Origin of the sequence: Streptomyces sp. NPDC051576 (genome assembly GCF_040681835.1) — a bacterium.
In the GTDB taxonomy this organism is placed as follows: domain Bacteria; phylum Actinomycetota; class Actinomycetes; order Streptomycetales; family Streptomycetaceae; genus Streptomyces.
The window spans coordinates 340,594-436,442 of record NZ_JBFAZO010000009.1; the positions used below are offsets into that span (position 1 = coordinate 340,594).

79 protein-coding genes and 3 pseudogenes are annotated in these 95,849 nt (G+C 70.6%); 39 read left to right on the forward strand and 43 right to left on the reverse strand.

Going from position 1 to position 95,849, the window contains the following annotated elements; translation table 11 throughout:
• The first annotated feature begins 520 nt into the window (after positions 1 to 520).
• The gene (locus AB0M63_RS29185; RefSeq protein WP_366021529.1) at positions 521 to 2,824 is read left to right on the forward strand and encodes an FUSC family protein; all 2,304 of its coding nucleotides are present in this window, start codon (positions 521 to 523) and stop codon (positions 2,822 to 2,824) included.
• Between the two features lie 15 nt (positions 2,825 to 2,839).
• Here AB0M63_RS29185 and AB0M63_RS29190 read toward each other — a convergent pair.
• Positions 2,840 to 3,004, reverse strand: a pseudogene (locus tag AB0M63_RS29190) (LysR family transcriptional regulator); the annotation flags it as partial.
• A 98-nt stretch (positions 3,005 to 3,102) separates the two neighbouring features.
• The gene (locus tag AB0M63_RS29195) at positions 3,103 to 3,696 is read right to left on the reverse strand and encodes an NAD(P)H-dependent oxidoreductase (RefSeq protein WP_366021530.1); all 594 of its coding nucleotides are present in this window, start codon (positions 3,694 to 3,696) and stop codon (positions 3,103 to 3,105) included.
• 113 nt (positions 3,697 to 3,809) lie between these two features.
• On the opposite strand from AB0M63_RS29195, the gene AB0M63_RS29200 reads away from it, so the two are divergent.
• The 3 genes from AB0M63_RS29200 to AB0M63_RS29210 all read left to right on the forward strand — a co-directional run bounded on the left by AB0M63_RS29200 (position 3,810) and on the right by AB0M63_RS29210 (position 5,353).
• On the forward strand, positions 3,810 to 4,646 hold the full coding sequence (locus AB0M63_RS29200) for a helix-turn-helix transcriptional regulator (protein WP_355920481.1): 837 nt from the start codon (positions 3,810 to 3,812) through the stop codon (positions 4,644 to 4,646).
• A gap of 99 nt (positions 4,647 to 4,745) precedes the next feature.
• Positions 4,746 to 4,892, forward strand: coding sequence for a hypothetical protein (locus AB0M63_RS29205; RefSeq protein WP_355920484.1), 147 nt, complete (start codon positions 4,746 to 4,748; stop codon positions 4,890 to 4,892).
• Positions 4,893 to 4,930: 38 nt separating this feature from the next.
• Positions 4,931 to 5,353, forward strand: a complete 423-nt coding sequence (locus tag AB0M63_RS29210; RefSeq protein ID WP_366021531.1) for an ATP-binding protein — start codon at positions 4,931 to 4,933, stop codon at positions 5,351 to 5,353.
• Between the two features lie 230 nt (positions 5,354 to 5,583).
• Here AB0M63_RS29210 and AB0M63_RS29215 read toward each other — a convergent pair whose 3' ends face one another.
• From AB0M63_RS29215 to AB0M63_RS29250, 8 genes are all read right to left on the reverse strand, one after another.
• Positions 5,584 to 5,724 (reverse strand): hypothetical protein, encoded by a 141-nt coding sequence (locus AB0M63_RS29215; protein ID WP_355920490.1) that lies wholly within the window; start codon positions 5,722 to 5,724, stop codon positions 5,584 to 5,586.
• Positions 5,725 to 5,821: 97 nt separating this feature from the next.
• Positions 5,822 to 6,601: an alpha/beta hydrolase gene (locus tag AB0M63_RS29220; RefSeq protein WP_366021532.1), complete on the reverse strand. Its 780-nt coding sequence runs from the start codon at positions 6,599 to 6,601 to the stop codon at positions 5,822 to 5,824.
• Positions 6,601 to 8,190, reverse strand: coding sequence for a glycoside hydrolase family 43 protein (locus AB0M63_RS29225; RefSeq protein ID WP_366021533.1), 1,590 nt, complete (start codon positions 8,188 to 8,190; stop codon positions 6,601 to 6,603). Before AB0M63_RS29225 ends, AB0M63_RS29220 begins: the two co-directional genes overlap by 1 nt.
• Positions 8,191 to 8,218: 28 nt before the next feature.
• Positions 8,219 to 9,400, reverse strand: coding sequence for an alginate lyase family protein (locus tag AB0M63_RS29230; RefSeq protein WP_355920499.1), 1,182 nt, complete (start codon positions 9,398 to 9,400; stop codon positions 8,219 to 8,221).
• A gap of 107 nt (positions 9,401 to 9,507) precedes the next feature.
• Positions 9,508 to 12,459 (reverse strand): Tat pathway signal sequence domain protein, encoded by a 2,952-nt coding sequence (locus AB0M63_RS29235; protein WP_366021534.1) that lies wholly within the window; start codon positions 12,457 to 12,459, stop codon positions 9,508 to 9,510.
• A 10-nt stretch (positions 12,460 to 12,469) separates the two neighbouring features.
• Positions 12,470 to 13,351, reverse strand: a complete 882-nt coding sequence (locus tag AB0M63_RS29240; RefSeq protein ID WP_355920505.1) for a carbohydrate ABC transporter permease — start codon at positions 13,349 to 13,351, stop codon at positions 12,470 to 12,472.
• Positions 13,348 to 14,301 (reverse strand): sugar ABC transporter permease, encoded by a 954-nt coding sequence (locus AB0M63_RS29245; protein WP_355920508.1) that lies wholly within the window; start codon positions 14,299 to 14,301, stop codon positions 13,348 to 13,350. The genes AB0M63_RS29240 and AB0M63_RS29245 overlap by 4 nt, the downstream gene beginning before the upstream one ends.
• Before the next feature lie 39 nt (positions 14,302 to 14,340).
• Positions 14,341 to 15,663 carry an extracellular solute-binding protein gene (locus tag AB0M63_RS29250; RefSeq protein ID WP_355920511.1) on the reverse strand — a complete coding sequence of 441 codons (1,323 nt, stop codon included), beginning with the start codon at positions 15,661 to 15,663 and terminating at the stop codon, positions 14,341 to 14,343.
• A 354-nt stretch (positions 15,664 to 16,017) separates the two neighbouring features.
• On the opposite strand from AB0M63_RS29250, the gene AB0M63_RS29255 reads away from it, so the two are divergent.
• Positions 16,018 to 17,031, forward strand: coding sequence for a hydroxyacid dehydrogenase (locus AB0M63_RS29255; RefSeq protein WP_355920514.1), 1,014 nt, complete (start codon positions 16,018 to 16,020; stop codon positions 17,029 to 17,031).
• A gap of 316 nt (positions 17,032 to 17,347) precedes the next feature.
• On the opposite strand, the gene AB0M63_RS29260 is transcribed toward AB0M63_RS29255, so the two are convergent.
• Both AB0M63_RS29260 and AB0M63_RS29265 read right to left on the reverse strand, forming a co-directional pair.
• Entirely contained in the window at positions 17,348 to 17,506 is a 159-nt protein-coding gene (locus tag AB0M63_RS29260; protein ID WP_355920516.1) for a hypothetical protein, read from the reverse strand.
• A gap of 303 nt (positions 17,507 to 17,809) precedes the next feature.
• Positions 17,810 to 20,005 (reverse strand): glycoside hydrolase family 36 protein, encoded by a 2,196-nt coding sequence (locus AB0M63_RS29265; protein ID WP_366021535.1) that lies wholly within the window; start codon positions 20,003 to 20,005, stop codon positions 17,810 to 17,812.
• A 110-nt stretch (positions 20,006 to 20,115) separates the two neighbouring features.
• Between AB0M63_RS29265 and AB0M63_RS29270 the strand changes: the two genes are divergently transcribed.
• The gene (locus AB0M63_RS29270) at positions 20,116 to 21,222 is read left to right on the forward strand and encodes a LacI family DNA-binding transcriptional regulator (protein ID WP_366021536.1); all 1,107 of its coding nucleotides are present in this window, start codon (positions 20,116 to 20,118) and stop codon (positions 21,220 to 21,222) included.
• 84 nt (positions 21,223 to 21,306) lie between these two features.
• Positions 21,307 to 22,851, forward strand: a complete 1,545-nt coding sequence (locus AB0M63_RS29275) for a DUF4038 domain-containing protein (protein ID WP_366021537.1) — start codon at positions 21,307 to 21,309, stop codon at positions 22,849 to 22,851.
• Between the two features lie 39 nt (positions 22,852 to 22,890).
• Here the strand turns inward: AB0M63_RS29275 and sigJ are convergent, their stop codons facing one another.
• Positions 22,891 to 23,847 carry an RNA polymerase sigma factor SigJ gene (gene sigJ / locus AB0M63_RS29280; RefSeq protein WP_366021538.1) on the reverse strand — a complete coding sequence of 319 codons (957 nt, stop codon included), beginning with the start codon at positions 23,845 to 23,847 and terminating at the stop codon, positions 22,891 to 22,893.
• Between the two features lie 150 nt (positions 23,848 to 23,997).
• Here sigJ and AB0M63_RS29285 point away from each other — a divergent pair, with 150 nt between their 5' ends.
• The 4 genes from AB0M63_RS29285 (at position 23,998) to AB0M63_RS29300 (ending at position 28,849) form a co-directional block, all read left to right on the forward strand.
• Positions 23,998 to 25,095 carry a nuclear transport factor 2 family protein gene (locus tag AB0M63_RS29285; protein ID WP_355920531.1) on the forward strand — a complete coding sequence of 366 codons (1,098 nt, stop codon included), beginning with the start codon at positions 23,998 to 24,000 and terminating at the stop codon, positions 25,093 to 25,095.
• Positions 25,096 to 25,336: 241 nt separating this feature from the next.
• On the forward strand, positions 25,337 to 27,076 hold the full coding sequence (locus AB0M63_RS29290; protein ID WP_366021539.1) for a diacylglycerol kinase family protein: 1,740 nt from the start codon (positions 25,337 to 25,339) through the stop codon (positions 27,074 to 27,076).
• Positions 27,077 to 28,030, forward strand: a complete 954-nt coding sequence (locus tag AB0M63_RS29295) for a YihY/virulence factor BrkB family protein (RefSeq protein WP_366021540.1) — start codon at positions 27,077 to 27,079, stop codon at positions 28,028 to 28,030.
• A gap of 3 nt (positions 28,031 to 28,033) precedes the next feature.
• On the forward strand, positions 28,034 to 28,849 hold the full coding sequence (locus AB0M63_RS29300) for a phosphatase PAP2 family protein (RefSeq protein WP_366021541.1): 816 nt from the start codon (positions 28,034 to 28,036) through the stop codon (positions 28,847 to 28,849).
• A gap of 290 nt (positions 28,850 to 29,139) precedes the next feature.
• On the opposite strand, the gene AB0M63_RS29305 is transcribed toward AB0M63_RS29300, so the two are convergent.
• Positions 29,140 to 29,796, reverse strand: a complete 657-nt coding sequence (locus AB0M63_RS29305; RefSeq protein ID WP_366021542.1) for a ScbR family autoregulator-binding transcription factor — start codon at positions 29,794 to 29,796, stop codon at positions 29,140 to 29,142.
• 291 nt (positions 29,797 to 30,087) lie between these two features.
• Here AB0M63_RS29305 and AB0M63_RS29310 point away from each other — a divergent pair, with 291 nt between their 5' ends.
• Together AB0M63_RS29310 and AB0M63_RS29315 are read left to right on the forward strand one after the other, a co-directional pair.
• Positions 30,088 to 31,026, forward strand: coding sequence for an NAD(P)H-binding protein (locus tag AB0M63_RS29310; RefSeq protein ID WP_366021543.1), 939 nt, complete (start codon positions 30,088 to 30,090; stop codon positions 31,024 to 31,026).
• Positions 31,027 to 31,065: 39 nt separating this feature from the next.
• Positions 31,066 to 31,188 (forward strand): hypothetical protein, encoded by a 123-nt coding sequence (locus AB0M63_RS29315; protein WP_355920549.1) that lies wholly within the window; start codon positions 31,066 to 31,068, stop codon positions 31,186 to 31,188.
• A 69-nt stretch (positions 31,189 to 31,257) separates the two neighbouring features.
• On the opposite strand, the gene AB0M63_RS29320 is transcribed toward AB0M63_RS29315, so the two are convergent.
• The 6 genes from AB0M63_RS29320 to AB0M63_RS29345 form a co-directional block, all read right to left on the reverse strand.
• A complete protein-coding gene (locus tag AB0M63_RS29320) occupies positions 31,258 to 31,752 on the reverse strand; it encodes a peptidylprolyl isomerase (RefSeq protein WP_355920552.1) in 495 nt (164 codons plus the stop codon).
• 158 nt (positions 31,753 to 31,910) lie between these two features.
• On the reverse strand, positions 31,911 to 33,926 hold the full coding sequence (locus AB0M63_RS29325; RefSeq protein ID WP_366021544.1) for an NB-ARC domain-containing protein: 2,016 nt from the start codon (positions 33,924 to 33,926) through the stop codon (positions 31,911 to 31,913).
• Between the two features lie 113 nt (positions 33,927 to 34,039).
• On the reverse strand, positions 34,040 to 34,699 hold the full coding sequence (locus AB0M63_RS29330) for an MSMEG_1061 family FMN-dependent PPOX-type flavoprotein (RefSeq protein ID WP_355920558.1): 660 nt from the start codon (positions 34,697 to 34,699) through the stop codon (positions 34,040 to 34,042).
• A gap of 77 nt (positions 34,700 to 34,776) precedes the next feature.
• Positions 34,777 to 36,111 carry a D-alanyl-D-alanine carboxypeptidase/D-alanyl-D-alanine-endopeptidase gene (dacB, locus tag AB0M63_RS29335; RefSeq protein WP_366021545.1) on the reverse strand — a complete coding sequence of 445 codons (1,335 nt, stop codon included), beginning with the start codon at positions 36,109 to 36,111 and terminating at the stop codon, positions 34,777 to 34,779.
• Positions 36,112 to 36,258: 147 nt separating this feature from the next.
• Positions 36,259 to 36,927 (reverse strand): endonuclease, encoded by a 669-nt coding sequence (locus AB0M63_RS29340; RefSeq protein ID WP_366021546.1) that lies wholly within the window; start codon positions 36,925 to 36,927, stop codon positions 36,259 to 36,261.
• Positions 36,928 to 36,953: 26 nt separating this feature from the next.
• Positions 36,954 to 38,489: a CYTH and CHAD domain-containing protein gene (locus tag AB0M63_RS29345; protein WP_366021547.1), complete on the reverse strand. Its 1,536-nt coding sequence runs from the start codon at positions 38,487 to 38,489 to the stop codon at positions 36,954 to 36,956.
• Positions 38,490 to 38,675: 186 nt separating this feature from the next.
• Between AB0M63_RS29345 and AB0M63_RS29350 the strand changes: the two genes are divergently transcribed.
• The 7 genes from AB0M63_RS29350 to AB0M63_RS29380 all read left to right on the forward strand — a co-directional run bounded on the left by AB0M63_RS29350 (position 38,676) and on the right by AB0M63_RS29380 (position 45,290).
• Positions 38,676 to 39,548, forward strand: coding sequence for a Rieske 2Fe-2S domain-containing protein (locus AB0M63_RS29350; RefSeq protein ID WP_366021548.1), 873 nt, complete (start codon positions 38,676 to 38,678; stop codon positions 39,546 to 39,548).
• A 40-nt stretch (positions 39,549 to 39,588) separates the two neighbouring features.
• Entirely contained in the window at positions 39,589 to 40,065 is a 477-nt protein-coding gene (locus tag AB0M63_RS29355) for an SRPBCC family protein (RefSeq protein WP_366021549.1), read from the forward strand.
• Positions 40,066 to 40,105: 40 nt separating this feature from the next.
• Positions 40,106 to 40,765, forward strand: a complete 660-nt coding sequence (locus tag AB0M63_RS29360) for a nucleotidyltransferase family protein (RefSeq protein ID WP_366021550.1) — start codon at positions 40,106 to 40,108, stop codon at positions 40,763 to 40,765.
• On the forward strand, positions 40,762 to 41,052 hold the full coding sequence (locus AB0M63_RS29365; RefSeq protein WP_366021551.1) for a hypothetical protein: 291 nt from the start codon (positions 40,762 to 40,764) through the stop codon (positions 41,050 to 41,052). The genes AB0M63_RS29360 and AB0M63_RS29365 overlap by 4 nt, the downstream gene beginning before the upstream one ends.
• Positions 41,049 to 41,774: a metallophosphoesterase gene (locus AB0M63_RS29370; protein ID WP_366021552.1), complete on the forward strand. Its 726-nt coding sequence runs from the start codon at positions 41,049 to 41,051 to the stop codon at positions 41,772 to 41,774. The genes AB0M63_RS29365 and AB0M63_RS29370 overlap by 4 nt, the downstream gene beginning before the upstream one ends.
• An 88-nt stretch (positions 41,775 to 41,862) precedes the next feature.
• Positions 41,863 to 43,212 (forward strand): ATP-grasp domain-containing protein, encoded by a 1,350-nt coding sequence (locus tag AB0M63_RS29375; RefSeq protein WP_366021553.1) that lies wholly within the window; start codon positions 41,863 to 41,865, stop codon positions 43,210 to 43,212.
• A 32-nt stretch (positions 43,213 to 43,244) separates the two neighbouring features.
• Positions 43,245 to 45,290 carry a CocE/NonD family hydrolase gene (locus AB0M63_RS29380; protein WP_366021554.1) on the forward strand — a complete coding sequence of 682 codons (2,046 nt, stop codon included), beginning with the start codon at positions 43,245 to 43,247 and terminating at the stop codon, positions 45,288 to 45,290.
• Positions 45,291 to 45,297: 7 nt separating this feature from the next.
• Here AB0M63_RS29380 and nrfD read toward each other — a convergent pair whose 3' ends face one another.
• The 5 genes from nrfD to AB0M63_RS29405 all read right to left on the reverse strand — a co-directional run bounded on the left by nrfD (position 45,298) and on the right by AB0M63_RS29405 (position 50,970).
• Positions 45,298 to 46,215: an NrfD/PsrC family molybdoenzyme membrane anchor subunit gene (gene nrfD / locus AB0M63_RS29385; RefSeq protein WP_366021592.1), complete on the reverse strand. Its 918-nt coding sequence runs from the start codon at positions 46,213 to 46,215 to the stop codon at positions 45,298 to 45,300.
• Between the two features lie 56 nt (positions 46,216 to 46,271).
• A complete protein-coding gene (locus tag AB0M63_RS29390) occupies positions 46,272 to 47,180 on the reverse strand; it encodes a 4Fe-4S dicluster domain-containing protein (RefSeq protein ID WP_366021555.1) in 909 nt (302 codons plus the stop codon).
• On the reverse strand, positions 47,177 to 50,422 hold the full coding sequence (gene fdh, locus AB0M63_RS29395; protein ID WP_366021556.1) for a formate dehydrogenase: 3,246 nt from the start codon (positions 50,420 to 50,422) through the stop codon (positions 47,177 to 47,179). Before fdh ends, AB0M63_RS29390 begins: the two co-directional genes overlap by 4 nt.
• Before the next feature lie 41 nt (positions 50,423 to 50,463).
• Complete coding sequence (locus AB0M63_RS29400; RefSeq protein WP_355920599.1) at positions 50,464 to 50,625, reverse strand: hydrophobic protein; 162 nt, start codon at positions 50,623 to 50,625, stop codon at positions 50,464 to 50,466.
• Between the two features lie 120 nt (positions 50,626 to 50,745).
• Positions 50,746 to 50,970: a DUF5133 domain-containing protein gene (locus tag AB0M63_RS29405; RefSeq protein ID WP_355920602.1), complete on the reverse strand. Its 225-nt coding sequence runs from the start codon at positions 50,968 to 50,970 to the stop codon at positions 50,746 to 50,748.
• Between the two features lie 226 nt (positions 50,971 to 51,196).
• Here AB0M63_RS29405 and AB0M63_RS29410 point away from each other — a divergent pair, with 226 nt between their 5' ends.
• Complete coding sequence (locus AB0M63_RS29410) at positions 51,197 to 52,045, forward strand: ANTAR domain-containing protein (protein WP_366021557.1); 849 nt, start codon at positions 51,197 to 51,199, stop codon at positions 52,043 to 52,045.
• Here the strand turns inward: AB0M63_RS29410 and AB0M63_RS29415 are convergent.
• From AB0M63_RS29415 to AB0M63_RS29450, 8 genes and pseudogenes are all read right to left on the reverse strand, one after another.
• Positions 52,032 to 52,922, reverse strand: a pseudogene (locus AB0M63_RS29415) (DUF72 domain-containing protein). The gene AB0M63_RS29410 and the pseudogene AB0M63_RS29415 overlap by 14 nt on opposite strands.
• A gap of 318 nt (positions 52,923 to 53,240) precedes the next feature.
• Complete coding sequence (locus AB0M63_RS29420) at positions 53,241 to 53,855, reverse strand: hypothetical protein (RefSeq protein WP_366021558.1); 615 nt, start codon at positions 53,853 to 53,855, stop codon at positions 53,241 to 53,243.
• Between the two features lie 5 nt (positions 53,856 to 53,860).
• Entirely contained in the window at positions 53,861 to 54,739 is an 879-nt protein-coding gene (locus tag AB0M63_RS29425) for a carbohydrate ABC transporter permease (RefSeq protein ID WP_366021559.1), read from the reverse strand.
• Complete coding sequence (locus AB0M63_RS29430; RefSeq protein WP_366021560.1) at positions 54,736 to 55,680, reverse strand: sugar ABC transporter permease; 945 nt, start codon at positions 55,678 to 55,680, stop codon at positions 54,736 to 54,738. The genes AB0M63_RS29425 and AB0M63_RS29430 overlap by 4 nt, the downstream gene beginning before the upstream one ends.
• Positions 55,677 to 56,960: an ABC transporter substrate-binding protein gene (locus AB0M63_RS29435; protein WP_366021561.1), complete on the reverse strand. Its 1,284-nt coding sequence runs from the start codon at positions 56,958 to 56,960 to the stop codon at positions 55,677 to 55,679. The genes AB0M63_RS29430 and AB0M63_RS29435 overlap by 4 nt, the downstream gene beginning before the upstream one ends.
• 56 nt (positions 56,961 to 57,016) lie before the next feature.
• Positions 57,017 to 57,778: a cupin gene (locus AB0M63_RS29440; protein WP_366021593.1), complete on the reverse strand. Its 762-nt coding sequence runs from the start codon at positions 57,776 to 57,778 to the stop codon at positions 57,017 to 57,019.
• Positions 57,775 to 58,701: a PmoA family protein gene (locus AB0M63_RS29445; protein WP_366021562.1), complete on the reverse strand. Its 927-nt coding sequence runs from the start codon at positions 58,699 to 58,701 to the stop codon at positions 57,775 to 57,777. The genes AB0M63_RS29440 and AB0M63_RS29445 overlap by 4 nt, the downstream gene beginning before the upstream one ends.
• Entirely contained in the window at positions 58,698 to 59,873 is a 1,176-nt protein-coding gene (locus tag AB0M63_RS29450; protein ID WP_366021563.1) for a Gfo/Idh/MocA family oxidoreductase, read from the reverse strand. The genes AB0M63_RS29445 and AB0M63_RS29450 overlap by 4 nt, the downstream gene beginning before the upstream one ends.
• 311 nt (positions 59,874 to 60,184) lie before the next feature.
• On the opposite strand from AB0M63_RS29450, the gene AB0M63_RS29455 reads away from it, so the two are divergent.
• Positions 60,185 to 61,303: an NAD(P)/FAD-dependent oxidoreductase gene (locus AB0M63_RS29455; protein ID WP_366021564.1), complete on the forward strand. Its 1,119-nt coding sequence runs from the start codon at positions 60,185 to 60,187 to the stop codon at positions 61,301 to 61,303.
• A 125-nt stretch (positions 61,304 to 61,428) separates the two neighbouring features.
• Positions 61,429 to 61,584: pseudogene (locus tag AB0M63_RS29460) on the forward strand (NUDIX domain-containing protein); the annotation flags it as partial.
• Positions 61,585 to 61,631: 47 nt separating this feature from the next.
• Here the strand turns inward: AB0M63_RS29460 and AB0M63_RS29465 are convergent.
• Positions 61,632 to 62,129 (reverse strand): pyridoxamine 5'-phosphate oxidase family protein, encoded by a 498-nt coding sequence (locus tag AB0M63_RS29465; protein ID WP_366021594.1) that lies wholly within the window; start codon positions 62,127 to 62,129, stop codon positions 61,632 to 61,634.
• Positions 62,130 to 62,660: 531 nt separating this feature from the next.
• Here AB0M63_RS29465 and AB0M63_RS29470 point away from each other — a divergent pair.
• Positions 62,661 to 63,869, forward strand: coding sequence for a serine hydrolase domain-containing protein (locus AB0M63_RS29470; protein WP_366021565.1), 1,209 nt, complete (start codon positions 62,661 to 62,663; stop codon positions 63,867 to 63,869).
• Positions 63,870 to 64,099: 230 nt separating this feature from the next.
• On the opposite strand, the gene AB0M63_RS29475 is transcribed toward AB0M63_RS29470, so the two are convergent.
• Positions 64,100 to 65,236 carry an endonuclease/exonuclease/phosphatase family protein gene (locus AB0M63_RS29475; RefSeq protein WP_366021566.1) on the reverse strand — a complete coding sequence of 379 codons (1,137 nt, stop codon included), beginning with the start codon at positions 65,234 to 65,236 and terminating at the stop codon, positions 64,100 to 64,102.
• Positions 65,237 to 65,323: 87 nt separating this feature from the next.
• Between AB0M63_RS29475 and AB0M63_RS29480 the strand changes: the two genes are divergently transcribed.
• Together AB0M63_RS29480 and AB0M63_RS29485 are read left to right on the forward strand one after the other, a co-directional pair.
• On the forward strand, positions 65,324 to 66,019 hold the full coding sequence (locus AB0M63_RS29480) for a response regulator transcription factor (protein ID WP_355920639.1): 696 nt from the start codon (positions 65,324 to 65,326) through the stop codon (positions 66,017 to 66,019).
• Entirely contained in the window at positions 66,012 to 67,091 is a 1,080-nt protein-coding gene (locus AB0M63_RS29485; protein WP_366021567.1) for a HAMP domain-containing sensor histidine kinase, read from the forward strand. The genes AB0M63_RS29480 and AB0M63_RS29485 overlap by 8 nt, the downstream gene beginning before the upstream one ends.
• Positions 67,092 to 67,104: 13 nt before the next feature.
• Here AB0M63_RS29485 and AB0M63_RS29490 read toward each other — a convergent pair whose 3' ends face one another.
• Positions 67,105 to 67,389 (reverse strand): zinc-ribbon domain-containing protein, encoded by a 285-nt coding sequence (locus AB0M63_RS29490; protein ID WP_366021595.1) that lies wholly within the window; start codon positions 67,387 to 67,389, stop codon positions 67,105 to 67,107.
• A gap of 288 nt (positions 67,390 to 67,677) precedes the next feature.
• Here AB0M63_RS29490 and AB0M63_RS29495 point away from each other — a divergent pair, with 288 nt between their 5' ends.
• From AB0M63_RS29495 to AB0M63_RS29510, 4 genes are all read left to right on the forward strand, one after another.
• Entirely contained in the window at positions 67,678 to 68,826 is a 1,149-nt protein-coding gene (locus tag AB0M63_RS29495) for a beta-propeller fold lactonase family protein (RefSeq protein WP_366021568.1), read from the forward strand.
• A 252-nt stretch (positions 68,827 to 69,078) separates the two neighbouring features.
• Complete coding sequence (locus AB0M63_RS29500) at positions 69,079 to 69,984, forward strand: hypothetical protein (protein ID WP_366021569.1); 906 nt, start codon at positions 69,079 to 69,081, stop codon at positions 69,982 to 69,984.
• A 117-nt stretch (positions 69,985 to 70,101) separates the two neighbouring features.
• Positions 70,102 to 72,873: an AAA family ATPase gene (locus AB0M63_RS29505; RefSeq protein WP_366021570.1), complete on the forward strand. Its 2,772-nt coding sequence runs from the start codon at positions 70,102 to 70,104 to the stop codon at positions 72,871 to 72,873.
• A 175-nt stretch (positions 72,874 to 73,048) separates the two neighbouring features.
• Positions 73,049 to 74,098, forward strand: coding sequence for a hypothetical protein (locus tag AB0M63_RS29510; RefSeq protein ID WP_366021571.1), 1,050 nt, complete (start codon positions 73,049 to 73,051; stop codon positions 74,096 to 74,098).
• Positions 74,099 to 74,137: 39 nt separating this feature from the next.
• Here AB0M63_RS29510 and AB0M63_RS29515 read toward each other — a convergent pair whose 3' ends face one another.
• On the reverse strand, positions 74,138 to 74,704 hold the full coding sequence (locus tag AB0M63_RS29515) for a hypothetical protein (protein WP_366021572.1): 567 nt from the start codon (positions 74,702 to 74,704) through the stop codon (positions 74,138 to 74,140).
• Between the two features lie 244 nt (positions 74,705 to 74,948).
• On the opposite strand from AB0M63_RS29515, the gene AB0M63_RS29520 reads away from it, so the two are divergent.
• From AB0M63_RS29520 to AB0M63_RS29550, 7 genes are all read left to right on the forward strand, one after another.
• Complete coding sequence (locus AB0M63_RS29520) at positions 74,949 to 75,356, forward strand: hypothetical protein (protein ID WP_355920659.1); 408 nt, start codon at positions 74,949 to 74,951, stop codon at positions 75,354 to 75,356.
• A 63-nt stretch (positions 75,357 to 75,419) separates the two neighbouring features.
• The gene (locus tag AB0M63_RS29525; RefSeq protein ID WP_366021573.1) at positions 75,420 to 77,117 is read left to right on the forward strand and encodes a hypothetical protein; all 1,698 of its coding nucleotides are present in this window, start codon (positions 75,420 to 75,422) and stop codon (positions 77,115 to 77,117) included.
• Between the two features lie 7 nt (positions 77,118 to 77,124).
• Entirely contained in the window at positions 77,125 to 79,686 is a 2,562-nt protein-coding gene (locus AB0M63_RS29530) for a TIR domain-containing protein (RefSeq protein WP_366021574.1), read from the forward strand.
• Complete coding sequence (locus AB0M63_RS29535) at positions 79,679 to 81,298, forward strand: hypothetical protein (protein ID WP_366021575.1); 1,620 nt, start codon at positions 79,679 to 79,681, stop codon at positions 81,296 to 81,298. The genes AB0M63_RS29530 and AB0M63_RS29535 overlap by 8 nt, the downstream gene beginning before the upstream one ends.
• Complete coding sequence (locus tag AB0M63_RS29540; RefSeq protein ID WP_366021576.1) at positions 81,291 to 81,839, forward strand: hypothetical protein; 549 nt, start codon at positions 81,291 to 81,293, stop codon at positions 81,837 to 81,839. Before AB0M63_RS29535 ends, AB0M63_RS29540 begins: the two co-directional genes overlap by 8 nt.
• Complete coding sequence (locus AB0M63_RS29545; RefSeq protein WP_366021577.1) at positions 81,836 to 84,346, forward strand: tetratricopeptide repeat protein; 2,511 nt, start codon at positions 81,836 to 81,838, stop codon at positions 84,344 to 84,346. Before AB0M63_RS29540 ends, AB0M63_RS29545 begins: the two co-directional genes overlap by 4 nt.
• Positions 84,343 to 84,888 (forward strand): hypothetical protein, encoded by a 546-nt coding sequence (locus AB0M63_RS29550; protein ID WP_366021578.1) that lies wholly within the window; start codon positions 84,343 to 84,345, stop codon positions 84,886 to 84,888. The genes AB0M63_RS29545 and AB0M63_RS29550 overlap by 4 nt, the downstream gene beginning before the upstream one ends.
• A gap of 10 nt (positions 84,889 to 84,898) precedes the next feature.
• Here the strand turns inward: AB0M63_RS29550 and AB0M63_RS29555 are convergent, their stop codons facing one another.
• A complete protein-coding gene (locus AB0M63_RS29555) occupies positions 84,899 to 87,184 on the reverse strand; it encodes a tetratricopeptide repeat protein (protein ID WP_366021579.1) in 2,286 nt (761 codons plus the stop codon).
• A 71-nt stretch (positions 87,185 to 87,255) separates the two neighbouring features.
• Positions 87,256 to 87,918, reverse strand: a complete 663-nt coding sequence (locus AB0M63_RS29560) for a hypothetical protein (protein ID WP_366021580.1) — start codon at positions 87,916 to 87,918, stop codon at positions 87,256 to 87,258.
• 474 nt (positions 87,919 to 88,392) lie between these two features.
• On the opposite strand from AB0M63_RS29560, the gene AB0M63_RS29565 reads away from it, so the two are divergent.
• Complete coding sequence (locus AB0M63_RS29565) at positions 88,393 to 91,047, forward strand: glycosyl hydrolase (RefSeq protein WP_366021596.1); 2,655 nt, start codon at positions 88,393 to 88,395, stop codon at positions 91,045 to 91,047.
• A 34-nt stretch (positions 91,048 to 91,081) separates the two neighbouring features.
• On the opposite strand, the gene AB0M63_RS29570 is transcribed toward AB0M63_RS29565, so the two are convergent.
• Entirely contained in the window at positions 91,082 to 91,642 is a 561-nt protein-coding gene (locus AB0M63_RS29570) for a hypothetical protein (protein WP_366021581.1), read from the reverse strand.
• 207 nt (positions 91,643 to 91,849) lie between these two features.
• On the opposite strand from AB0M63_RS29570, the gene AB0M63_RS29575 reads away from it, so the two are divergent.
• Positions 91,850 to 92,719, forward strand: a complete 870-nt coding sequence (locus AB0M63_RS29575; protein WP_366021597.1) for an alpha/beta hydrolase — start codon at positions 91,850 to 91,852, stop codon at positions 92,717 to 92,719.
• 64 nt (positions 92,720 to 92,783) lie between these two features.
• Here AB0M63_RS29575 and AB0M63_RS29580 read toward each other — a convergent pair whose 3' ends face one another.
• From AB0M63_RS29580 to AB0M63_RS29590, 3 genes are all read right to left on the reverse strand, one after another.
• Positions 92,784 to 93,197: a VOC family protein gene (locus AB0M63_RS29580; protein ID WP_366021582.1), complete on the reverse strand. Its 414-nt coding sequence runs from the start codon at positions 93,195 to 93,197 to the stop codon at positions 92,784 to 92,786.
• Complete coding sequence (locus AB0M63_RS29585; protein ID WP_366021583.1) at positions 93,194 to 93,778, reverse strand: dihydrofolate reductase family protein; 585 nt, start codon at positions 93,776 to 93,778, stop codon at positions 93,194 to 93,196. The genes AB0M63_RS29580 and AB0M63_RS29585 overlap by 4 nt, the downstream gene beginning before the upstream one ends.
• Before the next feature lie 1,243 nt (positions 93,779 to 95,021).
• Positions 95,022 to 95,690: an NAD(P)H-binding protein gene (locus AB0M63_RS29590; protein WP_355925518.1), complete on the reverse strand. Its 669-nt coding sequence runs from the start codon at positions 95,688 to 95,690 to the stop codon at positions 95,022 to 95,024.
• Positions 95,691 to 95,849: the final 159 nt, after the last annotated feature.

Sequence of the window (95,849 nt, forward strand, 5' to 3'; positions counted from 1 at the left end):
CGCCCTCGTCACCGAGGGCCAGACGGGCCGGTGCCACACCCAACGTCGAGCACGACATCGGCCGGTGCGGGCGGTGTATTTCGACGGCCAACTGGAGCCTCGGGCGATGTCGATGACGCTGTTCCGCTCGGTGTCCCGGCCGTGTCCCTGGACGACGGCCGCAGCGGTCGAGGGGCGTGATCAGGGCTTCGGTCGTGGCCTGGAAGCGGGTGCCGATGAGCGGTCCGGCGGCACCGAGGGCTTTGTCCTGCGCTTTCAACTGCCCGACCAGCGTGGTGGCTTCGGCGACCTGGGCCTTGGTCCTGTCGTCGGCGGCCGCCCTTGGTTGTGCGGCCTCCTTCGCCACGGTCTGCGACTGCTTGACGGTCTGTTGTCCGGTGCCGTGCGGGCGCACACTCCACGTGCCTTCGTCATCGAACCGCGACCGATGCGGCAGAGCAGTGTGCGGGCGGCGCGAATGCCGGATACTCGTGATCGGCGGGGCACGTGGGTGCTGTGCCGACAGGAGGTGCGCGGGCGCATGGCGATATCTTGGCGCGTCCTGGCCGGACGGATTCCCACCTGGTTGCGCGACCATGATCCGGGGCTCGCGGCGACCCGCCGGGCCGCGCGCACCGCGCTGGTGATGCCCGCGCTGTTCGCCCTGTGCAGTCAGGTGCTGGACTCATCGACGATGGCGACCTTCGCGGCGTTCGGCTCGTTCTCGATGCTCCTGCTGGTGGAGTTCACCGGCCCCATGGTGCAGCGGCTGCGGGCGCACGTGGGTCTGGCCGTGGCCTGGGCGGTCCTCATCTGCCTCGGCACGCTGGTGGCCCGGACGACCTGGCTGGCGGTCACAGTGATGGTCCTGGTGGGTTTTCTGGTGCTGTTCTCCGGTGTCGTCAGCTCCGTTCTCGCGGGCGCAACGACCGCGTTGCTGCTGGCCTTCATCCTCCCGGTGACCTCGCCCGCCCCGCTGGCACAGTTGCCCGACCGTCTCGCCGGAGCGGGTCTCGCGGCGGCTGCGGCCATGCTCGCGATCTCCCTGCTGTGGCCCCGGCCCGCCGCGGACCCGCTCAGTGCACCCGCCGCCCGGGTCTGTCGCGCGGCCGCGGCGCAACTGCGTACCGACGCCTCATGGCTGGCCGGCGGCCCGGACGCGCCCACCAGCCGGCAGTGCGAGGTCACCGCCGGCCAGGCCGCCACGGCGGCGGCGGACCTGCGGACCGCCTTCGACGCCATGCTCTACCGGCCCACCGGTCTGTCCTCCGGATCCCGCGCACTGGTCCGGCTGGTCGACGAACTGACCTGGCTGAGCGCGATCGTGGCCGACAGCGGCCCGCCGCTGGAGGACCGCCGTGACTGCGACGCCGACGCGCATGCCGTACGGCGGGCGGCGGCCACGGCCCTGGACGAGGCCGCCGACATCCTCGACGCCCCGCGCAACCCGCCCGACGCCCTCCGCGCCGCCCTGGTGAACCTGCGCAAGGCCATGGACGGCATGGAACTCCGGGCAACGCACCGACTGCCCGTGCACGAGCCGAAGCCAGGCACGGAGTCGGAGGTCCGCGCCTTCCTCGAGACCCTCGATCTGTCGTTCCGCGCCCAGGAGTTGGGGTTCGCCACCCTCCAGATCGCCGGCAACGTGGACCTGGCCGCGGCCGCCGAACGCCGTAGCTGGCCCGAGCAGTTGCTGGGCACGGAACCGGGCGCGCTGACGCAGCCGCTGGCATCCGCCGTCGAGCGCGCCGCCGCACACCTGGAGCCGCGCTCGGTCTGGCTGCACAACAGCCTCCGGGGTGCGCTCGGCCTCGGCGTCGCGGTGGCCCTGGCGGACGCGACGAGTGTCCAGCACTCGTTCTGGGTCCTGCTGGGGACCCTGTCGGTGCTGCGATCCAACGCCCTCAACACCGGGCAGAACGCGCTGCGGGCGCTGGGCGGCACGCTGGTCGGCTCGCTCATCGGGACCGGGCTGCTCCAGCTCATCGGGCACCACAGCACCGTGCTCTGGTTCCTGCTCCCTGTCGCCGTGCTCGTCGCGGGCATCGCCCCCGCCGCCATCTCCTTCGCGGCGGGCCAGGCGGCCTTCACCGTCACCCTCGTCATCCTGTTCAACATCGGGCAGGACCCCGACTGGCACATCGTGCTGCTGCGGATCGAGGACATCGCCCTCGGCTGCGCGGTGAGCGTCCTGGTGGGCCTGTTCTTCTGGCCGCGTGGCGCCGCGGCCGCCGTCGACCGGGCGCTGTCGGCGGCGTACACCGAAAGTGCCCGCTACCTGGCCGGCGCGGTGGAGTACGCGGCCAGCCGCTGCAGCATCGGCTGCGTCCCGACGGACGCCCCGGTGGAGGCGGGCCGGCAGGCGGCCGCCGCGGCCCGCCGACTCGACGACGCCTTCCGCAGCTACCTCGCCGAACGCGGCGCCAAGCCGGTGCGGCTGTCCGACATGACCACCCTGGTCACCGGGATCGTAGGACTGCGCCTCGCCTCGGACGCGGTACTGGAACTGTGGCAGCGCAACGGCGGGGAGGAAGGGGAGCGACGGATCGAACCCGATCGCTCCGAGGCCCGGCTGACGCTGCTCGACACCGTCGGCCGGCTGGCCGACTGGTACCACGGCCTGGCCGCCGGCCTCGGCCGGCACACTCCCGTGCCCGATCCGCTGTCGCGCAACCCCGACGAGGAGGCACGCCTGGTCGACTCCCTGCGCCGCGACCTGCGCGACGACGACGGACACGCCACCGCGACAGCCGTCCGCATCATCTGGACCGCCGACCACCTCAACGCGGCCCGCCGCCTCCAGCCGAGCCTGGCGGCCGCGGCGAAGCCGAGCGATCCGGCCTGACGCGGCGGGCGAGGTTCAGAGCTGTGCGGCCGTACGGACCAGTCCGGCGAGCGCGACGGAGCGGCTGTGCGCGGGCCGGGCGATGTGCGTGACGACGGGCGGTGCGTCGATCACGGGGACAGCGGTGTGCTCGGCCCACGACCAGGCGCGGGCGGAGTCGGGGAAGACGGCCATGGTCCGGCTCGCCACGCTGCCGGACGACGGCCCGAACGGTTCGTTCTTCGAGGACGCGGGCCTCGTCCCCTGGTGAGAGTGGGCCCGGTGTTCCGGTGTCGCGCTCACCCCGGATAGGGAACGGCGTCGCGCGCCGACCGGAGTGCGATCGCCCACCAGGCCAACTGGTCCAGCACGGTCCGTGCGTACACAGGGGATCGGGGATCGAGCGGGCGGCCGTCCTGCCATGCCGTGAAGTAGTTGGGGAAGGTGAGGCCGTCGCGGATCGTCACCGCGTGCAGTTCCGTCAGCACGTTCTCCAGGTGCAGCACCGCGTGCCGTCCGCCGGCCGCGCCCCCGTAGCTGACGAAGGCGACCGGCTTGGCCGCCCACTGTGTGAAGTGCCAGTCGACGGCCGCCTTCAACGACGCGGGATAGCTGTGGTTGTACTCCGGCGTGACCACGATGAAAGCGTCGGCGCTCGCAAGGGCCGACGTCAGGGCCGCCATTCCGGCCGGGCGCGGGTAGTCGTCGCGGGCGTGCTTCGGCGATGCCGCAGGCAGCGCCAACGGGATGTCGAACTCGGCCAGATCGACGACCTCCGCATCGAAAACCCCGTGCAGGCCGACCTGTTCGGCCACCCACGAGGCCACCACCGGTCCGAACCGTCCTTCACGCACGCTGCCGACGATGATCACCAGATGAGGTCTGTTCTCCATGCCCACCACGTTCGGACAGCGCCGCGCGCCCAGCCAGACCGTGCTCGGACTGGCCCCCGCAGGGCCACTCTGAGCACTCCGCGACGAGCGGGGCAGCGCCGTATGCTCACGCCATGGGTTCGCCGTTGGGAGATTTCATCCGGACCAAGCGAGACAGCATCCAGCCCCAGTCGCTGGGGTTGCCCGATCGCGGCCGGCGCAGGTCACCCGGTCTGCGGCGCTCGGATCTCGCCACGCGGGCCGGCATCAGCGTCGAGTACCTCACCCGCATAGAACAGGGCCGTGACCGCAACCCCTCGGTGACGGTGGTGCGCGCCCTGGCCGACGCGCTCGGCCTCGACTCGGCGGAGCGCGACCATCTGCGCTACCTCACGAAGATCACCGGCGGCACATGCTCAGCCCACCGTCGACCCGGGCCGCCGCCCCGCGAGGTCCGTCCGTCGATCCTGGAGACGCTCCGCCTCCTCGAACCCGGAATCGCCCTGGTCACCAACCGACTTGGGGATGTCCTCGCCCAGACCAGCGGCTACGAGTCGCTGACCCACGGAACCGGACTGCTCGACGCCGACACCCCCAACCTCACGCGCTACGTCTTCACCGACCCCCGCGCCCGGACGTTCTTCGCCGACTGGGACGACGTCGCCGACGAGCAGGCTTTCGACCTGTGGCTCGGGCCGTCCGCGGGGAACTCCGAGTGGTTCACCACGGAACTCGCCCGCACCGCCGGCCCCGATTTCACGCGCCGCCTGAACCGGCACGTGGTTCCCCGACGCGGGGCTCTCCGCCTCAACCACCCGTCCGGACGCGAACTCCGCCTGATCCGCGAGACGCTCGAACTCCCCTCGGACGCACAGCAGTTGATCGTCCTCCTCCCTGCGGACGACGACACGTCCCAGGCGCTCGACGAACTCCGCCGCCGGTCGCACGGTCCTCTCCGCGCCATCTCCTGACACACCCGGAGGGCGCCCCGCACCAGGCGCCACGGCTGAGCCGACGGGGCCGGGGTACCCGAGACTTTGATGAACGCGGTGCTTTGAGAGAGGAGCGTCATGTCGGACGTGATGGAGCGCATCAAGCGGTTCGCAAGGAGCCCGCAGGGGCGGCGCACAGCCGAACAAGTACGCCGAGCCGCTGCCGACCCGCGCCGTCGGGCCCAGGCGCAGCGCCTGCTGGCCAAACTCCGTGGCCGCCGCTGAGCACAACCGCCCACGCTACCGAGGGAGGACTGATCGCGGTGGAAGGTTCATCACTCCGGGCAGTGGGCTGGGCCCGCACGCTTCCATTGAACAGCGAGGTGAAATCGGCCCGGGACTGGGCGCGCAAGCACCTGGATGCGCTGGGCTGGACCAGCACCGCGCCGGAAACGGCGGACGCCGTACTGCTCACCGTCTCCGAGTTGGTGACCAACGCGCACAGGCACGCGCACAGCAGCGCCCAGTTGGTGATGACGTGCGACGACCACTGTCTGCACGTCTCTGTGCACGACAAGTCCAGGGACCTGCCCACTCCCCGCGAGGCCGACACGGAGCGTCTCGGCGGACGCGGGATGCTCCTCGTGGACGCTGTGGCCGACACCTGGGAGACGCGGCCCTGTCCGCACGGCAAGTCGGTCAGCGCCTGTTTCCACGTACCGGACGCGGCGGCGCCGCGAGACTGAAGGCGGGCCGGTTCTCCCCGCTGCCGTAATGTGCTCGACGCCCGCCCCCCCCAGCAACGGCCCGAAAGGTTCCCGAAGTTGGCCATGAAGCGCTACGTCCTCACCGGTGCGCCCGGCGCGGGGAAGACATCGATCCTCCATCATCTGCAAGAACGTGGATTCGAGGAGGTCGCCGCCCTTCAGCGTCGACGGCAGATGCTGTCCACGTCGAGTGACGCGCCCGTGCAGGTCTACGACAGGTCGCCGATCTGCATGCACGCGAGCTGGTCTACGAGCGGCAGGTCTTCTTCGTCCGCACCATCGGATTCTGCGAACCCACCGCCGCAATCCGGATCAGTTACCCGGAGTCGCTTGAGTTCGAGCGGATCCACGAGCAGATCTATCGGCGGTTCGGCTACGAACTCGTGGCCACCATGGCGCAGCTCCCGGCGCGAGACACGTCGGGACCCAACTGAGTCGATCCCCTGATCACCGATCCACAGCAGCCCACTCCCGGATGAGCCGGACGGTGTCCTCGGTTCGCTCCTCGTGCAGGTAGTGGCCGACGCCCGGCCAGTGCTCGACGCGTGAGCCGGTGACGTGCAGGGTGCTTCGCTCCCAAGTGGCCATCTCCGCCGCCGTCCACACCGTCAGTGCCGGCTGGGTGCGGCGGCGTAGGTACGCCTCGCTGTGCGGGCGGACGCCGACCGCCTCCGGGTCGGTGTACATGCCCGCGTACGCCTGGGCGATGACGTGGTCCGGGGTGCCCAGCATGGTGCGGACATGGGCGGTGCGCAGTCCGGGCGGGGCCTGGGCGGAGAACGCTCCGGCGACGAACTCGGCTGCCGCGCGGGCCCCGTGCTTCCGGTACTCGGCCAACCGCGCCGGGATTCCGTCCACTTCGGCACCGTGCGCGCCGTGGGCCGGGTCGAGGGCGACGACCGAGCGGACGAGCTGCGGGTGCCGTACGGCCAGCAGATTGACCACCTGCACGCCCATGGAGTGTCCGACCGCCACCACCGGACCGGTGGCGAGGGTCTCCACCAGCGCGGCCAGGTCGTCCGCCATCTCTACGGGGGTGTTGCCCTCGTCCGGTACCTCGGAACGGCCGTGACCCCGCAGGTCGGGGACGACCACCCGGAACTCCTCGGCCAGCGCCTCGGCGTGCGGCGACCATTCGCGGCCGTCGCCGCCCCAGCCGTGCACCAGGAGGAGGGTCGGCCGGTCGGGGGAGCCCAGGCTGGTGGTGAACAGCCGGATGCGGCCCATCAGTTGTGGTCCTCCTGGTACTGGTAGGTGGCGTAGGCGAAGTCGGCGTACGCACCGGCGCCGTCGAGATCCTGGACCCACAGGCCCAGCATGGCTCCGGTGAACCCGAGGACCCGGAGCTGTCCCTCGTGGAACTCGTCGGCGTGTTCGTCCGACAGGACGGTGGCGTCGAGGTCGAGGGGCAGAGGGTGGGGCGCGCCGTCGTCGCCGGTGCCGTAGGCGAATCGTAGGCGCGGTCCGTCGAGTTCGGCGCGCAGCGTGACCGCGTGTGCCGGTTCGAGCGGGATCTCCACCGGGTGTGCCGTGACCTGACCCGCCGCGCAACTGAGGGCTGTCAGTATCGGACGGCCGTCGTCGTCCGCCGTCACGTACAGGTAGTGCCAGTTACGGGTGTTGTAGTAGGCGGTGAGTCCGGCCAGGTGGTCGGGGGTGCGGGGGGCGAACGTCACGCGGGTCTCGAAGGAGCACCGCTGTGCGGTGACGCGGCGGGCGACCAGGCTGGGGGTGCGGCGGCCGGCGGGGGACTGGCCGCCGTGGATCCGCAGCCGTCCCGGCGCGGGCTCGACCCAGTCCGGGGTGGCCGGGCGGCGCAGCGTGGACCAGTCCGGGCCGAGCCCGTCGAAGCGGTCGGTGGCGGGTTCGGCCGGCACGGGCGCCGGGGGCAGGTCGGGGGCGGGTACGGTCACCGCCGGCACCCCGCCCGCGATGCGCGGCCAGCCGTCCTCCGTCCAGCTCACCGGTTGCAGGGCGGTTTCCCGGCCGAGTACGCACCGGCCGCGTTCCGTGTAGGGGCGGGCGGTGATGTGGGCGGCGTACCACTGCCCCTTCGGCGTCTCGACGAGCGAGCAGTGGCCGGCCTTCTGCAGTTCCAGAGAGGGGTCATGACGGGCCGTCAGCAAGGGGCCCGACGGGTCGGGGAGGTAGGGGCCGAAGAGGTCGCGTGAGCGCGCGACGGCGGCGCCGTGCTCGTAGCCGGTGCCGCCCTCCGCGTGCACGAGGTAATACCAGCCGTCCTTCTTGTACAGGTGCGGTCCCTCGGCGACCCCGGCCGCCGTGCCGACGGAGATCGTGCGGGGCTCGCCGAGCAGGGCCTGTGTCGCGCGGTCGTACTCCTGGATCTCGATGCCCGCGAACGACTCCCGCTCGGGCCGCCAGTCGAACCGCATGTTCAGCAGCCAGCTGCGCCCGTCGTCGTCATGGAAGAGGGAGACGTCGAAGCCGCGGCCGTGCAGTGGCACCGGGTCGGACCAGGGGCCGTCGATGGAGGGCGCGGACGTGACGTAGTTGGGGAGGTCCTTCCACCCCTCCGCGTAGGTGTCGACGACCGTGAAGACCAGGTGGAACCGGCCGTCCGCGTACGACAGTCCGGGGGCCCAGATGCCTCCGGAGTCGGGTACGCCGGTCAGGTCGAGCAGGCGGTCGGTGTCCAACACCCCGCCCAGCGCACGCCAGTTGACCAGGTCCCTGGAGTGGTGGACGCGGACGCCCGGGTACCACTCGAAGGTCGAGGTGGCGATGTAGAAGTCGTCGCCGACGCGCAGGATCACGGGGTCGGGTTCGAAGCCGCGCAGGACGGGGTTGTGGATCACGTGGTGGGGTCCATTCGGAACTGAGGGCTCAGAGCGAGAACAGGAGGGTGCCGAAGCCGGGTTGGTCGCACTGGGTGGGCGCGCCCTCGGGGCGCAGGTTGCTCGCGACCTGCGCGGTGTACGGGGCGGACTTGCCGGCTCGTTTCACGTAGTGGTTGTACGCCATCTCGTAGATGGGCTTGAACGAGCCGCGCCCGTCGGTGCCGAGGGCCGACCAGTGCCAGTTGCAGCGGCCGAAGGTGGCGTCGTACGGGACGGTGTTGCCGAGGTTGTACTTCGCCGTGTACTCGAAGCCGGACAGCAGCAGCGAGCTGGAGGCGCCGTACAGGTCGAGGCCCTGGATCCAGCCGGTCTGGCAGATCTCCGCGAGCGAGCCCAGGATCAGTTGGGTGTGGCCCTGGTCGCGGCCGGACTCGCAGCACTGGCCGGTGCCGGACTGGATCAGCTTGGTCAGCGCGCAGCAGCTGTTCGTGTAGAACGCGTTGTAGGCGTCGTTGAACAGGGTGAGGTTGTTGCAGGCGACCGCGATCTGCATCATGCCCTTGAGGCCCATCAGGCCGTAGCCGCCGTCGCCGTAGATGTTGATGAGCGGCACGAAGATGTTCTGGAACATCGCGACGGTGGCGTCGAGTTCGGACTGCGACCAACTGCCCGCCGGACCCGTGTAGTGCATGATCTCCACGGCTGCGGCCAGCTTGGCGCCGTAGATGCCGGCGGCCAGCTCGGCGTCGGCGCCGTTGATGGTCTGCAGCGCGTTGGTCCAGGACTTGATGATCTCCAGGGCCTTGTAGGCGTGCGCGGTGTCCTGGGTGATGTACCACATGAGGGCGTTCTGGTAGGCCGCGTTGCAGTCGTACCAGAGTTCCGCGTTGCCGCTCTCGGGGCTGGTGCCGCGGGTGACGGTGGCCCGGCCGCCCGCGACGACGTACGAGGACGAGGAGAAGAAGTCGGCGGCGAAGGCGGTGTAGGCCCCGGCCCAGGGGGCGGTGCCCGCCGCGACCTTGCTGCGCATGCGGTTCAGGTCGGTGAGGCTGTGCAGGACGCCCGGGTGGGTCAGGGCGCTCAGGCCGGAGGTGACGGCGGCGGCGGGGTTCGCGCCGGCGAGGGCTCCTGCGCCCGCGAGGCCCGCGGCGCCCGCGCCGACGGCGGTGAGTTTGAGGAAGCGGCGGCGGGTGGGCGGGGTGGCGGGGACGGACTGCGGCTCGTTCAAGGGATGGTCCTCTCGCACTCGGCGTTGAGTGGTGAAGAAGGGGAGGGGGAAGGGAGCGGGCCGGTGCGGTCCCCTGTACTGCACCGGCCCGAGTTGTGGGGGGAGGGTCAGCCCCGGTACAGCACGAGCGTGCTGTGCGGGCCGATCTTGGGGCAGTTGCCGGCGCCGATCCTCTTGCCGGTGGCGAGGTCACGGGCCGGGCCGAAGTCGGTGCGCGCCGGCAGGGTGAACACCTTGTCGCTGCTGGTGTTCATGGCGATCAGGTAGTCGCCGTACTCGCAGAGATAGAAGGGCGCACGGCCCACGAGCATGGTCTCCACGCCCTCGAAGTGGACGCCGAGGGTCGGGTCGGGGACGTCCGCCGGGATCGGGGCCAGGTGGTAGACGTCGCCCGCGAGGGCCTGGTGGAGCGTGTCGCCGGGGGGCGGGAAGCCGCCGGGCGGGATACCTGCCGCGCCGGGGTCGTTGATGGCGTAGTCCCACAGGATCCAGTCGTGGGCGGTGAACGTGTCGGAGGTGGTGCCCGCGGTGCGCTGCCGGATGGTGGCGGAGCGCTGGTCGGTGGGGGTGACCTGGTGGACACGGGCGTAGTTGTTGACGCCCTGGCGCGCCCGCCAGTACAGCGAGGCGAAGAGGAGTTCCTTGCCGTTCTTGATGGCCACGCAGCCGTTGTCCTCGTCGGTGACGACGAAGTCGGGCTGGTCCCAGCCGGTCGGGATACGGGCGGGCCGGGCGGCCAGGGACTGGAAGGCGTCCCAGTCGTGGGAGACGAACCGCAGGGCGTTGAGGCCGACGCGGGTCCAGGTGTGCTCTGCCTGGAGGCTGAGCTGGGTGTAGAGCTGGCCGTCGGCGATCATCTCCTGGGTCCAGCCGACGATGTCGGGGTCCTTGAAGGCGACCGCCGTCATGAGGGGGTTGGAGTCCCAGGCGGTGCGGGAGGCGTAGCCGATCTCGCCGGGGTAGACCTCGTTGCGCCAGCCGATGACGGTCTCGATGCGGGAGATCCGGCAGCCGTCGCCGTCGACGTCGATCACCCGGAACGCGCCGCGCGCCTTGGTCATCTTGACCATCTGCTCGCGGAGTTCGGGTGCCTCCTGGCCGCCGTAGCCGCGCGTGACGGACTCGTACATCATCACGAGCCAGTCCATGACCTCGCCGTAGTTGCCGACGAAGCCCAGTTCGCGGGTCAGGCCCGCCTTGGTCACCTGGTAATAGCTCTCGCCCAGCGGCTTGGTCGGGTTGCCGTCGGCGTCCTCCGGGCCGAGGTAGGGCGTCATGCCGAGCGACTGGTAGAGGTAACTGCGCGCCTTGGACTCGGACAGGGCCTGGCTCGGGGCGAGGAGTCCGAGGCCGCGGTTGGTCTGGTAGAGGCCGATGGCGCAGATCTGGGACTGGTTGCTGTAGTGCGGGAAGTGCTGGCGCCAGTAGTCCCGGCTGGACTTGAGCATGTCGATGTACGCGTCCTTGCGCACCGGCGGCACGGGGGTGTCCGTGGCGGTGGGCGCGACGAGGGTGACGTCGTCGAACCAGGCGCTGCCGGGGCCGGTCAGGCGCAGGTGCAGCTCGATCTGGGTGGCGCCGGCCGGGGTGGCCAGGTCGACGGACACGTACTCCCAGTCGTGGGTGCCCGTGCTCGCGTACACCTTGTGGTCGCTGCCGACCAGAGTGCCGCTCGCGTCGAAGAACAGCGGGTCGATGTGCGCGCCGAGACCGGTGACACCGTCCGTCTTGATCCACGCGCCGTAGGTGTAAGTGCCCGTGCCCACACGGGTCCTGGGCGCCGAGTAGACGTAGCTGTAGTCGTCCGCGCCGGTGGCCGTCAGCTTGAGGGAGGCCGAGCCGGAGCGGGCCACCGTGGTGTCGCGGGCCCACGTGCCGCCGGGCGCCCAGCTGGGCTTCTCCCAGCCGGTGGGGGTGTCGGCGCCGTCCTCGAAGCCGGGGTTGGCTATCGCATACGGCGAACCGGTCACCTGGGCGTCGAGGCGGTCGCCCAAGTGCTCCCAGAGCAGGGCCAGTACGAGCCCGACCCGGCCGAAGCCCTGCCACTGCTGGTCGGAACCGGTGAGGACGGTCTCGTCGGCCTTCCACGCCAGATAGCGGCCGTCGATCGCCTGGAGGACCCGGTCCACGGCCGCGTCCTGCTGGTAGGCGGGGCTTCCCGACCAGAGGTAGCCCTCGGCGAGGGACTGCATCGCCCAGCCGTCCATCGTGGCGGGGGTCGCGCCGGTGAGGAAGTACTTCTGGTCCTTCTGCACCCGGGCCTTGATGTCGTCGAGGATCTCCTCGCCGCCGGTGCGGGGCTTCGGGGTGGGCGCGGGGCCCTGGACCTCACCCTTCGGCGGGACGAAGCGGGGCTCGGTGTGGGTGTAGAGGCGGTAGATGCCACGCGAGGGCGTGGTCATGTTGTAGTAGAGCTGGTCCTGGTTCTGGCCGTAGGACCAGATGCGGCCCAGCGCGCGGATCTCCAGCGACACCTTCTTCTTGCCGGCCGTCATCTTCTCCGGCAGCGGCAGGGTGTGGAAGAAGAAGCGGCCCGGGGTGCGCGGCGCGGTGTCGAGGATGTCGAGGTTGTCGACGGCGCCCTGGTCCTGGTGGCCGACCTGCTTGCCCTCGCAGAAGAGCTGGAGGCGCCACATGTTCGTGCCGGAGGCGGCCTCGGGCGAGGTGTCGTCGTAGTCGTCGCCCCACAGGCGGACGGTGACATACGTGGTGCCGGTCGGGTTGACCGCGACCTCGAACTTCAGGGTGCCGCCCGCGTACGAGACCGGCTCGGTCGGGTTGAGGACGCGGGCACTCTGGCCGAGGCCGCCGGTGACCGTGTCGGAGAGGGTGGCGGTGAGCTTGTGCGCCGTCTCGGAGCGCGCGTCGCCGAAGACGAGGACGTCGAGCGGGGCGCTGCCTCGCGCGGCTGAGGCGTTCTGCTCGGCCGCGAGGGCGGGGGTGCCGGCGGTGACCGGCAGTCCGATGACGGCGGCGGCGACACCGGTGGCTCCGGCGTACTTGAGCACGTCACGTCTGCCGGGTGCGCTGGGCACGGCTGTTCTGGGTGCGTCGGGCACGGTGGTTCCTTTACTTGAGGCTGCCCATGAGGATTCCGCTGCGCCAGTACTTCTGGAGGGCGAACATGAAGACCGCCAGCGGAATGATCGACAGCAGTGACCCGGTGAGGACGAGGGTGTTCATGTCGCGGGACTGCTGCGCCTGCTGCACCCAGGAGAAGAGACCCAGGGTCACGGGGAAGGAGCGCTCGCCGTTGAGCATGAACAGGGGGAGGAAGAAGTTGTTCCAGATGTTGACGAAGTCGAGCATGAAGATGGTGATGCCGCCGGTGGTCATCAGCCGGAGCGCGACCGAGAAGAAGATCCGTGTCTCGCTCGCGCCGTCGATGCGGGCGGCCTCCATCAGCTCGGTCGGCATCGAGGTGTCGGCGTAGACCTTGCCGAGATACACGCCGAAGGGGTTGATGAAGTACGGGATCAGCACCGCCCACACGGTGTTGGTGAGGTGGATGTCCGCGAAGACGAGGTAGAGCGGGAACGCGAGCAGGGTGCTCGGCAGCAGCGAGGCGCCGACGATGACCCCGAACAGGACGCCCCGGCCCCGGAATTCGAACTTCGCCAGGCCGTAGCCGGCGGCCAGCGAGATGAACGTGGAGCCCGCGGCGCCGACCGTGGAGTACAGGACGGAGTTGGCGATCCAGCGGCCGAAGACTCCGTCGTGGTAGGCCCAGATGGCCTGGAAGTTGTCGACGATGTGGTTCGAGGAGAACCACAGGCCGAAGGTGGAGTACAGGTCGGTCTGGTTCTTCGTCGCTGCCACCAGCAGGAACCAGGTGGGCGCCAGCGAGTAGAGCAGGAAGACGATGAGCAGGCCGGTGGTGAGGGCTACCGCGCGGCGGGTCGGGCGTGCTCCGCCGCCGGTGGCGGTGGCCGCGGTCGGGGCGCTGCTCATGACACTTTCCTGTTCGTGACGCGGTAGAAGACGAAGGCGAGCACGCCGGTGACGGCGGCCAGCACCAGGGATTCGGCGGCGGCGTACTGGTAGTCGCCGGTCTTGAACGCCCGGTCGAAGATCTCCAGCATCGGGGTGAAGTTGGTGCTGATGGACTGCGGCGCCACATAGCGCAGGAACAGCGGCTCGGTGAACAGCTGGAGCCGGCCGATCAGGGAGAACATGCCGGTCAGGACGAGGATGCCGGTGATGTTGGGCACCTTGATCGACCAGGCGATCCGCCACTCCTTCGCACCGTCGAGACGGGCCGCCTCGTACAGCTCGCGGGGCAGGGCCTGGAGCGAGGCGGAGATCAGGATCATGTTGAAACCGATGCCCTGCCAGGTCAGCAGGTTGCCCAGCGAGAGATAGGTGTTGATGCCGCCGAAGAAGGTGACACCCACGCCCGCCTTGTCACCGATGTCGATGATCGGACTGGCCGTCGGGCTGTAGAGGAACAGCCAGATCAGTGTCGACACCACGCCGGGGATGACGTACGGGATGAGCAGTCCGGCGCGGAAGAAGCGGACCGCGCGGGCCGCGACGCCGTCGAGCAGCAGGGCGAGGAGCAGTGAGATGCCCAGCATGACGGTGATCTGGACGGCGCCGAAGAGCAGGGTGCGCAGCATGCCGGCCCAGAAGGAGCCGTCCGCCAGGATCGAGGCGAAGTTGGCGAAGCCGGCGAAGACGACCTTCGTCGGACCGAAGCCGATCCCGCTGCTCTTCTTCTCTTGCAGGCTCTGACTGAACGCGTAGCCGATCGGCACGACGTAGGTGAGGACGAAGCCGACGAGGAAGGGCACCATGAACAGCAGGCCCTTGTAGGCTCCCCGCCTCCCGGCCCGGCGGGGGGAGGTCCGCCGGGCCGGGGAGTCGCCCGCGACCTTGGGGGGTCGTGTGAGGGTGGACACGGATGTCTCCAGGTGAGATGTGCTGTGGGTCGTTGGCTGTCAGTTGGCGGCGACGGCCTTGACGCCCTTCTTCTTCAGGTCGGCGAGCACCCAGCTCTGCAGGTGGGTCAGCATGGCCTTCACGGTCATCTGCTTGTTCATGACCTTGCCCCACTGCTTCTGCATCTCGGAGTACATGGCCGCGTAGTCGGGGCCGTACTGCCACTGCTCACCGACCCGGGACGCGGCGGTCTCGATCACCTGGGCGCTGTCGGACTTCCCGTTGAACATCTCCGTCGGGATGATCTTGTCGACGTACGGGGAGACGTTCTTGACCGCGGGGAAGAGCCCGGACTTGGACGCGGGGTCGGTGAGCGCGGTCAGCGACTCCTTGCTGCTGGACAGCCAGGACGCGAACTCGGCGGCGCGGTCGGGGTACTTGCAGCCCTTCAGTACGGCCGTCACGTCGAAGTTGCTGGACGTCTGCGGGTGGGCCGTGTCGAAGACCGGTGCGTCGGCGAGCTGCCACTTGCCCTTGGACTTGGGGAAGTTGGTGTCGTAGATCGGCAACTGCCAGGTGGAGGTGGTCATCAGGATCGTCTTGCCGAGGTCCCAGGTCTTGAAGACACCCGGGTCGGAGTAGGAGGCGTTGGAGGCGAGGTTGTTGTCGACCAGCTGCTGGACGACGTCGCCGGCCTTCAGCGCGTCCGGTGAGTCGAGACCGATCTCCCAGTGGTCGCCGACGACCTTGTACCAGGCCGCGCCGGCCTCCCAGGACAGGTCGACGAGGGTGCTCGGGTCCTCGCCCGCCATGTTGAAGATCTTGACGTTCTTGTCCTTCTTCTGCACCGCCTTGCCCGCGGCGATCACGTCGGCCCAGGTGGTGGGCGCCTTGATCCCGTACTTCTGGAAGAGGTCCGCGCGGTAGGCGGTGAACAGCGGGGAGGAACCGGTCGGGATGCCGTAGGTGGCACCGCCGGGGCTGACCGCGTTCCAGGCGGGCGTGGTGTAGCGGGCCTTGTACGGTGCGGCGATCTTGGTGATGTCGGTGAGCAGCCCGTCCGCGGCGAAGTTCGCCAGGTTCATCCCGTCCATCTTGGACAGGCAGGGCGCGTTGCCGGAGGTCACGGCGGCGCGCAGCTTCTGGTAGACGGTGTCGCCGGCCGCGTTGACGTACTTGACCTGGGTGTCGGGGTGTTCCTTGTTCCACACCGCGACCTGCTGCTGGATGCCCTCGGTCCAGCTCCAGAACTCCAGTTGCACCTTGCCCTTGGTGGTCTTGGTCGCCGAGTCGTCGCTCCCGCCGCCGCAGGCGCTCAGGACAAGGGACAGGGAGAGGGCAGTGGCCGCGCCGGCAAGGGCTCTCGTACGGATGGTGCTCATCGGTCCTCCGGAGAAGGGCGGACAGCGCCTGCGGCGGGGGGAGGACGCGGGCTGCTGAAGGCAAGGACAAGAGGGGGTGGCTACGAAGTTTCAGTAACCGTTTCCCGTGGACGGTAGGACCTAGGAGGGCGACACCACAAGAGGGATGGGGGCATTTGTTTCACCGATCTTGCGAGAAAGTTACCCAGAAGAGGACTTTGGCCTGTGGTTTTCGCGTTCGCCTCAGGTCAGAGGTGTGGCGTTCCCGAGTGAGTCACCTGCGCAACGGCGTTGACCGACCCGCCTGGCGAGCTCTAGCTTGGAATACGTTTACTACCGCTGCCTCCATCCCACCTCGCTGCAAAGTGGAGTTCCATGCCCACGTCAGAGCTGCCACGTGCCGTGTTCGCCATGAACCCGGAGCACCTTCCCGAGCTCTTCCCGCCCCGGCTCATGACACGGTTGAAGGCCCTGGCCCGGATCGACCCCGCCCTGGTCGTACAGGACTTCGGCGATCCCGCGACGGCCGGGGCACTGGCCGAGGCCGAGGTGCTGATCACCGGCTGGGGCTGCCCCCGCGTCGACGAGGCCGTCCTGGCCGCCGCGCCCCGGCTGCGGGCGGTGCTGCACGCGGCGGGCAGCGTACGCAACCTGCTCGCCCCCGAGGTCTGGGACCGGGGTGTCTCGGTGTCCAGCGCCGTGCAGGCCAACGCGCTTCCGGTGGCCGAGTTCACGCTCGCCGCGATCCTGCTGGCCGGCAAGGACGCCTTCGGGCTGCGGGAGCGGTTCCGTGCCGAGCACGTGTACCCGCCGCCCGCCGACCACGCCGCGATCGGCAACCTGGGCAGACGGGTCGGCATCATCGGTGCCTCCCGGGTCGGACGCCGCCTGCTCGAACTGCTGCGGCCCTTCGACTTCACGGTGACGCTGCACGACCCCTACGTCGACGCCGCCGAGGCCGCCGCCCTGGGCGCCGCGCTCGTGCCGCTCGACGAACTGATGCGCACCAGCGACATCGTCAGCCTGCACGCGCCGGACATCCCGGAGACCTACCGGATGCTCGACCGCCGACGGCTGTCGCTGATGCCGGACGGCTCCGTGTTCATCAACACCTCCCGGGGCGCCCTCGTCGATCCCGACGCGCTCGCCGACGAACTGGTCTCCGGACGGATCGGCGCGGTCCTCGACGTGACCGAGCCGGAACCGCTGCCCGCGGACTCCCCGCTGTACGGGCTGCCCAACGTCTTCCTGACCCCGCACATCGCCGGCTCCCTCGGCAACGAGCTGGAGCGCCTGGGCCGCACCGTCGTCGACGAACTGGCGCTGCTCGGCGCGGGCGCGCCGCTCGCCTGCGCCGTGCGCCAGGCCGACCTGGTCAACAGCGCCTGATCCTCGGCCCCTGACGGCTGCCCCGCCACGGCTCGGAAGCCCGGCCCCGCCTTCCACTGGGCCGGGGAGGACTCCCGCGGGTGCTCACCGCCGGTCGAAGGCGATCAGCATGGCCGAAGTGGTCGCGACATCAACGCGCAGGGCAGTGGCGCGGGCGTCCCGGCGGAGGTCGGCGCCGGAGCCGGAGTCGAACTGCACGCGGGGGTGCGCTCCTTCGGGGATCCGGGGCGGCAGCGCGCTCTTGCCGGCTCTTTCGCGGCGCCACGTTGTGGTGTTGTCCGCCCTCGATCGAGCCGGGGGCGGACTTCCTTTGCGCTTACCGCCGGTCGAAGGCGCCCAGTACGGCCGAAGCGGTCGCGATGCCGACGCGCAGGGCACCCGTGCGGGCGTCCCGGTCGAGGTCGATACCGGTTCCGACCTCGAACAGCGTGCGGGGGTGCGTTCGTTCGGGGATCCGGGGCAGCGGTATCGACACGTTTCTGGTGGCTGCGTTGTGGCGCCACGGCGTCGGCAGGGTTGTGGTGTTGTCCGCTCGTGACTGGGCTGGGGGCGGGCTTCTGTGGGTGCTTATTGCCGGTCGAGGGCGATGAGTGCGGCCGAAGTGGTTGGGGTCCCGGCCCGTTGGGCGTCTGCGTGGGCGTCTCGGTCGAGGTCGCTGCCGGGGATCCGGGGTAGCGGTATCGACACGTTTCTGGTGGCTGCGTTGTGGCGCCACGGTGGCCGCAGGGTTGTGGTGTTGTCCGCCCGCGACCGGGCCGCGGGCGGACCCCCTTTGCGCTTACCGCCGGTCGAAGGCGACCAGTACGGCCGAAGCGGTCGCGATGCCGACGCGCAGAGCGCCCGCGCGGGCGTCCCAGTGGAGGTCCACGCCGGAGTCGGACTCGAACAGCACGCGGGGACGCGTCCCTTCGGGGATCCAGGGCAGCGGTATCGACACGTTCTCGGTCGCCCCCTCGCGGCGCCACACCGCCAGCAAGGTCGTGGCATCGTCCGGGGCGGTCAGCGCGAGGGCGATCCAGTCGTCCCGCCAGCCCGGCAGACCGAGCGGCCAACTCGGATGGGCCGTCGGCAGGAAGTGGCGGTACGTCTTGTACGTGTCCAACGCCCGGCGTACGACGGCGAGTTGGGCCTCGGTCAGCAGGTCGGGGCGGCCGCTGAGGTGGACCCGGCCGAGCATGGCCGAGACCATCACCGTGCCGAGGTCGGCGTCGGTGTGGTCGGGCAGGGGGTAGGCCCACATCGCGCCCTGCTCCGGGGTGACGGCGGTGGGCGCGGCGGCGGCGATGGCGGGCAGCAGCCGGAAGTCCTGCTGGTCGGTGACGGAATGGATCGGCAGCCGCGAGAGGATCGCGTGGTCCGTACGGCTGCCCCCGGCCGCGCAGCTTTCGAGCACCAGGCCCGGGTGCCGGTCGACGACACCGTCGAGCCAGTCGACGTAGGCACGGTTGTGGCCGAGCAGACCGTCGCCGGGGCTGTCACCGCCGTCCGGGCCGTCGGTGCCCGCACCGATGTCGATGTTGTAGTCGAGCTTGAGATAGCCCACTCCGTAGTCGCGCACGAGCCGGTCCACGACCGTGTCCAGGTGAGCGCGGGCCGCCGGGTGCCGCAGGTCGAGCTGGTGGCGGCCCCACTCCACCACCCGGACACCGTCACGGCGGAAGAACGCCTCCTCGGGCAGCTCGGCGGCGATCGGGCTGCGGACACCGACGACTTCGGGCTCCAGCCACAGTCCCGGCACCATGCCCGCGCCGCGGATCCGCCCGATCACCTCGTCCAGGCCGCCCGGGAACCGGGACGCCGCCTCCCGCCATTCGCCCACCGAGTCCCACCAGCCCGGCACCCCGCCCGGGCCGACGGTCCCGGGCGGCTCGGGGTCGAACCAGCCGGCGTCGATGCAGAAGACCTCGGCCCCGGCTGCCGCCGCCGCGTCCACCAGCGGCAGCAGCGCCTTGGTGGAGGGCTCGCCCATCAGGCTGTTCATGAAGTCGTTGAAGACCACGGGGAGTTGATCGTGGTCCGGATGCGGGCGCCGGGTCGCGCGCCGGTGCGCGGTCATCGCGGTGACGGCGGCTTCGAAGCCGCCCTCGGGGACCATGGCGAGAGCGACCGGGACCGTGCGGAAGGACTCCCCGGGAGCGAGCCGGCGGCGCCACTGGTGTTCGCGGTCGGTGGGGCCGGACAGGGCCAGGTACACGTCGTCGAAGCGGTCGCCGAGTTCCGCGTGCCAGGAGCCGTTGTGCTCGATCTGCCACAGCAGCGCGCGGCCGGTGGACGGCTGCTCCAGACAACCCATCGGCAGGTGTTCGGAGGAGGACCAGGAGCCGGTGCTGGTCACGGCGATCCGGTTCTTCGAGCCGGTCTGGCCGAAGGCGACCATGCCGACGTCGTACAAGCCGCGTTCGGCCAGAGTGGCCTCGGACCAGCGGAACTCACCGCTCCACGGGTTGGCCGCCAGCCACAGGGACAGGCCGTCCTCCCAGCGCTCGGTGTCCGGGAGATGGCACGCCAGATTGGACAGGGCGAGGGAGGAGACGTACTCCAGCCCGACCGCCTGCGGGCCGGTGTTCTCCACCTGGGCCTCGGCGTGCAGGACCGGTATGCCCGCGCGCAGGGTGAAGACGGCGGTGGCCAGCAGACCGGTGGCATCGTCGGACATGCGCACCCGCAGTCGGCGGACATCGCCGCTCCGGCTCTCCTCGTGCCCCGCGTACCGCATGCCGCGGGACATCGCCCCGTCCACATGGCGCTTGCCCGAGGTGCCCAGCCGGCCGCCGTCCGTGGTCTGGATCTCCACCACGGGCAGGGCCCGCCGGGCGAGCGCCGCGCACCGTTCCGGCTCCGCTTCGGGATCGGGCAGCGCGGACGGCTCGCCCGCGGCCAGGAGCCTCACCGGCCCGGTCGGTTCCCAGGCAAGGAGGAGCGACAGGTCGTCCAGACCCCAGCACAGGTGGGTGGCGGGCATGGCTGTGGGCATGGTGGCGGCTCCAGGGACAGGATCGATCGTAGAAATCGTTTACTGCCTGAGCACGCTAGTTTCTGTCGCGACCGGGCCGCAAGGGTTGTCGATGCAGTAACGTCGGCCTTGTGACGGATAACGGGAACGGCGCCCGCAAGAGCTCCACGGCCAGCAGGCCCAAACGGAAAGGCACCCGGTCGGACAGGCCGAGCACCATCCGCGATGTCGCGGCGATAGCGGAGGTCTCGGTAGCAACCGTTTCCCGCACCCTGGCCGGCAACTATCCGGTGTCGGCGGAAACCAGGGCCCGCGTCATGGCGGCCGTGGAGTCACTGCACTACGTGGTGAACGTCCATGCCAAGGCCCTCTCCGGAGCCGTGGCCGGTCCCGTCGCCCTGGTCATCCAGGACATCACCGGCCCCTCGCTGGCCCATGTCGCCGCCGGCGTCGAGCAGGAGGCCACCGGCCGGGGCAGGCTCAGCCTGGTGTGCTCTACGCGCGGCGACGCCGCTCGCGAGACCGACCTGGTCCAGCTCATGCGGGAGCAGCACGCCGCCGCGGTCGTCCTCGTCGGCGGCGTGGTCCCTGACGACGCCTACCACCGCCGTATGTCCGAGTACGCCGAGGCCCTCGACGCCGCCGGCTCCCGTCTGGTGCTGGTCGGACGCCCCGCGCTGCCCGCCGAAATCCCGGCGACCGTCGTCGACTACGACAACCGGGGCGGCGCGTTCCAGGCCACCTCGCACCTCATCGCCGCCGGGCACCGCCGCATCCTCTTCCTCGGCGGCGCGCCCGGCTTCAGCAGCTCCGAACAGCGCCGCGAAGGTCATCTCAACGCGCTGCGCGCCCACTCGGTCCCCTACGAGGAGGAACTGGACCTTCCAGGGCTCTACACCCGCGCCTCGGGCTACCGCCGGGTGCGGGACGCGCTGGACGCCGGCCTGGAGTTCACCGCCGTCTTCGCCGGCACCGACGCGATCGCCATCGGCGTGCTGGCCGCCCTGCGCGAGGCGGGCCTCCGGGTCCCCCGTGACGTGTCGCTCATCGGCTTCGACGACGTCCCCTTCGCCGCGGACCTGACGCCGTCCCTCACCACGGTCCGTGTCCCGTACGAGGAACTGGGCCGGACCGCCGTACGCCTGGCACTGGACCGCGAGGAGACCATCACGGGTGACAACCATGTGGTCCTGAGCACGCAGTTGGTGATGAGGGAGTCGGTGCGGCCACCGAAGTGACGTGGCAGTGAACGGGGTCGCGCACGCCCCACCGCCCGCAGAGCTGTGCCCCTGAGCCTCCCGCACACCCGAGGACCCCGGACCATGAACATCCACGCCTGGCGCCAGACCGAGCTGTCGTTCACCGCCGAACACGGCCACCCCGATCCGTACACGGGCGTCGAGCTGTGGGCCGACTTCACCCACGTGCCCACCGGAACCGTCCTGCGACGCCCCGCCTTCTGGGACGGAGGCTCCACCTGGCGCGTGCGGTTCGCCTCGCCGGTGGCCGCAGGAGTCTGGAGCTGGCGCACGGACGGCGACGTCGACGACCCCGGACTTGTCGGCCGCACCGGTGAACTCACCGTGGTGCAGGCCGATCCCGTCCACCGTTTCGAGGAGCACGGTTTCTGGCGCATGTCCCCGGGCGGTCGCAGCCTGGTGCACGCCGACGGCACCCCCGCCCTCCTGGTCGCCGACACGGCCTGGGCGCTGCCCTGGCGAGCCACGCCCGACGACGCGCGCGTCTACGCCGCCGACCGCGCCGCGAAAGGGTTCAACGCCGTCCTGCTGATGAGCGTGCAACCCGACATGCGCGTGAGGGGCCCCCGCGACCGCACCGTGGACGAAGGCTTCGCCGTCGGCTTCGAGGACCTGAAGGACGGTCACCTGACAGACCTCGACCCGGCCTACTTCCAATACCTGGATCGGCTACTGGACATCCTGGGCGACCACGGCCTGGTCCCCGTTCTGCAGCCCGTCTTCCAGGGCTTCGGCTGGAAGGGCGGATCGGTGGCGGGCAAGGTGGTGCCGCCGGTGGAATACGCGCGCTACTGCCGTTACCTGGTGGCCCGTTACGGCGCTCGTCCCGTCATCTACCTGGCGGGCGCGGACGGTTCGGGCGAGGAACCGCAGATCGCCGCCGGGGGCGCGGAGATCGAGGCATGGGACGCGTACGGCCAGCCCTGCGGCATCCACTACTACCCGCACGGCCGCAGCCGCGCCCACCAGGCCGCCGCCTGGCTCGACTTCCAGTGGTGCCAGACCGGCCACTCCGGCGAGCACCTTCCCGAGCGGGTCGCCGACATGCGACACAACGAACCGCCCAAGGGCGTCGCCAACGGGGAGCCCACATACGAGAACTCGGGGGAGACGGGGAAGGGCGCGGGCTGGTGGCAGGGCCACGAGGCCTGGTCCAATCTGTGCGCCGGCGGCACCATGGGCGTCGTCTACGGTGCCGGGAGCCTCTGGCAGTGGCGGCTGCACGCGGAGGAACCGGGCCACGAGCCGTACTTCCTGGCCCCGGGCTGCGGCTGGAGAGAGGCGCTGGACTTCGAGGGCTCCCACTACACAGGCCTGCTCGGCCGCATCCTGGACGGCCTGCCGACCACCGACATGCACCCCGACTGGGACCGCGCGATGGCCTCCAGAGCCCTGAGCACCCCCGACGGCACCCTCTACATCGCCTACGTCGAACACGGAGGCCCCCTGCGACTGAACCCCGGAACCGCCGGGACGTTCCCCCGGTGCTACCGGGTCATCGATCCCCGAACCGGAGAAACGGTGTCCCAGGGCATGCGCCGAGCCGACGAACTGACCGTCCCGGAGGAGGGCGGCCCGCCACGGGTCTTTGTCTGTTACGACGGCTGAGGGGCGGGAGCCCGTACAGCTCACATTCCGATCGCGTGCCTATGCGGAAGGCACCCCTCGGTCAACGCCCCACGGACGGAGCTTCTCAGGGTTCCGCACCGCCCAGATACGCCTGATCCGCTCGCCCGCGATCTCGAAGGCGAACACGGTCGCGATCGTGCCGTTCTGCTGTGCCACCAGGCCCGGCAGGCCGTTGACCGTGCATTCCAGGAACGTCGTGCGGTCGCCCGCCACGCGGGCGATCTCGGCGTAGGCATGGGCGATCTGCTCGCCGCCCACGATCGGGTGCAGGTGGGTGACGGCCAGGCCGCCGCCGTCGGCGGTCGCCGTGGCGGCGGGGTCGAGCAGGCCGATCAGGGCGTCGATGTCCTTGGCCTCCCACGCCGTCCTGAACTGACGGACGATGGCGGCCTGTTCGGTACTGGGGCCCGCCGGAGTCCGCGCGGTGCGGATGCGTCGGCGGGCGGACGAGGCCAGTTGGCGGCAGGCCGCCGGAGTACGGCCGACGATCTCGGAGACCTCGCCGAAGGGATAGCGGAAGACGTCGTGCAGGACGAACGCGACGCGCTCGGCCGGGGTCATCGCATCGAGGACGACGAGGAAGGCCATCGTCACGGACTCGTCGAGGGTGATCCGGTCGGCCGGGTCGTTCCCGCCGGCGCCGGAGTGCCCGGTGATCCACTCCGTGGGCTCAGGCAACGGTTCCGGGATCCAGTCGCCCACATAGGTCTCCCGCCTGGCCCGTGCCGAGCCGAGCAGGTTCAGACAGATGCGGCCGGCGACCGTCACCAGCCAGGCACCGGGCGACTCGATGGCCCGCTGTTCCCGTGCCGACATGGCGTACCAGCGGGCATAGGTCTCCTGCACGACGTCCTCGGCGTCGGCGAGGGACCCCGTGAGCCGATAGCCGAGGTTGATCAGATGGCGCCGCTCGCTCATGATCGCGCTGAGGCCCGGATCGCTCCGATCGTCGCCGGTATCGGCACTGCTGCTCATGGTCGGCCCTCTCTCCTGCTCGCTTCCGTGCCTCTACCCGTTACGACAGGACAGACCTCCGGAATGTGAGGCCGACGCCCCGCCTCACATTCCGAACGGCCGCGTTGTCGTAACGGATGAGGACGACAACACGACGGAGGAGCGACTCCCATGAACGACTTCCAAAACGACTTCCAACTCATCGCGGACCGGGTCGAGATCGAGGCGCTGCGCGGCGAGTTCACCGACGCGGCCATGATGCGCGACCGGCCCCGCATGGCATCGCTGTTCACCTCGGACGGCGTCCTGCGCATGCCCAACATCCCCGTCGAGCTGGTCGGCCGTGAGGAGATCCGTGCCGGGGGAGAACGGCTGCAGAGCCAGTGGGACTTCTTCGTGCAGAACACGCACCCCGGCTCGATCCTGCTCGACGGCCACACCGCGACCGGCCGCGCCTACATCCAGGAACTCGCCCGCACCCTCGACGGACGCCAGGGGCTTAACTACGCCGTCTACCACGACCGTTACCAACGCACCACGGAGGGCTGGAAGTTCGCCGAGCGGGTGTACGAGGTCAGGTACCTCGACACCTCCCCGCTGGCGGGCACTGCGCCCCGCTCGGCGGGGAGTTCCGGGGCCGACCAAGCAGACACCACGGCCGCTTCCTTCGCAGAGCCGGCTTCGGCCGAACGGCTGGAGCGGGCAGCCGGCGCGCTGCGCGCGGGCGGCTTCGCCGCCGAGATCCTCGACGACGCGTCGGCCGCGCGCATCCGCGTCAAGGAGCTGATCCCCGAGGGCGTCAGCGTGTTCACCGGAGCCAGCGAGACCCTCCGGCTGTCCGGCATCGACGAGGACATCAACACCGGCGGTCGGTACGACGCCATCAGGCCCCGCGTGCTGGGCATCGACCGTGCCACCGGCGCGGACGAGATCCGCAAGCTGGTCGCCGGCCCCGACTTCGTCGTCAACAGCGTCGCCGCGGTCACCGAGACCGGCTCACTCGTCCTCGCCTCGGGCAGCGGCAGCCAACTCCCCGCCAACGCGGGCGGAGCGGGCCACGCCGTCTGGATCGTCGGCGCACAGAAGGTGGTGCCCGACCTGAGCACAGCGCTCCGCCGGGTCGAGGAGCACGCGCTCCCGCTGGAGAACACCCGCGCCCAGGCGGTGTACGGGTCGCCCAGCGCGATCAACCGGTTGCTCATCCTCAACGCGGAACCCCACCCGGGTCGCGGCACCGTCCTGCTGCTCCGGGAGAGCATCGGATTCTGACCCGGCACCGGGCCCGGGCCCGGCGGCACTCCCACGGCGGCGAGCGACGAGGACTGGCGTCCGACACGTCGACGTCGACGGACGCCCCACCGGTATCTTCCGGCACCCGCCGGGCGCGGATTCGTGGATTGCCACGTCACAGAGGGTCTGCGCCTCCGTTTCGGGGGCAGACGGCGGTGCATCGGGTGCGAACGTCACCCGGCCGAAGTCCGCCGCGAGGCGCCGACCCGTGGGAGCCCCGATGCCGACCGCCGTGCCGGGAAGAGCCGTAGGAGCGACCGGGGACGAAGCCGAGGAGGTCCGACCGGTCCGCCGCTCGTTCGCGCTGCCTCGCGGTACCGGCACCACCGCGGCGCGCATCGGCGCACTGGCCGTCGGCCAGGCCGCCCTGATCGTGGGCTTCGGGCTCCTGATCACGGGACCTGCCCGGAAGGTGTGGCCGCTGACGGTCGAGGACCACGTCAACGAGGGGCTGGAGCGGATCCGTACGGGCCCGCTCACCACCCTGTCGTACCTCGGTTCGGAGGCGGGAAACACGCTCACGGTGATCGCGGTCACCCTGCTGAGCTGCGTGGCGCTGGTTCTCGTCCCCAGGCTGCCGATGTGGCGTCAGGCGGTCTTCCTCGCCGTCGCCGTCTCGCTCCAGGCCTTGGTGTTCCTGGTCGTCACCGAGTCGGTGGACCGCACCCGGCCGGACGTGCACCGCCTCGACTCCTCGCCGCCCACGTCCAGTTACACCTCCGGCCACACCGGCGCGGCCACCGCGCTCTACGCGGGACTCGCGGTCCTCGTGCTGTCCCGGGTGCGCAGGCCGTGGCGGTGGCCGCTGGCCGGGCTGCTGTTCCTGATGCCGCTGGTCGTCGGCGTCTCCCGGCTCTACCGGGGCATGCATCACCCCACCGACGTGATCGGCGGAATCGCCAACGGCGCCCTGTCCCTGCTGATCGTCGGCCGTGCCCTGTTCACCGACGGGTCCGTGACCGCCCCAACGGGGCGCAGGGGTACGGCCGTCGACGTCGAGGAACGTGAACCGGGCAGCACCGCCCTGATCTTCAACCCCACGGTCACCGGCGAGGCGGACCGCGAGAAGCTGCGCCGCGTCCTGGAACAACACGGCCACCGCGCACCGGAGTTCATCGAGACCACCGCCGACGATCCCGGTACCGGCCAGGCGGCCGGCGCGGTCCGCGACGGAGCGACGCTGGTCGTGGTCTGCGGCGGCGACGGAACCATCAGGGCGGCCGCCGACGCCCTGGCCGGCACGGACGTACCCCTCGTCGTGGTGCCCTGCGGCACCGGCAACCTGCTGGCCCGCAACCTCGGCCTGCCGCTCACCCCCACCGACGCGCTCGACGCCGCGCTGTCCGGCACCCCGCACCGCATCGACCTCGGCCGCATCGAGGGCGACGGGCTCACACCCACCCACTTCACCGCGATGTCCGGAGCCGGGCTCGACGCCGCGATGCTGGAACACACCGACGACCGCGCCAAGTCCGCCGTGGGCTGGCTCGCCTACGTACTCGCCACCTTCGGCACCCTGCGCACGCCCCGCATACGGCTGACGGTCCGTCTCGACGACGGTCCTGTCCTGCACCGTACGGCCCGCATGGTGCTCCTCGCCAACGTCGGCACCGTACAAGGCGGTCTCACGCTCCTCCCGGCGGCCCGGCCCGACGACGGACTGCTCGACCTGCTGATCCTCGACCCGCGCGGCCCCGGCGGATGGATGCGCGCCCTGGGCGTCCTGATGCGCGGCCGCGGGCGCGACACGCGTCCCACGACCCTGGACACACTCGCCCCCGAAAGTGCCGGGAAGAAGGGCGTACCGGTGGAGTTCCTCACCTTCCGGCGGGCCGAACTCACCTTCGCCGTACCGCAGTCGCGCGAACTCGACGGCGACCCGGTGTCCCATGGCCGCCGCCTCACCGCGGAGGTCAGGCCCGGCGCGCTGACCGTCATGCTGCCCACCCGGGAGAAGTGAATGGGCACCGCCACCAAGGTCCCCGAGACCCGCGACATGACCGGCGACGACCTCTCGGCCGACGAGGCCCTGACCTCACTGCGCCGCTACGGCCGCTGGCCGCTGCTGCGCGACTCCTTCGTCCGCTTCCGCTACGCCGACGGCTTCAGCCACTCCCGCGCGCTCGCCCTCCAGACCGTGCTGGCGGTGATCCCGCTGGCCATCGCCTTCGTCGGGCTCTCCACCGCGCTGCACACGGAGGACATCGGCAGACTCGCCGAACTGACCATCCACCGGATCGCGGAGGGACCCAGCGCCGACGTCGTCGACGACGCACTGGACCGCAGCCGCCACAGCGCGGGGGACGGCGACCAGCTCGCCCTCTGGTTCGGGCTGCTCTTCTCACTCGTCAACGTCACCACCGCGATGTGCCAGATCGAACGCGGCGCCAACCGGATCTACGGAAACGAACGCGACCGCCCCTTCCGCCAGAAGTACCTGCGCGGGCTCGTGATGTCACTGAGCGCCGGGATCCCGCTCGGCCTCGGGTTCATCGTGATGGTGGCCGGCGGCGACCTGGCCGCCGCGGCGGTGACGGTGTATCACCTCGACGGCGGCGCCAGGATCCTCTGCGAGATCCTGCGCTGGCCCTTCGGCCTGCTGCTCGCCCTCCTCTCGGCCAGCGCGATCTTCCGCCGCTCGCCCCGGCGCCGGCAGCCCGGCTACACCTGGCTGGCCTTCGGCGCCGCCGTGTACCTCGTCCTGTGGACGGCCCTGACCTGGCTGCTGAGCCTGTACCTGGGCGTCAGCGGCTCCTTCGACACGGTCTACGGCCCGCTCAGCGCCTTCATGTCGCTGCTGCTGTGGGCCTACCTGACCTCCATCGCCCTCTTCCTGGGCCTGTCCTTCGCCGCACAGCTGGAGGCAGTGCGGGCACGGCGACCGGGTCCGATCTCAGACGACCCGGGAGTGTGAACCATGGTCCGTGCCACGGCCCGACGCGTCCGCGACCTCCGTCGCCGCCAGGCGGCCGACCGGAGATTCGGCATCCACCTGCTCGCCTCGGTCACGGTCGCCGCCTGCGCCGCCATCCCCTTCGGCCTGCTGCTCGTCCTGGTCGAGGGCCACTGGCAGCCGCTGCGCCGTCTCGACGCGGGCGCGGCACGGGAGTTGAACGAGACCGCCCTCGAACACCCCGCGTGGACGGACACGTTGCGCTTCCTGTCCGACTACGTCTGGGATCCGCTCACCCTGCGGACGATCGTCGCGCTGCTGACCGTGTGGCTGCTGTTCCGCCGGGCCTGGCGACTGGCCGCCTGGTCCGCCGTGACGGCCACGGCCGGTGGACTCATCGGGCTGCTGGTCAAGACGGTGGTCGAGCGGGCCAGACCCTCCCTGGAGGACCCGGTCGCACACGCACCGGGGTTCTCCTTCCCCTCGGGACACGCGATGACCGCGACCACCTCGTTCGCGATCCTGTTGCTGGTCCTGCTGCCGATGGTGCCTCGCGCCCTGCGGACGCCGTGCTGGTGCGTCGCGGTCGTGTCCGTGCTCGGCGTCGGCTTCACCCGTATCGCGCTCGGCGTCCACTGGTTCAGCGACGTCGTGGGCGGCTGGCTCCTGGGCCTCGCCGTCGTCGCTCTCACCACCTGGGCCTTCGAGGCCTGGCGCACGGACGCGGGTCGTGGACCCACCGGGTTGACGGAGGGCCTGGAGCCCGAACTCACCGAGGCCCACCCCGAACCCGGCCCCTCCGGCCGGAAACGGGAGGACGGATCCGTACGAGAGGGATGACCCTCCGCGCCACAGCCGCCCGGCCTATCTACACGGCGCCGACGATCCTGGGGGAGACATGGCGCCCGTGCAGTGGGCGGAACTCGCTCGCGGGCCCGCCGATGATCCCCGCCCGGCGCATGAACATCACCACGGCCGATGTCCGCTCCTTGCTCGTGTCGGGTACGAGCGTCGTGTACGCCCAGCCCGCACACCGTCTCGCCGGTCGTGGTGGCCCAGGCGCACGGCATCGGCGTCAACTCCGGGTGCTGGCAACGGGGATGACGATCAGTCGGCAGCGGCAGCGTGGTTCAGGCGTCTTGCGGGTGGTCCCGCATCTCCTTGTCGACGGTGTGGCCGCGTCGGGTGGTGAGATCGAGGGAGGTGAGGACCGAGGAGTGGACGACGGAGGGGAGCGTGTGGCGAAGGAGGGCGGCGACGGTCCGGGGGAGGTTCTCGTAGGCGGTGGTGGCCTGGGACATCGCCTGGACGCCGGCGAGGGCACCGACGAGGACCTCGGCGGTCTCGCCGGGGTCGACGTGCGGGAGGAGTTCGCCCTGCTTCTGGGCCTTGCCGAGAAGGCCGGTGACGACGGCGGTCCAGCACTGGAAGGGACCGACCCGGTCGATGGCGTCGGCGCCCTGGTCCAGGGCGAGGCGGGCACCGGCGCGCACCATGGGGTCGGTCTGGAGGCGGTAGGCGTGGAGCATGGCGATGTCGACGAGTTCCTGGGTCTTGCAGGGGCGGACGGGGACAGCCAGCCCTCGGTCCTGTATGGCGAGGACGCCTTGAGCGAGCTGTTCCTTCGAACTGAAGTGGAAGTAGAGGGCGCCTTTGGTGACGTTGGCGGCGGTGAGGATCTCACTGATGGTGGCGGCCTGATAGCCGCGCTCCTCGAAGACGCCGGCCGCTGCGACGAGGATGGTGTGTCGGGTGCGGATCGCCCGGTCCTGCTTGGGTTCTGGCATGTCCCGACCTCTTTCCTCGCGCGTGGGCTGACCGCCCGTTAAAAAACCGTCCAGTTCGTATAGTCTACGGCGCTATGTCTGCGTCGAGACCCGGACATCGAGGGCGCTGACTGTGCGCCGGGCAGGTGTACCCCACAGGTGCGGCGAGGAACCCAGGCTCCGACAAACCACCCGCGCTGTTTGTTAGCGAAAAGTTTCGGTGTGCGAGAAGTCGATGAACTCACCCGGAATCGATATAAAAGCGAAGAGAAGGTTGATAGGTGGAGGAATAGATGGGCGAGGGAGGACCCGGTGATCCTGGTGACGGGCGCCACCGGGACGGTGGGACGGGAAGTGGTCCGCGGCCTCCCCGAAGGCCTGCGCGTACGAGCCATGAGCGGGAACCCGGCCAAGGCCGCGGGGATGTTGCCAGGGGCGCAGCCGGTGGCCGGGGACTTCGCGGACCCGCAATCACTGGCCCGGGCACTGGAGGGAGTGCACGCGGCATTCCTCGTGACCACCCGCGCAGATGTCGATGACGACGCCCGTTTCCTGTCGGCGGCTCACAAGGCCGGAGTGCGACGGGTGGTGAAACTCTCCGCGGCGGCCGTCCTCGACCCTCGCGCGGACGACCTCATCACAAGGTGGCAGCGCGCCGGCGAGGACCAGCTGCGCGCCTGCGGCATGCGATGGACCCTGCTGCGCCCGCGCGCCTTCATGTCCAACTCCCTTTCCTGGGCCGCCTCCGTCCGTTCCGAGCGCACCGTCCGCGCGTTGTACGGGACGTCGCCCAACGCCTGTGTGGACCCCCGCGACATCGCCGAGGTCGCCGTACGAGCCCTGACCGAGGAGGGCCACGCCGGACACGCCTACACCCTGACCGGACCGCAGGCCCTCACCGCCGTCGACCAGACCCACGAGCTCGCCCGATTGCTCGGCATCCCCTTGCGCTTCGAAGGACTGACCCCGGACGAGACCCGGGCCGCGCTGAACGGCCGATATCCGCCCCCGGTCGTCGAGGCGCTGCTGGCGAGCGCGGAACGCCAGAGAGCCGGGGCCAAGGCTCACGTCGAGGACACCGTACGCACGCTGACGGGTCGCCCGGCCCGGACCTTCAGCCAGTGGGCTCAGGACCACATCGGAGCCTTCACACCGGCTCCGGACCAACACCCTTGTCCGGAGGCGCCCTGGCGACCGTCGGCGTCGCGGCCCTCATGTTCCTCGTCGGCCTCGCGTGGGACACCGCGATGATCCGCCGACGAGGTCCTGGCCTGATCGTTGTCGGCGGGCGTGGTCGCCGTCACCGGTTCGCTCGGCCCCGACCAGTGGCGCATCCTGCTCGCCGTCCCGTACCTGCTGGACATGCTCCTCGTCGTACGGCCTCTGCTACGGCGTCTCGCGACCCTCGTCTGAGGGGACCGGGGACGACCGGGCCCGGCCCCCCAGAGGGAGGGCCGGGCCCGGTCTGTTACGGGGTCTGGCTCAGGCCTCGACGACGCCGGAAGCGGCGATCTCGATCTTGGCCTTCGTGGCGCCCGACTGCGAGCCAAGGGACTCGATCTTGTCGATGATCTCCTGGCCCTCGACGGCCTCGCCGAAGACGACGTGCTTGCCGTCGAGCCACGAGGTGACGACGGTCGTGATGAAGAACTGCGAGCCATTGGTGTTGCGGCCGGCGTTCGCCATCGACAGCAGGTAGGGGCGGTCGTGCTTCAGGTCGAAATTCTCGTCCGCGAACTTCTCACCGTAGATGCTCTTGCCACCGGTGCCGTTGTGGTTCGTGAAGTCGCCGCCCTGCAGCATGAACTGCGGGATGACGCGGTGGAAACCGGAACCCGCGTAGCCGAAGCCGTTCTGCCCCGTGGCCAGCTCGCGGAAGTTCCGGGCGGTCTTGGGGACGACCTCGTCGAAGAGGTTGAAGACGATGCGGCCTGCGGGGGCGCCGTCGATGGTGATGTCGAAGTAGACGTTACTCATAATCAATTCTGTCGCTTTCAGTGTGTTGCACACCGCCCGACGAGGCCGTGTGCCGAACGCCGGCCCGATACCCCCAAGGGCCCGGACCGGATTCCGGACTACGAAACTCTATCCGCCGACCGGCGCTCTCACCGTCCGGGGCGAACCGGTGCCGGCCGTCAGGACGGGGACGGGCCGTGCATCACGAGGGCGAGGCTTTGCTCGGCGTCGTTGTTCAGAGCGTTGTGGAAGGCCTTCTCGTAGGCGTCGTCCCCGATCGACTTGCGGGCCTGCAGTTCCCACTGGTCGCGGACCTCGGAGAGTTCGGGTGTGCCGTGATTGGGGTGGCCGAGCATGCGCCAGAAGGTGTTCCCGGTGCCGGAGGTGCGGGCGGCCGCGATGCCGTTGCCCTGGATCGCGTTGGCTCCGGTGAGGAGGTCGAGGGCGAGGGCGATTCCGAGGTTGTCGTTGAGGTTGTGCTTGCTGGTGAGCATGGCCCGGGCATGGCGCTCGGCGTCGCGCGCGCGGCCCTGGACGAGGTCTATGAAGGCGAGCTGGTGGAACGCGTAGGACCGTGCCCAGTGCTCGCCGTAGCGGACGCTGAGACGGTGCAGGGCGGTGGCCGCTTCGTAGGCCTCGGCCAGTCGGCCCAGTGCGGAGTGGGCGAAGATCCGGATCACCATGCAGCACAGTTGCGGGGCGCCCGCCGGGGGTGAGGTGCCGTAGGTGATCAGGGCGTGGTCGCACACGTCGTACGCGGCCTGGGGCCGGCCGGCCATGAGATGGGTGAGGCCGAGGGTGTGGGCGGCGAAGAGCGCCGAGGACGCGGTCCCGTCCTGGTGCGCCGCGGCGGCGCATTCCTCCCCGATGCGCAGGGCGGTCCGGTGGTCGCCCTGGAGGGTGAGCGTGATGCCCAGGGCCCACAGCGCACGGGTGCGGGAGGGACCCGGTGCGGTGCCGAGGGCCAGGACACGTTCGAGGTAGTCGCGGGACTCGTGGAGGTGCCCGCAGCAGGGCCAGAACAGGCCGGTGCGGCCGGCCGTCTCCACGGCGATGTCGGGCTCCGTCTCGATGAGGTGGTCGAGGGCCGCGCGTACGTCGCTGTGGCTCGCCGAGATCCGCGCGTACCAGGCGACCTGCCGATGACTGAGCCAGCCGGCTTCGGACTCGGCCAGTACGTCGGCGAAGTGGGCGGCATGGAACTGGGCGAGGGTGTCCTTCTCACCGAGTTCCGCGAGCCACATGGCGCCGTACTCGCACAGGGTGTCGAGCATCCGGTAGCGGGTGCCCACCCGCTGGAGGACGGACTGGTCGACGAGCCGTTCGAGAAGCCGGGGAACGGCGTCGTCGTCGAGCGGACCGCCCGCGCAGACGGACTGTGCGTCGGCGGCGTCGAAGGGGCCGCGGAAGACGGAGAGCCTGGCCCACAGCAGGCGTTCGAGCGGGGAGCACAGTTCGTGGCTCCAGCCGATCGCCGTGCGCAGGGCCCGGTGGCGCCTGGGCCGCACCGTTTCGTCGACGAGGGTGTCGAGCCGTGAGACGAGGCGCTCGGCGATCTCCGTGAGGCTGCTCTCCCGCAGGCGGGCGCAGGCGAGTTCGACGGCGAGCGGGATGCCCTCCAGGCGGCGGCAGATGGCGAGGACGGTTTCGGCGGAGCCGGGGGAGTCGAGCGACAACCCGGGGGCGGCCGTGGCACAGCGATCGTGGAACAGGCGCACCGCGTCGCCGCCGTCGTCGTCCAGGGAGAGCGGAGTCACCTCGATCCGGTGTTCACCCCGCACGCCGATGGGCTGTCTACTGGTGGCCAGAACGGTCAACTGCGGTGCTGAGGCGAGGAGTTCACTCAGCAGAAGGAGGCAGGAGGGCAGCACTCGTTCGCAGCAGTCGAAGACGAGCAGTACCTGCCGGCCGGTCAGCCACTCGCACAACGCCTCGACCGGGGCGCGCGGATTGTGGTCCAGGAGATCGACCGCGTCGCAGACCGTGGCGGTGAGCAGCCGATCGTCGTAGAGGTGGGAGAGATCGACCCACCAGACCCCGTCGGCGTACTGGCCCCGGACCTGCTCGGCGGCGTGGAGTGCGAGGCGGCTCTTGCCCACACCCCCGCCGCCGGTGAGAGTGACCGACCGATGCCGGGCCAATGCTGCTTCGACTGCGTCGACTTCGCTTTCGCGGCCGACGAAGCTGGTCGTCACGACAGGGAGATTGCCTACCACGGCCCTATCCTGCACGGCCCGCGAGCGGGGCCGGACCCACTCGCGGGAAACGGTCACAAGTGATCGGGCTCGACCACTGTTCGATCGACCCGCTACTCGTACCGGTACTTCAGCGAGTCCGCCTCCGCCTGCTCGATGTCGGCGATCGTCAGCTCCGGCATCCGCAGTTGGGCCAGCGTCACCTCGGCCGAGGCCGGCTGGGCGTCCGCCGGCAGCCACTGCTCCGGCTTCCAAGCCCCGCTGCGCAACAGCGACTTGGGGCAGTGCGGGTAGACCTCCTCGATCCCCACCACCAGCGCGCTGGCCGGCGGCTTGCCCACCGCGGTCAACTGCGACAGCAACTCGGGACGGGTGGAGACACAGGCCCGGCCGTTCACCCTGAGCGTCGTGGTGCGCCCCGGAATGACGAACAGCAGCCCGGCCCGTCCGGTGGCGATGACGTTCTGCAACGTGTCCAGACGCTTGTTGCCGGTAGCGTCCGGTATCGCGACCGTCCGTTCGTCCAGGACGGCGACGAACCCGGCGGGACCGCCGCGCGGCGAGACGTCACAGTTGCCCTCGGCATCCGCGCTGGCGACCAGGACCAGCGACGAGCAGCCGATCAACCGCCGGGTCTGCTCGGTGAGTTCGGTCATCTGCTTCCGTCGGGCCGCGTCGCCGGGGAGTTCGTAGACCTGGCGCAACGCCTCCTGGTCGGACACGGCGTCGAGGCTGAGCGAGTCGAAGGCATTGCCGGCAAGGGATGTGGTCATGACGGCGACCCTAGCGGGCGCGCGTGGCCGGACCTCCGGGCCGGGCCGGGAAGGCCCGGCACGGAGGCCGAACTCGGTTACGCCCAGCAGCCGTTGACCGTGGCGGCGAGGCCGTCGAGGGCGTCCTTGGTGGCGGCCGGGTCGGCGGTGGAGTTGTTCTCGATGAAGGAGAAGACCTTCCAGGTCCCGTCCCCGGCCTTGGTCAGTCCGCTGAGCGCGATCGCGCCGGTGAGCGTGCCCGTCTTCGCGCTGACCTTTCCTACGGCGCACTGGGAGTCCGCGGTGTCGAACCGGCCCCACTCGGGCCCCAGCGTGGAGCCCGCCTCGCCCGCGACGGGCAGTCCGTCCACGATGTACTTCAGGGTCTGGCTGTTGGCCGGGTCGTCCGCCAGATCGAGGATGTCGGCGATGGTCTGCGCCGGGATCCGGTTGGAGCGGGACAGCCCGCTGCCGTCGTGGATCTCGAAGTTGGCGAGCGACACGTTGTACTGGGTGAGCACCTGGCGTACGACCGCCACGCCGTCCTCGAAGGTGGCCGGACGGCCGGCCGCGAGCGCGGTCTGCCGGAGCAGTGTCTCGGCGATATCGTTGTCACTCACCTTGAGCATGTGCTCCACGACGCTCGACAGCGCGGCGGACTGGTGCTCGGCCACGGGGACGGTTCCCGTGCCGGCGGTGCCGTGGGTGACGCTCCCGGTGACGGTGACACCCTGCTTGGTGAGGAGCCTCGCGAAGGTCTGGCCGGCGTCCAGGGAGGTGTCCGTGACGTGGTGGCCGTCGACCACCAACGCCCGTACCGGGGCGACGGAGTCGGGGTAGTAGCCGTCGTTCCAGCCGGTGGCGAGGGTGGGCGCCGGGAAGAGGCTGTCGTCGACCTTCACCTTCACCGAGGTCAGGCCCGCGTTCTTCAGACCCGCGACGACGGTCTTGGCCATCGCCTCCAGGTCGGCGGAGGTCAGGGTGCGGTCCCCGCCTCCGACGAGGGTGACGGTGCCGTCGCCGTAGACGGCCTTCGTGGTGAAGCGGTGGTCGGGGCCGAGAATCGTCAGCGCGGCGGTCGAAGTGGCCAGCTTCGTGTTGGACGCGGGCATCAACGCGGTGGTCGCGTCGTGGCCCCAGACGACCTTGTCGGACGCGGCGTCGATGACGACCCCGCTGAACGTGCTGCCCAAACGGGTGTCCTGGACACGGGTGTTGAGGTTGTCCGCGATCGTCTGCTCGGCGGGGTCGAGCGTGACGGCGGCGGTCTTGGGGGCGGTCGTGCCGGCGGCGAAGGCCGACGCACCGAACAGGATCGTCCCGGCGACGGGGGTGGTGACGGCGATGACGGCCGCACGCCGCAGGGCCGGAGCCGTCGTTCTGCTCTTGCGGTGGCGTCCGCCTGAGCGGTCGGCGGACGGTGAGTCGGGCATGGGGCCTCTATGCGGGGGTGAGGGGTGGCTGACTGGGGAGAGCGCGGAAGATCCAAGGAATCCTGGAAGGAAGGTAACAGCACCAACTGCCGTTACCTATGGGTACGTTGTGTCTTCCGCCGGCAGTCAGCCGGCCCGACTGTCCCGCTATGCCGCCTTCGCCTGCGACAGAATGTCCTCGGCGAGCCGCTTCTCCAGCGCCACGTGGACCAACCCGTCGGTGAACCGGGCCAGTTCGTGCTCGGAGACCAGGCTCGCGAGCCGGCCGGGTGAGGTGGGGAGGCCGAGGCGTTCGGCGCCCTGCAGTGCCTTGCTGTCGACGTACGGCGCGAACTCCGGCCATACCGTCTGTACGCCACGCAGGAAGATGTCGACGCCCGTGGGCCCCAGGCCGGGAAACTTCCGCAGCGCCTTCTTCGGGTCGTCCTCCTCGCGGAGATTCCGGAGATCACCGCTGTACTGCTGGATGAGCAGTTCAGCACCGTCGCCCAGCATGGTGGCGGTGCTCTCGTCGTAGCGCCGGTAACCGCCCTCGCCGAGCGCGTCCACACGCTGCTGCCAGGTGGCTTTCGCCATGGACCGTGGGGTGGTCATGCCTGCCTCGAACAAGGCGCGTCCGGCGGCCACCGCGATATCCGCCCGGATCCGGGCGGACAGGAGCACGGCCAGGACGAGGGCCTGGTAAAGCGGCGCGGGCGTGTTCCGGAGCCTGATACCCGCCTGCGCAAGATACGTGGATTCCTGTCGGTCGAGGAGCGCCCTGACGACCGCCTTCTGTGTACGGCCGGGGGTCCTCTTCGGGGTCGTGGTGCTCATGATGCCTCGCAGGTAGGGTGCGCCGGTCAGTGTGCGAGCGCCTTGCGCGTCCCGGACTTCGACGCTTCCGCCCACACCGCTGGCAGCTCCCGCTCGCGCTGTTCGGCGAGGGCCCGCTCCTGGCCGTACAGCAGCCCCCATGTGAAACCGGCTTCTCCCGCCGTCTGCGCGGCCACGGCCAGTTGGTGCAGGGCGTCCCGGGCGACGACGCTGTCCTGATGCTCGCCGAGCACCTTCTGCACGGCCTTGACGCGTTTGCCGAACCGCTTGGCCGGTTTGCCGAGCGCGGAGCGCGCCGGTTCGGTCGCGTACCTCGTCCTCTTCGCCGCCTTGCGCGCCTGGTGGAGGGCCGTGTCGCGCTCCATGCCCGGCGGGACCTCCATCGCGTGGGCCACCCGGGCGGCGAGGCGCTCGTACTCCTTGAGGATCGCCTTGGCCATCACCTTCTCCGGAGCACGGTCCGCCCTGCGCCGCAGCGGGGGCCGCTGGACGAGCGTGGCCACGGAGTCGAGGAGCGCCAGGTAGCGGGGTGAGCGCAGGGCGTCGAGGGTGCGCTGTCGGGCATCCGCGGTGCGGGCGACGTCCCACACCCGAAGCCGGGCCTCGACCGGTCCGAGGACCAGCTCCGTGGGCGAGGTCCTGATGTGGGAGCCGAGTCGTTCCCGGAGGACCTCCTGATCGCGTTCCGCCCCCAGCTCGGCGCCCAGCCACTTCAGCTCCGCGCGGATCGGGTCGGTGACCTCACGAGCGAGCACCGGCCGGTAGGAACGCAGGACGCTGCGCAGCCGACGGCAGGTGACCCGCATCTTGTGCACGGCGTCCGGGAGATCACGGCGTACCGAGGGGTCGAGTTCGACGAGCGCGCTCACCTGCTCGTCGAGGTACCGGAGGATCTCCTCGCCCGCCGAGCCGGGTTCGTCGGTCCGCGCGGACGTGTCCGGCCCGGGCTGTGTTCCTGCCCCGGTCTCCTCCAAGGCGCGGGCCAGCTTGGACGGATGGTCCGCGCGGGCGATGCTGTTGGCGCGCAGTGTCTTGTCCAGCGTGTCGAGCAGCGCGGGGTCGGAGTCCTCGGCGAGTTCGATCTCCATCTCGGTCCACGAGGCCGAGGTGTCCCCGCTGGGCAGGGGGTCGGCGCGGACCGCGTCGACGCTCAGCTCCGCGAGGACGTCGCCCTCGGGGCCGACGAGGTGCCGGGTGCGGCGGGTGGAACGGACCCGGACTACCGGTCGGACGTCGGCTCCCCGGGTGCGGGAGAGGACCAGCTCTCGCAGAGTGTCCGGAAGCGTGTCGGAGAGCGGGGCCTGCACCTCCTCGCGGCTGTCCCCGGACAGCGGCAGCTTCAGGTGCCAGCCGGCGTCGGCCCCGCCGGTCCTGCGACGCAGCGTCGCCGACGCCCGGGCGATGCGCAGGTCATCGGTGTCGTAGTACACGGCGTCAAGCTCGTCTGTGCCCTGGTCCAGGACCGACTCGACACCGCCCACGCCGGAGAGGTCCGGCAGCCACGAGCTGTCGCGGGCCGACGGCGCCTCGTACTTTCGTTCTGTTTCTCGCTTATGAGCCATAAGAGGCGCGTGCACGTCTGGTCGCGGCTCAAACATGGTCTGTCCCGCTTACGACCGACACCTCGCCAGCCGGGTTTGGAAGCGGAGGCGCGTGGCTACCCGGCGGGCATGAACGCGCCGACAACACCTTTCGACCGGTCCCGGGAGACGAACCCATCCGTACGGGAGCCCCGCGAGGGGGGTCACGTGGCCGGCTGGCTCGCGGCGGGCGTACGGGCCCTCGACAGGTTGGGGGAGTGGGACCGGATCGACCCGCTGGCCGACCGCGTTCGGGACACCGTCCGCGCGCTGCCCCTGGGCCGGGCCCGTGATGTGCTGCACGGCCGCCATCTCGGACACCCCCTTCACCCGCTGCTGGTCCAACTGCCGATCGGCGCCTGGGTGTCCGCCGCGGTCCTGGACGCGATACCGGGCTGTGAGCGCCAGAGCCGCCTCCTGGTCGGTACGGGTGTCCTGACGGCTTTGCCGGCCGCCGCGGCGGGCTGGGTGGACTGGGCCGAGCTTCATGAGCAGCAGACGCGCACCGGCCTCGTGCATGCGACGGGGAACGCGCTGGCCGTCGGCCTGTACGCCGGGTCCTGGCGTGCGCGAGGCGCCGGCAGGACCGGCTTGGGGCGCCTGCTCGCCTATACGGGTCTGGCTGTGGCGGGAACCGCCGGGGCGATCGGCGGGCATCTGGCCTACCGGCAGGGCGCGGGAGCCAACAAGGCCGAACCGGTTGCGTACCTGCTGGCTCCCGGCTGGCACGCGCTGGCCTCCGCCACGGAACTGCCCGTTGGCAAACCCGTACGGCGACAACTGGGGGAGGTGCCCCTGCTGGTGTACCGCCACCCCGACGGCCATGTCGACGTGCTGGCCGACCGGTGCAGCCATCTCTCGGGCCCGTTGTCGGAGGGCGAGGTCGAGGACGGCTGCGTCGAGTGCCCCTGGCACGGCAGCGTCTTCCGCCTCTCGGACGGCTGGAACGTCGCCGGGCCGGCCACGGCGCCCCAGCCCTCCCTCGCCTCACGCATCAGCGCGGACGGAACCCTGGAGGTATGTCTGCCGGGGGCGGGCTGAGGGTACCCGGGGCGGAACAACCACTGACAAGGAGGAACAGATGAGCACAGTGAAGGAAGCGGTGGACGTCGAGGTGCCCGTCCACACCGCCTACAACCAGTGGACGCAGTTCGAGGAGTTCCCCCACTTCATGGAGGGCGTCGAGGAGGTACGACAGCTCGACGAGCGGCACAACCACTGGACCACCAGGATCGGTGGGGTGCGGCGCGAGTTCGACACCGAGATCGTCGACCAGTTCCCGGACGACCGCATCACCTGGCGCGTCGTCGACGGCGAGACCCAGCAGCAGGGCTCGGTGCGTTTCGAGCCGCTGGACGACACCCGCACCCGGGTGGAGCTCACGATGGACGTCGAGCCCACCGGCGTGGCCGAGAAGGGCGCGGACATGCTGGGTGTCATCGACCGTCGGGTGAAGGGCGACCTGCGCCGCTTCAAGGACTACATCGAGCAGCGTGGCGGCGAGACCGGTGCCTGGAGGGGCCGTATCCGCCCCGGAGGCCCTGACTCGGTGCTGTGACGGCCTCGGCCCACTGACGGCAGGAGACGGAGGCGGAGGCATGTCCGAGGTGAACGACGCCGCCGCGGACGACGGCGGCACCGTGACCGATCTGCGTCCTGTGGTAGCGCGGGGCGTGGCGGACGGGCCTCCGCCCGATCTCCACCAGGCGATCCTGGAAGCGGCCAAACAGGTCGGCTCGCTGCTGAAACGGGACGGCCATCGCTTCGCCCTCGCCGGCAGCGCGGCCGTCTACGCCCACGGCGGACCGGGCCGTCTCGGGCACGACGCCGACTTCTGTGTACGGCGGGAGGACGCGGAGGCCGTCGCCGCCACGTTGACCGAAGCGGGCCTGACGGTCGTCGAACCGCCGGAGGACTGGCTGTGGAAGGCGAAGTGCCTGGACCAGGACATCGACCTGCTCTTCGAGATGGCCCATCGGCCGGTGACGTCCGAACTGCTGGGCCGGGCGGTGGAACTGCCCCTGGACTCGGTGCACATGCCCGTGCTGGACGCCACCGATCTTCTGTGGAGCCTGCTGGCGTCCTTCTCGGAGCACCACTGCGACTTCGGTGCCGTGCTGCCCATCGCACGGGAGCTGCGCGAGAAGGTCGACTGGGAGCGGATCCGGGCGGACTGCGCGGACGAGCCGATGCCGGAGGCCTTTCTCTATCTCCTGGAGCGTCTGCGGGTGATCACACCGGTGAGGAGACCCTCATGACGGACCGAGGAGGAGAGCGGGGCGCAGACCCGGGACTGCCGGCCACGAACATCGAGTACCGGATCGCGCGGCTGGAGAACCGGCTGGCCGCGGGCGAATGCGGCGAACTGGGCCTGCGTGTCGAGACGCACGGCGCGGCCGTGACCGTCCGGGGGACCGTGCCCACCGCCGTGTGCCGCGAGGACGTGCTGCGCGCGGTCCGCAGCGAACTGGCCGGGCTCACCGTCCACACGGACATCGGGATCGCCGAGGTCGTCCCGCCCGAGCGCCCGGAGGAACTGCCATGATCCGCGTCGCGGCCGTCGGTGACATCCACATGGGCCCGGACAGCAAAGGGCTCCTCAGGCCCGCGTTCGACACCCTGCCGGACTGTGCCGATCTGCTGCTCCTGGCGGGCGACCTCACCCGGCACGGCACACCCGAGGAGGCACGGGTGGTCGCCGGTGAGCTGTCCGGTCTCGCCGTGCCGGTCGTCGCCGTCCTCGGCAACCACGACCACCACGACGAGAAGCCGGAAGAGGTCACCGCCATCCTCCGTGACGAGGGCGTGCGGGTGCTGGAAGGCGAGGGGACGGTCGTCGAGGTCGACGGCGAGCGCGTCGGTGTCGCGGGCACCAAGGGGTTCGGCGGCGGCTTCGCCGGACGGTGCGGCAGCGAGTTCGGCGAACCGCTGATGAAGGAGTTCGTCCGCTACAGCCGCCGCTGCGCGGACCGACTGCGGATGAGTCTCGAAGAGCTGTCATCCGAGGGGTGCGCGGTGCGGATCGCCCTCACGCACTTCTCCCCGGTTCCCGACACCCTGGCGGGCGAGCCCCTCGAAATCTACCCCTTCCTCGGCAGCTACCTGCTGGCGGAGGCAGTGGACACCGCGGGCGCCGACCTCGCCGTGCACGGACACGCCCACGCCGGTACGGAACACGGCATGACCGGCGGAGGCGTACACGTACGGAATGTCGCGCAGCCGGTCATCCGCAGGGCGTTCAGCGTGTATCACCTCCACGCCGCCTGAGGAGGCGGCGGGGTGCGTCTGCGGCGCGCTCGCCCGGTGCGTCCGGCCGGACCATGCGGTTCACGACGATCTCCGGGGGTACGCGGCGATGAATCCAGCCCCCGACCGAAAGGCAGTCGTAGTGCGTGAGCAGACGCGGAAGAACATCTTCGTGGTGGGTCTCGACGAGGCGAACCTCCGCACGCTCGGGGCCGTACCCGACGCGGACGCGTACCGGTTCCACCAACTGCTGTCGCTCGACGAGCTTCAGGAGGGCGAGGTCTCCGTTCCGCGGCTGATGGACTCGGCCCGCGCGGTGCTCGACGCCCACGACGGCACCGTCGACGCGATCGTGGGCTACTGGGACTTCCCGGTCAGCACCCTCGTCCCGATGCTCGGCAGCGAGTACGGCACCCGCACCACCAGCCTCGAATCCGTCGTCAAGTGCGAGCACAAATACTGGAGTCGGCTGGAGCAACGACAGGTCATCGACGAGTATCCGGGCTTCGGCCGCGTCGACCTGGACAGCGACGATCCGCAGCCGCCCGAGGGCGTCGGCTTCCCCATGTGGCTCAAGCCGGCCCTGTCGTACTCCTCCGAACTGGCCTACGGCGTCTCGGACATGGAGGAGTTCCGCACAGCCGTGGCGGCCATACGCAAGGGCATCGCCCGGGTCGGCAGACCCTTCGAGACGATCCTCGAACTCCTCGACCTGCCGGAGGAGATGAGGGGAGTCGGTGGACAAGTGTGCCTCGCCGAAGAGGCGATGACGGGCATTCAGGTCGCGGTGGAGGGATACGTGCACGAGGGCGAGGTCACCGTGTACGGGGTGCTCGACTCCATCAACTACCCGAACTCGTCGAGCTTTCTGCGCCACCAGTACCCCAGCACGCTGCCCGACGACGTGATCCGGCGACTGCACGACGTCAGCGAACGGACCATGCGCCGGATCGGCATGGACTCGGCGACCTTCAGCATCGAGTACTTCTACGACCCGAAGACCGGCGGGATCAGCCTGCTGGAGATCAACCCCCGGCACTCCCAGTCGCACGCCGAGCTGTTCGAGTACGTGGACGGCGTCCCGAACCATCACCGCATGCTCAGCCTGGCCCTCGGACAGGACCCCGCACTGCCGGCCGGAAAGGGCCCGTACCGGCTGGCGGCGAAGTGGTACTACCGCTGGTTCGGCGAGGGGACGGTTCACCAGGTGCCGACCCCCGAGGAGATCGCCGCCATCGAGCGGGACATCCCGGGGGTGCGCGTCGACGTCGTGCCCCAGGAAGGGCAGAAGCTCTCCTCGATCTCCCAACAGGACAGCTACAGCTACGAGTTGGCGCACATCTTCACCGGCGGGGACGACGAGCAGGACCTGCGGCGCAAGTTCGACCGCTGCGTCGCCGCCCTCGGCCTGACCTTCGACCACACGGCACCGGGCGGACGCGACACGAAGACCAGGTGAGCGCCACCCCAGGAGAGGAGCAACGCACCGACATGCGACATGTGGACCAACTCCCGTACGCGATCCAGGAACAGAGCCACGTCACCATCCCGATGGCCGACGGAGTACGACTCTCCGCCCGGATCTGGCGGCCGGTCTCCTCCGACCAGGAACCCGTGCCGGCCGTCCTCGAATACATCCCGTACCGCAAGAACGACCTGACCTCCACCCGTGACGCCATTCACCACCCCTACATCGCCGGACACGGCTACGCCTGCGTCCGCGTCGACCTGCGGGGCACCGGGGAGTCGGAGGGCGTCCTCCTGGACGAGTACCTGGAACAGGAACAGAGCGACGCGGAAGAGGTCCTCGCCTGGCTCGCCGACCAGCCCTGGTGCGACGGGACGACGGGCATGATGGGGATCTCCTGGGGCGCCTTCGCCGCCCTCCAGGTCGCGGCGCGACAGCCCCCGAGCCTCGCCGCCATCGTCATCGCCTCCTTCACCGACGACCGCTACGCCGACGACATGCACTACCTCGGCGGAGCGATGCTCTCCGACAACCTCGCGGAGGCGGGCACCATGTTCGCCTACGCCACCTGCCCGCCCGACCCCTCCGTCGTCGGCGAACGGTGGCGGGACATGTGGCACGAACGCCTGGAGTCCGCCCGCCCATGGGTCCTGGAGTGGCTGCGCCACCAACACCGCGACGCCTACTGGCGGCACGCCTCGCTCAGCGAGGACTACGGCAGGCTGCGCTGCCCCGTGCTTGCCTCCAGCGGCTGGGCCGACGGCTACTCCAACGCCGTGACCCGGCTGCTGAGCCACGTGGACGTCCCCCGCAAGGGACTCGTCGGCCCCTGGTCGCACAAACTCCCGCACCTCGGTGAACCCGGACCCGCGATCGGCTACCTCCAGGAGGTCGTCCGCTGGTGGGACCACTGGCTCAAGGGCATCGACAACGGCGTCATGGACGGCCCCATGCTGCGTGCCTGGATGCAGGAGAGCGTGCCCCCGTCGACGTCGTACGAGGAACGCCCCGGCCGCTGGGTGGGGGAGCCGAGCTGGCCCTCGCCGCACATCCGCGACGTGACGTACGCGCTGCGGGACCGCGCCGTCGTCATGGGTGACGGTGACTCCGGTGAGAGCGAAGGGTCCCGGCCGGACCGGGTGCACGACGTCCAATCACCCTTGTCCGTAGGGCAGTTCGCGGGGAAGTGGGCCTCCTACAACGCGCCGCCCGACCTCCCCTACGACCAACGGGAGGAGGACGGAGGCTCGCTCGTCTTCCAGACCGAACCCCTGCCCGAGCGGATGGAGATCCTCGGCTCCCCCTGCGTCGGCCTCGAACTGGCGTCGAGCGGCCCGGCCGCGCAGGTCATCGCCAGGCTGTCGGACGTCGCCCCCGACGGCCGCGCCACCCGCGTGACCTACGGCGTCCTCGACCTCGCCCACCGGGACACGCTGGAGGAGTCGCACCCCCTGGAACCCGGCCGGCGCTACCGCGTACGCGTCCCCCTCAACGGCGTGGCCCAGGTCTTCCCGCCCGGACACAGCATCCGCGTCTCCCTCTCCACGTCGTACTGGCCGCTTGTCTGGCCGGCACCCGAACCCGTCCGGCTGAGCGTCCACGAGAGCGGATCGTCCCTCACCCTGCCGGTCAGGCCGCTCGACGAGCCGGACGAGATGCCGAGGACACCGTTCGGCGAACCGGAAGGCTGCGCACCCCCGGCCGTCACGACGCTCACCGAACCCGAGCAGGCCTGGACCGTCTCCAGGAACCTTGTCGACTACCACTCCACGCTCGACATCGTGAAGGACCGCGGCCTGCAACGGTACGAGGCCAACGGCATCGAGGTCGGCCTGCGCGCCTGCGAACGGTACGGCTCGGTCGCCGACGACTTCGGCTCACCGACCGGTCGATCCGACTGGACCATGCGCTTCCGACGGCCCGACTGGGACATCCGGGTGGAGACCCACACCGAACTGACCGCGGACCGGGACCACTTCATCGTCGACGCGACGCTGGACGGTTACGAGGGGGACCGCAGGGTGTTCTCCCGGACTTGGAACGAGAAGATCCCCCGCTCCACCCCGTGAGCGCGGGTCAGGTCGACCCCTGCCGCTCGCGCAGCGCCTCCCGCTGTGGCACGACCGTGTAGCGGGGGTCCTCGGCGGAGGCGACACCCGCGGCGAAGACACCGAACCGAGTGCAGGCGGACCCCGCCAGCAGAGCCGCACCGCTCGCCGCCGCGACCGGCCGAGCAGCGCGCGGCGGCAGCAGCGTGCCGCAGACGGCGCCCGCCGCGCCGACGGCCGTCAGCAGACGCGCTGCCCGCAGGAGCGTCCCGGCGCGGCCCTCCCGGAGGGTCTCGGCGATCATGCCGAGTCGCCGTTCCATGCGTTGGGACGCCAGTTGCTCGGTGGCTGCCGCGAACAGTGCGGCGCAGCGGGCCGGGGCCGACTCGCGGGTCGGTGCCACGACGAGTGCCATGCCCGCCGCCGCGGCGGTCGCCGACGCCGCGAACAGGTACGGGAGTTCGCGGTGCGCGCCGTGCCAGGCGGGCACCGCGGTGTCGGCGGCCAGGACCGCCGTGTACGTGGCGACCACCGGGCCCAGCAGCGCCGCGGCGGCCGTGGCCGCGGTGCCGGTCCTGGGGAGTCGGCCGGTCAGCGCGCTGAGCGCGGCCGTGCCCGCCGCCGGGCCGTAGCCGGCCAGGACCCATGAACCGACGCTCATCGGGGAGGTGGGCTTGAGGACACGCAGCATGTTCGGGAAACGGCTCGGCCGCCCGAGGTCGTTGACCAGGGCTGCCGCAGAAAGTGAGACAGCTACCAGAGACGATGCCTTCATTCCGGTGGCGAGCGTGGTGCGGCCGGTCAGTTGGGCGCCGGCGGCCAGTACCGAACCTGCGCCCGCCAGTCCGCCCAGGAAGAAGTAGCCCGCGATGTCCCGCGCCGCCCAGGACGGCGCCTTGATGACGGGTCTGCCGTAGTACGACTCGAACTCGGCGCGGGGGACCATGAGTTGCTCGCCGCCACGGCGTCCGCCCTTGCGGCCGCCTCGGGCGACGGGGCCGGTCATCGGGTCCTCCCTCGACGCAGGACGGCCGGCAGTGCGAAGGACATTGCGAGGCCGCCCACCAGGGACAGCGCCGCCGTGCCCGCGTGTTTCCACATGGCGGGCAGGTCACGGGTGGTGACGACCGGGTCCGGTGGCAGACCGTAGACCTCGGGTTCGTCGAGGAGCAGGAAGAACGCGCCGTCGCCGCCGACCCCGTCGTCCGGCTCGTGGCCGTACAGCCGGGCGCCCGGCACGCCGGACTCCTGGAGCTGCTCGACCCGCAGCGCGGCTCGCTCGCGCAGTTCGTCGAGCGGGCCGAACTGGATGGACTCGGTCGGGCATGCCTTGGCGCAGGCCGGTTCCTGGCCCGCGCCGAGGCGGTCGTAGCACATCGTGCACTTGAACGCCCGTCCGTCCGTGGGGCGTTGCTCGATGACGCCGTACGGGCAGGCGGGTACGCAGTAGCCGCAGCCGTTGCAGATGTCCTCCTGGACCACGACGGTGCCGAACTCGGTGCGGAAGAGGGACCCCGTGGGGCAGACGTCCAGGCAGGCGGCGTGGGTGCAGTGCTTGCAGACGTCGGACGACATCAGCCAGCGCACGTCTCCGGCCGCGGGTGCCGATGTGCCCTGGGCGAGGGGGAGTTGAGTGCGGCCCTCGGGCTCGGGCACCTGCTGTTCGATGAAGGCGACATGGCGCCAGGTGGAGGCGCCGAGTCCCTGGGTGTTGTCGTAGCTCATCCCGGTGAGGGAGAGACCGTCCTCGGGGATCGCGTTCCATTCCTTGCAGGCGACCTCACAGGCCTTGCAGCCGATGCAGACGGAGGTGTCGGTGAAGAAGCCGACCCGCGGGGGCGGCTCGGTGTGCCCGGCGTCCCGCGCGGGGTCGGGCTCGACACCGCTCAACAGATGCTGGTGGTCGCTCACTTACGGCTCTCCGTCCCTGTGGTGTCGGTGATGCCCGCCCGCCGCCGGTACTCGGCGACCAACTCCGGGAGCGCGGGTCCTCGTGGCCGGCGGCCGGGCCGGATGTCGGCGGTGAGGGCCTTGTCCTCCTGGATGTGCGAGTTGGGGTCGAGCGCCATGGCGACGAGTTCGTTGGCCGCGTCGCCGGTGGCGATCCCGTTGGGACCCCAATGGAAGGGCAGCCCGATCTGGTGGACCGTACGGCCGTGCACCGTCAGGGGTTTGAGCCGCGCCGTCACCAGCACCCGCGCCTCGACGGCGTTGCGCGCGGTGATGACGGTCGCCCAGCCGGTGTGCTCAAGACCCCGCTCGGCGGCGAGCTGCGGGGAGACCTCGCAGAAGAACTCCGGCTGGAGTTCGGAGAGATGGGGCGACCAGCGGCTCATGCCGCCCGCCGTGAAGTGCTCGGTCAGCCGGTGCGTGGTGACCACGTAGGGGTAGACCTCCGCCCCTGGTTCGTCTCCGCTCGGGTGGTAGCGGTTGCCCTCGCGCGGCAGGAGCTGGCGTACCGGTGAGCGGGGTGTCTCGGGGTAGAGGGCGTTGGTGAACGGGGAGTCCTGCGGCTCGTAGTGGGTCGGCAGCGGGCCGTCCTCCAGCCCGGCCGGCGCGTACAGCCAGCCCTTGCCGTCGGCCTGCATGATGAACGGGTCGTCGCCGCGCAGGGCGTCCGGTCCCGTCGCCTCCTCCGGCGGCACGTAGCCGGGGGCACGGTCGGGGACGAAGTCCGGGATGTCGTGGCCGGTCCACTTCTCCTCGCCCTCGTCCCACCACACGTAGGCCTTGCGGTCGCTCCACGGGGTGCCGTCGGGAGCCGCGGAGGCCCGGTTGTAGAGGATGCGGCGGTTGGCGGGCCAGGACCACGCCCACTCGGCGGCCACCCAGTCCTGCTCGGTGTGCGGTTTGCGGCGGGCCGCCTGGTTGACGCCGTCCGCGAAGACACCGCAGTAGATCCAGCAGCCGCACCGCGTCGAGCCGTCGTCCTTCAGCTCCGTGTACGCGGACAGCGGCTTCCCGTCCGGGCCGTGTCCGTTGATCTCCGCGAGGACCGCCGCCGAGACCGGTTCCCGCAGCGGCCCGTCCACCGGGTAGTCCCAGGTCAGATCGTGGATCGGTTGATCCATCGGGTCAGTGGAGCCGGCCAGCCGCGCCTTGATGCGGCGGCCCAGGTGGTACATGAACCACAGGTCGCTGCGGGCGTCGCCCTCGGGCTCGACCGCCGCGTGGTGCCACTGGAGCCAGCGGTTGGTGTTGGTGAAGGAGCCGGACTTCTCGGTGTGGGCGGCGGCGGGGAAGAAGAACACCTCGGTCGCGATGTCCTCGGTGCGCAGCTCACCGGTCTCGATCTCGGGCCCGTCCTGCCACCAGGTCGCGGACTCGATGAGCGAGAAGTCGCGGACCACCAGCCATTCCAGGTTGGCCATGCCGAGCCGCTGGAGACGGGTGTTGGCGGAGCCCACGGCCGGGTTCTCGCCCATCAGGAAGTAGCCCTTGCAGACGCCGTCGAGCTGGGCCATGACGGTGTCGTACGTCGAGTGGCTGCCCGTCAGGCGTGGCAGATGGTCGAAGCAGAAGTCGTTGTCGGCGGTGGCCGCGTCGCCGTAGTACGCCTTGAGCAGGCTGACGAAGTAGGCCCGCATGTTGCCCCAGAAGCCCTTGTTCGTACGGCTGGCCTCGATGAACGCGTCCAGGTCCTCGTGGGCGTGGGCATGGGGCATCGGCAGATAGCCGGGCAGCAGGTTGTACAGCGTGGGGATGTCGCTGGAACCCTGGATGGAGGCGTGACCGCGCAGCGCCTGGATGCCGCCGCCGGGCCGGCCGATGTTGCCGAGCAGCAGTTGGAGGATGCTCGCGGCGCGGATGTACTGCGAGCCGACCGAGTGCTGGGTCCAGCCGACCGCGTAGGCGAACGCGCTGGTCCGGTCCCGCCCCGAGTTCTCGGTCAGGGCGTCGCACACCTCGAGGAACAGCTCACGCGGCACCCCGCATGTCTTCTCCACCAACTCCGGTGTGTAGCGGGCGTAGTGGCGTTTGAGGATCTGGTAGACGCAGCGCGGATGGCTGAGCGTCTCGTCGCGGGCCGCGCGGTGTTCGGCCTGTGCCCCTCCCGAGCCATGCGTCTCCGCGCCGCCGGGGGTGGGCGCGAACTCCTCGTACTGCTCGTCCACGTCACCGGCCGGCGCCTGGACCTCGGCCCCCTCGTACTGCCAGGACGTCGGGTCGTAGTGGTGGCCCTCCTCGTCCAGGCCGGAGAAGACTCCACCCAGATCCTCGGTGTCGCGGAAGTCCTCGCCGACCAGGGTCGCCGCGTTGGTGTAGGCGAGCACGTACTCGCGGAAGTCCTTGCCCTCGCTCAGGACGTGGTTGATGATCCCGCCGAGGAAGGCGATGTCGCTGCCGGCGCGGATCGGGACATGGAGGTCGGCGAGCGCGCTGGTGCGGGTGAACCGGGGATCGACGTGGATGATCCGGGCCCCGCGCGCCTTGGCCTCCATGACCCACTGGAAGCCGACCGGGTGGGCCTCAGCGAAGTTCGAGCCCTGGATGACGATGCAGTCGGAGTGCTGGAGGTCCTGCATGAACGTGGTCGCGCCGCCGCGCCCGAACGACGTCCCGAGGCCCGCCACGGTGGAGCTGTGGCAGACCCGCGCCTGGTTCTCCACCTGGACCACGCCGAGTCCGGTCAGCAGCTTCTTGATCAGGTAGTTCTCCTCGTTGTCGAGGGTGGCGCCGCCGAGACTCGCGATGCCCATTGTCCGGGCCGTGCGCAGCCCGTCCTGCTCCCACTCCCAGGTGCGGCGCCGTGTCTCGACGACCCGGTCGGCGACCATGTCCATGGCCGTCTCCAGGTCCAGCGGCTCCCAGTCCGTGGCGTGCGGACGCCGGTACAGCACCTGGTGACGGCGGGCGGAACCGGTGGTGAGCTGGAGGGTCGCTGAGCCCTTGGGGCAGAGCCTGCCGCGGCTGATGGGGGAGTCCGGGTCACCTTCGATCTGGACGACCTTGTCGTCCTTGACGTAGACCTGCTGGCCGCAGCCGACGGCGCAGTAGGGGCAGACGGAGCGGACCACCCGATCGGCCTCGTCCGTACGGGGCCTCAGGCCCTCGGTGGTGGCCGACATGGCGGCGCGGCCCCGGCCCAGGCGGTCGGTGCCGGTCAGTTGACGGTAGACGGGCCAGTCCTGGACCCAACCGCGCACGCCCATCGGATGTCCTCTCGTCGTCGTTCGGCGGGGTGCGGACGGACCTACCAGCGGTACCAGCGGCCGCTACCGCCCCGGGGGCGGGCGACGAAGCCGATCAGCCACAGCACGATCACGACGATCGCGATCCACCACAGCACGTTGACCGCGAAACCCGCGCCGAAAAGGATCAGAGCCAGCAGAAGAACGAGAAGCAGGGGGATCATGGCGTGCCACCTCCAGGCCGGCGTATGCCGTGCACTCCGTCGGCGCATGCGGATTCGCGCCGATTCCACTGTCCACCGAGTGGCCCGAAATCTCTCTTGCTAACGAAGGCCGACCGGAAATCATCCGATGGCGGAGTCGTCCTCCGGCCGGGCGCCAGGCAGGCCGTTTCGGGCGGCGATCAGGGCCGCGTCGATGTCGCTGGTCCCCGTGGCCAGGCACAGGCTGTACGAGACGTCCAGCAGGCGCCGCTGGACGTCGGGGCCCGAATGCTCCGCGTCCAGGACGCGCAGGGAGTCGTACTCGGCGAGCAGACCGTTGAGTACGGCGGGGTGGGCCAGCAGCATGAAGCTCTCCTTGCCTGACGAAACCGGTGAGGTCCGGTTCCGGACGGATACGCGGAGACCCGGTACCCCGTCCGGAGGCCGCTATCCGGGGGATGACCATGGACCGTGAAATGGATACGGTCTGGGAGTGCTTGGGAAGTAGGCACATGCGCGTGGATCACCAGCGCCCCGCCGGATGTCGGCGGTCGCTGCGTCCACGTGGGATTCCGTGTGTCTGGTTCTGAAAGTGGAGATCGCCGTGACCTACGACGAACCGCCCTCGTCGAACGAGAAGACCTCGCAGGCGCAGGCCCGCTCGCTCCGGGAACGGGTGGTGAGTCTGGAGAAGCAGATCCGGGCCCGTTCCCAAGTCGCTTTGGCCCAGGGGCTGTTGATGGGACGGTACGGACTGGCGGACCCGGAGGAGGCGTTCGCGCTGATGCGGACCGCGTCGCAGCGCGCCAACATCAAGCTCCACCAGATCGCCACCGCGCTGGTGACGACCACGGCACCCGCGGTGGGTGCTCCCGTGTGGTTCCCCGACCGCACGCGCACCGCCGCGCCCTCGCTGGCGGACCTCCGGGCCGGGACGCTCGACGCGCGGAACCAGGGCCAGGTGCTGGACGCGGCGCTGAGCCGGGTGCTGGAGGTGTCCGGCGGCGACGCGGGCAACGCCCAACTGGCCGAGGGCGGGGTGCTGCGCATGGAGAGACACATGGGCCACCCGCAGGCGTTCACGGACTACTTCGCCTTCGTCGAGGACGGCACGTCGTGCTCCCGCGCCGCGCATGTGGCCCGCCAGGTGACCGTCCGTGACATCGCGGTCACCGACGTGTTCGACGAGGAGACCCGGCAGGTCATCCTGGAAAGCGGCAGCCGCGCCTGCCACAGCGTTCCGCTGAGCGGGCCGGACGGCACCGTGCGAGGGGTCATCTCCAGTCATCACGACCGACCGGTCACGGGGTTCGCCCGCACGCAGTTGGCCGCCTTCGACCAGGTCCGGCAGGTGGTCGGGGAGTGGTTGCAGTGGTACCGCGGCACCGTTGTCCTGGACGCGCTGGAAGACCTCCACCACAGCGCGGTCACTCGATCCTGACTCCGGGAGCACCGGGCCGACCGGTCAGGTCGGAGGACCCGAGCAGCCGTGCCATGGCCTCGGCGGCCCGTACGGCGGCGTCGGCGCAGCAGTTGTTGAACAGGACGTGCACCTGCTCGGCCCGATCGGCGAGGGCGCGCAACCGGGGTACCCACTCCGTGAGTTCGTCCTCGCCGTACTCGTACCGGAAGCGGTCCTCCTTGCTTCCCCGCCCCCACGCGGCACTGCGGCCGTGGAACCGTACGACCGACAGCCGGCCGGTGGTGACCGGTGCGACCGGCGGCAGAGCGGACGGCAGTGACTGGTTCATGTCGACACCGACCGCCGCCATGCCGTGACCGGCCAGAAGGGCCCGGGTGGCCTCGGCCTGTTCCCCGCGTCACCAGGCGGGATGCCGGAACTCCACGGCCACCGGCCAGGCGCGGGCCCGCCGGGCGGTGTGCGCGAGGAACTCCTCGGCGTGTTCGCCGGGCCGTAGCCACGGCGGGAACTGGAAGAGGACGCTCCCCAGCCGCCCGGCCCGACGCAACGGCTCGATCCCGGCCGTGAACCGTGCCCACACCTCGTCCAGGACCCCCGTGTCACGGGGATCGGCCGACAGCCCCTCGGGCAGTGCGGAACGGGCCGTCGGGTGCCCGGTGAGCAGGGAGAACGCCTTGACGTCGAACGTGAAGGCGTCCGGCGTGCGCTCGACCCACAGCCGGCTGTTGCGCTCGCTGGGCAGCCCGTAGTAGGTCGAGTCGACTTCGACGACGGGGAACCGCTCGGCGTAGTACCGCAGCCGCCGCTCCGGATCCCGATGTCCCCTCGGATACCAGCCGCTGCGGACCAGCGCCGGATCGGTCCAGGAACAGGTGCCCACCAGGATGTCTCCCATAGGGGCCCGGTACCCGCGTCGAGTGCGGGCAATGGTGCCTTCCTCGTGCCGCACCGCCTTTGCCGGAGCCGACGTTCAGGGCACAAGGCCCGCCGACCGCGACATCGCCGTGAGACGGTCGCCGAAGCCATGACGCGCCCATCCACGTGACGGGCTGTGGTTCGTCTCGTCGTAGACGTCAAGGTGCGGACTGTCGGCCGGCTTGTAGATCCAGCGGTAGGGGTGAGGACCGCCGCCGCCCGTGCAGTCGCCCTCGGTTGGACGCGGTCGCGCGGGCGGCCGGGGCGCTCCCGGAGGGCTGTGCGAGGGCGGCACTCGTCAAGGTGCTGACAAGGATGACGGAGCGTTTGCAGCCCGTCGGACCTGAACCGCCGTCAGCGCCAACGCCAGCGGACCGGGAGCCAGGAACGCCAGCGGCACCAGCATCCAGGCACACAGGGCAGCGGCCGCCACCGCGAGCAGCACCAACGCGCTGCCCCCGGCATCTCGTACGGCGTCCCGCGCGGCCTCCCGTACGGCCGCCGGCCAGTCGGTGAGCGCCTCGGGGCGGGCACAGGCCCTCAGACCAACCACCAGTGCGCCCGCGCCGATGGCCGCGGCCACGACCGCGAACAGCGGTGCCCCCGGCAGCCCGGCCCCCGCGAGGGCGAGGTCCGCGACCACCAGCAGGGCCCCGGCCAGGGCGACGGCGCCCGCGGCGAGGTCGCCGGGCCGCAGCCGCTGTCGTAGCACCGCCAAGTACCGTCCGGCGGTGGCCGGTTGGCCGCCGATCGCGCCGCGCAGGACCGCGCACGCCGTGGACAGTGCGGCCGGGATCGTCACTACGGGCAGGGACAGCAGGGCCGTGAGGAGGCCGATGCTCAGCATGTCGGCGAAGAGGGTCATACGGGGGCCGAAGACGTCGCCCGGATCCCGCGTGGACGTGTCACGCATCCCGCTCACCCCTTGAGTCCGGAGCTGGCCACGCCCTCGACCAGGAAGCGCTGGAAGGCGAGGAAGAACAGCACGATCGGCAGCAGCGCGATCACCGACATCGCGAACATCGGGCCGAACGCCGACTGGCTGGAGGCGTCGACGAACGACTGCAACGCGAGGGTGAGGGTGAACTTCTGCGGGTCGAAGAGGTAGATGAGTTGGGTGAAGAAGTCGTTCCAGGTCCAGATGAACGTGAAGATCGCCGTGGTGATCAGCGCGGGGCGGGTGAGCGGCAGGACGATCTGGAAGAAGCTGCGGAAGGGACCGCAGCCGTCGATCCGGGCCGCCTCCTCCAACTCCCGTGGCAGACCGCGCATGAACTGCACGATCAGGAACACGAAGAAGGCTTCCGTGGCGAGGAACTTCGGCAGGATCAGCGGCCAGTAGGTGTTCACCAGGCCGAGCTTGTTGAAGATGATGTACTGCGGGATCAGCACCGCGTGATGCGGCAGCATGATCGTCGCGATCATGAACGCGAACAGCGGGCCACGGAAGCGGAAGCGCAGGCGTGCGAAGGCGTAGGCGGTGAGGGAACAACTGATGACGTTCCCGATCACCGCACCGCCCGCGATCAGCAGCGAGTTGCCGAGCAGCCGCCAGATGGAGACGTCGTTCACGCCGTCCAGGGCGGTCTTGTAGTTCGACCACTCCAGGTGGCTGGGCAGCAGGTTGAGGCTCGCGATCACCTCGTCGGCCGGCTTGAGCGAGGTCGCCAGCAGCCAGGCCAGCGGGTAGAGCATGACCAGCAGCGCGGCCAGGCAGCCGACGTGCAGGGCGACCCGGTTCCAGCGAACAGCCTTGCGTGGCACGGCAGTTGACGTCGGTGGCGATACGGCGGTCATCGGTCCCCCTCGGACGCGTAGAAGACCCAGGAGCGCGAGGTACGGAACAGCACCGCCGTGACGGCACCGATGGCGAGCAGCAACACCCAGGCCATCGCGGAGGCGTAGCCCATGTGGGAGGCGACGAAGCCACGGTCGTAGAGGTAGAGGGTGTAGACGAGGGTCGAGTCGGCGGGTCCGCCCTTGCCCGCGCTGAGCGCGAACGCGGGTGTGAAGACCTGGAAGGCCTGGATGGTCTGGAGCACCAGGTTGAAGAAGACCACCGGGGACAGCATCGGCACGGTGATGGACAGGAACTGCCGCCATCTCCCGGCCCCGTCCACCGACGCCGCCTCGTACAGCTCGACGGGTATCTGCTGGAGACCGGCCAGGAAGATCACCATCGGTGCACCGAACTGCCAGACCGACAGCAGTGCCACGGCCAGCAGCGACCAGCCCGGCCGGGTGACCCAGCCGCCGGTGCCGAAGAGGTGGTCCACCGTGCCGCCGTCGTTGAAGATCGCCCGCCAGACGAGCGCGATGGACATCGACGCGCCGAGCAGCGAGGGCGCGTAGAAGGCCGAGCGGTAGAAGCCCTTGCCGCGCTTCATGGTCTTGAGGGCGAGTGCGACGACGAGGGCGAACGCGAGTTGGAGCGGTACGGCGATGACGACGTACGTCAGGGTCGTCATGACCGATCGCCAGTAGCGCGGGTCCTCGGTGAACATCTGCACGTAGTTGCGCAGCCCCACCCAGTGCGGCGGGTTGAACAAGTCGTAGTCGGTGAACGAGAGATACAGCGAGACGGCCATCGGCAGCAGCGTCAGGACGCTCGCGCCGAGCAGCCAGGGCGAGAGGAACACCCAGGCGGCGCCCTCGCGTTCGCGCTTCGGGCGGCGCTTCGAGGCGGGGGTGGGCCGCGATGTGCGCGCGGTGGGTACGGGGATGTCGGTGGTGGTCATGACCTCAGCTCCGCCTTGGCCTCGGTGATGTAGTCCTTGGCCGCCGCGTGCGGCGACATGAGGTCGAACGACACCTGCTCGTAGTCGCGTTGGAAGGTGGTCTGCAAGGAGTTGTCGCCGGTGGGCGGAGCCTGCGGCGGGTCCTTGAGGGTGCCTTCCACGGACGCCTGGTAGTCGGAGATCGTCTTGTCGAAGTCCGTCAACCGCCCGGCGGTCTGCTCGCGGACACTCTCGTTGACCGGGATGCCACGGGTGGCGCCGAGGATCTTCGCCGCCTGCTCGTCGTTGATGAGGAAGTCGATGAGTTCGGCGGCCTCCTTCGGATGGCCGGTGCGGGCCGAGGCACCGAGGAACATCGACGGCTTGTAGTACTGACCGGGGGTGCCGTCCGTGCCCGACGGCATCGGCGCCAGCGCGATGCCGCCCTTGACGAGCGCCACGTAACCGCTCGCGGGCGCATCCCAGTTGAAGTCGGAGGTGGCCTTGCCGCGACCGAGCGGAGTGTTCTCCACGGAGCCGTCGAGCTGGGTGTTCTGCTCGGCCGGGGAGACCGCGCCCTCCTTGCTGAGCGCGTGGGTGAAGGTCCAGTAGCGGGCGAGGTCCTCGGCGGTGAAGGCGAGGCCGCCGTCCTTGGTGTAGAGCGCCTTGCCCTGGCCGCGCAGCCACACCTCGAAGAAGTCCTCGCTCCAGCCCGGGTCGGTGCCGCCCGGCTGACCGGTCTTCTTCGCCAGCGCGCGCATGGAGTCCGCCCAGTCGCTCCAGGTCCAGCCCTTGGTCGGGAGCGGCACTCCGGTCGCCTTCCAGGCGGCGACGTCGTAGACCATGGTCTCGGTGCCCCGGCCCTGCGGGATCGCGTACAGGGTGTCGCCCACCTTGCCGGTGGCCAGCAGGCCCTTGTCGATCTCGTCGGTGCGCAGCACGTCCTTGACCTTGCCGAGGTCGAGCAGGACGTGCCCGAGGGCGTACTGGTCGATCTGGCGGTAGTCGAGCTGCATCACGTCGGGCGCGTCGCCTCCCGTGGCCTGGACGGCGAGCTTCTGCTTGTAGGAGCCGAAGTCCGAGAACGACGTCTGCACCTGGATGTTCGGGTGCTCCTTCTCGAACAGGGCGACGGCCTGGTCGGTGCGTTCCGCGCGGTCGGGGTTGCCCCACCACGTGTACCGCAGCACGATCTTGCCGCCGGCGACCGATTCCCCGGAGCCTCCGCATCCGGTCAGCACCGCGCAGAGCGCGAGCGCGAGAGCCGTTGCGCAGAACCCCGTTGTCCTGTGTCCGGGCATACCGACGTGTCCCTTCCTCTCCTCTGTCGTCTTCCGGGCCCCCTCCGAATCCGCCGCTACTCGCCGCCGTACGGCAGCGTCGTCCCCGGCAGGTTGTACTCGTCCCTGCGACCGCACATCCCGAACCCGCCGAGGCGGGTCGGCGCGGTCTCGTGTGCGGTCGCCCCGTCGAGATACGACGGCTCGCCGGCCGCCAGCGCGTCGAGCTGGGTGCCGGTGCGCTCGGCGGTGGCCAACGCGCCGGCCCGCCACAGCTCGCGCCAGTTCGGCACCTTCGCGCGCACCAACTGGGCGGCGGCGCGCTGGAATTGGAGGTACGGGCCGTTGTCACCGGCGGCCAGGGCCGCACGCAGCGGTTGGTATCCCTCGACGGCGAGATCCCGGCGGCGCCGGGCGGCCGTCGCGGTGTCCGGGCCGGTGCCGGGCGGGAGCGTGGCCGCCGCCGCGTACCGCTCCGGGTCGGCGAGCACCTCGGGCGGGAAGGTGAAGACGGCGTCCCCGGCCTCCGGCAGCCCGCTGTTCTGCATCAGCACGGTGATCCGCAGATCGCCGCCCTGCACCATGCGGTGCACGGTCCCCGGTGTGAACCAGGCGACCGAGCCCGCCTCCAGCGGGATGTCCCGGTAGCCGTCGGGGCTGAGCGTCTGCACCGCGCCCCGGCCGCCGGTGACGACGTACGCCTCCGTGCAGAGCAGGTGCAGATGGGGGCTGCCGCCGCACACGCCGTCGGCGGCCTCCCAGTCGTAGGCGCTGAGATGGGAGAGGCCGATGGCGCCGGGGAGCGGGTGGGGGAGTTCGGGCTTGGCGGGCTTGGTCACCACGGCAGTCCCTCCAGGTGGGCGGCGACCCGCTCGCGGTCCCAGGCGCCGTCGGCGACGACCACCCGGTAGCGGAAGGCGAAGGACTCGCCCGGCGGCAGCTCGAACTCCTCGAAGAACGCCCAGGAGAACGCGACCGTCGGGATCGGCTCGGAGCGCACGAACCAGTGCGACTCGTGGATCGCGCCGCGGGTGTCGAGGTTCTCGGGCGCGTGCGCGAACATGATCGTCGAATGGCCGTCGACGTCGTCGTGCTCGGTGGTGAAGGCGAGCCACGGACCCTGCGAACCCATCAGCTTCTCGGTGTCCGCGTCGGTGTCCGGCGCGAAGGCGGTGCCCCCGGTGAAGTCGCGCGGGCCGCGCCACTGCAGACCGGTGTAGCCCGCCAACTCCCGTCCCTCGGTGGTCGGTGAGCCGAAGACAAGGGGTTCGTCGCGGACGTTGGTGAGCCGGATCGACCAGTCCAGGGCCCAGGCGCCCGCCTCCTCGTCGACCGAGTGCACGGCCAACTCCCGTACTTCACGCGCCCATTCGGCGCCACCGTTCTCCACCCAGGTGAGTTCCTCGGTGAAGTCCAACCGGTCGTCCGTGACGGTCAGTTCGGGGAACCCGTCGTGCCGCATCGAGCCGACGCGCTCGGGCTGCGGGAGGTAACCCTGGCCGTGCACATAGCAGTTGCCGCCCCAGAAGTTCTGGCCGGAGAGATGACTGGCCGTCATCTGGAAGCCCTTGTGCCAGCGGTGGTCGCTCGGGCGGTACCCCGTCACCGTACGACCGGAGAGGGTGCGCACCGGGTGGGCGTACGGCTTGCGGGCCTCGAAGGCCTCGGGATCGGGACGGTAGACGTAGCGGAAGATCTCCGTGCCGTTCGCCGCCTCGACGGCGAGGTGGTCGCCGTGGACGTGGCTGACGCGGATTGTCATGCGCGCTCCTTGGGGGCCCAGTGGGGGTGGTCGCCGTGCATGGCCTGGTAGAAGGGATCGCCCGGTGTGATCTCGCCCGCGTGGACGGGCCGCCCGGTGAACGCCGACTTGTAGAGGGCGGCGGCGAATTCGAGGGTGGCGCGCGCGTCCGGTCCGCTGCCCGGTGGCCTGACACCCTTGTCCAACGCGTCGAGGAGGACGCCGAGTTGGGCCGTGTGCGAGCTGGGCACGTCGGTGTCGGGGGCGCGCCAGGCCGCGACTCGCTCGGCGGTCACCTGCGGTGCGGGGGTGTAGACCCAGTCCTCGTTGCGGTGGCCGTAGAGGTGGGTGACTTCGACGGTCGCGTCGGCGCAGTCGATACGGATCCGGCTCACCTCGTCGGGGGACAGCACGCTGTTGACGACGGTGGCCAGGGCGCCGTTCTGGAACCGCACGAGGGCGGTGGAGACGTCCTCGCTCTCGGTGTCGTGGACCAGCCGGGCGGCCATGGCCCGGATCTCCGTCCACGGCCCGAGCAGACGCAGCAGCAGGTCGTACTGGTGGATGCCGTGGCCCATGGTCGGCCCGCCGCCCTCACTGGCCCACGTCCCCCGCCACGGGACCGCGTAGTAGTCGGCGTCCCGGTGCCAGGTGGTCTGGCAGTGCGCGACACGCGGAGCGCCCAACTCGCCGCTCGCGAGGAGCCGTTGGGCGTGGACGGCCCCGGACCCGTACCGGTGCTGGAAGACCACGGAGGCGTACGCGCCCGACGACTCCTCCGCCGCCGCGACCTCGTCGTACTCGGCGAGCGACAGCGTCAACGGCTTCTCGCACAGCACCCAGGACCCGGCCTTGAGCGCCGCCACCGTCTGCTCCCGGTGCAGCGACGGCGGCGTACCGATGAGCACCAGATCGGGGCGTACGGCGTCCAGCATCGCGTCCACCGAGGTGTATCCGGCGACTTCGGCGCCGGCGAGGTCGCCCGCGAGCTGCCGGAAGGCGTCGAGCCGGCCCTGGTCCACGTCCACGGCGGCGACCAGTTCCGCGCGCGAGGAGTGGGCCCTGAGCGCGGGCAGATGGCTGCCGGTGACGATGGCACCGGTGCCGATGACGGCTACGCGGTGGTGGCGGGCGGGGGCCGGTGGGCCTGGAGGGCGCGGGGGGAGTGAGTCGTGTGGGGGGAGTGGGGGCATGCGGGTCTCCTCGGGCCGACCTGGGGAGCGGCGCGACAGGTACGCGGAAAGCGCTTGCTTCTGGGGGGTGACCCTAGATGTCGACCGAATGTCCGGACAACCCCTGTGCGGCAACATTCGGAGATCCAGCCTCCGTTTACATTCTCTCCACAAGTGACGCCGTGCTGTTTCGCGCGTCTGTGTCGGTCGGTTGTCGGCGGTCGCTGACGTCTGTCGCCGCGCTGTCGGCGCTCTGTCGGCCGGGTCTGGAACGTTCGGTGGAGGTCCTGCCGGGCGCCGGTCCGGCAGGCGTGAACATGCGAGGAATGACTATGACGACGCACGTCACGATCATCGGTGCCGGACTCGGCGGTCTCACGCTCGCCCGCGTCCTGCACATCCATGGAATCCCCTGCACGGTCTACGAGGCGGAGGCGTCCTCGACGGCACGCGGACAGGGCGGGCTGCTCGACATCCGCGACTACAACGGCCAACTCGCCCTGCGGGATGCCGGATTGACCGACGAGTTCCGCAGCCTGATCCTGGAGGGACGGCAGGCGATGCGGCTCGTGGACCGGGACGGGAAGATCCTCTTCGAGGATCCCGACGACGGCACGGGTGGCAACCCCGAAGTACAGCGCGGCGAGCTGCGGCAGATGCTGCTCGACTCCCTCCCGGCCGGCACCGTCCGCTGGGGGCGCAAGGTCGGCACCGTCCGTGCGCTCGGCGACGGCCGCCACGAGGTGGCCTTCGCCGACGGCACCGCCGTCACCACGAGCCTGCTGGTCGGCGCGGACGGCGCTTGGTCGAGGGTGCGGCCGTCGCTGTCCGACGCCGTACCCGAGTACGTCGGTATCTCGTTCGTGGAGACCCACCTGTTCGACGGCGACAACCGGCACCCGACCAGCGCGAAGACCGTCGGCGGCGGCGCGCTGATGGTCCTTGAGCCGGGAAGGGGAATCCTGGCTCACCGGGAGCGCGGCGGGAACCTCCACACCTGGGTGCTGCTCGCCAGGTCGCAGGAGTGGTTCGCCGGTATCGATTTCACCGATCCCGGCGCCGCAACTGCCCGAATCGTGCGGGAGTTTGACGGCTGGGCACCGGAGCTCACCGCCCTGATGACCGACGGTGAGACCCCTCCTGTCCTGCGCATGCTCCACACCCTGCCCATCGAACACCGCTGGGACCGGACGGCCGGGGTGACCCTGATCGGCGACGCCGCGCACCTCACGGCCCCGAACGGTGAGGGCGCCAACCTGGCCATGTACGACGGGGCCGAACTCGGCAAGGCCATCGCCGCACACCCCGACGACATGGAGGCCGCGCTCGCCGAGTACGAGCAGGCCATGTTTCCTCGGAGTGCCGCGGCAGCGGCCGATGCGCCTGATCTCTACGAGATGCTGGGGGAGGACACGCCTTACAGCCTGATCAAGAGTTTCGCCGGGAATTAGGTCTGTGAGGGCGTAGGTCGGCTGGTGGGTAGGGTCCGGGGGTGGGGGAGATCGAGGTCGTTCCGGAGAAGGTGGCCTGGATTCTGGTGCGTGACGGGCGGGTGCTGGTGACGCGCAACCGGGGCGTGGATCTCTTCTACTTCCCGGGCGGGAAACGGGAGCCGGGTGAGTCCGATGCGGCGACCCTGGCGCGCGAGATCACCGAGGAACTCCGGTCCCGGGTCGATACGGCCACGATGGTGCACGTCGGTACCTTCGAGACGCGGAGGAATGACGACGGACGCACCGAGTTCCGGATGATCTGTTACACCGCCGAGAAGACCGGATCTCAAGCACTCCGACGTTCCGCCCGCTGCCGGATCAGTTCCTCGACCGCGGAGGGCAGGGTGGTTTCGAAGTCGATGAGCTTCACCCAGGTCGGGGTGACAACGATGCGGACCATGCCGTCGTAGAGCGATCGGACCTCGGCCTCCCACTCGACGCGCTGCGCGGATGTCATCTCGTAGCTGCCGTTCATCTGGAGGTACTCCTCCGGGATGCCGTCCACGACGTCCAGCTCGGCCCGCCCGCGGATGAGCAGGATCTTCGGCGGGTGGACCTCGGTGTCGATGGTCAGGGCGACCATCGGGTTCTGGCGCAGGGCGTGCAGCTTCGGTGCGTTCTTGGTGGTGCACAGGACGATCTCCGAGCCGTTCCAGGCGAACGCGATCGGGATACTGCGAGGGGTGCCGTCCTTGGCGACGTAGGCCAGCCGGGTCAGGTCGCGGGCCAGCAGCTCCTGGCTGATCGGTCGGTTCAGGATCTCGGTGATCTCGGTCCGCTGCATGGTGATCGCTCCTTCGTCGGCGTCGTCGAGCGACTGTTCGTGGCCGCTCGTACCCCTGGGACGGAGCCGGGAAGGCGTTCTCGACATCCGAGGAGTACGAATTCCCGGCTGCCGATCCGGGCTGCCGCGGCTGTACCCGACGTGCTGAGCGAGACTGACCCGGCGAACTGTCTCGTGAACCGGACCCCGTGTTCGTCGAGCACGCGCGCGGCAACAACTGGACCGTTCCGCAGGCCGGCGAAGAACACCTCGAAGCGATGGTGGCATTGCTTATTGGAGAGGAAGACGAACACGAACCGGAATGCATCCTCAAGCACAATAAGCACGGCATGAACGTCGAAGTCCGCACCGATCCGTTCGGCCGCCAACCGCAGGCGTCCGCCGCGCTGCCCGTATCCTCCGAAGGAATCCCCGTTCCCGATCGTTCCCGACGGCCTTGCCGGATTCTCGAAGGAGCATCAATTGCGTGTGAATGTGCGTTTTCGACGGCGCCCGCAACGGACGGGGTTACGCGCAGTAGCAACAGTTGCGGTGTCCGCGGCTCTCGTCGTGCCCCTCGCCGCGACCCCGGCGAGTGCGAACGCGGTCCACGAGAGTGCGGCCGTCGGCCCTCGGACGTTCTCGACGGTCCGACAGGACGGTACCGCGGAGACACGTGCCCACCTGCGGGAGCTGGCGCGGAAGTTGGTGGAGGAAGGGGTGCCTGGGGTGATCGTGCGGGTGGACGACGGTCACGGCAGGCCCATCGAGATATCCGAGCAGGCCGCCTGGACGAGGAAGGACCATCTGCTCAGGGCGGACGACGAGGTGCGAGAAGCGTCCAACACCAAGACGGTGATGGCCACCCTCGTCCTGCAACTGGTCGCTGAGCACAGACTCGCTCTCACCGACCCGGTCGACAAGTGGCTGCCCGGCCAGGTGCGCAACGGCAGAGCAATCACCCTGCGCATGCTGCTCAACCACACCAGTGGGTTGTTCGACTACACCGACGACCCCGCCCTCGCGCCGGCCCTCACCGGCCGGGACTCCCACGTATGGACGTCGACGGAAATCCTGAGCCTCGTGAGCAGACACCCGGCACTGTTCGAGCCCGGGACCGAATGGTCGTACAGCAACACCAACTACATCGCGATCGGCGCCGTCCTGGAGAAGGCAACCGGTAAAAGCCTCGCGGCGCTGGTGCGGGACCGGATCGCCGGACCCCTGGGACTCCGGCACACTTTCTACGCCACCGGCTCCGCCTGGCGCGACCGGCACGCTCACGGCTACGAACCTGGCGCCGCCCACATGCCACCTGACGTCCCCGACGAGTTCAGGAACTACGCCGGACCGCAGCACGACGACCACGTGGACGTCACCGGCGACTACGTCACGGCCGACGGAGCGGATGCCGCGATCGTGTCCACCGCCGGTGACTGGTCCCGTTTCTACGGCGCGCTGATGTCGGGCGGCCTGCTGCCCGCCGCCCAACTGGCCGAGATGCGCACCACCGTGCCGGAGGACGGGCCGGGAGACCCGGACGAACTCGGCTACGGGTTGGGCATCGAGACGGCGAGGACCGACTGCGGCACGGTCTGGGACCACGTCGGCATCGTCCCGGGCTACGCGACCTACAACGCCAGCGACTCCACCGGCCGTCGGACGGCCGCCTTCTTCTTCGCCACCTCCACTCTCACCAAACAGGCGCACCAGACCGGCGCGGCCCTGATGGACGCGGTCAACTGCGCCATCTTTGACTGACCAACGTGCTGGTTGACCGGGCGGCGAGTCGGCCTGGGGGGAGTGTCCGGAACCCTCCTGCCCGACGCCGGGAGCGGGGCACGCGGCGGTGGCGCGCGGCTGAGCGCGGTCCGGCAACCGTAGCCCCGGACCTCGCCGCGGCCACCCTCGCCGCCGCGCACAGGACCTTCCTCGTCCTCGACGCACCGCACGCCGCCGACGATGAGCGCAGGGCCGACTTCTCCGCGTCCTCACCAGTCGACTCGGGCAGCCACGGGCAGGTGGTCGCTCCCGGTGCCCGGCAGCACCCACGAACTCCTCGGCTCCATGCCCCGGACGAGGATCTGGTCGATCCGCACGACCGGAAACCTCGCCGGCCAACTGAAGCCGAAGCCGTCGCCGGCCGTGTCCTGAACCGAGTGCAGTTGCGAGGAGAGGCCGTCGAACGCCCGGTCGTCCATGGCGCCGTTCAGATCGCCGAGCAGCACCACCCGCTCGATCCGCTCCGCGGCGACGGCCTGGCCGAGCGACTGCGCGCCGGCGTTTCTCTGGCCCGCGGAAAGGCCGGCCTTCGGGTTGACCCGTACGGACCCCAAGTGGGCGACGTACACCGCCAGCGGCCCGTGGTCCGTGGCGACCGTGGTGCGCAGCGCCCGGTTGTACTGCATCTTGACGTCGGCCGGCTTGGTGGCCGCCAGCGGCCCCGCGTCCATCTTCACGTCGACCGGCCGGGTGTCCGACAGCGGCAGCTTGCTCCACAGTCCGACCGTGCCCAGCACGGTGCGGTACGGGTACGTCTTCGCCAACTCCTTCTCGTACGTGCCCTTCGCCTGCGGGGTCACCTCCTCCAGGGCGAGCAGGTCCGCGCCGGAGGAGGCCAGGTCGCGGGCGGTGGCGGCCGGATCGGGGTTGTCGGCGCCGACGTTGTGGCTGACCACGACGAGATCGCCGCCCGGCTGGGACTTGTCGCGGAGCAGACCGCCGAAGAGGTTCAGCCACACCGTGACCGGCAGCAGCAGCGCGACCACCGCGGCGGCGGAGCGGCGCCGGAGCGCCCCGGCCAGCAGCACCGGGACGAACAGGCCCAACCACGGCAGGAAAGTCTCCACCAGGCTGCCCAGATTCCCGATGCGGTTCGGGATCTCGGTGTGCAGCAGCATGAGCAGGCCGAGCAGCAGCGCCAGCGCGGCGAGTATCGGTCCCCGTCTCCAGGGGCCTGGTCGGCAAGCGCCGCGGACCGTCCGGTGGACGGCTCGCCAGGCGCCCGAGCCGGGAAGTCGGTGCTCGGCGACGTCGCCGGCCGCGCCGAGCGCGTCACGGTCCTCGCCGCCGTCATGGTGCTCACGGGGACCGGTGGTCGTTTGCCCTGGTGGTACGGGTCGCGTCATACCGCCAGTGAAGGCGGCGTGGTGTTGCCCACGCGTATGCGGTTTTCGATACGCCGACGATATGTGCCGGCTCGTAGCATCGAGAGCATGCGTGTGTTGATCGTCGAGGACGAGCCCTATCTGGCCGAAGCCGTCCGCGACGGCCTGCGCCTCGGAGCCATCGCGGCCGACATCGCCGGCGACGGGGACACCGCTCTGGAACTGCTGAGCGTCAACACCTACGACATCGCCGTCCTCGACCGCGACATCCCGGGGCCGTCCGGTGACGAGATCGCCAAACGCATCGTCGCCTCCGGCAGCGGCATGCCGATCCTGATGCTCACGGCGGCCGACCGACTGGACGACAAGACCACCGGGTTCGAACTCGGCGCGGACGACTACCTCACCAAGCCGTTCGAACTCCAGGAACTCGTGCTCAGACTCAGGGCACTTGACCGCAGACGTGCCCATCACCGGCCGCCCGTACGGGAGATCGCCGGACTGCGGCTGGACCCGTTCCGCAGGGAGGTCTACCGCGAGGACCGTTATGTCGCACTCACCAGGAAGCAGTTCGCCGTACTCGAAGTCCTCGTCGCCGCCGAAGGCGGTGTCGTGAGCGCCGAAGAACTCCTGGAACGCGCCTGGGACGAGAACGCCGACCCGTTCACCAACGCCGTGCGCATCACCGTGTCGGCACTGCGCAAACGTCTCGGCGAACCCTGGATCATCGCCACCGTGCCCGGCGTCGGCTACCGCATCGACACACAACCGGGGGCCGGGAACGAGGGAGCGGACCGTGGATAGAGCCCCTGGTCCGAGCGTCCGCCTCAAACTCACCCTCAGCTACGCCGGGTTCGTCATGCTGGCCGGCGCCCTGCTGCTGGCGGCGGTGTGGGTGTACCTGAATCGTGTACCCCACCCCGGCCTCATCATCGAGCCCGACTACCGCTTGGCCGTCGTACGCACCTTCGCCCCGACGGCAGTCGCCGTCATGGGGTTCCTGCTGGTGTTCGGTCTCGCCGGAGGGTGGATCCTCGCGGGCCGGATGCTCGACCCCCTGACCCGGATCACGGACGCCGCGCGGATGGCCACGCACGGATCGCTCGCCCACCGGATCCGGCTACCGGGCCGCATGGACGAGTTCCGAGAACTCGCCGACACCTTCGACGCGATGCTCGCACGGCTCGAAGCACACGTCGCCGAACAACGGAGATTCGCGGCCAACGCCTCGCACGAATTGCGCACCCCGCTCGCGATCTCGAAAACGCTCCTCGACGTGGCGCGCACCGATCCGAACCACGACACCGGCGAAATCATCGACCGCCTTCACGTGGTCAACACCAGAGCCATCGACCTCACCGAGGCACTGCTTCTGCTCAGCCGCGCCGACCGACGGTCCTTCACCCGAGAACACGTCGATCTGTCGCTCATGGCGGAAGAAGCCACCGAAACACTTCTCCCCCTCGCGGAGAAACACGGCGTCACCATCGAGACCTCCGGCGACTTCACCCCCACAAGCGGATCACCGGCACTCCTGCTGCAGTTGACCACGAACCTCGTCCACAACGCGATCGTCCACAATCTGCCCGAACAGGGCGCCGTACGGGTCAGTACCGCTGTCCGCCCCAGGTCTGTGGTGCTCACCGTCGAAAACACCGGCGAGATCCTCACCCCGCAGGTGGTCTCGACCCTTACCGAGCCATTCCAGCGCGGCACCGAACGCATTCGCACCGACCACGCGGGCGTCGGCCTCGGCCTGGCGATCGTCAAGACCATCACCCACGCACACGACGGAACACTCACCCTCACCCCGCGCGCCGCCGGCGGAATGCGTATCACGGTGGAACTCCCCTTGAGTACGCGGGAATTGGTGTAGTTCCGCTACCCGTTCAGTGCTGATAGGGCTGCTGCTGTTGCGGCTGCCCGTACGCCTGGCCGCTCGCGGCCTGCGCCTGCAACTGCTCCGCCTGGTCCTTCGTGATCTTCTGATCCGCCCCGCAGAAGGTGCACTGCATCACGTACTTCGTCGAGAGCGGAAACAGCGGCACGAAGAACAGCGTGAACTTGGTGACGCGCTTCCTGAGCGTGTGCGCGGCGGGATTTCCGCAGTTGCCGCACACCAGCGTGAGTATCGCGAGCTGGTACAGGTATCCCTTGGTGCCGAAAATGATCATGTCGTTGGTCTCTCCCAGGACGGTGCCGCCTGACACGGTGTCACCAAGCGGCGAGTGCGGTCACGGAGCACAGTCTCTTACACGGTGACGCGCTCGGGGGACGGCAGGGCCCGATGACATGTTCCTGTGGAGCCCGGCCGCCGGGCGACCTCGGTCGCCGCCTCGGCCGGCAATCCTTACGGGTCGCGGACGTCGCATCGATATGCCGCTTTCGTCCGATCGTCGGGGTCCTGGGCGACCTAACGTTCGAGCCAGCCCGAACTCCCGCTCCCCATACGGAGAATGACGATGACGCTTGCCCGCACCGCCCGGATCACCGCCGCGATCGGCACCGCCACGCTGGCCGCTGCCGCCGCCTTCGCCGTCCCGGCCTCCGCCGCCGTCCCGATCAAGGCAGGGCACCACGGCTCCCCGGTGTTCGTGCAGACGAACAGCGCGAGCGGGAACGCCGTCGTCGCCTACGACCGTCACGCCGACGGCACGCTCACCGCCGCGGGCCGCTACCCCACCGGCGGCCTGGGCGGCAGCCTGACCGGCTCGGTGGTGGACCACCTCGCCTCGCAGGGCTCCCTCGCCTACGACAGCGAGCACCACCTGCTCTACGCCGTGAACGCGGGCAGCAACACCGTCACGGTGTTCGCCGTACAGGGCGACCGGCTCAGGCGCACCCAGGAGGTGGCCTCCGGCGGGTCGTTCCCGGTCAGCGTCGCCGTCCACGGCAACACCGTCTACGTGCTCAACGCCCTGGACGGAGGCGCCGTGCAGGGCTTCGTCCGGGTCGGCGACCACCTGGCCGCCGTCTCCTCCTGGCACCGCGGCCTCGGCCTGGACCCGGCGGCCACGCCCCAGTTCACCCACACCCCGGGCCAGATCGCGTTCACCCCCGACGGCAGCCGGCTGGTCGTCACCACCAAGGCCGCGACCAACAGCATCGTCGTGTTCCCCCTCGGCCGCTCCGGTGCTCCGGCCGCCGCGCCGGTGGTGAACAGCCTCCCCGGGACCGTGCCGTTCGGGTTCGTCTTCGACGCGGCAGGCCGTCTCCAGGTCACCGAGGCGGGCACCAACTCCGTGGCGACCTTCACCGTGGCCCGCGACGGCAGGGTCACTCCGGTGGGTTCCCCCGCCGCCACCGGCCAGGCCGCGACCTGCTGGATCGTCAGGGACGGGCGCCACCTGTACGCGTCCAACGCCGGCAGCAACAGCCTGTCGGGCTTCCACACCGACAGCCGGCACGGCCTCACTCCGCTCGGCGACACCACCACCGACGGCGGCACGGTCGACGCCGCTGTCTCCTCGGACGGCCGCTACCTCTACGCGCAGACCGGTGCCAAGGGCATCGTGGACGAGTTCCGGGTGAACCGCGACGGTTCACTGACCGAGATCGGCTCGGTCACGGTGCCCGACGCGGTCGGCGGGGAGGGCATCGTCGCCCTGTAGCCGCTCCCGAGAGCCCCTCCGGCAGTCGTAGCCGGAGGGGCTCTCGGTGCGGAACGGTGCTCTGCTGGTGGCGGCCCGCAACTGCTCGCCGAACACCGGCTCTTACCTCCGGTCACGTCTCCGTGAGACGCCCACCCGCCAATCCCGAGGGCTCGGTACGCTGGCCGCGCCCGCCATCGACGGTGTGCGGTGCGTGTTCCCCGAAGACCTGCCGGGCGTTGTGCGCCCGGGACCCCGGAAGGCCGAGAGCACATGAGCACGGATGAGGGCCCGGGTGCGGGTGCGCCCCGAGGCGAGGGCGCCCGGCTGTCCCGAGGCGAGACGGCCGGCCCGACGGTACGGCGGAGCGGCCGGTCCGGGTCCGGCGGGGTGTCGCCGCTCTTCGACCCGGAGGCCGCGCGTGCCGCGCGTGTCCTCGCCTCGATCCCGGCGAATCAGCGGGACGAACCGGATGCGGCCGCCGATCCCGTCAAGGCTCCTGCCTCATCGTCGTCGTCGCGGGCCGGGAAGCCCGTGCTGGTCGGCGTCGCCCTGTTGCTCGCGCTGGGCATCGGCACCGCCGTGCTGCTCAACGGATCGGGCAACGCGGCGTCGCACAGTCCGTCGGCCTCCGGCGACGACCTCCAGGGCGGAGTTCCGGGCAGCGACGGCGCTGCGCCGAGCGGTACGGCGTCCCCCAGCCCCCTGAGCGACAAGCAGTCCGACGGACACACCGCTTCGACCACGGCCACCCCGAAGGTTTCCGTACCGTCCCCGGCGGCCTCGAAGACAGCGGCGTCCGGTCCCGCCGTCTCCCCGACACCCCACGTGGCCGCGGCGAAATCCTGGACCACCGTGGTGGTGCGGGCCACCAGTGTGCTGACGCCCGGCCGGGCCTGGCACTCCAACCGGACCAGCATGGCCATGACCTCGGACGGCGACCTCGTCATCCGCGACGAGAACAACCACATCCGCTGGTCGGCCGGTACGGCGGGCCGCGGCTACAAGACCGTCTTCCAGGGTGACGGCAACTTCGCCATCTACACGAAAGACGGCGCCACCGCCTGGTCCACCCGCACCGACGGCCACAACGGCGCCACGCTGATCCTCCGGGCGGACGGCGATGTCGCCGTCGTCTACGGCGGCACGACGATCTGGCACAGCGGCACCCAGCACTGACGCTGCCCGGGACGTGCTGTCGACCCGGTATCCGGAGCCCGAGGGGAGTGCGACACCTGGACTCCCCGTGCCTTCCTGAGGACGATGCTCGCAGGGCGGCCGAGGGGGTGAGCCGGGGTGGAGCACGCGGGGGTCACTGCTCGGTCGGGCGCGGCGGGCGTGTTCGTCGGCCGCGCGGACAGCCTCGCACTGCTGGCCGGCGCCCGGGAGGGGGCCCGCGCCGGAGTCCCTCGACGCGTTCTCGTCGAAGGCGCGGCGGGTATCGGCAAGACCGCGCTCGTACGGCACTTCCTGCGCGGTTCCGCGCGGGTGCTGCGTGCCGCGGGGGAGGAGGCCGAGTCCGAGCTGGCCTTCGGTGTACTGGAGCAACTCCTGGGCACGCGGGCCCGTTGGGCGGATGCCTCGGCGGCCGGGGCGGAACTGCTGGAGGCATGGGATGCGGCCCAGGAGACAGCGGAGTCGGGAGAACCGGTCGTCGTCGTGGTGGACGATGCCCAGTGGGCCGACCACCCGTCCCTCCAGGCACTCACCTTCGCCGTACGGCGGCTGCGGGTCGACCGTGTGCTGGTGGTGCTGGTCGTACGGGACATCGACGACGCGCGGCTGCCCGGCGGACTGCGACGGTCCTTCACCGCCGACGACGTCGTGCGAATCCGGCTCGACGGGCTCGACCCGGCCGAACTGCGGGAACTGGGCGGCGAGTTGGGCGTATCCGGGCTGACGGGCCGGGCCGCGGCCCGGTTGCACGCGCACACCGGGGGCAACCCCCTCCACGTACGGGCCCTGTTGGAGCAGGAGAGCCCCGGGTTGCTGGAGGCGCTGGCGCAGGCCGAGGTCGCGCCGCCCGCGCCCAGGTCGTTCACGGCGCTGGTGCTGGCCCGGCTGGCGGAGATCAGCCCACCGGCCGAGGCGCTGGTCTGCGCGGCGGCGGTGCTGGGCACACACTGTGGGCTCGCCGACGCGTGGACGGTGGCGGGCGAGGACCCGCAGAGGACGGCAGCCCATGGCGACGTTCTCTCCGCCCTCGAAGAGGCAGTGCGCGCCGGTCTGTTGGCCGAGGTGCCCGGCGACCCGGTGATCCGCTTTCCGCACCCCCTCATGCATGCCGCCGTCTATCACCGGCTCGGGCCTTCACGCCGGGCCGCGCTGCATCTGCGGGCTGCGGAGGTCGTAGCGGACCAGGCGCAGCGGTTACGGCACCGGGCGCTCGCGGCGGTCGGTCCCGACCCGGGATTGGCCGTCGAACTGGCCACGCTGGGGCGGAAGTTCGCCTCGGACGGCGCCTGGTCCGGCGCCGCGGGTCAACTCGGTGCGGCCGCCCGGCTGAGCACGGACGTCGCGGTCCACGAGCGGTACTTCCTGGAAGCCGTCGAGTGCCGGCTGCTCGCCGGGGATGTGCCGGACGTGGGTGAAATCGCCGAGCGGATACGGCAGTTCGCGCCCGGCGGGTGGAGGAGCTATCTGCTGGGGCGGCTGAGCCTGTTCGACGTGGAGCGGGCCGAGGCGCTGCTCACCGACGCCTGGCACCGTTGCGACCCGGAGGCCGAGCCGCTCCTGGGGGCGCGGATCGCGGGGCAGTTCGCCGCACTGCACGGCAGCATGTCGCACGGCACGGAGATGGCCGAGTGGGCGGATCTGGCGCTGCGCCTCGCACCGGACGACACCGCCACCGACATGATCCGCTACCTGCGCCTGATCGGGCTGGCGATGAGCGGGCGGGCCGCGGAAACTCTGGCGGCGCTCGGACCGCTGCCCGACCCGGCGCTCGCGTCCCCCGCACAACTGGAAGAACTCCTCGGCCGCGGCAACCTGCGCCCGTTCGTCGGCGATCTCACCGGCGCCGTAAGGGACTTGAGCGGGGTGTTCAGCGCCTGCCGCGGCCGTGCGGCCTCCTTCCGGGTGGTCGCGACGACGGCACTCGCCTCCGCCGAGTACCGCACAGGACGCTGGGACGACGCGCTCGTCCACACCGAACTCGCGCTGTCCCTCGCCGCCGACACCGACCAGCCGCACATCGCCCTGCACGGCAGGACGCTGGCCGCCCAACTGTGCGCGGCACGCGGCGCGTTCGCGAAGGCGCAGGCGCACGCGTGCGTGGTCCGCGACTACGCCCGGGGGAGCCATGTCAGCCCGGCGCTGTCGGCCGCGCTCGCCGAGGGCTACCTCGCCCGCGCCCAGGGCGACCCGGAGGGCGTGGTCGTGGCCCTCGATCCGCTGCTCGCGCTCGGCCCGCGCGGCTCCCTCGAAGAGCCCGGGACCGTGCCGTGGGCCGATCTCCTCTCCGACGCCTGGTCCGCCCTCGGCGAGGAGAAGCGCGCCGCCCGGATCCTCGCCCCCTACGAGGTGCTCGCCACCCGGCGCGGGCATCACGAGGCGCTGCTCGTCGCCGCCCGCGCTCGCGGCACGCTGGAGGCGGCGCGCGGCGACACCGAAGCCGCCGAACGCGCCTTCCGCCTGGGCCTGCGCCACGCCACCCACGTCGAGGCGCCCTTCGACCGCGCCCTGCTGCACCTCGCGTACGGCGGCTTCCTGCGGCGCACGGGCAGGCGCACCCTCGCCGGGGAGCAGTTGCAGGGCGCCCGCGACCTCCTCGTACGACTGGACGCGAAGCCCGATCTGGAGCGCTGCGAAAGGGAGTTGGCCGCGTGCGGACTGCGCCCGGCGACGGGGGAGCGGCCGACGCCGGACACGGCCGTGCTCACCCCGCAGGAGCTGGCCGTCGCCCGTCTCGTGGCATCCGGGCTGACCAACCGGCAGGTGGCGCGCGAGCTCGTGATCAGCGTCAAGACCGTCGAGTACCACCTGGGCCGGATCTTCCCGAAGCTGGGCGTGGACTCCCGAACCCGCCTCGCGACCCGACTGGCCGACCTGCCCGAACCCCGCTCCTAGGGATACCCCCGGGTCCGCACCCGGGGTGCCCGGTCGGCCCTCCCCGTAGCGTCGTCAGCGGTCGCACTTCGCGCCCTCGCAGGCAGGGACCGTAGCGAAAGGCCCGTGGCGCAGGAAGCGCGTTCAACCGCAACCGACATCAACTCATCGTCAATCAACCGGGGGATCGACTGTCATGGCCGACAACACCAGCCAAGTGGTCACCGACATACCGCACGCCAAGGTCAAGGCGGTGGCCGAACGCGTCGTGCAGGAGCTGAGGCTCGCCGGCGAGAAGGTCGCCGCGCACCACGCCGAGCCCGCCAAGTACCCGCTGCCCGAGGACAGGAGCGCCGCGGAACACCTGCTGGCCCAGCGTTTCGACCGGCTGAGCGACGCCAAGAAGAAGCAGGCGGCGGACGCGGTCGTCGCCGATCTCAAGAACGCGGCGGGCCGGGCCGCGCGCCTCGGCGACCTCGCCCGGGTCGACCTGCGCTCACCGGCGTCGGTCGAAGCGCAGATCCAACGGATGCCGTTCCCGGACCGGTTGAAGTTCCCGGCCGACGAACTGAAGAAGCTGCCTCTCCTCCTCTCCGAGGAGCCCCAGGCCGGCGCCGGGGCCGCGGCCGCACCGACCGCGCTGCACAAGCTGGAACTGCGCATCCACAGTGTGAAGTGCGTGGCCGAGACGTCGGAGCTGGGTTCCGACGAGATCTCGCTCGCCGGGACCAGTGTGGACGAGAGCGGTGACGCGCTGAAGATCAGTCCGTTCGAGGTCCGCAGCTTCGACGACGGAGACGTCAAGACGTACACGCCGCCGAAGCAGTTCCACTGGTTCAACCTCGACGAAGGGGGCGCCAAGTATCCGAAGTCGTACTTCGTCACGCTGGTGCTCGCGGAGATCGACTTCGGCGGCCTCGCCGACTACGTCGACCAATTGCTGGACATGGTCAGGACGAAGGTCGCCGCCTACCTCGCGGCCGCCGTCGGTGTGGCGATCGGCGCCTCGGGCGGAGTGCTCGGGATCCTCATCGGCATGGCGGTCGGCGCGGCCGTCGGCTGGGCGTTCGACCAACTGAAGGGCGTGGTCGAGGACGACGTGTTCGCGCCGGTGACCCTCAGCACGATCATCCCGTCACTGACCAGCCGCTGGGACGGCAAGCCCGAGTCGGCCGCGAAGTCCGTCGAGTACCGCGGTTTCGGCGGGGACTACCGGGTGACGTACAGCTGGCGCATGTTCAACTGAGCGCTGCGGTGCGGCGGGTGGACCTCGACCGCAGGCACGTCAACACTCGCGGTCGGCCTCGCTGCTCACCACTCGTGGTTCAGGTACGAGCAGGGCAGCGGTCGATCGCCAGGGGACGGCCGAGGCCCAGCCGACCAGGGGCATCGTCTCGTTGTAGTGCGGAGCGAACTGCGCGACGACGATGGTGGGCATGCGGTAGTCCAGGCCGCGGACATGTTCGACGAACGCTTCGGGCAGCGAGACGTGGTGTGCCTCCACGTAGTGCGGGAAGTCCTGACGCCACAGCCAGGTACCGTCGGTCACCAGCGACGAACAGCCCGGGGAGTGGCGGTGGGCGCTGCCGGTGATGGCGTCGGGTCCCGCTTCCATGACGTGGATGAGGATGTGGCCGGCATCCAGGTAGGCCACCAGGTCGGTCTCATCCGGCTCGCCGACCGGTCGGACGGCCTCGCGTATCGATCCGTTCGGCTGGTCGGGGCGGCTGTCCAGTTCGTCGTAGAAACCCAACAGTCCCAGCACCGCGTCCTCCTCGTCGAGCCGTGCCATCCGCCGGCACGCGAAGGTGCGGCCACCGTCGGTCATCGATGCGCGACGAGAAACGATCACGCGGTGGCCGTAGGGGGAGCCTAGACGCTGCCCACCGGTAGCTGCCCGGCAGCCGGACTCGCTCCCCGGCCGGCGCGTCCGCCACCAAGCCCGGCCCGGCCGCCCGCGTGCTCAACCGCGTCCTGAACGCCGGCCACCGCACCCCCTGGGTGGCTGGAGACGAGTTCTCGGTGGCGAGGTCCCGCAGGTCGCGATGCCACGTACTCTGTTGGTCACGGAGCGTGTGAGTGGCGAAGGGGGCCGTATGGATGCGGAGTTGGCCGCGCTGGCCGCGTCGGGGGCCACTACGGTCGTGCAGTTGATGGCTCAGGACGCCTGGACGACCGTGAGGGAGCGGGTGTTGGCGCTCTTCGGGCGTGGGGCGGTGGACGGGACGGAGTCGGTCGGGGCCGCGCTCGACGAGACGCGGATCGTCGTCGCGTCGAGCGGTGGGCGCGAGGACGATCCGCGCCTGGTCGCGCTCACCTCCGAATGGCGGGAGCGGTTGCTCGTGCTGCTGCGACAGGAACCGGCGCTGGCCGAGGAGTTGCGGGAACTGGTGGCGCACGCGACCGATCAGCCGGGGTCCGTGCACAACGTCATCACCGGCGCCAAGGTGCGAGGCCCGGTGATCCAGGCCCACACCATCACCGGTGACCTGCACTTCGGCTGACCTCCACAACGGGCCACGCGGCACACGCTGTTGACGGAACACGGGCACAAGGGGGGGCGGGTCGTGGAGCAGCGGCGATCGGAGCGACCGGCGGCGGACGGTCGGGCAGCGGGGCACCTGGCGAGGTTGTTCCTCGGTCCGACACACGGGGGCAGTCGTGGGGCGTATCTGCCCGGTGGCTTCGACCTCCACCTGCGCGGCCGGGGCGACGACGCCGAACGACTGGTCCATCATCACGAAGCGCAGCACGTCCTGTTGACCGACACCACCGCGTGGGGTGCCGCTCTCGTCCTCACGTCACAGGTGCCTCGATGGGCCGAGTTGTTCAACCAGTTGCTGGAGCTGTGTCGCACCACGCACGAGTCGTTCGCGACGTACATGAGTTGCAGCGTGGCAGCCGCGAGCACCGGTTCGTTCGAGGCGGCGCTCGCCTCGTACCCGGACTACGTGGGATTGCTGGACCGGCTCGACCGCCATCTCGCCGCGATTCCGGGAGAACACCGGCGCTCCCTCGCGGTGACGGCCCTGGCGCGGGTATGTATGCAGACACCGGTGATCGGACAGATGGCCGCGGCCTGGCCGCGGGCGTTGACACCCGGCGAGCTGCGCGAGATCGACGTACCGGACGGGCGCCTTCGCACCCTGTACCGGGACCCGGCCGGGCTGCCCGTCGACGTGGTCGCGGCGGCCGACGAGGCGGTGGTGGCCGAGTTCGGGCCGCAGCCCCTGTCCGCCGACCTGCCCGGTACCGGGGCGGCCGCGCTCGACGACCGCTTCGACGAGGCATGGGCCCGGTGGGAGGACACCGTGTTCGCAGGGCTCGCGGCCCGGCTGACCGAGGCGGGAGCAACGGTGCTCGGCAGTCGCGAACACCTGCCCGCCGCGGCCGAGTTGGTGGCACGGGTCGCCGACACCGTTCCCGGACTGCGGCTGACCGTCGACCTCGATCCGGACCCGCCGGACCGGCACATGGTCGCCCAGGTGCTGCGCCAGGCCCGCCTGTGGCTGACGACGGAGCCGCGGCCCGCGCGTCTGATCACCTTCGGGCAGGACGTCGATCCGGAAGAGGTGGTGCGGGTCGTGGACGCGACCACCCGGGTGGCCGGGCGTCCGAACGTCGTGCTCGGGGCGCGCCTGCCGACCCGGCTGCTGGCCGGTTACGCCTTCCCGGAGAGCGACCGCGCGCGACTAGCCGGTCACGACGGGCCGGTACTCGCGATCCGGACCCTCGCCGACGACGGCACCGACCGCGACACCGACGCCGTCTGGCACGTCCGGCTCGACGATCCGGGGGACGTCGCGGGGCTCACCGCCGCCTGGGACGGCGGCGCGGACGTGACCTGCTGCGTGGCCGCGAGCTGTCTCTCCGACGAGCGGTGGCGCACCCGGTGGCTGCCCGTCCTCCAGGACGCGGCACCCGTGATCTGGCTGATCGACGTCCCCGTGGCGTCCCTGGCCGGTGAGTTCACCGGCGGCCGGACCGTGCACGGCATCTACCTGGATCTCGGGGCCAACCCGACCGGTGCGCGACGGGCGGTGGCCTTCAAGGTGTCCGGTCGGACGGGGGCGTGGCTCGCGGTCGCCGACGACGTCGGCATCCAGTTGCTCACCGGGCAGCTGGCGGACCTGCCGGGCATCGATCTGAGGATGACGGGCGCCGACTGGACGGGCGCGGTGCCCGCCCTCCGGCTGGTCCTGCTCGACCTGCTGCGGACCGAGTCGTACGTCGATCTGCGCGCCCTGGTGGACCACGGGAACTGACGGGATCATGCCGGGAATCTTCCTCAGCTACCGCAACATCGAGCGGTCGTACGCGCCGATGCTCGTCGATCGTGAACTCTCCCGCCGGTTCGGCCCGGAGAACGTGTTCCAGGCCGGTCGGTCCAATCTGCCGGCCGTCCACTTCCCGACCGAGATCGACCGGCGGGTCGACGAGTGCGACCTGCTCATCGCCCTCATCGACCCGCCGTGGGTGGGCGAGGACCTGCCCCTGCTGCGGGAGCCCGGCGACTGGGTCCGGCGGGAGATCGCCCGCGCGCTGGGGCAGGGCAAGCGGGTGCTGCCCGTGCTGCTGGACGGGGCGGAGATGCCCAGGACGGCCGAACTGCCCGCCGACATCGCGCCCCTGACCCGGAACATCGCCCTGCGGATGCGTGCGCGTACCGTCGACACCGATCTGCTGCGGCTGATCGGCGAGGTGGAGCGGCTGGTACCCGAACTCGTCCTGGTGACGCTCATGGACCCGGCCCCGGCCAAGAACGTCGGCGGGCCCGCTCTGCTCCGCGCCGAGCACCAGGTCCTCCCGTTCCGGCACCGCGGCGAACTCGACCTCCTGGCCGAGTGGTGCTCGGCGCCGGCCGGGCCACCGGTCAAGCTGCTCGTGGGTGCCCTGGGCGCGGGCAAGACCCGGCTCGGGCTCCGGCTGGCCGCACAGGTACGCGGGTCGGGCCGGCCCGGCGGGCTGCTGTCGGTGACCGCTCCGGCGGAGTGTCTCGATCGGCTGGGCGAGATCGGCAGCCCCTGCCTGGTCGTCCTCGACGACGCCGAGGCGCGTCCGGCACAGGTCCGCGCGGCGCTGCGCTCGCTCGCCGCCGCGCCCCAAGCCCCGGCCCGGCTGCTGCTGTTGGCGCGCTCCGACGGTGACTGGCTGGACGATCTGCGCGACGACGCCGACGACGCGGTCGCGGACCTCGTGGACAGCATCGTGCCGCTGCCGCTGGCACCGCTGCGGCCGGCCGAGGAGGACTTCGCCACGGCGTGCGGCGCGTTCGCCCGGCGTCTCGGACTGCCCCTCCCGTCCCTCCCTTCCGATCGGCCCGAGACACCCACCCTGCTCGAACTGCAGGCCGCCGCCCTCACCCATGTCCTTTCCCCGCACACGCCGTTGGACCGACCCCTGCGCCGGATTCTGGGGCTGGAGCGGGCGTACTGGCGCACGGCGGGGACAGCGTTCGGGCTGCCGGTGCCGAGCGATCGCGTCCTGGCGGAGGTCATGGCGACGGTGACGTTGTTCGGAGCGGACTCCGAGCCGGAGGCGGACGGCCTGCTGACCTCCCTGCGGGCGTTCCGGGGCGGGCCGGTGCATGCCGTCGACTCCTGCCGCGACCTCCTGCGCACCGTGCTTCCGGGGCCGGCTCCGCTGAACCCGCTGCAACCGGAGCAGTTGGCGCAGGAGTTCGTGGCGGAGTTCCTGGACTCCGACCACCGGCTCGCGGACCTCCTGGACGGTGTCTCCGACAACCAGGCACGGCGGGCCCTGGGGAACCTGGGCCGGTGTCTGGAGCGTCATCCCCGGATCAGTGGTCCCGTCGAGGACTTCCTCGCCGCGGCCCCGGGCCGACTGCTGCCCCTGGCGTTGACGGTGCTGGCCTCCCTACCTCGACCCGAGCTCCTGGTCTCGGCCATGTCCGGCGCCCTGGACCGCACCCCGCAGGACGAACTCCCCGCCGTGGTCGACGCGTTGCCGCTGCGCAGCGACGCCCTGGCCCGGTTCGCCGTGGACGCGACCGAGCGCGCCCTCGGCGCACGAGACGCCGACGCGGGTGACTTCACCACGGCCCGGCTGGCCCGTCGGCTCTCGGTACGGCTCACCTACCTCGGGGAGCGGCCCTCGGACGCCGTGGAAGCGGCCCGTTCGGCCGTAAGAGCCCTCACCGCCCTGACGGTCGGTGAGCCGGCACCCGTGGAGTCCGTGGCCGCGGGCCAAGGCTCGGTCGACGCCGAACTGGCCGAGGCGCACGCCGCGTTGGCGCTGGCGCTAGACCTCGATCCGTCGTCCAGGGACGAGGCTGTCGCGGCCGGTGAGACGGCCGTTGCCCGGTACCGCGCTCTGCCGGACGGGGACCGGCACGGCGCGGCGCTGGCAACAGCCCTGCACAACCAGTCGATCCGGCTCCGCCGGGTCCGCGCGATGCCGGCGGCCTTCGCGGCGGCGACCGATGCCCGCCGGCTCGTCGAGCCCCTGCACACGGAGCGGCCGACGCGATTCCGGTCGCTGTACGCGGACGTCCTGGACAACCTGTCGATCGTCACCCATCTGACGGGCCACCCCGATGAAGCCGAACGGCTCGGTCGCGAAGCCCTCGCCCTGCGCCGCGCGTTGGCCGCCGCCCGACCGGACGCCTACCGATCACAGTTGGCGGGCACGCTGTTCAATCTCGGTCTCCTCCTCACCGAGAACGAGCGAAAAGGGGCGGAGGTGGGACAACTGTGGGACGAGTCGCTCTCGATCTACGATGCTCTGTCCGTTGTTCGGCCCGGTCACTACGACGCGCCGCGTGACCGGGTCCGCGCCCACCTCGACCGTCGGAAGGCGGACCACGATGACTGACCATCTGGCCCGGCTGTGCTTCGAGGGGCTGGGCAGCACCGGCCGCTACACCCCGCACGCCTACACCCTGCGGCTCCAGGGCGTCGAGCAGTCCACCGACCACGTGGTCTACCTGCACGAGGTGCATCACGCGACGCTGAACGACGTCACCGCCTGGGGCAGCGCGTTGCACGTCTACGCACGCCTCCCCGCAGCCGCCGGCCAGGCCTTCGTCCACCTGCTGGACGCCTGCCGCACCACCCATGAATCGCTGGCCACGTTCGCGAGTGTGCGGCTCGCCGCCGCCCGGCACGGCGTGCTGGACAGCGTGCTCGCCGCCTATCCGGACTACGTGGGGCTGTACGACACGGCCACGCGGCTGGTCCAGGAGATCCCGGGGCCCGGTCGCAAGCAACTGGCGGTGAGCGCCCTGGCGCGGCTGTGCATGCAGACCCCGGTCCTCGACACCGTCGACGAGGTCGGTCTCGAAGCGTTCCGCCTTGCCGACGTGCCCGACGCTGACCGTCCCGACAGCCGCTGGAGATGGTTCGTCCGCCGGGGCCCGGCCGCGCTCGCCGCCGCGGCCGAGGCCGCCGACCTCATGCTTGCCGAGCGCTTCGGCCCGGCCGCGTCGGCCACCGACGGGCCCGACGGCGACCTGTACGAGTCGACGGCAAGCGTCCACGACGCCGCGTGGGACGCCTGGGAGGAGGCGGCGTACGAACATCTGCGGTCGCTGATCCACGCGACCGGGGCCCGCACGCTGGACCTCAACGGCCATCGGGAGAGCTCCGAGGCACTGATCAGCTCGGTCGAGGCGGTCCACGGCGACATCGGGCTGCGCGTCCCGATGAGCGACGAACAACGGCAGGACGACGCCGCCGTGGCCAGTTCGGTGCTCCAACAGGTACGGCACGACCTCGCCGGGGGAGACCGGCACCGGGCGCGGCTGCTGGAACGGACGCCGGCCGACCTGGTGGACGTACTCGCGCGGCGGCCCGTGCACGGCGACCGGCCGGCGCTCATCGTGGACGCCCGACCGGTCCGGCGGCTCGCGGATCTCTACCGGTGGCCGGACAACACCCTGCCGGAGCCCTCGGGCGAGCCCCTGGTCGCCGTACGCGCCGTCGCCGACAGGGTCGTCGGACACGCGCTCGTGCCGGAGCCGGACGCGCTGCCCGAACTGGCCGAGCGCTGGGGCGGCCGCGGTCCGCTCGCCGCCTGTGTGAGCGCGAGCTGTCTGGTCGACACCGCTTGGACGCGGCGCTGGCTGGAGCCGCTCGGCGCCCTCGGGCCGCTGTTCGTGCTCGCCGACGTGGAGCCCGACCGGTTCGTCCCGGCCTGGGTCAGGGACGACAGACAGGTCAACGCCCTCACGATCACCGTGGAGGAGACCGGCCGCCGCCGCGCCGCACTCCTGTTCACCGCGGGCACCGCCTGGTGGCTGGTGCTGGCCGAGGACGTCACCGTGGCGCTCATGGTCGAGTACCTGGGCAGACGGCTCGGCCCCCGGCTGAGCAGCGACCTCGCACCGTTCGAGCCGGTTCGTGACGCCGCCACGGCGGTCATCGGTAATCTGCTCGCCACCGAATCGTTCGTGAGCTTCGACGCGCTGGGGAGTGGCCATGTCTGACCCGCTCGACCTGGTCCTCAAGGATGCGGACGTCGACGCGCACCTGCTGCGGCGCGCCGAGCTGGAATCGGTCGGGCGAACCGTCAGCGGCCTCGACCCTGAGGAGTTCATCGACGCCGCCACCCAGGTCTGCGCCCGGTCCTGGGACGACGAACGCACCAGGCCCCCGGGCTACTTCGAGATCCACGGCCGGGACTGGTGGATCGACACGTCCGGGCCCGAGAACCGGCGCGGACTGCTCCACGCGGTGACGGCGGCCGCGCTGGTGGACGCCATCGGGCTTCCCCGCAGCACCGCCTGGGTGGCCCGCGTCCTCGCCGGCGTACTCACCGTCCGGTCGATCAGCGTGAGCGCGTCGACCGGGCTGTGCTTCGTCCTCGAACGGCACGACGCGAGCCCGCTGCCGGACCATCTGGCCCATGACGTCCACCCCGGCGACTACGCCGAGTTCGCCACCGCGGTCGCGACCGCCGCCGAGGTGCTGTCCCTGTCCGTCGGCGGCTCGATCCGGTTCACCGGCCCACCCCGGCCCGCGCCATGACCACCGCGTCGCCGGACGCCGGCGCACCGCCGTACGACGTCTTCATCTGTTACGCCTGGGACGACTCCAAGGAGTTGGCCGACGAGCTTCACCAGGCGCTGACCGAGGTCGGTCTGAACGTCTTCCAGGACGAACCGAGCATGGCCGACTGGGACGAGATGGCCCCCGAGATCCGGGCCGCGCTCCTCTCGTCGCGCACGCTGCTCCCGTTGGTCAGCCCGGGCTTTCCGCGCAGCCCGCACTGTCGGCAGGAAGTGCACCTCGCGCTGGACCGCGCCTTCCGGCTGGGGCGCACGGACCGGGTGATGGCCGTGACGTCAGGGGTGCGGCCGGACGACATCCGGCCCAGCGAGCTCAGCCGGTACCGCATTCCACGCCAGGGCAGGAGCGCTCGGGAGCTGGCCGTCGCCATCGCCGAGCGGGTGCGCGCGCTGCGGGCCGAGGACGACCGCACCTTCGGCGACGCCCGCCTGCCGTCGTCACCCGACTGGTTCCCCGAACATCTGCCCGGCGGTCGGCACTTCCACGGCCGGCACGCCGAACTGTGGGAGATCCACGAGGGGCTGCGGGCCATGGACAAGGCCCGGAACATGGGACATCCCGTGGTGTCGCTGAGCGGTGTGGGCGGGCAGGGCAAGACCGCGCTGTGCGCCCAGTACGCCCGGCTGTTCGCCCTGGACCACCCCGGCGGTGTGTTCCTGGTCCGGCTCTCCGGCAGCGACCGGCGCGTCCGGGCCTCGCCGGACGCGGTGCGCGCCCAGTTCACGCAAGGGCTTCGGGCCATCGGGCGCACGCTCGGGCTGACCGCCGACGAACTGGGCTCGGACCGTCTCCCCGGGGCGCTGCGAACCAGGTTGAAGAAGCGCGCGCAGCCGTATCTGTGGATCGTGGACGACATCCCCTCCGGCTTCGACGCGGAACTGCTCCCCGAGTTGTGCGCGCCGACCGGGAACGGCAGGACGCTGCTGACCACCCGCGGACGGTTCACGAAGGGCGTGTCGGCGGAGATCGTGCTCGGCGGCCTCGATCCGTACGACGGACTGTCCCTGCTGACCGGTCACCGTCCGCCGGCGGCGCCTGCGGAGACGCGGGCCGCGAGGCTCCTGACCGAACTTCTGCACGGTCACCCCCTCGGCCTGACCCTGGCGGCGGGCCTGACGACTCAGGACGATTTCGAGGGGTACGCCGAGCTGTACCGGCAGCTCGCGACGCCGGATCCGGAGGACGACCTGCTGGAACTCGTCCAGTACCTGAGGGCGGAACTCCCCGCCGGCTACGCGCGGCCGTTCGCGGCGACCATGCTGCGCAGTTTCCGGGGGCTCACCGACGCGGGCCGCGACGTGCTGTCCGCCACCGGCGTCCTGGCGGCCGAACCGGTGCCGCTCACGCTGCTCGACGAGATCCTCGCCGGGTCCGGCGCTCCCGGCGGACCGGCGCGCACGGCGGACGGCCTCGCACACGCGGTGCGCCACGGACTGGCCGAACTCACGGAGCCGACGGAATCGACGGATCCGACAGAACTCGCGGACGGCACCGACGGTAAGGACGGCACACCGGACCCCCGTGCCTGCACGGTGCACCCGCTGGTCGCCCGCGCGACCCGCGTGCTGAATCCACCGCCGACACGGCGAAAGCTCCGCGACGCGGCCGTGGTCGCGCTGACGCGGGCCCTCGGCGCCACGCGGCACTCGTTCACCCACCGTGCGGTCGCGCGCGGTCTGCCGCACGTACGAGCGGTGACGGGACTGCTGGCGGGCACGGACCAGTGGAGTATCGGCGCCGACGAGAGGTATCTGCTCGACGAGGCCGGCCGGGCGTACGAACAACTGGGCGACGGAGAGGCCTCGTTGGGGCTCTACGCCCCGCTGGCCGAGGCCTGCGAGGAAGCACCGGAGTGCGACGAGTACACCCGGCTCGTCGTCCGGCTCCATCTCGCCTCGGCCCACTTCCGGTACGGACAGTTCTCGGCAGCGCGCGGTCTCCAGGAGGACGTCGTATCCCGGATGCGGGCCCTGCTCGGGCCGGCGGCACGGGAGACGCTCACCGCTCAGGACAACCTGGCGAACACCCTCGGCGCCCTCGGCGAGCACGAGGCGTCGCGCCTGCTGCACACCGAGGTCTACCGGGCGCTGCGCGACGGGACGGGACTGACGGACCCCGACACACTGCGCGCACTGGGGAACCTGGTCATCGCCGTCGGAAGGTGCGGCGACACCGACGCGACCCGCCGACGGATGCGGCTGACCGCCGTCCGGTACGCCCGTGGGGCCCACGTCCTGTGGCGGCGCGCCGCGAAGGCCAAGGGGCCGACGTCCTGGGAGGCACTGGGCGCGCTCGACATCATGAACACCCTCGGGAAGAACCTTCTGGCGCTGGGGAGGAAGGACGAGGCACGCGACGCCTTCCGCACGGTGTGGGAGGGGCGGCGAGCGGTTCTGGGGGAACACCACCCGGACACCCTCGACGCCTGGGAGAACACGATCATCGCGGAGGAAGGTCTGTCGTGACATCGGAACAGAACGGCGTCGCCAGGAGCGAAAACCCGTATGTGGCCGTCTACGCGCGGCGGCTCGACGTACAGGGCGCCGGGCATCCAGGCACCGTGGCGACACTGCTGAACGTGCTGGGACACGGGCTGTCCCACTCCGCCGGCCAGGACGCGACAGCGGCGAACCGACCGGCGCCGAGCGAACTACCGCCAGGAACCGGCCCGGAGGAGGTCAGGCTGGAGGGGGATCACGTCGACCTGCTGGCGGAGGCGCTCGAACGGGCCGTAGCCCTGCAGGAGGAGGAGACGGCGGCCCATGGGCCCGATCATCCGCGGGCGCTGCTGGCGACCTGTCTGCTCGCGCACGCGCTCGCCGCCGCTGACCAGTTGGACGGACAGCTGGAAGCGGCACAGGTGCTGATCGACGACGCCCATGACGGACTGGTCGAACTCGCGACGTCCCCCGGAGCCGTCGACCCCGACGCCGTGCGGATCGCCGAGGCGCTGCACCGCTGGATCCACGGCCGGATCGAGGACGGTGACGAGGAGTCCGACGCCTGAACCGTCCCCCTTACCGGTCCAGCGTCGCCAGGTCCGCCGCGACCCTGTCGGCCTTCGCGGTCCCGAGCCCTTGGTACAGGGCCAGGGCCCGCGTCCAGTGACCGCGTGCCGTCCCGGTGTCGTGGTGGGCGGCGGCCACGGCACCGAGCCGGTGCAGCGCCCGCGCCTCCTCGTAGGTGCTGCCGCAGTCTCGGGCGACGTCGAGTGCCCGTAGGTACGCCTCCTGAGCCCGGTCGTCCTCGCCCGCCCGGTGCAGGACGAGACCCAAAGTGCTGAGACCCTTGGCCGCCTCCTGGTGGAGGTCCAGAGCGAGGAAGCCCTCCAGCGCCTCCTCGACATGGCGTACGGCGTCGGCGAAGCGGCCCAGCGCCAACTCGTTGAGCGCGATGGCCCGCAAGGTGATGGCGATCTTCCGGGCGGCCGCCTCCTGCCGGTAGAAGTCCAGCGCCCGGTGGTTGTCCCGCAGGGCTTCCGCGTACTTCCCCCGCCCCCGCAGCATGACGGCCCGGTTGGCCAGCATGTCGCTGAGCCCGTGCCGGTCACCCACCTCCTCGTAGAGCCGCAGGGCGCACGCGTAGTGTTCGGCCGCCTCGTCGTGCCGGCCCCTCTCCAGCATCGCTCGTCCGAGGTTGTTGTGGGTGATGGCCTCCGCACCCCGGTCTCCGGAACGCCGGCAGGCGGCCAGGGCGAGTGAGTGCGTCTCGATCCAGTCGTCCCAGCGCTTCGTCAGGAAGAAGTAGCCGCGCAGAACATAGGCCAACTGCCAGCGCCGTCCGTCCAACTCCGGTCGGTCCAGGCGGCACAGGGCCACCAGGTTGCGCCGCTCCTCGTCGAGCCAGCTCAACGCGGAGCCGTAGTCGTCGATCCGGGGTCCCGGTGCGGGCACGCCGTCGAGTGGCATCCGGTACCGATGCCGGTTCAGGACGCGGTCGGCCCGGTCGGCGGTGTGCAGGTAGTAGTCGAACAGACGGCACAGAGAGGCCTGTCGGGCGGTGTCGTCGTCGAGGGCCTCGCCGAGTTCGCGGGCGTAGACGCGCAGCAGGTCATGGATGTCGAAACGGCCGGGGGCGGACTCCGCGATCATCTGGGCCCGCGCCAGCCGCACGAGCAGGGCCACGGCAGTCCGGTGGCCGGTGCCCGCGCCGCGCCCGGTGTCCGGGCTGATGCCCATGAGGGCCGCCGCGGCGTACGCGTCGACGCCGTACCCGGGATGGAGTCCCAGCGCGCGGAAGAGCCCACCGGCCGCGTCTTCCAGCCGGTGATAGGACCAGGAGAAGACCGTCCGCACGGCGGAGCGTGGGTCGTCGCCGGAGTCGAGCACGTCCAGCCGGGTCCGCTCGTCGTCGAGTTCCGCGGCGAGCGCGGTCAGTGGGAGTGCCGGCCGGTCGGCGGCGTGCTCCGCCGCGATCCGCAGGGCCAGGGGAAGGCCCGTGCAGCGGCGCGCCAGCGACGCGGCGGCCTCGCGCTCCCGGGAGACCCGCTCGCCCAGGCTCTTCTCCAGCAACTCGACCGCGTCGTGGGCCGGCAGCCTGCCCACCGAGAGGAGCTTCGCCGCGTACTGCACCGCCAGACCCGTCAGCGGCTGGCGGCTGGTGACCACCACGACCGAGGAGGACGCCCCCGGCAACAGGGGGCGCACCTGCTCCTCGGACGCCGCGTTGTCCAGCACGATCAGCAGCCGGCGACCGCTGACGGCGGTCCGGTAGCGCGCCGCACGGTCCTCGAGCGTCGTGTCGCTCTCGGATCCCGCCTCGTCCAGCGCCCGGAGGAACCCGGCCAACGCCGCCTGGGCCGACACCGGTTGATCAGGACCGTATCCGCGCAGATCGATGTACAGCTGGCCGTCGGGAAATGCGTCGACCACACGGTGGGCCCAGGCGACGACGAGCGCCGTCTTGCCCACGCCCGCGGTGCCCGACACCACGGCCAGGGCGGGCAGCGGGGAAGCGTCCGCCAAGACGGCGTCGAGCCATGCCGACTCCGCCGTCCGGCCGGTGAACCGCCGTGTGCCCATGGGAAGTTGTCGGGGTACCGGAGCGGCGGTGCGCTCCGCATGGATGTGCACGTCGCCGCGGACCACACCCGTCTGTACGACGGTGCCTGCCCGTCCGTCGAGCCGGTTCTCCACACCGGGCGGGTGCGGACCTGCCCTGTCGTCGCGCGCCATTGGTTCCCCCTCCCACGGTGCCGGCGGCTCGGTCCACTCCCGGGGAAGCTCGCTCCAGCGGCTCAGGACGGGCATGGACGGGCCTTCCCAGACATACCCCTCGACGGGGATCGACAGTCCGACGGTCACGTCGGCCGACCTGGGGGTGCCTGCGACACGGGAGGGCTCCAGGGTGAGCCCGATGCCCCTGCCGGTGGTGGTCAGTTCAGGCCGAGGCTGCTCAGGGCGGTGGTCCAGTCGGTGACGATCGCCTTCTGTGCCTGGGCGAGGGTGACCTTGCCGGCACAGACCGCGGTGTGCAGCTTCGTCTCCACCGGGTCCTTCAGGTTGTTGACCCCGCCGCCCTTCTTGTGGCCGGGGTCCGGGGGCTCGACCCACAGGTTGCGCGGGTCGTTGGGGTCGCCGCCGAGTTGCAGGCTGATCTCGTGGTCGTACTCGGCGTCGCCCATGTTCCCGGTGTAGCCGTAGGAGGCGGCGTTGAGCTTCTTCTCCTTGCCCGTGACGTACGTGGAGGGCCGGATGCCGGACGTGTAGCCGCCCTTGCGGCATATCGTCGACTTCAGGTTCGCCTGGGTGACCGCGGGAGAGATCGCTCCCGGGGTGCACTTCGGGTCCTCCAGCGGCTCCCCCTTCTCGTACCGGTAGTGACAGCTGCCCGCCGCGGGCTGCTGCTGCACGGTGTACTTCTTCTGCGGGCCGGCCCCCACCGCGATCGGATGCCCGGCGCCCGCAGCACCCGACGGGGACGGGGCCGACGCGCCGGGGGACGACGGATCCGATGTACCCAGCGGGACGGACGAACAGCCCGCCAGCAGCAGGCAGGTGAGCAGCGCAGGCGAAGCTGCGAGGCGGGTGGAGCGCATGACGTCCCCTCACGGGCAGGCGATAGCTGAGCAGATGCTGCCCTACCAGGAATTCCGCACACCGGGCGGGGTGCACGAGCGGGAGCAGACACCGCTCGGCGGGGCGCGCCACAGGCGCAGGGGGAGCCTGGAAGGCCAACGGCTCGCGACCGGCGGGCGGTGCCGCGAGGCCGGCGAACGGGATGGGCCGGTACGCACGCTCGGCGCGGACGCCCGGGTTGTCGCGGCCGCCTTCGCGCCGATCTCGCCGAGGTGCGCCACCGCGCACTCTTGCGGCACGGCGGCCGTGGCGAACGCTCCTACGCCAAGCCTCCCTCCTGCGCGTCGGACCGTCACAGCGAGGACACAGACGCGAGTTGGCACCCCAGGTGACAGGTGCTTGACAAAGACTTCTTCAAGCCACGGGACACCCGCACCCGCCCGTGGTCGGGTCACCTGCGACGGCTGTACGAACTGCCCCTGTGGGAGGACTCGGTGTCAGCATCAACCCGTAAGAGACGATGGCTCACGATATGCGCCATCACAGCGTCCGCCGCTCTCGTCGCGATACCGGCGGGCGCAGCGTCCGGACGGAGCGGCAGCCCCTTCGGGGCCCGCGCGCTCGCGCAGGTCGCCAAGGAACGCGAGCAGTCGGTGGGTGCGCTCAGCCCCAAGGCCGCGGGAGAGGACGGTGACGACGGCAACGAGGCCGACGAGATCGCCGAGGGCGCGGACCAGTACGCCGAGGCCCGCACCTCGCCCGGCGTCGTCGCACCCGGCGCATACGGTGCCGCCTGGACCAGCCTCACCAACCTGCCATCCACCGGCGGCAGTTGGAAGAACGTCACCGACCTGCCGTACAACTCCGACGACCCGCGCTACCGCGACATCGACTCCAACTCCAGCGGCGGCTCGGGCAATGTCACCGGCCGGATGGCCGCGATGGCCGCCGATGACGACGGGTACGTCTACGCGGGGAGCGCGGGCGGCGGCGTGTGGCGCTCGCACTCCGGAGGAGGGCACTGGCAGCCCGTCAGCGACAAGCTGCCCTCGCAGTCCACCGGGGCGCTCGCACTGGACGGCGGCGGCCGACTGTGGCTCGGCACCGGCGAGGCGACGACCAACGCGGACGCCTACCTCGGCAGCGGCGTCTACGTCCTGTCCGACCCGCACCACGGCACGTTCTCCGCCCGCAGCCGGGTCGGCGGCGACGAACTGGAGTCCACCACCATCCACGAGCTGCGCTTCGGCGGCGGCAAGGTGTGGGCGGCGACCAGCGAGGGTGTGTGGAGCCACTCCACCAAGACCCTCAAGGGCGCCTGGAAGCTGGAGTTCGCGCCCAACCCCGACTATCTGCCGGGCGGTTCACTTGCGAACGACGAGTCGGCCGCGTACAAGAACATCGCCAACGACATCGCGATCGACCCCAAGGACCCGTCCAAGGTGGTCCTCGCGGTCGGCTGGCGCAGCGGTGACGACTACAACGGCTTCTACACCAAGGGCGCGGGCGGAACCTGGACCCGGATCACCAGCGGCCTGGGCGACCTGCCGGCCGACCCGGACGACGTCGGCAACGTCACCTTCGCCCGCTCCGCCGACGGTTCGCGCTACTACGCCATCGACCAGTCCCCGGAACAGCTCAACACCAACCCGGACAGCGGCCTCGAGGGCATCTACGTCTCCAAGTCCGGTTCCCCGACCGGGCCTTGGACGAAGATCGCCGACTACAAGGGACTGGCCGCGGACGGTTCGGCGCTCACCTCCAGCGGCTACATGCCCGGCGTGCAGGCCTGGTACAACCAGTTCCTGACCGTCGACCCGGCGAACGCTGAGCATGTCTACGCCGGACTCGAGGAGGTCTACGAGACGAAGGACGGCGGCAGCACCTGGTCGACCGTCGGCCCGTACTGGAACTTCTCCTTCCCCTGCTGGAGCATCGACCCGGCCAAGCAGACCGGCGACTGCAGCCCGACCACCCACTCCGACCAGCACGGTGTCGCGATCGGCAGCTACCACGGCAGGAGCTTCGTCTACGTCGGCAACGACGGCGGCGCCTACAAGCGCCCGCTCAACGGCTCCCAGGACTCCTCCGGCCACGCCACCGACTGGGCGTCCCTCAACGACGGCACCATCGACACCCTCCAGTACTACTCGGTGGGCGTCGGCAAGGACCTCACCTACGGCGGCGTCTCCGTCACCGGCGGCCTCCAGGACAACGGCCAGTCCATCCTGCGCAGCAACGACAAGGTGATGGGCTCCAACTTCGGCGGCGACGGCGGCGACACCCTCACCGACCCGGCCAACGGTTGCGACATCGCCGAGGAGTACGTCTACCTCGCCATCCAGGTGACCCAGAACTGCGCCGTGAACGACGGCAGTTGGATCACCGACCCGAGCAAGGCCACGTCGTACAGCGTCGCCCCCGCCGACAACGCGACCGGCGAGGCCCGCTTCATCGCCCCGCTCGCGGCCGACGCGAAGAACAGCTCGACCTGGATCGCCGGCGGCCGCCACATGTGGGTGCAGACCCACGGCTACGCCATCCGCAGCGGTTCGGAGTGGACCAGCGTGTACGACCTCGGCGCCGGCCGCACCGCCACCGCCGTCGCGGCCTCGGGCGGCAAGGTGTACGCGGCCTGGTGCGGTCCCTGCAACAACCAGGGCTTCGCCCGCGGCATCTCCGTCGGCAACGCGGACGGCACCGGCTGGCACGACATCACCCTCCCGGCCACCGGCACGGACGGCACCGTGCCCAACCGCTACCTCAGCGGCTTCGCCATCGACCCGAAGAACGCCGACCACGTCTACCTCACCGTCAGCGGCTTCTCCCGGCAATGGACCGAGGGCCCCGGCGCCGGCGTCGGCCACGTCTTCGAGTCCATCGACGGGGGCACCACCTGGAAGGACATCTCGAAGAACCTCCCCGACGTGCCGACCGACTCCGCGGTCGTCACACCGAACGGCGGCCTCGCCGTCGCCACCGACCTCGGCGTCGTCTACCGCGCGCCGGGCCGTACGACCTGGGAGCGCGTCGGGAACCTCCCGGCGGTCGCGGTGCTGCAGCTCAAGCTGAGCCCGGACGGCAGGACGCTGTACGCGGCCACGCACGGCCGCGGCATCTACACGATCGACGTGCGCGACTGCCACTGAGGCAGCAGTGACGCAGGGGTGACCCCGGCCGGGGTCACCCCTGCGTCGAGTACGGGACCACGCTCACGTGCAGGGTGAACGCCGGGCGCGCCGCTCCCGCCACGTCCGGCGCCTTCGCCGTCACGCTGACGTCGCCCGCACCCGGTCGTACGGTCGCGCACCGCAGGGTGGCATGGGCGGTGCCGTCCGCGTCCACGCGCCATCCGGAGAGCAGCACGAAAGCGGGCGCCGAGCTGTGTACGGCCGTCCACAGCTTGTCGTCCACGCGGGGCCGCAGGACAAGGGAGACCACTGTCCCCGGCCGCACGCACAGCTGCTGCTCGGCCGCGTCACCGGGGGAGACGGTGACGTCGGTGTGGCCGGCGGCGCAGCCCGCCGGTGACGCGGAGGTGGTGGGGGACGACGACGGACCGCCTCCGGTCGCACTCCCAGACGCGGCGCCCGACGAGCCCACGGACGAGCTTGCGGACGTACCGGCCGACGGCTCGGACGAGCGGCTCCCGGACGCGCCTGCCCCGCCCCCGCCCGCCGATGAGCCGCACGCGGCCAGCAGGGCCACTCCGGCGACCACGCACCACCCGGCCCACCACCGCATCAGCGCCTCCCGGCCCGAACCGCACGTACGACCACCAGCATGCCGACTCAGGCTGGAACTGTCCTGGACATCGTCTGGCTCGGATTGTCATCCGTGGCAAGGCCTTGCTCCTGGCATTCGAACGAAACGGTCGACGAATCAGGCGGTTGTGTCTACGGGTTCTACGGGTTCTACGGGTTCTACGGGGGCAGGAGGAACGCTGTGTCGGTGTTCGAGGGCTTTGAGACCAGGCGGGTTCAGGTCGGTGAGGCATCGATTCTCGTCCGCTACGGCGGGGAAGGGCCGCCGCTGGTGCTGCTGCACGGACACCCTCGGACATCTGCGACCTGGCATCGCGTCGCCCCGCTCCTCGTCCGACACGGTTTCACCGTGGTCTGTCCCGATCTCCGGGGCTACGGCCGGTCCACCGGTCCTGCGCCTACCGCGGACCACGCGGGATACTCCAAGCGGGCTGTCGCCGGTGACGTGGTCGAGGTGATGCGCTTTCTCGGTCATGCCAGGTTCGCGCTCGCCGGGCACGACCGTGGGGGCAGTGTCGCGCTGCGTCTTGCGCTCGATCGTCCCGAGGCGGTCTCGCGGGTGGCGCTGATCGACTGCCTGCCCGTCACCGAACACCTGTCCCGCATCACGACCGAGTTCGCTACGCAGTGGTGGCACTGGTTCTTCTTCGCCCAGCCGGATATTCCCGAGCGGGTCATCAACGCCGATCCGGATGGCTGGTACCGCGGTGATCCCCAGAGCATGGGGCGGGAGAACTACGAGGAGTGGCGCGCGGCCACGCGAAACCCCGACGTCGTGCGGGCAATGCTGGAGGACTACCGGGCGGGTCTCACCGTCGACCGGCGGCACGAGGAGGACGACCGCGCGGCCGGGGTACGGATCCGGTGCCCGGCGCTGATTCTCTGGTCGCTCCGGGACGACCTGGAGGACCTGTACGGGGACCCGGTGAAGATCTGGCGGCAGTGGGCCCCGGACGTGCGAGGCCACGGCATCGACTCCGGCCATCATGTGGCCGAAGACGCTCCACAGGCGCTCGCGTCTTCCCTTGCGGACTTCTTCGCCGGACGGCCTGAGTGAGAAACCTCGGGGCCTGCGTTGCGCCGGGGGAGGGAGGTTTTGTCGGTCCGCGGGCCGTGTCGTCTCAGGCGAAGTCTGCTGCGGTGATGCCGTCTGCATGTCCGGACGGCCACTCGACCAGCTCGATGCGGTAACCGTCCGGGTCGGTCAGCCATGACGTCTTCGGGCCGTGGGGGCCGGCCGGGTGCTGGAGGGGTTCGGGCCTCAGGCCGGCTCCGGTCAGCGTCTGCAGGGTGGTGGTGAGCTTCTCCACCTGGATTGCGAGGTGGTCGAAACCGCTGCCCACGTCGACTGGTTCGTCGCCGGGGCGGTGGACCAGTTCGAGGGAGGCCGCCGGTTCACCGGGGAACTTGAGGATCACGAGGCGAGCCCCGTCGCCGATGTCGACCCTGCCCAGTTCGGCGTAGCCCAGGGCGGTGTAGAAACCGAGCGAGCGGTCCAGGTCGGTGACGCGGTAGGAGACGAAGAGCGTCTTCACGCGGCCTCCTCGGGTCGGCGCACCCGGTAGCGGAGGTGCGTGACGTCGCGGTCCTTGAGCTGTCGGACGAGGTCGAGTTCGATGTGGTCGCTGCCCAGGTGGTCGAAGAGTCGTCGGCCGTAGCCGAGGAGGACCGGAACCAGGTGGATCTCCATCTCGTCCACCTGCCCGGCTCGCAGAAGCGCTTGGGCCGCTCCCGCTCCGTGGACCATGACCGGACGGTCTCCTGCGGCTGCGCGTGCCTGACGGGCGCAGGTCTGGGCGTCGGTGACGAAACGCGCGTGCCCGGGTGGCACGTCCCCGTCGTCCACCTGGTGGGTGAGCACGAAGATCGGCACGCCGTTGTGGTGATCACCCTGCCAGCGTCCGGCGAGTTCGAAGGTCCGGCGGCCGGAGATCACCGCGCCGGTCGCCAGCGCCTCGCGGTAGACCTGGCCACTGGGACCGTCGGACTCCCGGTCGTCGAGCCAGTTGAAGAGGCGCCCGCCGTCGCGCCCGAGTTCCTGCCCCGGGCGGTCGTCCGGGCCGGCGATATAGCCGTCGAGCGACATCGACATGTACAGCCGGATCGGATTGTTCATCCTGCCCTCCATCTCTCCTCCATGACACCGGGATCCGGCGCTGCGTGATCCGCCCGGCGGGGCGGGAAGTCACAAGGGAGACTTCAGGCGAGCGGGGAACTCATCGGTCCGCGGCGTGCCGGTCTGCCGGGCGGCCCGAGGGGGCGGGAGTCATGGTCCGTGGGTCATTGCGGTCGTTCGGGCCGCGTGGCTTCCGCAGCGTTCGACGAGCGCAGAAGCGACACTGTGACCCCACGACCAGGATCACGGCTTGCGGCTGGTGCGACGCACAGCAGTTCGGCCGTTGACCAGACGCTTCCGATTACGTTCGCGTGTGGTGTGTCGACGAGGCGACCCCCGGACAGCGGCGTGCCGACCTGCTTGACGTGTTGCAGGACGGGTGAGACTTCCATGCTGTGCGGGTCGGCCAGGAATCCGATGCGGTCCGTAGTGAATTCGCATAGTTCGTCTCGGTCTCGGCAGCGTGGGACGGCATGGATGGTGCAGGGCCGGAGACGGCTGCGGCGAAGGCGGTCTCGGGTTGCTGCGCGAGGGTGCGTCCGACCTGCTTCACCACCGACGGATGAACGCGCAGCCAGAGATTTGCCCCGGCGTGATTGCCCAAGGCGGCTACGGCGATCTCGACGTCGATGTGGACGACGCGGCGCAGGGGCAAGGTGTGAAGGCGGCGTGATACGCGCCCTGGGGTGGAGTCCGCGGCTGTGGCGAGGTCGACGAGACTGGCGCGGCCGTCTGCTGTGAGGGTGTCGAGAATCCTCTCGTCCTCATCGGTGAGGTGCGCGGGATCGTGGGTGACGGCGTGAACTGACCGATGTTGTCGCGCGGTTGGCGACGCTGTCCGCCCCGCGCCGCCGCCGCGGGCGTTGGCACTCGCTGGGCCCGGAGCTACTTACTGCGGTCTGCGCGGTGCCGGCCGGAGGCCGCTGCTGCTTGGGCATCGGCCAGTGGGCACGCAATGCTCCGCAGTCCTGTCCCGCCCGTTCGGGCGTCACCTCCCGCGGGCCGCTCGGTGCCCGGGGTGTCGTCGACGGGCGCCCGCACCCCGACACCGACGGCGCCACGCACCTGCTGTCGGCCTGTACCGGCTCCGGACGTGCCGTCTCCCAATTCCTCGTGTCCGACACGACCACCGAGGTCACCGTCCTGTCGTGTCCTGCCCCGCCATGTGCTGGTGTTCTGTCGTGTGTTGGTGGTTGTCGTGTTGTGCGGGGATCGCGGCGCACGGGTGCTGGTGTCTTGTGTTTCATGCGGTGCCGAGCCGGTTGATGTCGGGGCTGTGGAGGACCGACGGGCCGGTGCCGTGGAGACCTACGACGGCGATCATCGCGCGTCCGAGGTGTTCGGTGGTGGTCGTGTGTGCGGGGGCGAGCCGGTGCAGCAGGGGGTAGAGCCAGGAGGTGAGCCGGTAGGCGAGGCGGTAGGAGGCCGTCTTGGAGAGGGCGCCGTGACGCGGCTGGATGTAGGCGGGCCGGAACATGTAGGCGTGGAGGGGCATGGCGAGGAGTTCGTTCTCGGTGCGGCCTTTGACCCGTGCCCACATGGTGGTGCCTGATTCGGTGCTGTCGGTCCCCTCCCCGGACACGTAGGTGAAGGTCAGCGTGCGGTTGCCGGCGCTGACGGCGCGGGCGGCGGCCAGGGTGAAGTCGTGGGTGATACGGGTGTAGGTCTCCTCGTCGCGGCCGGAGGAGGAGATCCCCAGGCAGAAGAAGCAGGCGTCGAGTCCCTCCAGTTCGCCCTGGATCGCGGTGAGGTCGCCGAGGTCGGTGTGTACGATCTCCCGGATTTTCGGGTCTTCGACATTCAGGGGTGTGCGTACGACGAGCAGGACCTGGTCGATGCCCGGGTCCTGGAGGCAGGCGCGCAGTACGCCCTGTCCCACCATTCCGGACGCTCCGAAGATGACCACGCGCATGGGTGCTCCCGGTGGGGGGGGGTGAGTCGGCGGACGGGGGGTGCCTTACGGGCGGGAGTGCCGGCCGAAGTCCCCGCCCGCACCCGCGCATACGGCCCGGCCGACGAACAGGGCCTGTCCTTCCGGGGTTTCCTCACCTTCGAGGACGCCCTCGCACCC

What these genes read in the sequence shown, in the direction of transcription:
- AB0M63_RS29185 (WP_366021529.1), top strand. Translation starts at nt 521, where the DNA reads ATGGCGATATCTTGGCGCGTCCTGGCCGGACGGATTCCCACCTGGTTG.
- AB0M63_RS29195 (WP_366021530.1), bottom strand. Translation starts at nt 3,696, where the DNA reads ATGGAGAACAGACCTCATCTGGTGATCATCGTCGGCAGCGTGCGTGAA.
- AB0M63_RS29200 (WP_355920481.1), top strand. Translation starts at nt 3,810, where the DNA reads ATGGGTTCGCCGTTGGGAGATTTCATCCGGACCAAGCGAGACAGCATC.
- AB0M63_RS29205 (WP_355920484.1), top strand. Translation starts at nt 4,746, where the DNA reads ATGTCGGACGTGATGGAGCGCATCAAGCGGTTCGCAAGGAGCCCGCAG.
- AB0M63_RS29220 (WP_366021532.1), bottom strand. Translation starts at nt 6,601, where the DNA reads ATGGGCCGCATCCGGCTGTTCACCACCAGCCTGGGCTCCCCCGACCGG.
- AB0M63_RS29240 (WP_355920505.1), bottom strand. Translation starts at nt 13,351, where the DNA reads ATGAGCAGCGCCCCGACCGCGGCCACCGCCACCGGCGGCGGAGCACGC.
- AB0M63_RS29250 (WP_355920511.1), bottom strand. Translation starts at nt 15,663, where the DNA reads ATGAGCACCATCCGTACGAGAGCCCTTGCCGGCGCGGCCACTGCCCTC.
- AB0M63_RS29255 (WP_355920514.1), top strand. Translation starts at nt 16,018, where the DNA reads ATGCCCACGTCAGAGCTGCCACGTGCCGTGTTCGCCATGAACCCGGAG.
- AB0M63_RS29265 (WP_366021535.1), bottom strand. Translation starts at nt 20,005, where the DNA reads ATGCCCACAGCCATGCCCGCCACCCACCTGTGCTGGGGTCTGGACGAC.
- AB0M63_RS29275 (WP_366021537.1), top strand. Translation starts at nt 21,307, where the DNA reads ATGAACATCCACGCCTGGCGCCAGACCGAGCTGTCGTTCACCGCCGAA.
- sigJ (WP_366021538.1), bottom strand. Translation starts at nt 23,847, where the DNA reads ATGAGCAGCAGTGCCGATACCGGCGACGATCGGAGCGATCCGGGCCTC.
- AB0M63_RS29285 (WP_355920531.1), top strand. Translation starts at nt 23,998, where the DNA reads ATGAACGACTTCCAAAACGACTTCCAACTCATCGCGGACCGGGTCGAG.
- AB0M63_RS29290 (WP_366021539.1), top strand. Translation starts at nt 25,337, where the DNA reads ATGCCGACCGCCGTGCCGGGAAGAGCCGTAGGAGCGACCGGGGACGAA.
- AB0M63_RS29295 (WP_366021540.1), top strand. Translation starts at nt 27,077, where the DNA reads ATGGGCACCGCCACCAAGGTCCCCGAGACCCGCGACATGACCGGCGAC.
- AB0M63_RS29300 (WP_366021541.1), top strand. Translation starts at nt 28,034, where the DNA reads ATGGTCCGTGCCACGGCCCGACGCGTCCGCGACCTCCGTCGCCGCCAG.
- AB0M63_RS29305 (WP_366021542.1), bottom strand. Translation starts at nt 29,796, where the DNA reads ATGCCAGAACCCAAGCAGGACCGGGCGATCCGCACCCGACACACCATC.
- AB0M63_RS29320 (WP_355920552.1), bottom strand. Translation starts at nt 31,752, where the DNA reads ATGAGTAACGTCTACTTCGACATCACCATCGACGGCGCCCCCGCAGGC.
- AB0M63_RS29330 (WP_355920558.1), bottom strand. Translation starts at nt 34,699, where the DNA reads ATGACCACATCCCTTGCCGGCAATGCCTTCGACTCGCTCAGCCTCGAC.
- dacB (WP_366021545.1), bottom strand. Translation starts at nt 36,111, where the DNA reads ATGCCCGACTCACCGTCCGCCGACCGCTCAGGCGGACGCCACCGCAAG.
- AB0M63_RS29340 (WP_366021546.1), bottom strand. Translation starts at nt 36,927, where the DNA reads ATGAGCACCACGACCCCGAAGAGGACCCCCGGCCGTACACAGAAGGCG.
- AB0M63_RS29345 (WP_366021547.1), bottom strand. Translation starts at nt 38,489, where the DNA reads ATGGCTCATAAGCGAGAAACAGAACGAAAGTACGAGGCGCCGTCGGCC.
- AB0M63_RS29355 (WP_366021549.1), top strand. Translation starts at nt 39,589, where the DNA reads ATGAGCACAGTGAAGGAAGCGGTGGACGTCGAGGTGCCCGTCCACACC.
- AB0M63_RS29360 (WP_366021550.1), top strand. Translation starts at nt 40,106, where the DNA reads ATGTCCGAGGTGAACGACGCCGCCGCGGACGACGGCGGCACCGTGACC.
- AB0M63_RS29365 (WP_366021551.1), top strand. Translation starts at nt 40,762, where the DNA reads ATGACGGACCGAGGAGGAGAGCGGGGCGCAGACCCGGGACTGCCGGCC.
- AB0M63_RS29370 (WP_366021552.1), top strand. Translation starts at nt 41,049, where the DNA reads ATGATCCGCGTCGCGGCCGTCGGTGACATCCACATGGGCCCGGACAGC.
- AB0M63_RS29375 (WP_366021553.1), top strand. Translation starts at nt 41,863, where the DNA reads ATGAATCCAGCCCCCGACCGAAAGGCAGTCGTAGTGCGTGAGCAGACG.
- AB0M63_RS29380 (WP_366021554.1), top strand. Translation starts at nt 43,245, where the DNA reads ATGCGACATGTGGACCAACTCCCGTACGCGATCCAGGAACAGAGCCAC.
- nrfD (WP_366021592.1), bottom strand. Translation starts at nt 46,215, where the DNA reads ATGGTCCCCCGCGCCGAGTTCGAGTCGTACTACGGCAGACCCGTCATC.
- fdh (WP_366021556.1), bottom strand. Translation starts at nt 50,422, where the DNA reads ATGGGCGTGCGCGGTTGGGTCCAGGACTGGCCCGTCTACCGTCAACTG.
- AB0M63_RS29400 (WP_355920599.1), bottom strand. Translation starts at nt 50,625, where the DNA reads ATGATCCCCCTGCTTCTCGTTCTTCTGCTGGCTCTGATCCTTTTCGGC.
- AB0M63_RS29405 (WP_355920602.1), bottom strand. Translation starts at nt 50,970, where the DNA reads ATGCTGCTGGCCCACCCCGCCGTACTCAACGGTCTGCTCGCCGAGTAC.
- AB0M63_RS29420 (WP_366021558.1), bottom strand. Translation starts at nt 53,855, where the DNA reads ATGCGTGACACGTCCACGCGGGATCCGGGCGACGTCTTCGGCCCCCGT.
- AB0M63_RS29425 (WP_366021559.1), bottom strand. Translation starts at nt 54,739, where the DNA reads ATGACCGCCGTATCGCCACCGACGTCAACTGCCGTGCCACGCAAGGCT.
- AB0M63_RS29430 (WP_366021560.1), bottom strand. Translation starts at nt 55,680, where the DNA reads ATGACCACCACCGACATCCCCGTACCCACCGCGCGCACATCGCGGCCC.
- AB0M63_RS29435 (WP_366021561.1), bottom strand. Translation starts at nt 56,960, where the DNA reads ATGCCCGGACACAGGACAACGGGGTTCTGCGCAACGGCTCTCGCGCTC.
- AB0M63_RS29445 (WP_366021562.1), bottom strand. Translation starts at nt 58,701, where the DNA reads ATGACAATCCGCGTCAGCCACGTCCACGGCGACCACCTCGCCGTCGAG.
- AB0M63_RS29450 (WP_366021563.1), bottom strand. Translation starts at nt 59,873, where the DNA reads ATGCCCCCACTCCCCCCACACGACTCACTCCCCCCGCGCCCTCCAGGC.
- AB0M63_RS29455 (WP_366021564.1), top strand. Translation starts at nt 60,185, where the DNA reads ATGACGACGCACGTCACGATCATCGGTGCCGGACTCGGCGGTCTCACG.
- AB0M63_RS29465 (WP_366021594.1), bottom strand. Translation starts at nt 62,129, where the DNA reads ATGCAGCGGACCGAGATCACCGAGATCCTGAACCGACCGATCAGCCAG.
- AB0M63_RS29475 (WP_366021566.1), bottom strand. Translation starts at nt 65,236, where the DNA reads ATGACGCGACCCGTACCACCAGGGCAAACGACCACCGGTCCCCGTGAG.
- AB0M63_RS29480 (WP_355920639.1), top strand. Translation starts at nt 65,324, where the DNA reads ATGCGTGTGTTGATCGTCGAGGACGAGCCCTATCTGGCCGAAGCCGTC.
- AB0M63_RS29490 (WP_366021595.1), bottom strand. Translation starts at nt 67,389, where the DNA reads ATGATCATTTTCGGCACCAAGGGATACCTGTACCAGCTCGCGATACTC.
- AB0M63_RS29495 (WP_366021568.1), top strand. Translation starts at nt 67,678, where the DNA reads ATGACGCTTGCCCGCACCGCCCGGATCACCGCCGCGATCGGCACCGCC.
- AB0M63_RS29500 (WP_366021569.1), top strand. Translation starts at nt 69,079, where the DNA reads ATGAGCACGGATGAGGGCCCGGGTGCGGGTGCGCCCCGAGGCGAGGGC.
- AB0M63_RS29510 (WP_366021571.1), top strand. Translation starts at nt 73,049, where the DNA reads ATGGCCGACAACACCAGCCAAGTGGTCACCGACATACCGCACGCCAAG.
- AB0M63_RS29520 (WP_355920659.1), top strand. Translation starts at nt 74,949, where the DNA reads ATGGATGCGGAGTTGGCCGCGCTGGCCGCGTCGGGGGCCACTACGGTC.
- AB0M63_RS29530 (WP_366021574.1), top strand. Translation starts at nt 77,125, where the DNA reads ATGCCGGGAATCTTCCTCAGCTACCGCAACATCGAGCGGTCGTACGCG.
- AB0M63_RS29535 (WP_366021575.1), top strand. Translation starts at nt 79,679, where the DNA reads ATGACTGACCATCTGGCCCGGCTGTGCTTCGAGGGGCTGGGCAGCACC.
- AB0M63_RS29540 (WP_366021576.1), top strand. Translation starts at nt 81,291, where the DNA reads ATGTCTGACCCGCTCGACCTGGTCCTCAAGGATGCGGACGTCGACGCG.
- AB0M63_RS29545 (WP_366021577.1), top strand. Translation starts at nt 81,836, where the DNA reads ATGACCACCGCGTCGCCGGACGCCGGCGCACCGCCGTACGACGTCTTC.
- AB0M63_RS29560 (WP_366021580.1), bottom strand. Translation starts at nt 87,918, where the DNA reads ATGCGCTCCACCCGCCTCGCAGCTTCGCCTGCGCTGCTCACCTGCCTG.
- AB0M63_RS29570 (WP_366021581.1), bottom strand. Translation starts at nt 91,642, where the DNA reads ATGCGGTGGTGGGCCGGGTGGTGCGTGGTCGCCGGAGTGGCCCTGCTG.
- AB0M63_RS29585 (WP_366021583.1), bottom strand. Translation starts at nt 93,778, where the DNA reads ATGAACAATCCGATCCGGCTGTACATGTCGATGTCGCTCGACGGCTAT.
- AB0M63_RS29590 (WP_355925518.1), bottom strand. Translation starts at nt 95,690, where the DNA reads ATGCGCGTGGTCATCTTCGGAGCGTCCGGAATGGTGGGACAGGGCGTA.